Consider the following 115343-nt stretch of genomic DNA (forward strand, 5'->3'; position numbering starts at 1 on the left):
ATCCTATACGAGGATCGATTCACGCAAGGCTATGGCCAGCTAGACTCTCAGTTGTACGGAAAACAGGCGGATCAATGATTTATCAAAACCGCCCAAACACAAAAATTCTGACACTCCCGTTCGCGGTCCCGTGCCGGGACTGCCCGAACCTACCGCCCGGCCCGGGGCGAGCGCGAACTCGCGCGAAGGACAATCCCCCGGATTGTCCTTAATCGCCGCGCTCGGACATGCGCGCTCTTGCCTCCCCAGTCCAAGCGGTAGGTTCGGCGCTACCGAACTCGCTTGGCCAGGCTCAGCCGCCCAGCCTCCTCAATGGCTGCTAGGTGCGGCATAGGTGAAGGTAGGTTGTCTTAATCCATTAGATAGACGTAGTTCGGTCGACAGATGAATTCGGTGACGGGTCAAGGCGCGGGGCCACGTCCGTATCTTCAGACCGTTAGGTATTGGCGCGGCGGGTCAGGGGAAGCAGGATGCTTACTTCGAGGCCGCCGGCGGGTGCTGTGCCGAGTATTAGGGTGCCGTTGTGGGCCTTGACGATGGCTTCGGCCAATGCAAGTCCGAGGCCTACGGAGCCGGTGAGGGTGCGGGCATCGTCCAGTCTTGAGAAGGGGCGTAGCGCTTCTACGCGCCGCTCGGCGGAAATTCCGGGGCCATGGTCGGATACGGTGATTCTGGCCTGGCCGTTCATCGTGTCCAGGGCGATTTCCACCGGCGGTTTGCCGTGATTCATGGCGTTTGTAATCAGGTTGTCGAGCAGGCGTCCCAAGGCTGTTTTGTCGGCATCGAGCGGCAAGGGTTTGTCGTGCAGACGTACAAGTTTCACTGGGCTTCCTGTGCTTTCCCACGCCGAAACCTGCTCTTCGAGCCAGGCGTTCAGGATCAGGGGAGCGAACTGGTATGAGCCTGGATCCGAGCCGCGCACGAATCCTATGAATTGGTTGACCATGCGCTGCATGTCTTGGACGTCTTTGCGCATGCCTTCTTTGAATGTGGGGTCGTCGACCATTTCGATGCGTAGCCACATTCGGGAGAGCGGGCCTTTCAGGTCGTGGGGTAGTCCCGCAAGCAGGGTTCGCTGTACTGTGCTGGATTCGGCCAGGGTGTCGAGCATTGCGTTGAAGCGCTCGCCCAGGATACGGGTTTCACGGGGGCCCGAGGGGGTCACGCGTTGTGGTTGGCCCGCGGCCATTTGGTCGGCGGCCTTGGCCAGTCGGGTGAGTGGTCGGGTAATGTGCCAAGAGAATGCGGCCGACAGTAGCAGGAAGAGTCCCATGCCGGTCAACCAGACGATGATGACGGGCGTTGCAACGGGCGGCGCAATTCTATCCAGGGGGATGACGAGCCATTCGCGGTTGTAGCCCGTGTCTTCGGGGCCGAATTCCGGCAGTAGCGATATATAAAGCCGGGGCTCGGGCCCGCGCGACAAGGCCACGCGGGTGTCGTCGCTCAGCCGCTTGTTCAGTGCCTGGACGAAAGTTCGCAGGTTGTTTCGTATATCGTTTCTTGGAGGAGGAGGCCGATCCGCGCGGTGTATTTCATTAGAAGCGGGGCGGCGGTTCTCCAGGCTGGCATCGGATGGAAGGCTGCGCGACCACAGGCGCCATTGGTTCTGTGATGCGCTGCGCACAAAGTCGGGGCGTCGCTCAGCAGGAATTTCCGACAGTGCGGCGCGTAGGGTGCGTATGGTGGTCGCGGTGAATTCGACGGCAACTTCTTCAGTGAACTGTTTGCGGTAATAGGAAACCGTGGCAAAGGTGGCAGCCTGAACCAGCAGTATGGTGCCCAGTGTCAGCAATACCATGCGCGCACGCAGGGATTTAGGCAGTAACGAATTCAGCTTCATGAGTTCAGGGTGAAAAACGGTACCCGACTCCCCATACGGTTTGTATCCAGCGCGGCTGCTTCGGGTCTTCTTCGATTGCACGCCGCAAGCGCAAAATGGCGATATCAATGGCGCGGTCGTTGCGTTCGCCTTCGTCGTCGTCACGAGCCAGCGCCAGCAAACGGTCACGAGACAGCGGCTTGCCGGGATTATTGACCAGTGCTTCCAGCAGATTAACTTCGCCGCCGGTCAGCTTGATGATGTCGCTGTCTTTACTAAGCTGGCGTGTGCTAGGGTCGAAAACAAATGGCCCGAACGCAACCGGTTTGTCTTTGTTCAGGGCCGATGCGCCTTTTTTGCGACGTAGCACGGCCTCGATGCGAGCAAGAAGCTCGCGCGGATCGAACGGTTTGCCCAGGTAGTCGTCTGCCCCGGCTTCCAGGCCAATAACGCGATCTACGGTTTCGTCTCTCGCAGTGAGTAAAATGACGGGGATGTCTTCTCCTTGTTGGCGCAGTCGTCGGCATGCTTCAGCGCCGTCCCCATCGGGCATCATGCGATCAAGCACGATAAGGTCAGGCGAATATCGCTGGATGCGCGACGCAAGGTCGCTGGCGTCCGGAGCAAGGAGCGTGTCGTAATTGTGCCGATTAAGGTAATCGGCCAGCAATTGACGCAGGGCAGGATCATCGTCGACGACCAGTACTTTTACGAGGGGATTTTCCATAGGCTAAAGTGTGCCCCCTGAGCTCCTGTCTGGCAAGCGCACGGAAATGGATTGAAATGGCTATAGCGCTTACCGGGCGTTTTTCGTTTGATTTAGCACAGGGGTTACATGGCTGGGAATACCATACAAACGTTGCGTCAGCGGCTGGCAGATTATTTATGGCTTTCCGGCCTACCCGCCATGCTGGGCTGGGCAGTGCTGATGGGCGGTCTGGGGGCCTTGGCTACCATCGGCTTTCATGAAGGCATGCGCTTTATCCAGAACCTCGTTACTGGCCAGAGCGGCTCGATTGTGGGCGTGACCGAGGGGCTCCCGTGGTACGGTCGTTTGCTATTCCCCACTTTCGGAGGGCTTATCGCCGGAACATTGCTATGGATGGCGGCTAAGACAAAAACGGAAAGCAATGCTGACTATATGGAAGCGGTCGCCATTGGCGACGGCCGTTTGTCTATAGGGCAGGGCTTGCTTCGGTCCTTGTCTTCTCTGTGTACCGTGGCATCGGGAGGCTCGATCGGGCGCGAAGGGGCGATGGTCCACCTTGGGGCGCTCGGAGCGTCCGCTGTCGGCCGTTTTATGCAATTCAGCACAACACGGCTGCGGCTTTTGGTGGCTTGCGGCGCTGCGGCCGGCGTGGCGTCTGCCTATGGCGCTCCTGTGGCAGGCGCCTTGTTCGTGGCTGAAATCGTGCTGGGCACCATGAGCATGCAAAGTTTTGGTCCTTTGCTGGTTGCCGCGGCATCGGCCAATATCGTCATGCGCATGAGCGGGCACTATCAAACTAGCTACCCGATGGCCGGCATGCCGGACCTTCCGGGAATCGAGGTGCTGCCTTTTGTGGTGATGGGCATCGTGTCGGGTCTTACGGCCCCGTTGTTCTTGAAGTTCCTGGATTTCTCGCGTAATCGGTTCAAAGGCACGGGGTTGCCCTTGCCCGCCCGGCTGGCGCTGGGCGGATTTCTGCTGGGACTTCTGCTCATTATCATGCCGCAAGTGGCTGGAAATGGCTATAGCGTAGTCAATTCGTTGCTTCACACACAATGGGCCTGGTATGCCGTGATTGCGGTGCTGATGTGCAAGGTATTTGCCACCGCCTTGACCGTTGGTTCCGGCGCCGTCGGAGGGGTATTTACACCGGCGCTTTTCGTAGGGGCCGCGATCGGTACCTTATTCGGACAAATAGTCGCTTTTTTTTGGCCCGCCATATCGGCCCCGGTCTATATGTTCACCCTGGTCGGCATGGGAAGCTTTCTCGGTGCTGCCACCAGCGCCCCGTTCATGGCGATACTGATGATCTTCGAAATGACGCTTGCTTATCCGATCGTGCTGCCTCTTCTTCCTGCTTGCGTCGTGGCATACTTCGTATCTCGGGCAGTCGCGCAAGTGGCCATGTATGACGTAACCATGGTACGCGATCGGGACCTCCAGCTTCGTCAACGATTGCGACAGACCCGGCTTGCGGAACTGCTACGGCCCGCCGAGACGGTGGTGCACACCAGTGCTCCGATCAAAGACGCCTTGCAAATGTTCCTGGACTATCCCGTCAAGTATTTATATGTGGTGGATGACAGCAACGTTTACCAGGGCGTCATTGCACAACAGGACCTGACTAGTTTATTGTTGGGTCAAAGCGAAATACAGCATAAGTGCGCGGGCGACGTCCTGCGCCGCGATTTTGTCAAGACCCTGCATCCCGACATGACCCTGGATCAAGCGCAGGATTATTTCTTGCAGTTCCAGGGCGAGCGTCTGCCGGTGGTAAGCCGGGACGAACATCCGCTGTTGCTTGGGGTGGTATACAAGTCAGCATTGCTGGAAAAGTACAGCGCCCTTAAAAAGTCCCTGGACGCCAGTGGCGAAGCGATGTTCGACTTGAAGGTGGTTCGTCGTCCGCATAAATGAATATTCTGGTCCGCCCTTTCTTGATCGAAGGGCGGCCGTTTGGTTGTAATGAAATTTTTTCGACCTTTTTCCGTTCCTTCGAAGGCTCTTGTATGCGGCATCTTGCTGGCTTGCCTGCAGGCTGCCGGCGTTCACGCTAGCTCCGCAGCGGGGATCCGTGATCTCGCGCCGATCCGTTTGTATCCGGTTGAGCAGATTTCCATTGACCCGCCCGTGCCATTGCCGGACCCGATTCCCGAAGGCGCAACGCTTACTGAGTCGCCAGGCCTGGAAGATGATATTTGGGATGTGAACGTGGACGTCTCTTGGAATGAAACAGACTTTCAGAAATGGCAGAAACAAAAGTTGTCGCCGTCCTCTCAGGGATTGAGGACTAAACGGGGATCGCGGCGTGCGCGGCTGCCCTCGCTAGGGCGCGCCGCGGGGTCTAGCGATCCGTGGGCGCGTGGTGCAAGCAATTGGCGGTATACCGGTGAACGAGGCCTCGGTGTCAGTTTGGGAAGCAACGAAATTTCTGTACCGGCGTGGGCGAACTCGGCGCGGATGGGCGGAATCAGCATTTCGCAGTCTTCAGGAGCCAAATCCGAAAGCGATCACGCCTGGCAGTATTCAATGTCGGTAGGGGCCCTGGATTATTCTGGGGGGCAAGAGCAGGGCGACCTGAACTATGGACCTACCGCCAGCAGCACCGTCTTGCGTTACAAGCTTAGCCCTCAATTCATTGTCGAGTCACAACTCGAGATGGCGCCAGATTTGCTAACCACCGGCGTGGGCGGACGCTATAAAACAAATGGCTGGGGAGCCTGGAGCGCCGGGATCGCCCGGGCCAGTTATGGTCTCGAGCAAGGTTGGCGCTATCAGGCGTCCTATGAGGTGGATGTGCTCGATGATTTGAAACTGGGCTGGTTCAACGAAAGGCACACGGCGGGCTTTACCGACCTTAGTCGTTATCAGGAAGGTGCCATCGCAGCGAGCGGCACGAGGCAGCAATTGTCGGCGACGGTGTCATTGGGACGATGGGGCGATTTAGCCGGGATGTACGAAAGTGCCAGGTCGTCTCTAGGAGATTCTGAGCGCAGTTTTGGCTTTACACAGCAGTTTTGGTACAGCCCAAACTTGCGCATTGGCTTCAGGGCGGAGCGCGAACTGGTGAGCGGCGACTATGATGTAGGTATTCGCTTTTCAGTACCTATTAATTAGCACATGACCATTTCGTCTCTCGAAACTCTGCAGCAAATCTTTGGCTACGATTCATTTCGCGGCGACCAGCAGGCCATTATCGACCATGTGGTCCAGGGCGGCGATGCCTTGGTGCTCATGCCGACTGGCGGCGGTAAATCGCTTTGCTATCAAATTCCGGCTCTGGTTCGCCCCGGCACGGGGATAGTCATTTCGCCGCTGATAGCCCTCATGCAAGACCAGGTAGATGCGCTGCTGGAATTGGGCGTGCGCGCCGCATTTCTGAATTCCTCACAAGATTGGCGCACGGCGCGTGACGTCGAGCAAGCCTTTCTGGCGGGCGAGCTCGACCTGCTATATATTGCGCCAGAACGATTGCTCACTGACCGCTGCCTTGAACTGCTGTCCAGCGGCCACGTATCGCTTTTTGCTATCGACGAAGCGCATTGCGTATCGCAATGGGGCCATGATTTCCGACCCGAATATCTAGGTCTTTCGATCTTACATGAACGTTGGCCGCAGGTACCCCGCCTTGCGCTAACCGCCACGGCTACCGCGGTGACGCGCCGTGAAATTGCCGAACGCCTGGCGCTCAACGACGCCCCTCATTACGTCGCCAGTTTCGACCGGCCCAATATCCGCTATCGCATTATCGAAAAGAATGAGGTGAGACGGCAATTGCTGGCGTTTATCCAGGCGGAGCATATGGGCGACTGCGGTATTGTTTATTGTCTGTCGCGCGCCCGGGTCGAGGAAACGGCGGAATTCTTATGTGAGAACGGCATTTCGGCCCTTCCGTACCACGCGGGGTTGGCGCCTACGGTGCGCAGTACCAACCAAGCTCGTTTTTTGCGAGAAGAAGGGATGGTGATGGTCGCCACGATCGCTTTCGGCATGGGAGTCAACAAGCCGGATGTCCGTTTCGTGGCGCATATCGATTTGCCAAAATCGGTTGAAGGTTATTACCAGGAGACCGGCCGAGCAGGACGTGACGGATTGCCCGCGACCGCCTGGCTGGCTTATGGATTGCAGGACGTCGTGCAGCAGCGACGCATGATCAACGAATCCGCGGGCGACGATTCGTTCAGGCGGCGCCTTGGCGCCCAGCTTGATGCCATGCTCGGACTGTGTGAAACCGTCACGTGCCGCCGTCAGCGCTTGCTGGCTTATTTCGAACAGACCATTTCGTCTTGCGGTAATTGTGACACGTGCCTTGAGCCTCCGCAGGCTTGGGATGGCACCGTGGCAGCACAAAAAATATTATCGGCGGTTTACCGCTTGTGGCGCGAGCGCGGCCAGCGCTTTGGCGCGGGCCATCTTATCGACATACTGCGCGGCAAGCTTACCGACAGGATCAAGCAATACGAACACGAAACCATGACGGTCTTCGGGATAGGCGCTGATTTATCAGAACAGGCGTGGCGGGGAGTGTTGCGTCAGTTGTTGGCGCAAAGTTTGCTGGCCGTCGACAGCGAGGGATACGGCACCCTCGCGCTGACCGACGCAAGCCGCGAAGTGTTAAAGGGCGAGCGAACTTTAATGTTTCGCCGTGAGTCCGAGAAAAAAGCGCGTAATTCGCGTACGGCAAGCACGCGCAGCAAAGCTGCAGAGATCGTTCTGCCCGGCGAAGCCCAGCAGCGTTTCGAGAACCTGCGCCTATGGCGTTCAGAGGTCGCTCGCAGCCATGGCGTTCCAGCCTATGTGATTTTTCACGACGCCACGCTAAGGGAGATAGCACTGAATTGCCCACAATCTTTAGATGACTTAGGTGGCATCAGCGGTGTGGGCGTACGCAAGCGTGACGCTTATGGCGAAGAGCTATTGCGCTGCGTAAGGGGCTAGTCGTAGCGGGCTCAGGAAAATAAATCAGGCGTTCCCGCTGGCTTGGGCGGAGTAAGGCCCAAGTGACGCCAAGTGGTCTGGGTCGCCATGCGTCCGCGTGGTGTGCGTTGTAAGTAACCGTGTTGTATCAAGAACGGTTCGATTACGTCTTCGATAGTGTCGCGCTCTTCGCCTATTGCTGCAGCCAGACTGTCGACCCCTACAGGTCCGCCATCGAACTTATGAATAATGGCCTCTAGCAGTTTGCGGTCCATCAGGTCGAGACCTTGCGGGTCGACTTCCAGCATGGCCAAGGCGGCATTGGCAACCGTCGAATCGATGCGACCATTGCCTTTGACCTCAGCGTAATCACGCACCCGACGTAGCAGGCGGTTGGCAATGCGAGGCGTGCCTCGTGCCCGGCGGGCTATTTCAGCGGCGCCGTCGGGTGTAGTTTCCGCTTTTAGCAAATGGGCGCTGCGCTTGACGATATGGGTGAGATCCTCGGCGTTATAGAATTCCAGCCGTGACACAATGCCGAAACGGTCGCGCAAGGGATTGGTGAGCATCCCAGCGCGTGTCGTTGCACCTACCAGGGTGAAAGGCTGCAGATCTATTTTTACGCTGCGTGCGGCCGGCCCTTCACCAATCAGGATGTCGATCTGAAAGTCTTCCAGCGCCGGGTAGAGTATTTCTTCAACGACCGGCGACAAACGATGGATTTCATCGATAAACAACACATCGTTTTTTTCAAGGTTGGTCAGTAGGGCGGCCAGGTCTCCAGGACGTTCCAGCACAGGCCCTGATGTCTGCCTTAAATGCACACCCATTTCGTGAGCCACAATGTGAGCCAGCGTGGTTTTTCCCAGGCCGGGTGGGCCGAAAAGCAGCACGTGATCAAGCGCTTCGCCGCGGTTCTTGGCGGCAGCAATGAATATTTCCAGTTGTTCGCGTACGCGGTGTTGGCCGATATATTCGTTCAAGGCGCGGGGCCGAAGTGCCCGCTCGACAGAGTCCTCGTTGGGCGAAGCGCTTTCGGGCGCCACAATGCGTTCGATGATTGCAGAGCTGGACAGGGAGTCTGAATGAATGGCCATAGTCGTTGTGCTGATTATATTTACAGTGCTTATCGTACTCTACTAAGCAATAGTTGCGCAGGCTTGCGTCGATTGCAGCATAATTCAAGATGTTGCAGCTAAATTGTTAACTCTTCGGACTCGCGATGACTCTCAGGCTTCCTATCTATGACGACGTGGTCGATGCCAGCACGGCCTTGGGGGTAGCGGCTTACCGCACTCCTGTGCTGACTTCCCAGACAATGAATGCGCGCCTGGACGCGCAAGTGTTTTTCAAGTGCGAGAATTTTCAGCGCATTGGTGCGTTCAAATTCCGGGGCGGTTATAACGCTGTCTCTAAGCTTTCGGCTGCTCAACGCAAAGCGGGGGTTGTTACGTTCTCGTCGGGAAACCATGCGCAGGCCATCGCACTAGCGTGCCAATTGCTGGATGTCGCCGCTACCATAGTCATGCCACACGACGCTCCAGCTGCTAAAAAAGCGGCCACCGTGGGTTACGGCGCACGTGTCATCAGCTACCACCGCCAAACCGAAGATCGTGAGCAAATCGCCCGCGCGCTGGTTGAAGAACAAGGCCTAACGCTAATCCCTCCGTTTGATCACGCCGATGTTATCGCGGGGCAAGGCACTGCAGTCAAAGAACTGCTCGAAGACGTCGGTGGGTTGGACCTGCTCTTCGTGCCTCTGGGCGGGGGCGGTCTGCTTTCGGGCTCTTTGCTTTCAGCAAATGCGTTAAGCCCGGAATGCGCCGTCTATGGTGTTGAACCTCAGGCCGGCAACGACGGCCAGCAGTCATTTCGCACCGGTGCGGTGGTTCACATTACGCCGCCTCATTCGATTGCCGACGGCGCCCTCACTTCGGCGTTGGGCCAGCTGACTTTTCCGATCATTAAACAGTATGCGCGCGATATCCTTACGGTGAGCGACGGTCAGTTGATCGACGCCATGCGGTTTTTCGCGGAGCGCATGAAAATGGTCGTAGAGCCCACTGGCTGCCTTGGCGCAGCAGCGGCCTTTAACGAGCTGGTTCCCGTTAAAGGCAAACGCGTTGGCATTCTGTTAAGCGGTGGTAATGTTGACTTGTCGGCATACGCCGGTTTTTTGCAGTCGAATTGACGAGTGCTCGCTGCCGCTCAGGATCGCGCCAGCGACTTCAACGCCAAACGTATTCCTTCAGCGACGTCAAGCCCTTCTGGCAGGTTCTTCAAAGCCGACTGCGACTCACTATTGGAGTATCCCAACGACAGCAGCGCATTCAGCATGTCGTCGCGACCTGCGGAATGCGAGCCAGGGGTGTGGCCCAGGTCTGCGCCCAACTTTCCGCGCAGTTCCAATAGCAGCCGTTCGGCGGTTTTCTTGCCAATGCCCGGAACCCGGGTAAGCCGGCCACTCTCCTGTTGCGTGATCGCACTGGCCAGTTCTTCCACTGTCATTCCGGACAGCACCGCCAGGGCAGTGCGTGCACCGATACCGGTGACCTTGATCAACAGACGAAATGCGCTGCGCTCGCCTGCGGTTGAAAAGCCGTACAGAGTGTGCGCGTCTTCGCGCACAGCCAGATGGGTATGCAGGGTGACCTTAGCGCCGTTCTCGGGCAGGTTATAAAGGGTGCTCATGGGTACGTCGATTTCGTAGCCCACCCCGCCAACGTCAATACATACGACCGGAGGCGTCTTTTCGAGCAATGTACCGGTGATTCGTCCAATCATGGAGACTGTCCTTGCAAATTAGCTGACCAGGCGCCCGCCACGTACCCGACTGGTATGGCCGGGCTTGAGCTGACCGGTGTCTTTAAGGCGCTGGGTCAAAGGATTGAAATGAGCATGGCAAATGGCGCAGGCCAGGGCATCGGCAGAATCGGCCGCCGGCAGGCCACTGAGAGCAAGCAGGTACTGCACCATTTTCTGAACCTGCTCCTTGGCTGCATGGCCATTGCCGACTACGGCTTTCTTAACCTGTAGCGCAGTGTACTCATGAACGTCCAGGTGGCTGTCAGCCAGGGCGCACATCGCTGCGCCACGTGCCTGGCCGAGTAATAGTGTCGACGATGGGTTGGTATTCACAAATACCTTTTCCAGAACCGACACCGTAGGCTGGGTGTCCTGCACAATTTCGCGGATATTATCCAGGATGACTTTAAGCCGTTGAGCAAGAGGTTGGTCAGTTGGCACGACTATCGTGCCGCTGGCCACATATTGCAGCTGCATGCCCTGGACATCAATGACGCCAAAGCCAGTGCGGCGTAATCCCGGATCGATCCCCAGTATGCGCATTAGTGACGGAAATGCCGTGCGCCGGTGAGCACCATGGCAATGCCTCGTTCGTTGGCGGCGGCGATGACTTCATCGTCACGCACACTGCCGCCTGGTTGAATGACACATGTCGCGCCAGCATCGGCGACGACGTCCAGCCCATCGCGAAATGGGAAGAAAGCATCGGACGCGACGGCTGAGCCGACCAGCGTCAGGCCCGCGTTCTCGGCCTTGATTGAAGCAATGCGGGCGGAATCGATACGGCTCATCTGCCCAGCACCAACCCCCAGGGTCATGTTGTTGCCGACAAAAACAATCGCGTTGGACTTAACGTATTTGGCCACCTTCCAGGCAAACGAAAGATCCTGCATCTGCTCTGGCGTAGGGGCAAGCTGCGTGACGACCTTGAAGGAGTCTTGCGGCACTTGGTAATCGTCGGGAGTCTGTACCAGCCATCCACCGCCGATTCGTTTGACGTCAAACGCGTTGTGCGCGTCGCCCTGCGGTACCTGAAGTACCCGTACGTTTTTCTTTGCCGCGAATATCGCCAAGGCTTCTTGCGAGTAGGCGGGGGCGAGCAGGACTTCGACAAACTGGGCGCTGATGGCTTGGGCCGTGGCTTCGTCGACAGGGCGGTTAAATGCGATGATGCCGCCGAATGCGGAAGTAGGGTCGGTCTTGAATGCCTGCTGATAGGCATGCAGAGTACTGTCACCGATGGCAACGCCACAAGGGTTTGCGTGCTTTACGATCACGCAAGCGGTGCCCGTGAAGCTGCGAGCGCACTCCCAGGCAGCATCGGCGTCAGCGATATTGTTGTAAGACAACTCCTTGCCTTGAAGTTGGCGGTAGCTGCCCAGAAGACCCGCGCCGACGGGCTGGTCTACGTAAAAAGCAGCTGCCTGATGCGGATTTTCTCCGTAGCGCAAAACCTGCTCCTGGTTCGCCTGGATGGTCAGGGTACGAGGCCACGGATTGCGCGCTGGTGCCTGTTCTTGGGCGGGCTCGGCCACAGCCAGGCTACTGAGGTAGGCTGCGATGGCGCCATCGTAGGCGGCAGTGTGCGCATAGGTTTTGGTGGCCAGCTCAAGGCGCAGACCGTAGGAAGGTTGGCCGTTGGGACCATCGATATCGGCCAGAACCCGTGTGTAATCTGCGGGATCTATCACCACGGTGACGCCGCCCTCGGGCGTTCCGTGATTCTTGGCCGCAGCGCGCAACATCGCGGGCCCTCCGATATCGATGTTCTCGACGGCATCGGCGAACGTGCAGTCAGGTTTCGCGATGGTTTCCCGAAATGGGTATAAATTGACGACGAGCAAATCGATGCGGTCGATGTGGTGTTCTTCAAGGGTTTTCAGATGCTCGGCACTGTCTCGGCGTGCAAGCAAGCCACCATGAATTTTCGGGTGCAAGGTCTTGACGCGCCCATCGAGAATTTCCGGGGAACCTGTGTGCGTAGCCACTTCGGTTACAGCCAGGCCGGCCTGGGCCAGCAACTTGGCGGTACCGCCGGTAGATAACAGTCGGACGCCGCGTTGGGCCAAGGCCTGGGCGAATTCAACGATGCCGGTTTTATCCGATACCGACAGTAGGGCAGTCTGGGTTTTCATAAAAATAATGATTTGAAGTTAAAAATTAAGGTTGCAGGTTGTGAGCGAGCAGTTTCTTGCGCAATGTGCTGCGCGTAATACCGAGCATCTCGGCAGCCTTGGACTGATTGCCATGGGATTTTTCAAGAGCAACTTCTAGCACGGGTCGCTCAACGCAATTGATGACCATGGCCAGCATGTCGCGCGGTTCCGAGTCGCCCAGGTCCGTAAAGTAGCGCTCGAGCCGGTCGCGCACGGATTGCTCTAGGGGATTAGTTTTACTCATGATCCTTGGTAATGATATTCGATGACGTACCCAGGCTTACGCCCCGGTCGTCTGAGCCATTGCCGGCTCGTTAGGTGGATGGCGATCAAACCATTGCTCTAAGGCACGGGTCTGGTCGCGGGTGTTGCTGGTTTGGTTAATGACGGTCAGCACTTCGCTTACATCGGGCATGTTGGCAAGATACCAGCCAATATGCTTGCGCGCCGAACGCACTCCTGTGTATTCGCCGTAAAACTGATAATGGTCTTCAAGGTGATCGAGTAAACAGCCGCGTAGTTCGCCATAAGTGGGCGGTGCCAGGTGGCTGCCGGAAGCCAGATAATGACTGATTTCCCGGAAAATCCAAGGCCTGCCCTGGGCGGCACGGCCGACCATGACGGCGTCGGCGCCCGTATACTCTAATACGTATCTCGCTTTCTCGGGACTATCGATATCCCCATTGGCGATCACCGGAATCTTCAGCGCTTGCTTTACCTCACGTATCGTATCGTATTCCGCGTGTCCTAAATATAAATCGCAGCGTGTGCGCCCGTGCAGGGTTATCGCTGCAATGCCAATGTCTTGGGCAAGCCGGGCTATGCGTACGGCATTGCGCGATTCGTGATCCCAGCCGGTACGCGTCTTGAGGGTTACCGGTACACCAAAAGGCTCGCAGGCTTTCACCACGCTTTGAAGTATCCGGGCGACCCGGTCTTCATCGCGCAACAGCGCCGAGCCGGACGCCACGTTACAAACTTTCTTGACCGGGCACCCCATATTGATATCAATTATCCGGGCCCCTTTGCGTATATTGAAGACGGCAGCCTCGGCCATCATGTCGGGGTCCGACCCTGCGATCTGTACGGCTACGGGGTCAATTTCGCCTTCGTGATTCAATCGCCTTGACGTTTTTACACTATCCCATAGGCGCGGATTGCTTGCCGCCATCTCGGACACGGCGTAACCCGCCCCCAGTGCTTTGCACAGTTTGCGATAGGGACGATCCGTTACGCCGGCCATCGGGGCGACGAAAACGGGATTCGGAAGGGACCATGAGCCAATGAACATCGGGGGATTTTAACCCCCCCGCCCAGATTTCGACTAAGCATTCAGGTGCGCAGGCCCTGTAGCAATTGCCGCGCCAGGGTGTTACGCAGCGGAGGCAGCAGATCCAGGCTCAGCAAAGCCAGTCCGCAGGCATGTTCGACCAACGGGTTGCCCGTGGCGAAGACGCGTGGCAAAAAATCGGTAATTCCGGCGGTCAACCATCGATCAGGCCGACGGGCTCGGGCGAATTGGGCAAGCAAATGAGTCGCGTCGGTTTGGGGCTGCGCAAGCCATGGTAATAAGGCCTGGGCCAACTGTGCCGCATCACGTAAGCCCAGGTTCAAACCCTGCCCGGCAACCGGGTGCAAGGTCTGGGCGGCGTTACCGATTGCGACGTTGCGCGCGTTGGTAAGCGAAGGCCCGGCGTGTAGTGACAAAGGAAATAGGTGGCGTCCGCCGATGCACCCAAACCCCCCAAGGCGATCGCCAAAGGTTTCATGCAGGATCACTTCGAACGCGTCGTCAGTCAGCGCAAGCAGGCCCGCCGCCTCGGCCGGTGCGCAACACCAGACAACACCGTACAGGTCCTGGTCATGGGGGTGAGGCAGGATGGCCAGCGGGCCCTGCGCCGTGAAGCGTTCAAAAGCCCACCCGCGGCGGGGGCGACTAACACGCACGGTAGCCAGGACCGCATGCTGCTTATAATCGCGATGGATGCCCTGCGGGCGGGCCCCATCGGACTGAACTGCCAGTGTGCTGCTGATCCGCCGGTCGCCCAAGTCCCATTCCACTCGTCCGGAAGCAAGCTGTTGCGAGGGTGTGGCTTCGATCAGGTCGACGCCGCTTCGGGCCAACGCCTCGTGCATGCTTGCAAGCAGCGCGTCATAGGACACTACGCTTCCTAGACGCGGAACGCCTAATTCAGCATGATCAATCAGCGTCCGGCCTAATCTGCCCCGCTGGGACACATGCACCACTTCGATACTGGCGGATTCGTCGGGCCACGCATTCAAGTGCTCCAGTAGTACCCGGCTGCCCTGATTAAGCGCCAGGGTACGGGGATCGGCACCGGAGGCTTGCGGCAAGGTACCGGGCGCGATAAAGCGTGGACCCAGCACGGCTATGCGTTCGGGATGGGGCGACCTGCTGGCCAGCATTAAAGCCAGCGCACTGCCAGCCGGACCGGCGCCGCTAATGGCGATATCGTATGTGGGAAGATCCATGCTTGTTCCATGCTCTACTACAATGCACAAAATATTAAGGTTATTGGCCCGATATGAAGCAATTTACCACTCCTGTCCGTCATCGCAGCAAGGTAGCAGCCGCATGGCTGGCCTGCCTCCTTGGCGTGTTCGGGGCCCACTGGTGGTATGTAGGGCGGCGCGGCGCTGTGCTGGTGACCGCATTTTCCGTACTCATGTTGGTGCTGGCGCAATTTTATCCCGTCTGGTGGGATAACCCCGCCTTCCTGATGCTCATCGTGCCAATCACCGACGGATTCATCGAGGCGCTGATTTTTGCATTGAAGCCTGATGAGTGGTTCGATAGCAAATATAACCTCGGTTCGGGGTCGGTCACACGCACCGGGTGGAACGCCGTCATTGTTGCAATCGTCACTACCTTCGTAGGCGGCACAGTAATTATGTTCGGTATCGCCATGATCGTCGTGTACGTATACACCGCTATGGGCTGGCTCGACGGGTACGTCCTGCAGCCGTTACCCCACTAGTCGCATCTGGTAGAATCCTGGTTCCTTCCGTCATTGGGGAGTAGCCAGCCTTGGTTTCCACCAGGGTGCTTGCGTCAACATACTTAGTGCTCACCACTATGGCGTAAGCGGTTGTTGCAGCAACATTGCACACCAGGCGAGACCTTTGGCCATCATGCGTTGCCTTTTGCCGGGCTCGACGCACCGATGCGCCATGGTTTTTCGCACGCCCGGCCTGGTTTATATGTTGCTCACCGTTTTCCTCTTTTTTCTTTCCGCTTTCGCCATCTATATTGCCTGCGAGTTTTTTGTCAACGGCGTTGAATGGGTAGGTTGCCGCCTTAATCTGGGCGCCACAGCGGTCGGTACCGTTTTAGCTGCTTTCGGCACGGCTTTACCCGAAAGTGCCGTGACATTCGTGGCCGTGGTCTTCGGCGATACTCCTGAACAAAAGGATATCGGTGTAGGCGCTGCGCTGGGCGGCCCTTTGGTGCTGGCCACGCTCGCCTATGCCGTTGTCGGCATTATGCTCTGGCGCCAACATCGCGCCGGACAGCACTGTAAGATCGATGTGGGGCAAGAAAGACTGGCCCGCGATCAAGCATGGTTCATGGTCATTTTTGTGGTGAAGATCGGCCTTGGGCTTGTGGTGTTCGCCTGGAAGCCATGGCTGGGATTCCTGTTTTTGCTTGTCTATGGCTACTATGTAAAGCGCGAACTAAGCACTGACGAAGGCTCCATGGTCATGGAAGAGCTTGAGCCACTAAAGCTGCGGCGCTCGAATCCCTCGATGTTTTGGGCCGTATTGCAAACTGTACTGGCGCTGCTCGCCATTGCCGTCGCCTCGCATATATTTGTGCGCCAAATTGAATCCATCGGAACCTGGGTAGGCATTGCGCCGCACATAGCGGCCCTCCTGCTGGCCCCCGTAGCGACTGAATTGCCCGAAATCATGAATGCCATCATCTGGACTCGGCAGGGGAAGGCAAGGCTGGCCTTGGCGAACATTTCTGGCTCCATGATGATACAGGCAACGATACCGAGCGCTATGGCCATTTTCATGACGCCGTGGATTCTCGATACGCCTCTGCTCGTGGCTGGTGGCCTCACGTTGCTCTCGATTGGTGTGTTATGGCTGTTATTCCGCCGAGGCGCCATGCGGGTGCCCATGCTGGCGGGGGTCAGCGGTTTTTATCTGGTGTTCGCGGGCTTCGTTGGCCTGTATTTTGTCAGATGAGGCTTGTTGGCAGGAGCGCGATCTATTACAATGCGGCGTGTTCAATTTATAGGAGCTGTGCGGTGAATTCCGACCCCGGCGATAGTAGTAGCCGATCAATTATCGGCTTTTCAATTTCCAGGCGCGTTCCGGCATAAAAGCAGGCTCACACTTAGCACAGCTTTAGCCACGCCCTGGTTTTCAAGGGCGTGGTAGTTTGAAGAATACATTCAGTATTCAAACTCCCGTCGTTTTTCAATAAACGGAACCTGTTGCGTATGCCGCGACAGGTTGGTGTTGTGTCCTGCACAACCACTTTTAGCGGGAGGTTTTATGCGCCTTTTCAATCTTTTCTTACGCCGCGCAGGCGTTGAAGCGGCACCGGTACGCAAGCCCAGCTCGGTATCGCGTCTTACTGTTGTGTGCCCCCGTCATATTTTGGCAGACGTGCGCAAGCAAATCTATCTCGATTTCGAAGCGGCAGGCCTGCAAGTTGCCAATCTGCTGGTCGACAACGCTCAGCAACACGATATGGCGCGAACCTGCGTTACGGTCAATTGCCCGCCGGAGCTGCGCTCGGTCCTGATGTCGCAGGCGCGACAGCTAAGTTCCTACCCTGGGGTACATCAGGTGCAGTGGGGCGATCGGCGTCATATTGCTTTAAACTAGCGAGGTCACGCTTACCGGATTGTCTTCCATGAATTTAATAGATTGGCTCACGCCTTGGGAATTCTCTCCTGCGCTGTTGCTGATGTTCTTTGTGGGCGGTTGGCTATTTGTGCGTGGTACCCGGGTGCACCGGGTCAGCGCTGCGCGACAGGCATTTTTCTGGATCGGCATGGTGTTGCTGTATCTGTCGATGCATACCCGCATCGACTATTATGCCGAGCGCATGTTCTTCATACATAGGCTACAGCACTTGGTCCTGCACCATCTGGGGCCGCTGTTCATAATGGGCGCTTATCCAGGTCAGGCCATGCGTGCCGGCTTGCCGATGAAATGGCGTTTGCGTCTGCGTGACTTTCGAAGCAGTAAAGCTGGCCGGGCGGTAATTGCGGTCCTTACGAACAAAATTCTCGTGCCTGTGCTTTTTGTTGCGCTTGTTCTGGGTTTTCTGATCCCAACGGTTCAGTTTTACTCCATGCTCGACTGGCGGCTCTATCGCTTCATGAACTGGTCGGTTGTGATCAGCGGTTTCCTGTACTGGAACCTTATTCTTGATCGCCGTCCCAGTCCGCCGGCTGTAATGTCGCCGGGCGGGCGCATTCTGTCACCGGTACTGACCATGGTCCCGCAAATGGTCGTGGGCGCCATCATCACCTTCACAGAGTACGATTTGTATCCCATCTTTGATCTATGCGGGCGGGCCATTCCCGGCATGACCGCAGTAATGGATCAGGCCATTGGGGGCCTTACGATGTGGGTGCTGGCAGGCTTTGTTGAAGTTTTTGGATTGCTGTTCGCCTTGGCCACGCTTATGCGTTTGTCAGGGAAAAACCGACTGCCAAACAAACAAGATCGCCTGGCGCGGCATACATTGACGGCTTCAGCGCCCTGACATTGCCATATTGAATACATGACCTTACCTCGCCCCCGCTTCCGGACCTCCCTTCGCGCCAAGGTTGCGTGCGCTGGTTTGGCCTCGGTATTGTTAGGGTCAGGGCTGGTGTATGGCCAGCCAGTCGGTCTACCGAGCATGGGCTCTGCTTCCTCGGCCGAACTTTCCCCGGCCCTTGAGCGAACGCTCGGCGACGCCATCATGGAACAAGGTCGCCGTGATCCCACCTATATCGCCGATCCTGATGTCAGCCAGTATCTAACCGACATGGGGCGTAGTCTTGTGGCGCAGGCTTCGGGCGGTAGCGGCCAGCGTATTACCGTTTTTGGTGTACGCGATCCCCGAATCAATGCTTTTGCATTGCCAGGTGGATATATCGGAATAAATAGTGGTCTTGTGGTGTCGTCGCAATCCGAATCCGAACTCGCCTCCGTCGTGGCACACGAAATCGGTCATGTCGTTCAGCGTCACATTGCGCGGGGGCTAACACAACAGTCTCAAAGCACTGGTGTCATGATGGCAGCACTGGCTGCCGCACTGCTTGCCGCGCTTTCTGGCAGTGGCGATCTGGCGATGGGCGTCGCTGCTTTTGGCCAGGCGGCGGCAGTCGACCGGCAACTGGGTTTTTCCAGGCAGGCCGAACAAGAGGCCGATCGCGCCGGCTTCGAAATGATGCGCAAAACGGGCTATGATCCGCGCGGCATGGTCCGGATGTTTCAACAATTAAGCAATTCATCCAGGCTGAATGAGGGCATGGGCGGCGGCGACTATGCCAGCACCCACCCCTTGTCGATTCAGCGCCTGGCCGATATCGAGAACCGCGTAAGCGAAGCTCCATCCGTTCATACCAGGGGCAGCGACTCGTATTGGTACATACGGGCTAAATTGCGAATCGCACAAGCTCGTAACGCTCAGGCGCGGCGCATTGCAATCGAAAAGCTGCAGCTCGATGCGAAACAGTCGAACGGAGTAGAGCAGTCTGCCGCCTGGTACGGACTTGCCTACGCGGCTCTCCAGCAGAAAGACCTTGCACAGGCCGAGGATGCCCTGAAAAAAGCGCAGGGAGGCGGCCGTAACTCCCCGGAAATAGCCGGACTCGCGGTGTCGTTGGCATTGGCTAAAGGCAACGCCGCGGACGCCCTGAAATTAGCCCACGCGGCCTGGGATCGCTGGCCTGACAGTCAAGGCATTGCGCTCGCCAAAGTCGATTCATTGCAGAAAACCGGCCGCGATACCGAGGCCGTGCCTTTTTTGCAGCAACTTATCAAGCAGTGGCCCGATGTGCCCCGCTTATATCAATTGCTGGCGCAAAGCCAGGATCGGCTCGGCCAGAACGTTGCGGCGCGGCGCAGCATGGCTACCTACTATGATTTGACGGGCGCACTTCCGACCGCCGTCGAGCAACTGCAGCAGGCGCGCGCGATGACCAAGGATTTTTATATTCAGTCCGAGCTTGATGTGCAAATTCGCAACCTTAAGGAACGGCTCAAGGCGGACCGCGAACTGCTTGAACGTTTCAAACCCTAGTCGGCTAGCTTGCCGCACTGCCTGATTTCGTTAAGCCGTTAGCGCATTTACTGCGTTGTCGGCTAGACGCCGGTCTCGAAAAATCGCGCCAGGCGGGTCGGCAACCAGCCTATGTTCCCGGGAAAACTGCCAGTAACGAAAGCCACGTGCCCGCCCTCGGCAGGCTGGTGTAAAACGACTTTGGACGAGCAATCGTGAGATCCCGGCAGGGAGGGCCCTGGTATGAAAGGATCGTTCCGGGCATTGAGCACCAGAGCAGGGACTGCTATGGATTTCAGATAGGGCTTGCTGGAAGCTCGCGTCCAGTAATCCAGCGCATTCTTGTAGCCGTGCATGGGGGCCGTGTACAGGTTGTCAAAGTCGCGCAGGCTTTTAGCGTGGCTAAGCCTTAAGGCGTCGATATTGCCGGGAAATCGCTTCGCTTTTTCCATGATTTTCGTCTTCATGGTTTTCAGGAAGTTGCGCGAATATAAATGCTTCCCTAGCCAAGTTTCGGATAGGCGTGTTCCGCACGCCACCAGGTCCATAGGCACAGATACGGCAGCGCAGGCAGCTAGCCACGACACGGCCTCTGCCTGTTCCCCTATGTGCTTGAGCATCGCGTTGCCGCCCAGCGACACACCAATAGCGTGCCACCGTGCATTGGGCAAGCGCCGCCGCACGGTGTCGAGCATGAAGCCGATATCTTCCGAATCACCTGAGAAGTATGCGCGCGCCATGCGGTTGGGAAAGCCCGAACAACTACGAAAATGAGCGATAACGACTATCCACCCGCGAGCCCGGAAATATTGGCTGATCGCTTGGGCGTAGTGACTCCGGCTACTGCCTTCGAGGCCATGGAACAGCACCACCGCCGGACTGTTGGGAGCACTAGGCAGCGTCGCCCAGTCGTCTTCGCGCATCCAACGCCTGGCGGCGGTCTGGCCCAGGCTGCCGTCGGGCTCCGAAGTTGCTCCGTTGGCCAGCTTGTCTGAAAACAGGCCGGGTCCAGTCCAGTCCATATCCAGGAAGTCGCCGTCGGGCGTATTGACTCGGTCGCGCACAAAGGAAATGTGGTGATAGCTGGCAGCGAGTGCTCCGTAAAGGGTTTGCACATGGCCGCCAGGCAGCCACGCCGGAGTTGGGCAGGGAGAGGTGTCAATCTGTGCTGTCACATCCGCCTTCAGTGCAAGGTGTCGGGGCGGTCTTCCAACCCGAGGATGTCGACGTCTTGCGGAGCGTGCGAGGCGTGATGCATAACCATTTTCCAGCCGGAACGGCCTTTATGAAACACATTGGTCGCGTAGCAATTTGCGGTTTTTGGCCCCTGTGCCATTTTGACCGTGATCTGTTCGATCAGGACATGTACCGAGCTCATCACGCTGGACATGATCAGAGGTTGCACCGGATTGATTACTACGGGCCCGTTGTTGAATATTTGCTGCCAGGCGTCGTGTACCGCTACGTGGCCGGCGACGCGAACGCCGCCGGGGTGTATGCACACGATATCTTCGTCGTCGGCCCAGACACGCATCATCAGCGCAAGGTCTGCTTGTCGAAGTGCCTGGTAGAAGGCTTGTTCAGCCTCTTGGGGAGTTGTAAACATAAAGCGGAGACCGTGTGTTGTCGAGATGGCAAATGACAGTTGGCAAACGAGCTGCTTAGTGCCCGTGTGCCTTTTCACCTTCTTTTAATTCGTACGCCGCGCCACAGTAGGGGCACAGAGCCCTGCCTGTCTTGACGACCTCGATAAACACGCGGGGGTGCATGCTCCATAGGGGCGTACCCGGCCGTGGGCAGTAAAGCGGCAGATCTTTCGCCTCGACGAAAATGGTCTGGTCTTTGGGAACGTCGGATGTTGGGGCGCTGCTCATGGTGTGTCCTAAAAAATAATGGGTCTGGTACGGCCAGACAGATAGTTATACTTTGCTTAACCAGTGATGGTATTTGGTATTTTTGCCATTAACGACATCGAAGAAAGCATTTTGCAGCTTTTCTGTGATGGGTCCTCGGCGACCTGTTCCGATTACACGCAAGTCGATTTCGCGTATAGGGGTGACTTCCGCCGCTGTACCCGAAAAAAAGGCTTCGTCGGCAATGTACAGGTCGTCGCGCGTGAGGCGTTTGGTGTGAATGGGAATGCCAAGGTCGGCCGCTAGCGAATGAAGGGTGGAACGCGTAATACCAGTAAGCGCCGAGGCGATTTCCGGCTCGCATAGCACACCGTCTTTAACGATGAAGACATTTTCGCCGGAACCTTCTGCCACGAAACCATCTGTGTCGAGCAAGATGGCTTCGTCGTAGCCGTGATCAAGCGCTTCGGCATTGGCAAGAATCGAGTTGGCATAGGTACTGGCGACTTTGGCGCGCGGCATGGTCACGTTAACGTGTTGGCGCGCATACGAAGAGATTTTGACCCGAATCCCTGTCTTTAGTGCCTCTTCGCCTAGGTAGGCTCCCCAGGGCCAGGCCGCGATCGCCACGTGAACCACGGCACCCTTGGGGGAAACGCCCATTTTCTCGGCACCGTAGAACACTATCGGACGGATGTAGCAGGAATCCAGACGGTTGCTTCGTACGACTTCGAGCTGCGCTGCGTTGATCGTGTCCTGGTCGAACGGCAATTGCATTTGGTAGATATGAGCCGAGTTGAACAATCGTTTGGTATGGTCATGCAGTCGAAAGATGGCCGTGCCGATGTCGGTGTTGTATGCGCGCACGCCTTCGAAAACGGACAGGCCATAATGCAAAGAGTGTGTAAGGACGTGGGTCGTGGCATCGCGCCAGGGCACTAGATTGCCGTCATACCAGATGAAACCATCACGATCGGACATGGACATTAGGCTCTCCCAAAGATGAGGCTTGATTGTAGCAAGGGCGGCGACCTTACAATAACGACTTTCCAAAAATATGCGCCGCTTTCTTGGTGACAAGAAAAGGTCGATTCCGACCCAGGCTAAAAGTACGGCGTTGGCCCACGGGCTTGCCGAGTTGCATAAGGTGCGCGTGGTGGCTCAGATCGGTTTTTTTTCGAAATGGCAGGACCCTCATAACCGGCTGAATTTCAAGGCAGGCCTACACGATGCGCTGCCTGCACTGGTGGCCACTGGAACCTGGGGATTTGTGACAGGTATTGCCCTGGTCAAATCAGGTCTTACCGAATCCATGGCGACCCTGATGACCCTGCTGGTGTATGCCGGCTCCGCCCAGTTGACCTCTTTGCCACTCATTGAATCTGCGGCACCGCTATGGCTCATATTTGCCGCGGGGCTGGTGGTCAATATTCGATTTCTGATCTTCGGCGCCGCGCTACAGCCGTTCTTTCGTCACTTGGTATGGCCAAAACGTCTCGGACTCGGTTTTTTTTCGACTGATATCGCTTTTGTGCTTTTCATGGGGCGCTATGGTGAAAGCAAAGAAAAAGGCGGCACCGAACAGTTATGGTATTACCTGGGCATTATTGTTCCCGGTTGGTTTGTGTGGAATTCGTTTTCATTGCTGGGGATTTATTTAGGCGCCCTGGTGCCGGCCAGCTGGTCATTGGAATTCGCGGCGGTATTAGCGCTGATGGCGATCATTGTTCCGCTGGTAAAGACCCGTCCGATGGCGATGTGCTTGCTGACCGCAGGCTTGATTGCCTGGCTGGGACAGCCGTTGCCATTGCGCTTAGGATTGGCCGCCGCCGTGCTGGGCGGTGTGCTGGCTGGCGTGCTAGGCGAGGCCATTCAGCATAGGGCCAGGAAGGGATGATGGCTGAATTGAATTACGATTTTTATATACTGGGCGCGATCGTTTTCCTGGCGATCTGCAGTTTCCTTACCCGGGCCGGGTATTTTCTCTTCGGAGATTACCTGCCGCTCTCCGAGCCGGTGCGTCGGGCTCTTCGTTATGCGCCTACTGCTGCGCTAATAGGTATCGTTATTCCCGAGCTTATGCCGTGGCGCGCAGAAGTTGGCCCGGTCTTCGATCTGAAGGTATTGGCGGCGTTGATCGCCGTTTTCCTTTACTGGCGCACCCGCAGCAGCCTGCTTGTTATTGTGGGCGGTATGGTCGCTTACTGGATCCTGCGCGCCTTATCGCACCATGTGGCGTAGTTGAATCGTAACAAAGCGTATGGTTTTAGCGACACTATCGGGTTTTTGCGGCCGCTCGTTGCGGCTAAAACACAGTAAATACCGAAGCTTGACCACGCTGCGCTAAAATAACCGGGTTATAAAAGCTTCGCGCGGGGTACTCCGGCGTTGGGCGTAAACCACTTTCAATGACAGACACTACAAACACACAAATCGACACTTCAGCCGCCACTTTTTCCGATTTCGGCTTGCATCCCAGCATTCTCACGGCGGTCGCCGCAACCGGATACACCATACCCACGCCTATCCAGGCCCAAGCCATACCGATAGTCATGGACGGCAGGGATGTCATGGGGGCTGCCCAGACGGGTACCGGGAAAACCGCAGCGTTCACCTTGCCGATCCTGCATCGTCTGATGCAGTTTGCAAACGCCAGCGCGTCTCCGGCACGCCATCCGGTTCGAGCCCTCATTCTGACGCCTACGCGCGAGCTTGCCGATCAGGTATCCGACAGTGTCGTCACTTACAGCAAGTCGACACCGTTGCGTTCCACCGTGGTTTTTGGCGGGGTCGATATTAATCCTCAGCGCGAAGCGCTACGCCGCGGTTGTGAAGTGCTGATTGCCACGCCAGGCCGATTGCTTGACCATGTTGAGCAAAAAAATGTCAACCTGAGTCAGGTCGGGATTCTGGTCCTTGATGAAGCCGACCGGATGCTGGATATGGGCTTTTTGCCCGATCTGGACCGTATCATGCGTCTGTTGCCGGCTAACCGGCAAGGCCTGCTCTTTTCCGCTACGTTCAGCAACGAGATTCGCAAGCTCGGCCGTACCTATCTAAAGAATCCGGCCGAAATCGAAGTTGCCGCGCGCAATGCCACAGCGGAAAACGTTACTCAGATCGCTTATGCGATGTCGGGAAGTGAAAAGCGTGCCGCCGTGGTACACCTGGTCAAGTCACGCGGTTTCAATCAGGTGATCGTTTTTTCCAATACCAAGATCGGCACGAGTCGACTGGCACGGGAACTGGTGCGCGACGGCGTTAAAGCCGAATCCATACACGGTGACAAAAGTCAGATCGATCGCATGAAAGCTCTGGAAGCATTCAAGGCCGGAGAGCTCGAGGTCTTGGTTGCCACCGATGTCGCAGCGCGTGGTCTCGATGTCGCGGGTGTGCCCTGCGTCATCAATTACGATCTCCCCTACAACGCCGAGGACTATGTTCACCGTATAGGCCGCACTGGTCGTGCTGGCGCTTCGGGCGAAGCGATTGCCTTTTACACGCCCGACGAGGAACGGTATCTGCTTGATATCGAAAAGCTCATCAAATTCAAGGTTCCTCGTGGTCAGTTGGTATTGCCGGCGCCGGTGCGCAGCGCGCCTTCAGCCGGCCGCGGTGAACGTCGGTATCCGTCGGGAGCCAGCACATCAAGGCCTGTCGACGACTTTTTCTCCCGGCCCTACGTGCCCTCGGCGTCAAGCAGCACAACGACCGACGCCTCCAAGACCGGAGCGGTCAGTACAAGCAAGCGCTCGGTAGGCGTATTACTGGGCGGCAGGGGCTAGCAGTATCTGCAGCAATGCTGGTCCGCCCTTAATGACTGGCGTGCGGTCATCCATGTGACTTATCAGGCGCGCCAGATGGCTGATATAAGGCAGCAGGGTGCCATAAAACAGGTTGCCCTTTGGGCCTTGTATGACTACTGTTGGAAAATTTTCAACGTCTTCCTCACCCAGTAAGTCGGGGCTTTCTTCGATGTCGATCCAGACAAAGGTGTGCTGTGGCCACTGATCCGCAAGTGAATCGAAGTCTGGTCGGTACTGGGTGCAGGTGTCACACCAGGCTGCGCAATAACAAGCAATGACCAAACCCGTGCTTTCTTTCAGACGCGAACGGAGTGCGGGCGCATCATGTTGGGAATCATATACAGGCATAAAGACAAATGGCATCCGGTTTGACTATGATAGTCAGGTCATTAATTCAAGGCTTGAACTATGAACAATACTAATTTGGCAGTTCGTGCCCGCTCGCCGGCTGTTAGTGGAGTGGGGGCTGTAGGCCTTGCGTTCAAAAGGGCACTGGTATCGCAATGTCATCCGAAAATGCTGGCGGCCTTGCTTCTACCCTTCATTATTGCCCTTCTAGGTGCCATTGTATTGCTATGGGCCTTCTGGACGCCACTGACCGGTTGGCTCAATACCGAAGCCGCCGACTGGGAGATCGTCAACCAGGTCGACCAGTGGTTGCTTGCCGTAGGGCTGTTCTCCATCAAGCTTTATCTGATACCTTTGCTCGCAGTCGCCATTTTGCTCCCCATGTCGGGCATATTAGGTCTGGTGATCGCGGCAGTTTTTGTTATGCCTATCGTTCTGCGGCATCTTGAAAAGCGCGAGTATCAAGGCATAGTGCGCCAGGGCAAGTACAGTACTGCCGTGGGAACCTGGAACGCCATCTGGGTTGGAACGCTATTTGTGGCCGGTTGGCTGATTACGATGCCGTTGTGGCTTATTCCGCCGTTTCCCATACTTTTGCCCATTTTCTGGTGGGCATTCGCATTCACTCGTATGCTGCGTGTTGACGCCATCATCGAACACGCGACCCCCGAGGAACGGCGTTTCCTGTTCAGCCGACACAACCGGCAGCTATGGCTAATAGGGTTTTGTCTGTCCCTGATAAATTTGTTTCCACCCGCATGGCTTGTCTTGCCGGTATTTTCTGCGCTGGTATACGCTCATTTCAGCCTTGAAGCCCTGCGGCAGTTGCGGTCACAATCCGTCCTCGACGCCGAATTAACTGGATCAAGGTCCTAACTATGCAAATTGCTGTAACTCCTAAAGTCCGATTGATCATCATCGGCGATGAAATTCTTTCCGGGCGGCGCCAGGATAAACATTTTTCGAAACTGATCGAACTATTATCCCAACGCGGCATGCAGCTATCGGGCGCCGAATTCATTTCCGATGAACGAGACGTTATTGCCTCGACCCTCGCGCGCAGCTTTGCGACTCCCGGTATTGTTTTTTGTTGCGGCGGAATTGGCGCTACGCCTGATGATCAAACTCGCCAAGCTGCTGCACAGGCATTGGGTGTGGAATTGGTTTTACATCCCGAGGCGGCGCATCTGATTGCCGAACGTTGCGCCGATAACGAACGCCGCGGCCAAGGCAGCGGTGATATGTCCCTGCCCGAGAATCAGCAACGTTTGCAGATGGGCATGTTCCCCGAAGGCGCCGAAATTGTCCCCAATGCTTATAACAAGATACCCGGCTTCTTTGTGCATAACCACACATTCATGCCCGGCTTTCCCGTCATGGCATGGCCCATGATGGAATGGACGCTCGATACGCGCTACCGCGACCTTCATCACACCATTACCCGGGTTGAACATTCCTTCCTGGTTTTCAAATTGCCCGAATCCCGTATTACGCCTGCCCTAGAAGAGCTCGAACGAAAATGGCCGGGCGTGAAGGCGTTCAGCTTGCCCAGTATGGGCGAGACGGGGTTCCCGCATATTGATTTGGGCGTCAAAGGGGAGCCTCAAGCTGCCGCTGAAGCCTTGGCGTATCTGCGATCGGAAGTGCTCAGAGTTGGCGGGGAACTTATTCCTCCCCAAAAATAAATCTTGCCAGACGGACTGTTTGTTTCATATTATGGAATTGTTGCATTGCGACATAACCAGGCCATGACACAATCTTATTTATATACCCCTGTTGTCCCCAGCGTTCCAGCGATGCGAGATTCGCCCATTACCATTCAGGTATTGGAACGCGCCATGCGCTTGCTCGACGTACTGGCCCGGCATTCAGAACCGGTTCCTTTGAAAGATCTGGCAGCGGCCACCGGCCTGCACACCTCGACGACGCATCGCATTCTTAACGATCTTGTTGTCGGCCGTTACGTTGAAAGGGTCGACAGCGGCCTGTATCAGTTGGGCATGCGGTTGCTCGAGCTTGGTTCATTGGTCAAAGGCCGTCTTAATGTGCGCGAGGTTGCAATCGAGCCGATGCGCGAACTGCACAAGATTACCGGGCAGACCGTTAATCTTTCTTTGCAGCAGGGCGACGAAATTGTGTACATCGAGCGCGCATGGAGCGAACGTTCTGGCATGCAAGTCGTACGGGCGATCGGAGGCCGGGCGCCTTTGCATCTGACTTCTACCGGAAAACTATTTTTGTCGGTCAGCGATCCGCGGCAAGTACGGGCGTATGCCATGCGTACGGGTCTGGCTGGTACGACCCGCAATAGCATTACCCAGGCCGAACAACTCGAGCGCGATCTGGCTTTAATAAGGCGCCTTGGATACTCGCGCGATAACGAAGAGCTTGAAATGGGCGTGCGATGTATCGCGGCCGGCGTCTACGATGACACAGGAAAATTACAGGCCGGGCTATCGATTTCGGCACCAGCTGAGCGCATGCGCGATGAATGGATACCGATTTTGCTTGGCACGGCTGCCAAAATATCGGAAGCCTTGGGCTACGAAGGACAGGAATAGACGGAATTCAGACGGCCTCCCAGCCGTCTGAACCGATCTGTAGCGTTGTTATTGCGGCTGTAGGCCGGCTTTCTTGAACATGTCCTCCCACTGGGGCACCTGTTGTGCCACTTTCTTGGCCAACGCGTCGGGATTGGCTTCCGACGTCAATACGGTTGCGCCCAGACCAGCCATGCGTTTCTGGAAGTCGGGATTCGCAAGCCCCGTTTGAAGTGCTGTCACCAACTTGTCGGTAACGGGCTTGGGCGTACCTGCCGGTACCCACATGCCATGCCAGATGCCGACTTCGAAATCTTTAAAGCCCGACTCTTGCATTGTTGGCAGGTCTGGCAACGTGCTGACCCGTTCTTTGCTGGTTACCGCGTAGGCTTTAACCGTTCCGGCTTTGATGTGCTGGGTGGTGTTGGTGGTTTGATCGCACAGAATATCCACTTGTTTGCCTAGTAGATCGTTCATGGCGGGAGCCGTACCCTTGTAGGGGATAGTAAGTAGGTCCGCCCCGATTGCCTGGGTAAACATGGTGCCGCACAATTGACTTGCCGCGCCGATACCTGCATTGGCCAGCGAAACTTTTTCTTTATTCTTTTTGATATATTCGACCAGTTCCTTGATGTTGTTCGCGGGGAAATCCGAGCGCGCAATAATCGTCATGGGCACATCCACCACCAGGCCAATGGGCTGGAAGCTGGTCTTGGGATCGTAACCTGGGTTCTTATACAAGGAAGGGGCAGTAGAGAAACCGATGTGCATCAGTAAAAGGCTGTAGCCGTCTGGTTTGGCGCGCGCAACCTGGGTGGTGCCGATAGTGCCGCCCGCTCCGCCTTTGTTTTCCACGATGACGGGCTGGCCCAGGGTGGGGCGCATGGCTTCAGCGAGTGAACGGGCTACGTTGTCGGTAGGCCCGCCTGCCGAAAACGGCACCACCATATTGATGGGGTGAGTCGGATACTCGGCGGCTTGAGCGGCCCCTACCAGCAGTAGGGCTCCCAAAACTAAAGCTGGGCTGTGCTTCAAAGAGTGGTGCATGATTCAGTCTCCGTTTGCGCGTCGGCAAACAAAATTGTTAAGAGTTATTGCGATGGCAATAACTTTGTTATATAGGTTGCCTCTGATAGTTTGCGGTAGGACAATTTATCCTTCCCGGGAAAACTGTCATCAAGCTGACGCGGATGCTACGGCAATATCGACACATTGTCGCTTAGGTTTAGCCCTTATAGCCGATAACAATAGGACAGATTCGCCTGTATTTCTACGTACCTGGCCGTTTGTTGCGGCGCAACAAAAAATGGTTGACTTGAAGAATTAATCGGGTAGAATTTGTTTTGTGCGGTGCAGCATGGAAGGTTTTCACAGTTGCAGGTGATTTGCTTAACCTTCTTTAGATTTACGCTTGAACCCTAGTTCAACTACCACGAACCTTACAGGTTCCATTTAAGGAAATATTATGAGCGCGATCCCTCAACAAGTATTGGCCAACCAAAAAGCTTCGCTGGACAGATTCCTTGCTATCCAGAACACATTTTTTGGTGGTTTCGAAAAACTGGTCGACTTGAATCTCAAAGTCATTAAAGCCACGATGGAAGAAGTTGCTGAAAAGTCGCAGCAAGTCATTGAAGTCAAAGATGCTCAGGAAGCACTCGCTTTCACGTCGGCTCTGGTTCAGCCCGGTGCTGAAAAAGCGCTGGCCTACAGCAAACATGTATATGACATCGTTTCGGGTGTGCAGGTCGATTTATCCAAGCTAACCGAAGAGCAAATTGCTCAGGGCCAGCAACAAGTAACTGAAGTCATCGACACAATCGCCAAGAACGCACCTACTGGATCGGAAGGCGCCGTTGCCCTGCTGAAGTCCTCGCTGGCCACGGCCAACAGTGCTTATGAATCGGTTGCCAAGGCTACCCGTCAGGCTGCCGATGCCGCTGAATCCAACATTACGGCAGCAACGAACGCAACCTTCAAGGCGGCTTCCGACGCCGCCGAAGCAGCGAAATCGGGCGGCCCACGTGCCCGCCGCGCTTCTGCCTGAATAGTGCGGTAGCGGTGTAGCGGCAGCGCGGTACAGCGTTGCTGCAACATACCGTACATGGCTGAAAATCTGAAGCCCCGAAGAAGAAATTCTTCGGGGCTTCAGCTTATGCTGCCGTTATGCGAGCGCTCGCACGCATTCCCGGATTAACGCCGGACCGCGATAGATCAAGCCAGTGTATAACTGGATTGCGTCGGCGCCGGCCGATATTTTTTCTTTAGCTTGCTTACCCGACACGATCCCGCCTACACCGATAATGGTAAACGAGGCGCCCAATTGTTCGCGCAAGCGGCTAATCACCCGCAACGACAACTCGTGCACCGGCGGGCCTGATAAGCCCCCGGCTTCACCGGCCTGCGGCAGGCCTTGCACGGCATCACGTGACAGCGTGGTATTGGTGGCAATGACGCCGTCGACATCGTAGCGCGGGAGCAGGGCAGCGATGATATCGATTTGTTCGGTGTTCAAGTCGGGCGCAATCTTTACCACCATAGGAACGCGATGCCCCCATTGGTCGGCAAGCGCTTTACGCTTTTCCTGCAAGGGAAGCAATAGTCCGGCAAGCTCGTCCTGGCCCTGGAGGGACCGGAGATTTTGTGTATTCGGCGATGAAATATTCACGGTCACGTAATCGGCATGGGGGTAAACACCCTCAAGGCCCGCCAAGTAATCGTCTACAGCGCGCTCAATGGGAGTCGTTGCATTCTTGCCGATATTAAGGCCCAGGATGCCACCTTTGCTGCGCCATTGGCTTTCTTGCACATTGGCGATAAAGGCTTCGAGCCCATGGTTATTGAACCCCAGTCGATTAATCAGCGCCTCGGCTCGCGGGAGCCGGAACATACGTGGCTTGGGGTTGCCTGCTTGTGGTTGAGGAGTCACGGTTCCCACTTCCACAAAGCCAAATCCCAAATTTCCAAGTGCATCGATATGGGCCCCGTTTTTGTCAAGCCCCGCAGCCAGGCCGACGGGGTTGCGTAGGCTAAGGCCCATAAGCGTGGTGGGCAATTCGGGTTCAGATGCCAGCAGGTTACGGGTCAGGCGGCAGTCGTAGGCTTTTTGCAATGAGGAGAGCGTTAGCTCGTGAGCGGCTTCGGCGTCAAGCGAAAACAGTACTGAGCGAGCCAAAGGGTATGAGTTGAATAGAAGTGACATTGTTGCTTTATAAGGTGGCCGGCTCGGTCCAGACTCCATTTTGAAGTATCTGGTAGGGTGTGTATTGTGTTTTATATGCCATTTTACGGCTTTCGCGAATCCAATAACCCAGATACAGCCATGGCAGCTTCATATTGCGGCATTGTTCAAGCTGCCAGAGAATCCCATAGGCTCCCAGGCTGCCCCGAGCATCAGGGTCGAAAAAGGTATAAACCGACGAAAGTCCGGTTTCCAGTACGTCGATCACCGACACCATTTGCAGTTGGCCCGAAGGCAAGCGGAACTCGACTAGCCGCGAATCGACCCGGCTGGTAAGCAGAAATTGTCGGTACTGGGACTGGCTATCTTCGTCCATGCCCGCCCCGGGATGGCGTCCCTGCTGATAGCGAAAATACAAATCAAAATGCTCGGCTTCCCAGTGCAGGGGCATCGCCTGGGACTGAAGCGCGCTGTGCCGCTTCCAAACTTTGCGTTGCGTTCGGCTAGGAGCGAAGCGCTGAGTATCGATTCGAATGGGGGTGCACGCTTGGCATGTATCGCAATGGGGCCGATAAGTAAAAAGGCCGCTGCGTCGGAAACCTTGCTCGACCAGGCTGGAATAAGTGCCGGTATCGATGAGGTGCGTAGGAGCGGCCACCTGCGATCGCGCGTCAAGTCCTGAAATATAACTGCACGGATAAACCGCCGTAGAGTAAAACTGCAACGTTTTAAGCTTTAGCTCGGTCGGATGGCTCATGGCTGCACTCGGTAATGCTGTACAACTATTATGGCGTCATTCATTCCCTGGGCGCAAGCGTGCCTGATCGCAGTATTTGACCGGAACCCCATTTGGGCGGCGGGTTCTGTAATGCTTGCGCTAACAGGGTCAGGAAATGCTTGCGGCTGATCGGCTTGGCACCCAAGCTGGCAAGATGTTCTGTCTCTTGCTGGCAGTCTACGTGCTGTATACCCCGTTCCTGCAGAAAAGCCACGAGATACGCCAAGGCCACCTTGCTGGCGTTGTTCGCGCGGCTAAACATGGATTCGCCAAAGAAAAAGGTGCCCAGATTGACGCCGTAAATGCCACCCATTAACTGACCGTCGATCCAGGTTTCCACGCTGTGTGCACGTCCGGCGCGATGCCAGGCGCCGTACGCGGATTGGATGGCTGGCGAGATCCATGTATTGAGCTGAGTTCTTCGGGGAGCAGCACATGCCTGGATGACCTGCATAAAGGCAGTGTTGGTGGTGACGCGTATCCTGGCTTCGGCGCTGCATTCGTTACGGCCAATCTGTCGAAGTTTTTTGGCTAACGAGTGGGAAACCTTGAATTCGTGGCATGAAAGCACCATGCGCGGGTCGGGGCTCCACCATAATACGGGTTCGCCCTCATTGAACCATGGGAATATTCCTTTGCTGTAGGCCTCGGTCAGGCGCTCAATGGATAAGCCGCCGCCGGCTGCCAATAGCCCTTCTGGCAGGGCCTGATCAGGATGAGGAAGCGGGGCGTACTCGTCTAGCCAGATCAGCCGGGCCATGTAGGTGCTGCCTTTACAAGAAAAAATGCACGTCCGAGCCGGAAACCTGTCCTCTATTTAGGAAAAGGTCCCGGTATAACGTAGTGATGAACGGGAAACACACCCGTTTGCCTGTCGGCGAGGTAGTGTTCCAGTGTGGTGGTTACGGTGCGAAACGCGAGTTCGGACCAGGGAATGTCGTCGAGGTCGAAGAATGCCGCTTCGAGGCTTTCGGGGCCAGGGTAGAGTTCTGCACTTTGCACTTCTGCCAGATAGAAGAAATGTACTTGCTCCGCGTGGGGAACATCGATCACGGTGTAAAGCGGCCCTAATTCGATTTGTGCCCCTGCCTCTTCCTGCGTTTCCCGCATCGCGCCTTCAGCCGTCGTTTCACCAAGCTCCATGAAGCCGGCAGGTAATGTCCACTTGTCGTAGCGTGGTTCGATAGCCCGCCGGCAAAGCAGAATCCTGTCTTGCCACACCGGCACAACGCCCACCACATTGCGCGGATTCTGGTAATGCACCGCGCCACATGTATCGCAGACGTCCCGAAGGCGATTGTCGTCTGGCGGTATGTACAGGCTGAGAGGATTGCCACATTGGCTACAAAATTTTTGCGCGCGCGGAGCAGGAAAGTAGAAAGTGGGAGCTTGCAAGGTCATAGGATGATTCTAACCAAATCGGCGGCTTCATGAGAAGCCGGAAGTAAGTCTATTTTGATGGTGTCGGGCAGCGTACAAACCCAAGTAGCCGGGGAATGTCGGTCGCCGCGGCAAACTGGAAGGGCGTTTTGGCGCTTGACCGCTTATTCTTATTGTGCGGCGTCGCAGGCCCGGTGTCTGCCCCTCGCAGCGGCTGTGTGTCAAGAGGATCTTTCCGGTCCGGATAACGCTCCAGAATCTCAAGAAGGGCTTGTCCGTCAAGGGTGTGGAGCCGTTCCAGTATGAATGCCAGGTCGCGGCCAGCGACCAAACCCGGACCGTGGTCGGTCTGTGCATATAGTTTTCCGCTGTCATCCAGGCACCACTCACGAATGGCGCCGACAGCCAGGCCATTATGGGTGACCAGCCCGCAAGGGTTGGCGGAACTGGCAGTCTGGGTGTGCAGGATATAGGGGGCGGCATCCACACGTACATAGACTTTTTGTGGGCCGTTTTGGAAAAACCAGCGCTTTTGATCGTCGTGACCGTAATTGTGATCAATAAACCGAAGGATCTGCGGGCTGGTTATACCTTCGCCGCGGCTTGGAGCGTGCGAGCCGGTACGGGGACCATCATTACTATCGAGACTATTGCTATCGTTCCCATCGGCGCAGGCGTCTCCTGTCGGATGCAGACGCCAATGACCGCTTTCCGATAATGAAAGCCACCCATATACATCTGGCACATCAGGCCAGCGAGCCATCGCGGCGAGTACATTGTCGTCCATAGTCATCATCATCCGCATGTCGGTATACGGGACGATAGTACTAGCAATGCCGAGTCCTGGCTTGTGGTGTTCTTATCTTGAATAGCCGTCCGGCCCTACGCAAAAGCCCCGCCACGGCACGATACCGTATGGCGGGGCTGCAAGACAGAGCGGTCGTTCTTAGGCGATTTACCAGGCGGTAATCACTGAGTTCTTGAAAGTGGTATTCACGAAGTCCTTGGTTTCTGGCGAGTGGTAAGCCTTCACCAGTTTGCTGATCCAGGCTTGGTCCTTGTCGGCAGTGCGTACCGCAATCAGGTTGGCATAAGGGCCTTTTGCATCTTCGATGGCGATGGCGTCTTTCACTGGGTCCAAACCGGCCGAGGCTGCATAATTACCGTTGACCGCAGCGGCATCCAGATCCGACAGCGAGCGAGGCAATTGCGCCGCATCGAGTTCGACAATATTCAGCTTTTTAGGATTTTCAACGATATCCAGGGGTGTCGCTTTCAGGCCGGCGTCGGCCTTAAGCTTGATCAGTCCCTGCGATTGCAACACGAGCAGGGCGCGACCGCCATTGGTTGGATCGTTGGGAATGCCAACCCGAGCGCCATTTGGCAAGTCGGTCAATGTTTTGACTTTCTTGGAATAAATGCCCATTGGGAAGGTGATCGTGTAGCCGGCATTCGACAACTTGTAGCCGCGGTCTTTGATCTGCGCGTCCAGATAAGGCAGGTGTTGATAGCTGTTGGCGTCGAGATCGCCAGCGGCCAGTGCTGCATTAGGCTGCACATAATCGCTGAATTCCACCACTTCGATCTTCAAGCCGTCTTTGGCGGCAATGCCTTTTACGAACTCAAGAATCTGGGCATGCGGGCCTCCGGTGACGCCGATTTTGTAGGTTTTGTCCTGAGCCATGACAGGGCTGGCGGCAAGGCTGGCGACGACGCCCAGACCGGCTACGAATTGCAGTAACTGACGACGCTTCATTTGCTTCCTCTTGAAAAATAATAGTGAAATCGCGATGACCGGAATAAGGCTAGCGATGACTCAAACGACGTACCAATGCATCACCTAAGGTCTGCACCAGTTGAACAAAAACAATCAAAATCAGTACGACCAGCAACATAACTTCCGGCAGGAAGCGTTGATATCCATAACGTATGCCCAAGTCGCCCAGGCCACCGCCGCCGACGGCCCCCGCCATGGCGGAATAGCCGACCAGGCTGACCAAGGTAATGGTCAGGCCCGCGACGATGCCTGGAAACGCTTCTGGAACCAATACTTTGTAGACAATCTGCCAAGTGGTGGCGCCCATGGCCTGAGCCGCTTCAATCAAGCCGCGATCGACTTCGCGCAGCGAGGTTTCCACCAGACGGGCGACAAATGGTGCAGCAGCGATCGTTAAAGGCACAATGGCGGCGGCAGTCCCGATTGAGGTTCCGACAAAAAAACGCGTAAGCGGAATAATGGCAACCAGCAAGATAATGAATGGCGTCGAGCGCACTGCATTAACAATAATGCCCAGGCTACGGTTAAGGGTGATTGCCGGCAGCACGCCATTGCGATCAGTCAAATACAAAAACACGCCCAGCGGGACTCCAACCGCCGCGCCGATTACGCCGGATACTCCGACCATCAGCAAGGTTTCCAGAAATGACTTTATAAACAAGTCAATCATTTGCGATGACATGATTCAACTCCTCTACCGTTACGCCGCGCGAACGCATGAATGCCTTCGCCTGCTCGATTTGCTCGCTGGTTCCGCGCGCCAGAATTGCCAGTGATCCGAAAGCCTGTTCCTGGATTTCATCGATCTGACCGTGCAGGATATTGAAGTCCAGTCCAAATCGTCGCACCACCTCCGATAGCAAAGGGTCTTCAACGCCTGTGCCGGTAAAAGCCAGGCGAAGCAAGTGATCCTGGCCTTCGCCCTCCTGGGTCTGGGCCAGTTTTGCCCGAACGCGCTGAAGCACGCCCTTGGGAAGGTCCTGTCCGATGACATCGCCTATCATCGAGCGTGTCACTGGATGCTGAGGAGCCCGGAATATGTCCAGCACTGATCCATGTTCAATCAACTCGCCGGCTTCCATAACGGCCATGCGGTCGCAGATCATCTTGATGACTTCCATCTGGTGTGTAATCAGTACGATAGTCAGCCCTAGTTCGCGATTGATTCTTTTCAGTAGGTCCAGAATGGATCGCGTCGTTTCAGGGTCCAGCGCCGAGGTCGCCTCGTCCGAGAGCAACACCTTGGGATCATTGGCCAGGGCACGAGCAATGCCGACACGCTGTTTCTGACCGCCGCTGATCTGGGCCGGGTAGCGGTCTGCCAGCGAGGACAGGTCGACCAGCTTCAGCAGTTCGCGTACTTTTCGCTCGATTTCCGCTTTGCTGACACCGGCCAATTCCAGAGGCAGCGCAATATTGCCATATACCGTTCTTGAAGATAACAAGTTGAAGTGCTGAAAAATCATCCCGATTTGGCGCCGCGCGGCTCGCAGCTCGGCGGGATTCAGGCTGGTAATATCCTTGCCATCCAGCAGTACCTGGCCCGAGGTAGGGCGGTTCAATAAATTCAGGGTGCGCACCAAGGTGCTTTTGCCGGCGCCGCTGCGCCCGATAATGCCGAAGATCTCGCCCTTGCGTATCGAAATGCTTACGTCGCGTATAGCATCGACCGGCCCGGATGGGCCTTCGAAACGCTGGGATACTGCCTGTATTTCTATCATGAGTCAGATACAAAAAGGCAGCAGGCCGTTTCAAAGCACGGACTGCTGCCGCAGATGGTGTAAAGAATGGACGATTGTAATGGTAAGCCTTACTATGGCGAAGTAATTTTTTCGAACACCTATATTACCAAAAGTTATAAATGGGCGTTTTCGCTACACCCGGTGGGCAACGGAAGCGCGGTGCGCGCGTTGCTGATGTATTAAGTCAACAATGGCATCATCCGGCTTATAGCCGTCGACCAGTTGGAAAAATAGCGTCCGGACTTTCGGATAGTCGTCTTCTCTGATGGCGCCGGCCAGTTCCGTAAGGGCAATTTTAAGCGTCTCCCAGTCCAGCTGACTTTCCTGTGCACGCATGATCATCGGGTGTTCCGTCGCCGTGACGTTGTCGCCGATGAGCAGTTCTTCGTAAAGCTTTTCTCCGGGACGTAGCCCGGTGAACTCAATGGCGATATCCCCATCCAGATTCCGTGCCGACCGCACGCTAAGACCTGAAAGCTGAACCATTTTTTCGGCCAACTGAGATATTTTCACCGGCTCACCCATATCCAGCACAAATACGTCCCCGCCCGAACCCATGGACCCTGCCTGGATAACCAGTTGCGCCGCTTCCGGTATGGTCATGAAGTACCGTGTAATGTCGGCGTGGGTCACCGTAACGGGACCACCTTTGCGTATCTGCTGGCGAAATAGCGGAATGACCGACCCGGATGAGCCCAGCACATTGCCGAATCGGACCATGGTGTAGCGCGTCCGGTTGGTTGTCGCCTGGTGTTCGTTTGGACCAAACAGATGTGGCATGGGCTCGCTGGACAGCGCTTGCAGAACCAGTTCAGCAAGACGCTTGGTGCTTCCCATGACGTTTGTGGGTCGAACCGCCTTGTCGGTAGAGATCAGCACGAAATTCTTCACCCCGGCCCGCATGGCGGCCTGTGCCGCATATAGGGTTCCGAAGGTGTTGTTGACAATGCCTTCGGCGATGTTGCGTTCCACCATAGGCACGTGTTTATAGGCGGCTGCGTGATAGACGGTGTCGACTTTCCACGAGTTCATGACGTCAAAAAGCCGGCTCTGATTGCGCACCGAACCAAGTATGGGAATAACGCGCATTGCGAGTCCGGCGTTACGTATGTGGCTTTCCAGCTCGGACTGAATGTTGTAGAGACCAAATTCCGAATGCTCGAAAAGAATGAGCGTTTGTGGGGCATTGCGTACAATTTGCCGGCACAGCTCGGAACCTATCGATCCACCGGCGCCTGTGACCATGACCACCTGATCCCGGATGCAGCGTTCAAATAGGTCAGGATGAGGTTGCACCGTGTCGCGCCCTAACAGGTCGTCAATATCGACTTCCCGCAGAGCTTCGACTTGCACCCGGCCGCTGGCCAGATCCATGAATCCCGGAATCGTGCGTATGGAGACGGGATAGGGCGTCAGCATGTCGATGATCTCGTTTCTGCGCGCGCGTGAGGCCGATGGAATGGCCAGCAGCACCTCATCCACTTCAGTGCCTCCCAGCAAATTATCGAGATCGTTCGGCGCATGTACAGGAAGCCCCGCCAGCAGGCGACCCGCCAGTTCCGGGTTATCGTCGATGAAGGCGACGGCTATCATTTCGCGGCCAATGCGCAAGGCATGGAGCAATTGGTTACCGGCTGCTCCCGCTCCATAGATAATCACGCGTGGACGCACGTCTTTTCGTTGGCCGCCTCGCAGTTCCGACGGCTTTGTCCTGAGACTGAGCCGGTCGCTGCTGAAATACTGCCTCATGACGACCCGCAGCCCGCCTATCAGCAACAGGCATAGCATCCAGTAAATGATCACGACTGAGCGCGGGATCACTGCGGGCGGCTTGCCATAGATGTAAATGGCAAGGGCCAGCAAAACGGTTGACGCGGTAACGGCCTTGGCAATCGTGGTAAACGCTTGATTGCCGAAGTAGCGCATAACGGCGCGGTAGAGCCCGAACTTCGCAAAGAGTGGTATTGAGAGTATCGGCGCCAGTACAAAGAGCCATGCATGGCCCTCTAAAGGTTCAACCTGCGACGCGTCGTCCAGCCGTATAAAGAACGCCAGCCATAAAGCGATCCAGATAAGGACGGCATCGGCGACAATCTGCAGCAGCCGTTTCTCATCGCGCGTCATGGCAAGAAGCCGAACACGCAGGTCCGGAAGATGGCGTTTGATCTCAGCGAACATCGCATTCACCGGTGACTGTTGCCAGTGACATGACCTCTTTGAGCACTTCGCATGTCTTTTCGATCTCGGCACTGTCGAGCGTTGGGTGCACCAGGAACATTAGCGCGGTCTCTCCAAGCTCTCGTGCAACCGGTAGTCGTGTCTGGGGGCGCCAGGTGCCGTGGTCGAATGCTTTTTCCAGGTAAACCTCGGAGCACGAACCTGAATAGCAGGGCACCCCACGAGAGGTGATCTCGTCTTGAATATGATCGCGAGTCCAGTCTTGTTCTAGCTGTGACGGATCGACGAACACATAGCATTTATAAGCGGCATGCTGAATGTCGGGTGACGGAACGGGCACGCGAAGACCAGGCAATTGGCTCGCGACGTCCCAAATGCGCTGCGCGTTATTAAGGCGGCTAAGCTGCCATTGCTGCATCCGTCGTAATTGAATACGGCCTATGACAGCTTGTGTCTCCATCATGCGCCAATTGGTGCCAAAGCTTTCATGCACCCATCGAAAGCCCGGAGGATGCTCGCGCTCGTACACGGCTTCCCAACTTTTTCCATGATCTTTGAACGACCACATCGCGGACCAAAGCCCATGATCACGGGTGGTGACCATGCCGCCTTCGCCGCCCGTCGTCATGATTTTGTCCTGGCAAAATGACCACGCCCCGATGTGACCGATAGATCCAACACTGCGCCCTTTGTATTGCGCTCCGTGCGCTTGAGCGCAGTCTTCGATTACGAACAGGCTATGTTCATCGGCCAGACTCATAATGGGGTCCATGTCGCAAGGCCAGCCGGCCAGATGGACGCAAATAATGGCACGCGTGCGATCCGTTAGCACTGGGCGTATGGTGTCGGCAGTGATATTTTGCGAATCGCGATCCACATCCGCAAAAACTGGCGTGGCGCCACAATTGATAATGCAAGAAACCGATGCAAGAAAAGTGCGTGGCGTCACCACCACTTCGTCGCCGGGACCGATACCCAATGCTTTTAACGCCAAATCAAGGGCCAGCGTTCCGTTGCTTACTGCTACGGCATAATCGCAACCGGCCCATTGCGCAAATTCTTTTTCGAACTGACGGCATTCCTGACCTGTCCAGTAGTTCACTTTATTTGAAAGAACGACATCACGAACGGCATTGGCCTCTTCATCAGTAAAAGAAGGCCAGCCGGAAAAGGCGGTATTCAGCATATTCTCACTTCCTTATAAGACGAGCGGCAGGGTTTCCCACGACGGTGGCTCCAGGAGGTACGCTGCGAGTGACGACGGCGCCCATTCCGACCACTGCGCCGCGTCCAATGACAAGCGGACAGTCCGGCTTACCTTGTTTGATCACGGCATCAGCCCCAATATAGGCATGGTCGTGTATATGAATATTGCCATTGCATTTCACCCCGGGCGCAAACGTGACGAAGTCGCCAATGACGCAGTCGTGTTCGACATAGCTATAAAGATTGGCGTGGAAATGGCGCCCGATGCGGATATTCGAAGTCAGGGTCACAAAAGGGCTGAGGGCTGCGCCTTCGCCCAGGGTGACGTCGTCCATGGTGATCACATTGGTTGCGCGTACTGACCAGGACAATACGCCATCGGTGGCGCACCGTTTGGCGAGCTTTTCGCGGATTGCGCCGTTGGCAATCGCCAGGATCGCATAACGCCGGTCTGCCTCACTTGCCATGAATTCGTCGTAGGTCAGTACTCTATGCCCATTGAGATGAGTTGCCGTGGGTGCATCGTCGATGAATACCAGCCTCTCGGGAGCGACTCCCAGTTTTTCGAGTTGGACTTTTGCCATAGGCATAATGCCGCGGCCGCAGCCGCTGGCGCCGTAAACTGCATATAGTGGACTGCTCATGCTTGGTGCCTCGTGTGTTCTGACGCTGCGCCCGGCTCAACGTTTGGCGATCCCGTAAACCGGGCCACCGTTGCTTCGCCTTCAGCGCTAACGTCATCGCGTAGTAAAACTTTCTTGATCGTCAACAATAAAATCCTCATATCAAGCCAAAAAGACTGATGTTCGACATACCAGACATCCAGCCGGAACTTGTCTTCCCAACTCAGCGCGTTGCGCCCGTTCACCTGTGCCCAGCCGGTTATTCCTGGACGCACGTCGTGGCGTCGGAATTGTTCAGGGCTGTATAACGGCAAGTACTCCATCAACAAGGGACGCGGCCCGACCAGGCTCATATCGCCCTTAAGCACGTTCCACAGTCCAGGCAATTCGTCCAGGCTCGTAGAGCGCAGAAGGGCGCCGAACGCAGTCAGGCGCTGCGCGTCCGGTAATGCCCGGCCATCCGCATCCCGCGCGTTTCGCATGCTGCGGAACTTGATCATTTCAAAGGCTTGACCGTGAAGTCCGGGCCGTACCTGGCGAAAGAGGACGGGCGAACCCAGCTTGCGTCGGACCTGCCACGCCACGACGCCCATAACCGGAGCGAGCAGCAACAGGGCAGATGCCGATACGGTGATATCGAGCATGCGCTTAATCATTCATTTCCTAATCTTTTGCCCGCAGGAATGCGGGCGGTGCTATTGATTGGCGGCAGATTCAACTGCGGCCGGTAATGCCCATCTCGCGCAACATGATGGCGTTGACTTTGTTCACGTCGTACCTGTCTTCCGCCACTTCGCGCGACTTCGCACCCATGCGCCTGGCCAAGGCAGGTTCGTTCAGGAATCGCTGCATTGCAGCGGCTAGGGCATCTACCGACCTGACTGGCACCAGGAACCCATTGGCGCCATCAATCACAGTCTCTCGGCAGCCCGGGGCATCGGTGGTGATTACTGCGCGGCCCATCGCCATGGCTTCCAGAACGGTCCGTGGCGTCCCTTCCCGGTAGGAAGGAAGCACGTAGACATTACATGCCGCGATGGCTGGCCGTACGTCGCTTAGACGGCCCCAGTAATTGACGGTGCCTTGTTCAATCCATGTATCGAGCTCGGCGGCGGTGATGGCGTCTGGGTTCTCGTCAATCCAGCCGACCAGACTGAACACGACGTCGGGGCGGCGAGTGCGGATGCGCGCAGCCGCCTGAGCATACTCGCGTACACCCTTGTCGCCCAACAGCCGGGCAATCAGAAGGAAATGGGGTTCAACAGGCAGTGCGGCCTGGGGATGTTCAGCGACATTCACGCCCGAGCCATTGACCACGCAGGAGCGCGTGTCCGGGCGGAGAATGCGCAATGTTCTGAATAACGCTTCGTCGTCCGGGTTCTGAAAAAACACCTTATGAACTTTGCGCAGCCCGAGCGAATAAAGGCCTTGGACTAACCAGCGCAGCAAGCGGCGGGAACTTTTTCCGTCATCTTGTCCTTGAAAAGCGTAGCCCAGACCGGTAATCAAGGCGAATCTGTGGGGAACTTGGGCAAGCCAGCCCGCCAAGGAACCATAGATTACCGGCTTGATGGTGTAGCCCAATACGAAGTCAGGCTTTATCTGTCGCATAAGCCGCCACAGATGCAGCGCGCATTTTAGGTCCGCCATGGGGCGCATGCCGGTGCGGCGCAGCGGGATATCGTGAACTTCAAGACCTTTGTCTTCCAGACGCCGGCGCATCGGGTCATCCGCAGGCAAATCAGGTGCCGCGATATGCACTTGCAGGCCTGCAGCCAGCAAGGCATCAATCAGTGGGCCGCGAAATTGCAGCAGCGAATCGGGGAATCCGGCGATCAGTAAGAACTTCATAATGTTTGCTCGACTGTGGCGGGGCTACGGGTTCGACGTCTGCGGGCGGCGGGACCGGAGCCCTGCCGCTGGCGCGATTTGCCCAGAACGGAAATGAAAAGTAGGATCAGCATGGGGGCGAACATCCATTTCTGCCTGACCGAGATCCCCAGGTTTGCCGTAGTCATGGCCAGGACCAGCCATGACAGCAGAGAATAGATCCACAGGAAGGTGCGATTGGTATCCGATACTTGCTTGTTTCGCTTCAGCATTTTGAAGCTGCCAGCCACGATCAGGAACAGCAGGAGAAGATTGTCAGCCGATGCTGCTAAAGCGAATATGCTTCCAGCTTCGAACGGAAGCGGCCTGAATAGATAGCTGTACAGCTGCATGGGCAGACTCATCGAGGAAATGTCGATGCTGCTGCCACCTTGTGTGTTGACCGACTGCCGTTGTTCGACATAGCTCGCCAAATCTTCAGCACCCGCTCCCTCGCCCACACCGGCGTAGTTCAAGGCAAAGGGAATCATGGCGGCGGTTGCCGCTAGCGCCACGCCTCCTAGCAGCATGCGCTGCGGCAGCGGTATGCTTTTCTGAAACACGAGCGAGCCAGTCAGTGCAATCACCATAATTCCGGCTATGTGAGGTCGCACCAGTAACATAATCCCTACCGCGGCGACCATCAACAGGGCTCTGCGCTTCAGGTTCATGGCCGACCACAGCGCAAGTCCCGTTGCCATGAAAGCCAGCGAATCTTTTCCTAACGCGCTGGTCCAGAAACTGATTGAAGGCAGGAAAACAATCAAGGTGGCGAAGCGGCGTACTAACGCGGACTTGTCAACGGTGGTGGCCCGCAGGCTGGCGTCGAAGGCCAGCAAGCCAATACTGCCAAAGATGTTGAATAGCAGGCAGGCGCCGAGGAACGACAGGTTCAACCCCGTGACAAAAAGCGTGGCAATGCTTACCACGGCGCCGGTGCCAACCGACAGCATGAACTCGCCGTTCATGGCCTTGATGTAATACACCAATGCATCGGCGCCATTGGTGATGGCGTACACGGCATAGACAACGCAAAACAACGAATGCCACATGTAAAGGAGCAAGGTTCTCCGTTGTGGCAGTTGCAGGCGCTTGCCTATCGACAGGGTAATAAACAGGCCTGCCAAAAATACCAGCAAGGCGCTGGCTAAATGGATGGGCGTGTCGGTCAGTGCCAGTTCCATCAGTTTCTTTGCAGTGCGGCCGGGCTCATCGATTCGGGCGTCAGCATGTTTTTAACGATACGAAATTTGCCGCTTTTCTCGCGTGGAATTTCTTGCACAAGATGAAGGTGAACGGCAACAGACTTACCCAGCCTCAGGGTCATGGCGTCCAGAAAGTGTTGTTGCTGGTCGGCAGTGAACTGGTCATTGGCGACAACCGAGATGCTCACTGAGTCGGCTTCACTCTGTGTCACCTGGAAGCACACAATGCCCGCGACGTCTTTGGTGCAATTGCTGATGTTGCCCAAGTTCACTTTGCCGTTTTCCGGCGACCAGATGAAGTCCGAAGTCCGTCCATCGATGTATTCGACTACCGGAAAACTTGAACCGCAGGCACATTTGAACGATGGCGGCGCCAGCTTTATCCGGTCGCCGATGCGGTAGCGAATAAGAGGCGTGCCAGTGGTTGTGAATGCGGTCACCAGGATTTCTCCTTCCTCGGCCGCTTGCAGGTTCTCGTCGACGACCTCGAATACACCGGTCAAGGGGTGAATGTGCAGCGAACCGCTGGGGCACTGCAGAATGAATGGTGCGCCCTCGGATGCGGCATACTGGTCGATGACCTGACAGCCCAATACGCGGGAAATAGTTTCCCGGTATTTTGGCAGCACGGTTTCTGCGGTTGGAAAGAAAGCGGTAACCGAACCGTCGTATTTCAGATTTCGCTCTTCGGCCATGGTGCACAGGTCATAGACACTGGACGGAAAGCCGACAAGGTATTCAGGTTTGAATTGGCAGAATGCCTGCCAATAGGCATCGAAATTTTGCTGACTAATATGAAAAGTTGAAAAGAAGCGGATCTTGTTGATGTAGTCGTCACGATATACGTCACCCCGCAGTAAATCCTTGGGGCGCACGAGGCTTTTGCCACTGAACCATGCCACCTTCTTTCCCAGGCTGTAGCCGTACCTGGCACGAAAGTGGTCCTTCAACGCAAAGCGCTCTTGCATGTCGTGTGGTGCGTATATGACTTTCATGGAGGCGCCGGTAGTGCCGCCGGTCAGGCTGACAATTCCATCCTTTTCTTCCATCGTGCGAATGGAATCCATATTCGCAAGCAGTTGCGTTTTCTCCAGGATAGGAAATTCATGCAACGACTTCCCTTGATGGTTTCCATACCACCGAGATTGCTGTGTAGCGGCCCGCAGGAATTCATGCAGCCGCCTGTCGGCCTCGCATGCTACGTCCGGCGCTGCTGCTGTTTCGAAACGGCGATAGTAGTCTCGGTAAGCCTTGTAGCGACCCTTGTGCCGCTGACTGTAAAGGAAGGTGTTGTAAAGGCTGATGCCAACGTTTTGCACCACGATGGGTGCGTACTTAAGAATAAAATCTTTCAAAGCCATTTTTCACCAGAAATCAGATTGACAAGCGGCCGTCAAATTTGCGGTCGCCGGTAAAGCATTTCGAATTGGTCGACGGCATGCCTAAGGGTAAAAAACTGTTCTATGCGCCGCCTCGACTGTTGACCTCTTTCTTTCCTTTGCAACGGTTCCTCCTGTGCCATCCGGGTCATGGCGTCCGCCAGCCGTTCAGTTGAATCAGCCGGAACGATCAGGCCTGTTTCGCCCAGTAATACGTTGGCGTCGCCCACATCGGTTGTGACGCAGGGCAAACCAATGCACATGGCTTCACCCAGAACGTTGGGAAATCCTTCGGTTCGGGAATGCAGGCAGAAGATATCCATGGCGCTCATGCATGCCGCGACATCGGCGCGTTCGCCAAGCAAAGAAAATCGTTCCGGAAAACCAGTGGCGTCCATCAGCGTTACAAGGGCCTGGTTCTCCATCGTCAGGTCGCGGCCAACAAGCAGGAATCGCAGCCTTGCGTCTGTACGGCCCGCCATGCCTGCCGCGCGAATAAAGCTTGCATGGTCCTTGGCAGCGCTATACCGGCCCACGGATCCGATGACAACATCGTCGCTCGCGAAGCCCTGCTGGTTGCGCAGGGTTAGCCGTGCTGACTCGGAATGCCGGAATTGTTCAGGGTCGTAGCCGTTATGAATTACCTGCATGCGGGACGGGTCATAGCCCGCTGCGGCGTGGACGGCGCGCGCCGATTCGGCCACGCAAACAATGCGCCGTGGAATGGCATGAGAACCCCAGGCGCATATTTTTCGGATCAGTCGCTTCAGGCGCGTTCCGCCGGACTCGAAGTGGGAATTTCGTATACCCCACAGAATGTTTTGAATGCCCAAGCGCCGGCCCGCCAGGCCTCCTAACAGGTCGGCGTAATACATCCAGCATTGCAAGACGTCGGGTCTATCATTCCGAAGGGCGGCGAGCAGCCGGAAATACACCTTAGGCGCATCGCGTACGCTGCGCATATTCAAGGCGCTAACGGGCACGCCCATCTTTTCCAGCCTGGGGCCCAACACGCCTTTTCCGGTCAGCGATATCACCCGATGTTCGAATTCGGGGCAGGCGTTGTGGGCTTCTACAAGGCGATACAAGAAGCGTTCGGCGCCACCTACATCCAAGCCGACGATCACGTGCGCGATTTTTATACGATGCTTGCTAGTCATTTACGTTTGTCTTTCCAACCACGCCTGGAACATCAACAAGGACCACAGCCTGGCGGAAAAATCATGCTTACCTTCCAAATGAAGTCGCCATGCCTGACGAATGGGCGCGGGATAAAAATAGCCTTCCTGTCGGATTCGACGTTCGTCCAGCAGTGCCTCTGCCCAGTCGCGCAAAGGGCCGCGTAGCCAAGCAGCCAATGGCACCGAAAAACCTTTCTTTGGCCGTTCAATAAGCTCGCGCGGAACGTGCCGGTACAGCACTTCGCGCAACAGCCACTTTCCTTTTCCCTCGCGGATTTTCATGGCTAGTGGCATGCGCCATGCAAGCTCCACAAACCGGTGGTCCAACATGGGCACACGAACTTCAAGGCTATTTGCCATCGCAGCCCTGTCGACCTTGGGCAGAATGTCATCGGCCATATATGACTGAGTTCCGACAGCCATCATCCAGTGTTCGAAACTGTCGGTATGCGGCCACGCCTCGGGCGTGTTGAGCAGTGTTGCGGGCTCGTGGGAACCAATCAGGAGGTGCTCAGGCCGACCCCAATGGCTGCTAAGCCGGCGATAGAGTTCTTCCGGGCCGCCCGAAGACATTAGCCCCGCCAGCTTGTGGAGCTTTTCGCCATTGAGTGAGCGTCCGGTCTTGCCGGGTATCAGTGGGCTTAGCGTTTTCAGAATGCTGTCCCACGAAGTGGCCGACACGCCTTCGAGACCCCCAGCGACCATGTTCCGCAGTGGCGCGGGTAGCCGGCTTATCTTGCGCCAAAGCGCCGGGGCAAATTGATGGGTGTTATATCCGCCGAACAACTCATCGCCGGCATCGCCGCTGAGGGCAACGGAGACGTGCTGCTTGGCTAATTCGCAGACGAGAAACGTAGGTATCTGCGAGCTATCGGCAAAGGGCTCGTCATAGATGTCGGGCAAGCGCGGAATCACAGCTAGCGCGTCTTCGGCGCGCACATACAGTTCAGTATGCTCGGTTCCTATATGCTGCGCGATCGCCCGGGCGTGATTCGCTTCGTTATAACGTTCGTCGTCAAATCCGATCGTGAAACTGCGTACGGGTCGCTGACTCTGTGTTTGCATGAGGGCGACGATGACACTGCTGTCGATCCCGCCGCTCAAGAACGCACCCAGGGGAACGTCGGCGAGCATTTGCGCGCCTATGCTACTGCTCAGCTGCTGCTCAATCGCATCGCTTGCTTCCTTTTCCGAGCCGGCAAAGGGATTGGCCAGGCCGGCGTGGATCGCGTCATTCATTTTCCAATAGGCGCGCGGCTCGGCAAGACGCGCCGACACCGGGTCGCGAAGTTGAATATTGATGTAGTGACCGGCACCGAGCTTTTGTATGCCCTGATAGATGCTATGTGGTGCGCCGATATAGCCATGACGCAAAAGCAGGGCGATGGCATTGCGATCTATCGTGGGCCGAAAATCGGGATGCGCTTTGAGCGCCTTGAGCTCCGATCCGAACAGCAACATATGGCCTTGCCAGCCCCAATACAGAGGCTTCTCGCCAAGACGGTCCCGCGCTAGCGTCAAGACTCTGGATTCACGGTCCCAAAGGGCAATGGCAAACATTCCCGTTGTGGCCTGCAGTGTCGCCTCGACTCCCCAGGCGGCAAAGCAGGCCAGTAGCGTCTCGGTGTCTGCATGGCCGCGCCAGTTGATTTGCAAGCCTTCGTCGCTTAAGCGCTGACGCAATTCGGGATGGTTGTAAATTTCCCCATTGAATGCAATGACGTAGCGGCCACAAGCCGAATGCATGGGCTGATGACCGGCAGGCGACAAATCGAGAATCGACAGGCGCCGGTGGGCCAGTGTCAGTCCTGCAGCATGGTCGCACCATACGCCCGAGTCGTCAGGACCTCGGTAAGCAATGGCATCCGCCATCCCGAGACCAATCTCGGCGCTCGTAGTAGTGCTAGCAGGTGAAAAGAAGCCTGTCAGGCCACACATAAAAATCCTTGAATAGAAGTATCAGACAAAACGTGATCGTTCCGGGTCCAATACGTTCAGATAGCCGTCGATCGCGTGGTCGACGCTGAAGGCGTCTGCCCTTTTCTTGACATCTGGCGGGGTTTTGTCGGCTAAGGTTTGCCTGATGGCGTCGGCCAATGCGATGGCATCACCGACCGGAGCCAGACGGCCCCATTTGCCTTGTTCGAGTATTTCGTCCGGACCACTAGGGCAGTGCGTGCTGACCACCGGCGTGCCGCAAGCCATGGCTTCGACCAGCACGTTGCCAAAACCTTCCCAGCGGGACGACAACACGAAGACCGATGCGCCGCGCATCCAGTTGTAAGGATTGCCTTGGAAACCCGCCAGCAGTATGTCGTCTTTGAATTCGGAGGCGTCTTTATGCGATTCCACGAATGGCCGCTCGCCGCCTTCGCCCAGTATCACCAGCCTGGCGTTAGTCGACCGCCGCAGATGGCCAAACGCCTTTATCAACGTGGGAAAGTCTTTCTCTTTGCTCAGGCGCCCGACGCCGATAATCACGGGTGGTTCACCGCTGGCAAACCAGGGGTGATTCAAAGGGTCCAGGCTTTTGAGCGCGAGTTCGACCGTTTCTATAGGGTTATGACGGGTCTCGACTGCGGTTCGGGAATAGCCCAGCGTTCGGCTCAAATCGTCGGCCACACCGTCGGAAACCGCTACGATGGCGTCCGCCCGGGAATACGACACTTTCATCAGCCACGGCAATACTTTCGACACCATTCCTTTCGTGTCGGCCACGGCTTGCGACAGATTGGCGTGTTCCGACAACACCAGGCGTGTGGGGCTTGCGGAAACAAAACGAGCCCATACCGCGACCACATTGACATAATTCATCGCTGAAAGCATGGCGGCTGGCTTTTCTCGCCTAAGGTAGTTCGCCAGGGAGAACAAACTGGTCAAGGCGCGCTTTCCCTTCAGGTCCACCACACGCACTTCGGGGGCGACCTCGGCGCGATAAACGCCGATATCCCTTACCAGAACGAGATCGACATTGATGCCGCGCCTTGCAAAACCGTTTGCCAATGAAACCATGACACGTTCTGCACCGCCGCCATTCAGCGATGGAATAAATAGCGCGAGTCTGCCTGAGGGCTTTTCGTTTACGTCTTGCATTTGCCTATTCACGCCGGCATTGCGGCGTTGACAGTGAACAGAAAGTCTTTCTGAAGGCTTGCCCTGATTGGATCGATGTGGGCAGGTGTTTCAAGCAACAGCATCGCGCCTATGTCCTGCGCCGAGCATTGCGGGAATTGCGCTAAGGAAACGCAGGAGTCGCGCTTGCCGCAGTACGTGAACATGTGGAGCACCTTGGGATCCCATTCGAAACCAACCACTGGAACTTGCAGCGCCATGGCGGTGACAGCGGCATGCATGCGGTACGCCGCAAGCGCGCGATAGCTGCCTATCTTGTTCATCAAATCGACGGGGCTTTTGATGGCGGTGCAGACGGATACACCGGGATATTGGTGTTTCAGGCTTTCCCACAGTTCGTGTGCGAACTCATTATCAAGATCCGATCCGTTCGATAGCAGTTCAATCTTTTCGGCGCCGACCTTTGCGGCAAGCGACTCAACAACCCCAGCCCACCACCGCAAGGCATAGTCCTTGTCTGACATGGGATGTTCCGGGATAAGTGTTTTCAGTATGGACGGAGCAATGACGCCCAATCCCACCGTACCGCTGGAGCCAGCGGGAGTGTTGGCCCTATCCAGGTAAAGCGCACTGTCGAAACTGGAATAGACCTTATCAGCATAGGGCTTACCGACGGTGGATTTGACCAAAGCGCATGAATGGTCGTCGCGGCACATCACGCTGGTGACCGCGGGCGACTTGAGAATCCGGGCGACGATCTTCCTGGCAAGCCAACTGTATTTCTTTCCCGCGCCGACCGAAAAAAGCTTTACAGGAACGGCGTTGCGTTCGCACTGCTGAACGATGCGCAATATCAGCAAAGGAAAATTAAGAAAGTTATCCATTAACAAGTTGCCGCCGCCTATCACTACCTGAGCGTAGTGCTCGGTCTTGTAGCTGGCGGCTATCTTCTTGTATCGCGTGAAGTAAAACAGGATAGAGACCAGGTAGTTGACGGCACTCGATTGCAGTAATCGAGTTTTCAACATGTTCTTCTTCGGTTTGGCATGGGACAGTGTGAAGCTGGTTTCGCCTATGGGATTGCCGAAGAAATCCTTGAAATCGGCCTCTACGTCGTTATCGCGACACAAGTTTTCAATGGCCAGCTTGATGATTCCGTCGCCTACGTTCTTGGAGGAATACTCCCCGGCAAATAGCGTTTTACCCATTATTAAATCCATTCCACACTTCGTTCAGTTCCATTAGTTCGGTCCCCGCTGGGGGTGTTCATCAGGCACGAGTCTTAGCCGCTTTCGTCCGCAAGTGGCCAGACAACAGGGCGAGTAGTTTGTTCTTCATAAGCACGTAGGCCTCGATCCTGGCGAAGTGGCAGATCACAAAATAAAGGACGAAAAATGCCATTCCGCCAAGCAATGCGGACCATAGGGCCGATACGTCGACCGCACCCAAAAGTAGTGCAGTCGTCGCGACAGCCGCCGCAGACGCCGCCACCGGTTTCAAAATATCGATCGTTTGCTCCGAGAGGCGATAGTCGATCAATGCCGTTGAGTAATACATATAGGGCAATGACGACAGCACGACGGCGATGATCTGGCCAATCAGGATGCCGACGATGCCATAAGGAACGGATGCCGCGAGCAGAACAAGATGAAGCGCTTTTTTGACAAGACCGAGGTATAAGATCAAGTCGGTACGGCCTTTGACTTTAAGCATATTGAAATTGACAGCCTGTATCGGAAACAGGATTCCCGCCATACATAGCAGTTGCAGGTAGGGCACTGCCGGCAGCCAACGCTCGTTGAAGGCTATCTGGAACAGCGGTTCTGCCAGTAGGGAAACAATCAACAGGCTCGGGGTGATTACAAAGAACAGCAGCTGAATAATCACTCGGTACATTTTCTTCAGGCCTGCGTTTTCGTCCTGAATTTGTGCCATGGCCGGATACGTTGCCTGCTGCACCGCGCTATTGGCCTGGTCGACAATCAGATCGCGAATCCGCTTGGCAAAGTAGTACAGCCCGGTGACCTCTGGGGTAAACAACTTGCCGATGACAAGAATGTATGAATTCTCGTACAAGACATTCAACGTGCTTTCCAGAGTGAGTCGTGAACCGAAACCAAACATGGTTTTGAACGAGGCAACACTGAATGAAAGGCTAGGACGCCACGTGCTGGAGAGCCACAGCATGCCGGTCGATACCACCGCCGATACCATGAATTGCGCGACCAGGCTCCAGACCCCGAAACCGGCATAGGCCATCGACACTGCTACGATTCCTGCGGCGACCGTCGCTATCGAATTGACTCGCATCAAGGACTTGAAGTCCATATTGCGATTCAATAATGCCTGTTGCACGACTTTTAACGAGTTGATGAAAAGGACCACGCCGGTAACTCGAATCAACTGCGTCAGTTCAGGCTGCTCGTAGAACTCCGCTGCCCAGGGTGCCACCAGGTAAATCAGCAGGTAAGTAATAACGCTGAAGGCCAGGTTGGTAAAGAACGCCGTTGAGAGGTCGATGGGTTCAAGTTGTTTTTGCCGGATGATCGCTTGCCCGAACCCCGATGTCATCAAGGCGTCGGCCAGCGCGTAGCATATGGCAATCATCGCCATAAGCCCGAACGCATCCGGCGCCAGGAACCTGGCCAGGAATAAGGTAAAAATCACGGACGCACCGCGGCTGACGAACATATTGGCTATGTTCCAGACAATACCTATTCCGATTTTCCTGTTAAGACTGCTCACTGTCAGGACTTCTCGGCTTCGTATTCATAGTTGGTGTACTTGTAATTTCCATATTTCGAGCCATAGCGCCGAGTCGAAGCGGCGAGGCCGTTGAAAATAACGCCCTTTACCCGGGTGCCTGCCTGGAGCAGGCGCTTGGACGATTCTTCGATCTCGCCCAAGGTGCTGACTTCAGCCCTTGCAAGCAAGAACACCGTGCCGGCCAGACCTGCAAGTGCAATGGCGTCTGAAACGGCCAGTACCGGACTGGTGTCGAAAAGCACAACGTCGTAGCCGGCAGACATCTCGCGCAGCACGCTGGCCGTTGTAGGCGACATCAGCAACTCTGCGGGATTGGGCGGCAGCACGCCGGTGGTGATCAAATCCACATTTGGCACGACATTCTTATGTATGACCTGTTCTAGAGAACGTCCCCCAGCGATAAGTTCGCTCAGGCCATTGTTGCGATCCAGCCCGAAGTACTGGTTGATATAGCCCTTGCGCAGGTCGGCATCCACCAGCAGAACCCGCTTGCCCCCCGCGCCAACCACGGTGGCGAAGTTCACACTCGTAAACGATTTGCCGATACCCGGAGTCGGCCCCGTGAACAGCACGACATTGTTTGTGGCGTCCAGCATGGCGAACTGCATTGCTGTCCTCAAGCTGCGCAAGCTTTCTACAGCTGGGTCACGGGGCGAGATTGCAGCCAGTACATGTGTGCCGGCCACGCGATTCGATATCATTCCATGCAACGCGGTCTGCGGCTCGGAATGCGGTACGGTAGCGAACACATGCAACCCCAACGTCGATTCAATGTCGGCAGGGTCTTTGATGCCGGGACGCATCATGTTGCGCGCCAGGGCCACGCCGACGCCTATTGCAAGGCCGAAAAGCGCCGCTATGGCAAGGATCATCGCGCGATCCGGTTTGATCGGGGTTTCTGGCGCTACGGCGGTATCAACGACGCGCACATTGCCAACTTTGCCTTCCTTGACGAGCCTGAGTTGTTGTGCGCTGTTCAGCAGGTTCACGTAAAGCTCGCCATTAACCTTGACGTCGCGCATCAGGTTCAGCAATTGCTGCTCCATATCGGGCAGTTTCTTTATTTGGCCGGACAACTGTGAGATTTGTCGCTTCAACGCGCGAATCTGCTCGTCGATCAATTTGACGTTGGGATGTTCGTCCGTAAACTGCGAGCTTAGCTCTCGCCGCTTTTGTTCCAAGTCGAACAGCTGGGTTTCCAGGCCGACCGAAGTGTTTAACGACAGCGAGCCTTCTGTGCCCAAGTCGAATGTTCCATGGGCGTCGCGAAACTGCGTATATTTATCTGCCGCTTCATCCATTTTTCGTTTCAGTTCGGGCAAAAAATCGTCCAGAAAGGCGAGCGACTTTTCGGCCTCTGCGGCTTTGCGATCAATGTTCTGTTGTACGTACGCGGACCCAACTGCATTCAGAGTCCGGGTGATTTTGGCTGGATTCGTACCGGCAAGCGTTATGGACAACACTCCGGACTGCTTGCCTTTTTCCGTAATAACCAACCCGTTCTGGAGACCTTTGATCATAGCCAGGCGCGAGCGGCGCACCACGGTGAACTCAGCGCCAGGCTTGCCGTCCAATTTGTTGATCAGAATCTTGCCCGGTTCGCCGTCCACATCGAAGTTGCTGGCGATGCCAACTTTGCCTTCGGTAAGTTTGCGACCCTCGGCATCTTGCAGTTCATATCCTTCAGCGGTGACCAGTACGGCAAGATTCTGGCCCTCCAGTTGTGGGGGAACGTCCAGCATACCCAGACGTATTGATTCGGTGCCCGACACGTATCGGCCGAAGCCCAGAAAACCTGGATCCGACAGTTCGGTGGCCCGTGCAGCCAGCCAGGGGCCGATGAAGGGCAGGTAATTCGGAGTTGCGCTGAGGTATAGCTGCAGATTGTCGACCGCATGTCCGACCACCAGCCGCGATCGCAGTATCTCGATCTCGGCGGATGCAGACGATTGCACGTCGAACAGGGTGGACATTTCGCTTAACAGATTGCTGGTGGTGCCCTGGCTTTGTTCTACCTGAATCAAGCTGTCGGCCTGATACACGGGTTGGCTAAGAAAGGCGTAAATGCCGCCCAGTAGCGTTGTGACGAGCGCTATGGCAGCGATTAACCAGCGAGCCTCGAGGACCACATCCAGCAAGCCCAGGAAATTGATGTCGTCGTTGTCCCGGAGCTCGGAGAGGCTGGGTGGGTTGTTGTCGTTAGGTGTAGTCATTCGCTTGAGGATGGGCAGCTTGATGTTGGCGCACTCATATGTGTGCCAGCGGCGCAGCACACAATGGCAGGGAAGGGCGTTCGGGCAAGACCTTTCAGCTCAATAGCCTGATGCGGTCGGACCAGTATCTGACGCCTCGGTCGATAGCTGCGTGAGCGGCTTCGAAGGCTTGGACGGCTTGCCGGTAGGGATCGGCGATTTCAAATAGATTGGATGGGCCCAGGTCGCCCAGGCAATGTATTTTTCCTCGCGACATGGGTTGCTGTTGTTCCAGTTCCCGCTTGTGCGCGCTCTCCATGACCAGTATCAGGTCAGCCCGTGTACACATCCAGCTTGTCATTTGCTGAGCCCGGTGCTCCGATAAGTCAAGGCCATGCTGCGTTGCGACCGCCTGAGCAAGGGGGTCAGCTGGCTTCCCGACCAACGCGGCCAAACCGGCCGACCAGATTGACTTGTCAGGAAACTGCTTCTTGAGCAAGGCTTCTGCCACGGGACTGCGGCAAATATTTCCGACGCAGACGACTAGGATGGAATCCATGATGGGCCGCCTATTTAGTGGTGTTTCGAGTGTTGATGAACAGGCTGTCGTAACTTGGCAGAACATTACTGATCACGCGGTTCCAGCGCACAACCGGAGCGGCGTCCACATATACGACATCCCGGGGCTTTAACTCAAAATCATTTGCCAGCATGAAGGCAGAGGGCGATCCCGCATCCAGATGATAGATTTGCGCCTGGGCGTTATCGGCGTTCTGTTCATTGGGGACTTTACGAATCACGTAAATCTGATTGGGGTCCGACGTAAGGGTGTTGGCTCCTCCCGCTTCACCGAGCGCTTCGGTCAATGACAAGCGGCCATCATGCATCTGCAAGGCACGGGGCGCTGAAACCTCTCCCAGCACGAAGATCTTCGACTCGTTGCGATCTACGACTCGCAGCAGGTCGCCTCCCGCGAGGAGAATCTTATTAGGGTTCACTCCCAGGCGAGTCAGCTGAGGAAGATTGATTTCGGTCGATACGCCTCCACGCGTAAGGATGACAGACGAACGATCGGCTGTCGGCGTGAAGCCGCCCGCGCGGTTGATCGCTTCTGGCAGTGTCATGGGGATGTCATCCATGGTCTGCAGGCCCGGCTCGCGCACTTCGCCGTCTACATAGACGCGTTCATGCCGATAGGCTTGCATTCGCACCGTCAATTGCGGATCCTTGACATACTTGGCAAGTCGTCGGGTCAATAATTCACGAGCTTGGTTTTCCGTCAGCCCAGCTAATTTAACCGGCCCGAGCAGGGGAAATTGAATAATTCCATCTGGATTGACGTTGTACCCATTACCGACATCAGCTTGGCTTGATGATCCTGTGCTGCGGTTGGAGGTTGCAGGGGCCAGGGCAAGTTCGGGATGTCCCCAGACGACAATATTGACGATATCGCCCGTGCCTATCCGGTAGGCCTTCCCGACACCGAACAGGCCCTGGACGTCTTTCTTTACTTCTTTAGAAAGATTGGTCCGCTGCTCGCTGATAAGGTCTTTCGTAATTTTGGTCAAAGCTCCTTCCGGAGCTTCATCACTCTCAAACGATTCCTGAACCGCTGTAGGACTTCCCATGTGCATGCCCGGTGAAAAGGTGCACGCAGACAACGCAAAGGCCGCGCCAATTATTGCGAAGATGGTTGTACAGCGATTGGTAAAGCTGGAATCGTTGGTTGAAACTTTGGATCTCATCAAATGAACTTTCAAAAACGTAGATTAAGAACGTGTTGTCCTATGGTTTACAAAGTGGCCGGGCAGGCTACCGCAGTGTTTTTTGCCAAAATGGCAGAAAACGCTGTATTGGCTTGGCTCTTATTTGTGGCGCGCGGTAGCGCCAACGGCCTGAACTTCGCTTTATCGCTTCCGCGATTTGCGTGCTTTCCGCAAAAATGCGGAAAATGGCGGTATACCCGCCCTTAGTTTTTGAGGTATGCGCAGCGCGGTGTGTATCTGGGCTGCGAACGATGGATAGTCTCTAAGGCCTAGACAAATTCAACTTGTCCCGGCTTCACCTTCACCAATTTTCTTTGGCCAAGGACTTCCATAAGCAGTAATACTCGTTTAGCGCCAACGGCATGAATCACACCCTCCATTCCGGCCAAAGGGTTATCGCGTAGCCGAACGTGTGCTCCGGTCCGAAACGGACTGATGGCATTCGGCTCCAGGCTGTTTCGACGGTTCTCCATTTCACGAATGGCCTGCAGAAGGTGCGGTGAAGCCTGCGCAAGCTCGCTGCCGAATGACACTACATGACTAACGCCCCTGCTGGATCGCGCTGCGGCGATGGACTGCTTCGAGCTAGACGGTCTGAAAAACAGGTAACGCGGGAACATCGGCTCATAGGAGGTCAACGCCTTTAGCCCGGGCTCCGGCGTCTGTGCAGAACCGGTGTTGCTTCCGTCGTTCTGATTGCGCACTTTGCTCGCTGGCATCTTAAAGGTCTTGAACAAGGGAAGGTAAGTCTGAAAAGCCTGCCGATTCAGATTCGTCTCCGCGATCCGTTCATGGCGAGGCTTGGTGTAAGCCACATACCAGACCCCGTCAGATTCCTGACCCACTGTAGTCTCCGCCGAAGAGGCGGTGTCCAGCATTTCGACAGAAGATTTGTCTTGTGTACAAAGCAAATCGCTTACCTCCTCTTCAAAGCCTTACATCTGCGTCGCCCGCGTCAGTAAAAGTTTAGTGACGGTGCACTTTATCAGAGGAGTTTGAGCGCTCTGTAACAAACCGCATTCAATTACGACTGGAAAAAAACATCTTGAATGTTCATAAAAAAGTAATAAATAAGGTCGTCACAAATAGATATGTATTACAAAATTATGAAATCACCGGTTGCATCGTGCTTGCATTTACAAGTTGAGCGGCCCTAATTTTGTTACGTGTTTTATAGGCTATATAGCCGATATTGCTGGCATTTTTGGCCATACTCATTTGTCTAAAATAGGCGTCCGCCCTAGTCAAAAGTAACGGTAGTTATGTGGTAATATTGAAGAAAGCAACTGAACGTGACTGCGATCTTTTGCACGCATTTAATCGAAAAGCGCTCCTCGTCCGCATCCTTGGCACCGGTTCTGTTGCTTTTTGTAGTTCTAAATTAGTAGAAACCCGGACATTCGGCGGCTGGTGAAATATTTTCCACCGTGATTCGCTCAGGTTTTTCATTCGTCGCGCTCCCCGCGCGGAATAGTTAATCTTTCCGACCTGGCGCCTCTGTTGGTGCATTTCATGAATACTTCTAAACTAAGCATCGCCTACAAGACCCCATCCGTTATCTTGAAAGTCAAAAACTCCACAGGTGCGCGCACGTTGACTATGTTGCTTCACTTCTTGGCCGGTATTGCGTTAGCGGCCTTCCTGGTTCCCGAGGGGGTAGGGATAGCATTGGGCTCGCTGTGCTTTGTTGTTGTGGCGAAAGCGGTGTATGACTATGTCGATGGCGGAGCCATCAAGTTTGAAAGCATTGTGGCTCTCGCAGCCGGTGGGGTGCTGTCTTTGATCATTGCCCAGTTTATGGGCTGGTAAACGATCATCCGTATAGCGTGCCTGCGCTTGTGTGCAGGCAACAAAAAACCCTGACTAGCTAATGCCGGTCAGGGTTTTTTTAGTATCTGGACCAGAGGTCCGGAAAATTTGGAGGCGCAACTCGGAATCGAACCGGGGTGGACGGATTTGCAATCCGCTGCATGACCACTCTGCCATTGCGCCGCAGGTAAAACACATGTGAAAAAGGGAAGCACCATGGCTTCCCTTTTTCGAATTTGGAGCGGGAAACGAGGCTCGAACTCGCGACCTCAACCTTGGCAAGGTTGCGCTCTACCAACTGAGCTATTCCCGCATTTGTACTGCTGCCAAAATTTCTTTTCAGTGTTGGCTGGTTAGTAACCTTGCTGAAAGAAGCTTCGCAGTATAACTACTTTTTTGACGCAGTGCAAATCAAGCTGATTTGCCATTTGCCTGTGTGGGGCTTAACAGCCTCGTACGTGCAAACGTTTTCTTTTTAAGTGAAGCGATAGCCATGTGCTTAAAAAGACCGCCAAAAATCTAGTAATATTTAGCCAAGACCAAAATAATAGCATAAATGTATGGGGGTCTGTCAAATCGTTATCAACTTCAGGCTGAATTTTGCTGCAAATTACACATCAGGACCTCACTTCTCTTAATACGCTGGGCTTGCGCGCGTACGCTAATGCTTTTCTGCGGTATGACTCTCACGCCCATTTGTCGGAACTGTCAGACGTAGCGTGCGATTATCCGGCTGTGTTCATATTAGGTGGGGGGAGCAATGTTGTGCTGGCCCCCGCGCTGGATTGTCTGGTCATCAAGGTCGAGTCGCGAGGGATCGCCATTGTTAGTGAAACTGATCGCGAAGTCATTGTCGAAGCTTATGCCGGAGAAGTTTGGCACGATTTCGTAGCGAGCTGTTTGGCGCAGGGCTGGAATGGTCTTGAAAATTTGGCGCTTATCCCCGGTACGGTGGGCGCGGCGCCTGTCCAGAATATCGGCGCTTATGGCGTCGAGCTGGATCAGCGCTTTCACAGTCTGGTTGTTTGGGATATGGCCACCAAGCAACTGCTGGAAATGAGTGCCGCCGACTGCCAATTTTCATATCGCAATAGTTTCTTCAAACGAGCGGAACCCGGTAGATGGCTTATCGTCAAAGTCCGGTTCTCATTCAAGCGGGACTGGCAGCCCGTAATAGACTATCCCGATCTACAACAGCACCCGGTACTTCAGAAGGCGGGCGCCTCTGTGATGGCTAGCCAGATATTCGACGCTGTCTGCGAAATAAGACGCAAAAAACTACCTGATTCTTCGGTCATGGGAAATGCCGGCAGTTTTTTCAAGAACCCCGTGGTTTCTGGCGATGTATTCAGTGATATCAAAGCCCGTTTCCCCGGTTTGGTTGCGTATCCGCAGGCTGGCGGCGACTATAAACTTGCCGCCGGCTGGCTGATAGATCAAGCTGGATGGAAAGGGCGGCGTCTTGGACCCGTTGGGGTGCACGAGCGCCAAGCTCTGGTCCTGGTGAATCATGGCGGGGCCACGGCACACGATATTGAATCGCTGGCCGACGCGATACGCATTGATGTCGCCGACCGTTTTGGAGTACGCCTGGATCAGGAGCCAGTAATCGTGGACGACAGGTTGCGCGATACGTAGGCGCCTGCTCGCAAGATTCGCGGGCAGGCTGCCACTTTAGCTGGCCAATACATCCTGCATATCGAACAGGCCAAACTCCTTACGCGACAAATAACGCGCGGCGCGAAGGCTGCCTTGGGCATAGGTTGCCCGGCTGCTCGAGCGGTGGGTAATTTCGATTCGCTCGCCGGTGCCGCAGAAATATACCGTGTGGTCGCCGACGATATCGCCGCCGCGCAGCACCGAAAAGCCGATCTGTCCGGTTTCGCGTGCCCCGGTTTCACCATGACGCGCCCAGTCGGCGATGTCGTCCAGGTTTTTGCCCCATGCCGAGGCTACTGTCTGACCCATTGCTAGCGCAGTGCCCGAAGGGGCATCGACCTTATTACGATGATGTGCTTCGAACACCTCGACGTCATAGCCGCTGTTAAGCAGCCTGGCCGCCATATCGAGCAACTTAAGCGTGGCATTGACGCCGACGCTCATGTTTGGGGCGAAGACCACTGCTATTTTTTGACCCGCCGCCTGAATGGCCCTTTTGCCGGCATCGTCGAACCCGGTGGTGCCAATGACGCATTTCACCCCGTGCGTCACGCACGCCTGCAGGTGCGCCAGCGTACCCTCCGGACGGGTGAAATCGATCAGGCAATCTGCCTGTGCAAGATCGTCGAGCTTATCGCTGATAAGCACGCCCGTTTCACGGCCCAGGAAAGTTCCCGCATCCTGACCCAGGGAAGGCGAGCCGGCGCGATCGAGCGCTACCGTCAGCTTGAGGTCAGGACTTTCCATAACGGCTTCGATGAGCATGCGCCCCATACGGCCGTCAGCCCCTGCTATAGCAATACGCATTGTTTCTCCTAGCGCAAAGGTTCGGCGCCGCTTCGACCGGGTGTCGGCACGCCTAAGGTGGAACGCCGCTGCTCGTTCGCGTTAATTATTGGCTTTCTGTGTTGTGGTTCAGCGCTTTCGGCCTGCACCGGCGATTCAACCGTCCCTATGGGCGCGACAGTGTTGACAGGAGCGTTTTGAGATTCGATCGGTGTCTGCGGCGCCGATTCACTGCTAATTGAGCCTTGGGGCGTGCCGTCTTTACTCGCCCCGGTATCAGCTTTCTGGAATGGTTGCCGGTCGGGCTGTTCGTCGCCTTCCCAGCGGCTTAAGCTATCGCCTTCGAACCAGGCAGTGAACTTGCGATCTTGTTCTTTGCCATACCCTGGCTTGTTGTAGTAAGGATAGTCCCAGCGGTCGCTGTGGAATATGTCCTGCAGGGTCGGCGTTCCCAGGATGAATCTGACCTGTTCACGCGTCATACCCTTCTGTAATTGTGTGACTTGCTCCGAGGTAATCCAGTTACCTTGCTGTACATCGGGCCGGTAAGGAAAGCCCCAATTGGTTGAGCCGCAGGCAGAAAGCGCCACGGCTAGTACACTTGCAGCCATACCGGCGCGAAGCATTGAAAATACTGGTTTTGCAGTCGTCAGCACGAAGCGCCCCTGTTATATTCGGATCGAGTAAAACCGTTATCATAAAGGTTTAAGAATAAACGCATAATAGCGTTAGTCTGCGTCAGGCGTACGGCACTGTGCTGGAAGCCTGCCACATAATCATTACCGCCAGAGATATTTTAGCTATGAATGACCAAAGTGAATTAAAGACTATGGGCTTGAAGGCGACGTTTCCGCGCCTCAAGATTCTTGATATTTTCCGACGGGCCGATTTACGCCATCAAAGCGCCGAAGACATTTACCGTACCCTGATCGCCGAAGAGGTCGATATTGGCCTGGCAACCGTTTACCGCGTGCTTACCCAGTTCGAGCAAGCAGGTATCCTGGTGCGAAGCCAGTTCGACGGGGGGAAAGCCGTATTCGAGCTAAACGATGGTGATCATCACGACCATCTTATCTGCACAAATTGTGGCAAGGTGGTGGAATTCACCGATCACGAAATTGAAAAGCGCCAGCACAAGGTCGCCAAGGATCAGGGGTTTCACTTGGAAAGCCATACCATGCTGCTGTACGGAATTTGCCCCGAGTGTTCCCCTAAACACACTAAATAGGCATCATTTCACCCCGCGAGCAGCATTTCCCTAGCGTGCTTGCGGGTTGTGTCGGTGATTTTAAGGCCCCCCAGCATACGGGCGACCTCGTTGATACGGCCCTGTGCGTCCAGCGGCTCGATAATCGACAGCGTGGTGCTTCCACTTGTCGATTTTTTGACTTCATAATGCTGGGAGCCGCGCGCTGCGACCTGTGGAAGATGCGTAACGCACAATACCTGGTGACGTTCGCCAAGCTCACGCAGAAGGCGACCCACCACCTCTGCCACGGCTCCGCCCACCCCGGTATCGACCTCGTCGAAAATTAGCGTTGGCACCCGTGCGGCTTGGCTCGCAATGACGGATAGCGCAAGCGATATGCGAGCAAGCTCGCCGCCCGAGGCCACTTTGGCCAAGGGTTTTGGTCGCGTGCCGGCATGCCCGGCAACCAGGAAGTCGACGGTTTCATTGCCATGCGCGGAAGGTTCACAGGCGTTCAGGCTTACCTCGAATGCACCGCCTTTCATCGCGAGCGTCTGCATGACTTCGGTGACCTGTTTTGTAAGCTTTTTACCGGTTTGCCGGCGCGCTGTGCTGAGCTGGTCGGCCAGGGAGCGATAGGCATTTTCGCCTTCCCGGGCTTCTTTGATCAGTAGGTCGATGTTGCCTGCATGTTGGCTGAGGGCCAGCTGGTCGCGCCAAGACTGTTGCAGCGCGGGAAGCTCTGCAGGTTCGATTTTGAACTTGCGGGCCATGTCGAAAATTGCGGACATGCGCTGTTCGGCGTGTGCGAGCGCTGCTGGGTCCAGTTCGAGTTTGTCGAGATAGCTGTTCAGATCCGATATTGCCTCGGAACTGGCGATGCGGGCCGATTCGATGGATTCGTAAACGCCCTGCAAATGGCTATCGTGGCGTAGCAACTGGCGAATTTGATGGGATGCTACATTCAGACCCTGTTGGACCGAACCTTCATCTTCTCCGAGGGCGGCCAGCGCCTGGGTGGCGCCATCAAGCAGCGCCTGGGCGTGAGCCAATCGATTGTGGGCGTTGGTGATGTCATCCCATTCGCCCTCGTGCAGTGCCAGCCGGTCAAGTTCGGACAATTGCCATTCCAGGCGTTCGCGTTCTTCTTGGAGCGCCGCTGCATTTTCTCGCACGGTGATCAGTGTTTTCTCGGCTTGCTGCCATTGTTGCCATGCCTGTTGCACTTGCCGCGCCAAGGCTTGTTGCCCTCCTTGGGCGTCAAGCAAGTCGCGCTGGCTGGCAGATTTAAGCAGGCTTTGATGGGCGTGCTGGCCGTGAATGTCGACCAGGTGTTCAGCGAGCTCTCGCAATTGCCCTAGCGTGACGGGTAGGCCGTTGATGAAAGCCCGGCTGCGGCCCTGATTGTCGATGACGCGGCGCAATACCAGGTCATCGTCGATATCAAACTCGTGTTCGCTCAGCCATGAGTGCAACGATGCGGGAGGTTCGAAGACGGCAGAGATATCTGTTCGGGTGGCGCCCTCGCGCAGCACGCTGGTATCGCCCCGACTTCCTAGGGCGAGGGAGAGGGCATCGATCAGTATGGACTTGCCAGCGCCCGTTTCGCCGGAGAAAACCGTGAAGCCGGTTTCGAACTGGATCTCGGCCTGATCGACGATGACAAAGTCGCGTATGTGCAAGGTACGCAGCATTTATTATTCAACCTCGTCCGAAAGTTGTGGCATTTGATTCCAGTAAAGCTTTCGCCGCAAGGTCGAAAAAAAACTGTAGCCTATCGGATGAATGAATCGCACCGTATGTTTCGCGCGGCGCACATCAATGCGGTCGCCTGGCTGGCAGTCGGACCATGTTTGCATGTCGAAATGCACGCTGGCCCCGGAATCAACTCGGCCCAAAGCGGTGATGGTAAGGCTTAGCAAGCCCGAATCCGGAAGGACAATAGGGCGGTTCGAAAGCGTTTGCGGTGCCACCGGCACCAGCAGGATGGCGTTGAGCTCGGGGTGTACGATAGGGCCATTCGCCGAAAGCGAATAAGCGGTCGAACCTGTAGGAGTCGCTACAATCAAGCCGTCGGCACGTTGGCTGTACATGAACGCGCCGTCAAATTCCACGCGTACTTCTATCATGCCGCCCCGGCCGGCACGGTTCAGGACTACGTCATTTAGGGCAAGACCCGCGAACATAATGTTGCCGTCGCGTACAACGCGCCCCTCAAGCAGGACACGATCTTCGCTTTCGTACGTGCCATGGATGACGCTGGCCAGGGCATCGTTGGCGCTATGCAGGGGAATATCGGTAATGAAACCGAGTCTGCCGTGATTTATACCAATAAGTGGGACGCCACTGTATGCCAATTGGCGGGCAGCGCCAAGCATGGTGCCATCCCCGCCCATTACGACGGCAAGATTGGCTTGTTCGCCGATTGCCTGGTAATCGGCGACAGGATAATCTGTAATGGCGGTATTCTGAGCGGTATCAGATTCGATCAACACTTTGCAGCCCGCGGCCTGTAGTGTGCTGGCCAGTTTGCGTAAAGGCGCATCAAGGCCGCTGTCTTGATACCTGCCGATAAGCGCAACGGTTTTAAAGTGCATAAAGGTAAATACCTTGTTGTTTGATGAAATAATAAGGACTAATCGATTATATGGTCCCCACAGCCTTATGGCTGTAGGTAGAAAAACCAGTGTTTACAATTTACCCTGAATCAAGCCATGGATGACCGAGCCAACGCGCTTTTGAAAGCGCTTATAGAACGCTATATTGCAGACGGCCAGCCCGTAGGCTCCCGTACGCTCTCGAAGATGTTCGACCTTTCCCCGGCAACCATACGCAATGTCATGGCGGATCTTGAAGACCTCGGGCTTATCCATAGTCCGCATACGTCGGCCGGCAGGGTCCCAACGCCCAAGGGTTATCGACTTTTTGTCGATCGTTTGCTGGCGGTGCAGCGGTTCGAGGTTCTGCCCTACAGCGATATACGTCAGATCCTTCCGGCTGCCGAACCAGGCAGGGCGGTTACCGCAGCCGCTGCGCTTTTGTCGAATTTATCCCAGTTCGCTGGGGTGGTGTTGGCGCCAAAACGCGCACAGGTTTTTCGCCAGATCGAATTCATTCGCTTGTCCGACAAACGTGTCCTGCTGATTATCGTCACCCCTGATGGCGATGTGCAGAATCGTATCTTGTTTGTATCTCGCGATTATCTCGATCAAGAGCTTCTCGAAGCAAGCAATTTTTTCAACCAGCATTTTGCCGGCATGTCGTTCGAGCAGGTCAGGCTTTCGATTACCGACGAACTGTCTTCTCTGCAAGCGGATATCTCGCGTCTGATGCAGGCGGCCGTCGAGGCGGGCACTGCGACGGCAGATTCGGATGAGTCCCTGGTTATCTCTGGCGAAAGCAAATTGCTGGATATTTCCGAAATCGCGTCCGATATGGATCGCTTGCGTCGCATGTTTTCGCTTTTCGAAAAGAAAACCGATCTTTTGCAGTTGCTGGACGTGTCCAGTCGCGCTCAAGGGGTACAAATCTATATCGGCGGCGATTCGCAACTCATGCCGGTAGACGACGTTTCGGTGATTACGGCGCCTTACGGCGTCGATGGCCGGGTGGTCGGAACGCTTGGCGTCATTGGGCCTTCGCGCATGTCCTACGAGCGGGTCATCCCCATCGTCGACATCACCGCAAGGCTACTGTCCAACGCCCTTAGCCATAATCAGTCCTGAATAAAGGCCAAAACCCCATTTAGCCTGTAGCATCCGCTACAGCTTTCGACCGAACTATCCGGATGCTGTAATAAATGACCCAGATTTTTGCTTCGCGGTACTTGCCCGAACCCGCGGACCCCCACGCCCTTAGCAGTCAGCCCCCGCCTCGCGCCGATCGGCCGGTAGGGGTGCTGTTGATCAATCTCGGTACCCCGGATCATCCTGATGCGAAATCCATACGCCGCTATCTAGGCGAGTTCCTTTCCGATCCGCGTGTTATAGAGATCCCTCAATGGATATGGCAGGTAATATTACGTGGCTTCATTTTGACCCGGCGGCCCCAGGCGCTGGCGCCGCGCTACAAAGAGATCTGGCTGGAAGACGGTTCGCCCCTTCTGGTCTGGAGCCAGGCCCAGGCGGAAGGGATCCAGCAACGTCTCGCGGCCAGCGGCGTGCCGGTTTTTGTGGAACTGGGCATGCGCTATGGCAATCCTTCGGTCGCCAGCGCCATCGACAAGTTACGTAATGCGGGGTGCGAGCGCATTCTTGTGGTACCGATGTACCCACAGTACGCGGCCAGTACAACAGCCACTGCGGTCGATTGTGTGGCGGCCCACGTGGGCAAAATGCGTGACCAGCCCGAACTACGCTTTGTCAAACGCTATCACACTGATCCTGGCTATATCGGCGCACTCGCGGCTCAAGTACACCAGTACTGGGGCCGGCATGGCACACCTCAACGTCTGCTACTCAGTTTTCACGGCCTGCCGCGACGAACAGTCGAGCAAGGCGACCCCTATCATCGCGATTGCATGGAAACCGCGATATTGCTGAAAGAGCGCCTAGGCCCGGATGCAAGCCGAGTCCATGTTTCCTTTCAGAGTCGATTTGGCGCTGAAAAATGGCTGGAACCTTATACTGAACCAACGCTACGTGAATGGGCGAGGCAAGGGGTCACCCGAGTCGATGTCATGTGCCCGGGCTTCTTGGCCGATTGCCTCGAAACTCGGGAAGAGATCCAGATGCAATGCCGTGACGCGTTTCTCGAAGAAGGCGGCCAGCAGTTCCGTTATTTGCCTTGTTTGAATGATGATCCGGCCTGGATCGCTGGTTTTACTGACCTGGTGAAGAAACAACTCACCGGCTGGATATCCTGATTTAACCTCGGCCGACAGGTTATTTGCGGTTGGAATAAACTAGCAACGTCACCGGCGCGCGTCTAAAACTGTACCGCAGGCGGCCCGCGACTTCTTCGACTCCGTCATGCATACCGCCGTGACGCTGGCACAGACCCATCGCTGAATCCAGAGCAGGTTCTAGTCCTTATCTGACATCTCAGGTCTTGAAACGGGGGCGTATGCCCCCATTTTTATCAAATTGAATATACCTAGTATGTGGAGATTTTTTATGTCGGCATCAAACGAGTCCCTTGATCCCAAGCAAAACCTATCGGCTGATACCTCCGAGCAGCTCGAGGTCAACGAAGGCCAGGCCGAGGCTCCAGGCACAGAAGCGCAGGCCCAGGAAGATTGGGCGACCTTATTGTCCGAGGCTCAGGAACAGGTGGCGCAGTATCATGACGAGTTGCTGCGCGCCAAGGCTGAAGTCGAAAATATTCGTCGACGCGCTGCAGACGACGTTGCCAAGGCGCGTAAGTTTGGCACGGAATCCTTCGCCGAAAGCCTTATTCCGGTGCGCGATAGTCTGGAAGCGGCCCTGGCCCAACCCGACCAAAGTGCCGAAGCCTGGAAAGATGGCGTTGAAGTGACTCTGCGTCAATTGAACGTGGCATTCGAACGCAATCTGCTCAAAGAATTGGCGCCTGGTGAAGGCGAGGCTTTCGATCCCCATAAGCACCAGGCTATTTCCACTGTGCCGTCTACGCTTCCCGAAGGCACGGTGGCCCAGTTGCTGCAAAAGGGCTACACCATCGCGGATCGCGTTCTGCGTCCCGCCCTTGTAATGGTGTCTTCCGGCCCATCTGCTCAAAACGACTAAAAAATACGGGATAAGGCTTGAAATGGCGCCTTGTATCCCCATTTGCTAGTCATTAAGGCAGTTTTCGAATTTAAAAATTTTTAGCAGGATGAGATTATGGGCAAGATTATAGGTATTGACCTTGGCACTACCAACAGCTGTGTTGCTGTCATGGATGGTAGCAGCGTCAAAATCATCGAGAATGCAGAAGGCACCCGTACTACGCCTTCCATTGTGGCCTATCTGCAAGATGGCGAAATTTTGGTGGGTGCTCCCGCCAAGCGTCAGGCAGTGACCAATCCAAAAAACACGCTTTATGCCGTCAAGCGTCTTATCGGCCGGAAATTTGACGAAAAAGCCGTCCAGAAAGACATTGATCTGATGCCGTACAGCATTCTCAAGGCTGACAACGGCGATGCATGGGTCGAAGCGCAAGGCAAAAAGCTTGCGCCTCCTCAAGTTTCGGCCGATGTGCTGCGTAAAATGAAAAAGACGGCAGAAGACTACCTGGGTGAAGAAGTCACCGAGGCCGTCATCACGGTTCCCGCCTATTTCAACGACAGTCAACGTCAGGCAACTAAAGATGCTGGCCGTATCGCCGGTCTGGAAGTCAAGCGCATCATCAACGAGCCCACCGCGGCAGCACTCGCCTTTGGCATGGACAAGACTGAAAAGGGTGATCGAAAGATCGCCGTTTATGACTTGGGCGGCGGTACCTTCGATATTTCGATTATCGATATTGCTGACGTCGACGGTGAAAAGCAATTTGAAGTGCTATCGACCAACGGCGACACTTTCCTTGGTGGCGAAGACTTCGATCAACGCATCATTGAATACATCATCAGCGAATTCCGTAAGGAAAGCAGCGTTGACCTGTCCAAAGACATGTTGGCGTTGCAGCGCCTGAAAGAATCCGCCGAAAAAGCGAAGATTGAACTGTCCTCGGCGCAGCAAACCGAAATCAACCTGCCTTACATCACGGCAGACGCTACTGGTCCGAAACACCTTAGCCTGAAAATCACACGTGCCAAGCTCGAGGCGCTGGTCGAAGAGCTGATCGAACGTACGATGGCCCCATGCCGTACGGCCATCAAAGATGCTGGCGTAAAGGTCTCCGATATCGACGACGTGATTCTTGTCGGCGGCATGACGCGCATGCCCAAGGTTCAGGAAAAGGTTAAAGAGTTTTTCGGTAAAGAGCCTCGTAAAGACGTTAATCCTGATGAAGCGGTTGCTGCCGGCGCGGCGATCCAGGGTTCGGTGCTTTCGGGCGATCGCAAAGACGTGTTGCTGCTGGATGTCACACCCCTGTCCCTGGGTATTGAAACCCTGGGCGGCGTAATGACCAAGATGATCCAGAAGAACACGACGATACCTACCCGGTTTTCGCAGGTGTTTTCCACAGCCGACGATAATCAGCCTGCCGTCACCATCAAGGTCTTTCAGGGCGAGCGCGAAATCGCTGCCGGTAATAAGGCGCTGGGCGAGTTCAACCTGGAAGGTATTCCGCCGGCAACCCGCGGCACGCCGCAAATCGAGGTCACCTTCGATATCGATGCCAACGGTATATTGCATGTGTCCGCCAAAGACAAAGGCACCGGCAAGGAAAACAAGATCACGATCAAGGCAAACTCGGGTCTTACCGAGCAGGAAATCGATCGCATGGTGAAAGACGCTGAAGCCAATGCGGAAGACGACCATCGTGTGGCCGAACTTGCTTTGGCGCGCAACCAGGCCGATGCGCTGGTGCATTCCACCCGCAAATCGCTGGAAGAGTATGGCGATAAGTTAGAGGCATCCGAAAAAGAAACGATCGAAGCCGCAATTAAAGACCTCGAAGATTCTCTGAAAGACGCTGACAAGGCTACTATCGACGCCAAGGTCGAAGCGCTATCCAAGGCTTCGCAAAAACTGGGCGAAAAGATGTATGCCGACATGCAGGCTCAGGCTGCGGCTTCTCAAGGTGCCGCTGAAGCTGCCGAGTCTGCTGACGACAATGTGGTCGACGCCGACTTCAAAGAGGTCAAGCGCGACCAGTAATTGTTGGTTGTAATGCTTTGAGCCCGGTTTCTGGTGTAATGCCGGAAATCGGGCATTTTCGCTCATAGATACACAAAGAATAGACGTCTCAGACGCAAGTAATCCAAAATGGCAAAACGCGACTATTACGAAGTGCTGGGGGTAGCAAAAAATGCTTCCGACGATGAGCTGAAGAAGGCTTATCGCAAACTGGCAATGAAGTACCATCCGGACCGTAATCCGGATAGCAAGGAATCCGAGGAAAAATTCAAGGAAGCCAAAGAGGCCTACGAGATGTTGTCCGACGAACAAAAGCGCGGTGCCTACGATCGCTACGGCCATGCCGGAGTTGATCCCAATGCGGGCGCCGGAGGTATGGGCGGCGCAGGATTCGCCGACGCCTTTGGCGATATTTTTGGCGAAATATTCGGTGGCGGCGGGCGCCGTGGTGGCGGCCCTCAGGTATATCGCGGTGCCGATCTTAAATACACGCTCGATATCAGCCTCGAGCAGGCAGCTAATGGCTTCGACACCGAGATCCGCGTACCAAGCTGGGAAAGCTGTGATGTTTGTCACGGAACGGGCGCCAAACCTGGAACTCATGCGAAAACGTGTCACACTTGCGACGGTAGCGGTGCGGTGCGCATGCAGCAAGGTTTTTTCAGTGTGCAGCAAACCTGCCCGACTTGTCATGGGGCCGGAAAAGAAATCACCGATCCATGCGTGGCTTGTGACGGCGTAGGCCGTACGCGCAAGAATAAGACTTTGCAAGTCAAGATCCCAGCCGGTATCGACGACGGAATGCGGATACGGTCATCGGGCAATGGCGAACCGGGTGTCAACGGTGGCCCTCCGGGCGACCTTTACGTCGAGATCCACCTGAAACCTCATGGCATTTTCCAGCGCGATGGGGAAGACCTGCACTGCGAACTTACCATTCCGTTTACCACGGCGGCATTGGGTGGCGAGCTTGAAGTTCCGACGTTGTCGGGCCGGGGGGAAATCACAATACCCGAAGGCACACAAACCGGCAAAACCTTCCGCCTGCGTGGCAAAGGTATTCGAGGTTTGCGAGCCAGCTACCCAGGGGATCTTTACTGCCATATTTCGGTCGAGACGCCCGTGCGCCTCAGCGAAGAGCAAAAGAAAATTTTGCGTCAGTTCGAGACTTCGCTTACACAGGGCGGAGAAAAACATTCGCCCAAAAGCGAATCCTGGACTGACCGTGTGAAGAATTTTTTCTCGTAGCAGGCGGCTCAAAAGGGGTGTCGCGTCCAAACCGGCACATTCATCCCTTCGGAACAGTCAGTAGAGCAAAAAGCAGGGTCATGCGGCAATTGCCGCATGACCCTGCTTTGTTATACAAGCACTAGCCATTTGCGTGATGGCTAGCTCCGGTGCATCAGGGCTTGCGGGCCGTTTCGCGCGGTCCCTGTTTGCTCTGGTCTGCCGCGACAGCGGTGCTGAATTGTTGAGGTTGCAGCGATTGACGCAGCGCCGCATTGACGGTATCCGGAGTCAATGCAGCAAGCGCCTTATCTATTTTCTCGGACCAGTCAAAAGTCCGGTCTTGCTGCATGTAGTTGATCCACGCCGAGACCAGTACACTGTCTCGTGTGCGGGCAAGCTTACGGTAGTTAAGCAGGGCATTGACACCCTCTTGAACTTCCTCTTGGGTAAAGCCTTCCTTCAGCGCACGCTGCAATTCTTCGTCAACCGCTTTTTCGAGTTGCTTGCTATTCTGTGGTGCGTGAATCGCATAGATGGTCCAGCCGCCGGATGGTTCATAAGGAGAGGCGTCCAGACTACTGCGCACGTCGTATGACAGTCCGTCTTTGACGCGCACGCGTGTCCACAGGCGAGAGGTTTCAGAACCCCCGAGCATGTAGTTGGCGAGGTACAGAGCAGGGTAGTTGGAGTCGGTATCCTGTAGCGCCAGGGGAAGTTTGCTCAGGTAAAAGCCATTTGCCTTATCCGGAGTGTTAATGTTGAATTCTTTTGGCGCAAGAGCATGGTAGGGGTCGCTAACCCGCTCATAGCGGGGCGCTTGGCGCCAGTCTTTCAAGCCCTGAGTCAAAGCCGTCTTGATCGCCGCAGGTTCAAAAGCGCCGACTGCGGCAAATTCGATCGTACCGGCACCATAAAACTCAGCGTGGAAGTCCGTCAAGTCTTTGGGTGTAAGCGCGGCGATATCGCTTTGTGCCTCTTCGAAGGTGGGCGTGTAGCGGACATCATCTCGTGGCCACGGATTATCGTAGCGTGCCAGTGCACGTGATGCCAGCGCACTCGGTTCGGCCATCGCGTTTTTTATCGAAGTTTGCGCCTGACGCTGATATTCGGTGAGCTCCCGGGCCGGAAAATTTGCTTCGCGCAAAATTTGCAAGACAAATTCAGTAAGGGCAGGCAGGTTTTTCTTGGTGGTCGACATATCAACCAGCACGATTCCAGCCCCACCGCCAAAGCTTACGCTCGCTTCAAGGGCGTTGAACTTATCTTGAATTTCCTGACGCGACATGGTGGCCGTGCCATGATCCAGTAGTGATGCGACGGAACTCGAAATTGCGCGTTTTCCCTTCAAGGTTTCGGCAGTGCCGAACTGAACCAGAAGATTGGCTTCGACGCGATTGCCCCGCGTGGGCTTGGGAAGCAAGGCAAGTTTAACTTGTCCATTGGGGAGGTTAAGTGGCGTGCGCTCGGTAGAGGCATTGATGTTGGCCGGGCTCGGGTCGAAGGCGGCAGCGATTTCGCCGGTTTCCTCTCCCTTATAGTCTTTCAGAAGCGCTTGCACATCGCCAATGGCGACTGTCTGTGGCGCACGTATCGGCTGCTCGGTAGGAATATACAAGCCGTTGGTACGATTGCTTGGCGTCAGGAAGTCCGCAGTGACGCGTTGCACGTCAGCTAACTGTATGTTTTTGATTCTGTCGCGCTGCAAGAAAAACAGGCGCCAGTCGCCATCGGCCACCGACTCCGACAAGGCGCTCGCCAGGCTGACGGGATCCGCGTAGGTTTGCGACCAGTCCGTGAGCCATTTATTCCGTATGCGATCCAGGTCCGACTGGATGAAAGGCTCTTTAGCGACCGAGTTCACGGTTTCGTCCAAGGTCTGAATGGCTTTGGTTTGATCCATGCCGGGTTCCAGCTGGGCGCCAAAAAAGGCATAACCGGGTTGTCTCAGGCCGGCAGTAAAGCCAAAGATCTCGGCACTTAGATTATTTCCAACCAGGTTGTGGTACAGGCGGCCAGAGGGCGTGTCCGCCAATATGCCGACGCCAATGTCCAGCGCCGCAAATTCGGGGCTTGCCGCGGCCGGGGCATGGTACATGGCGGCAATCAAGGGGCTACCCCCTTGGCGGCGCAATATAACCTCCCGTTCGCCATCCTGGACGGGCTCTGTGGTGTATTCAATGGGCAGTTTGCGATCAGGGCGCGGAATCTTGTTGAAAGCTTGCGCGATGGTCTGCAGAGTGGCCGCGGGGTCGAATCCACCTGAAACAATCAGCACGGCATTGTCAGGTTGGTAGTACTTTCTGTAGAAGGCCTGTAATTGGCCAATGTCGACGTTCTCAACATCGGAGCGGGCGCCTATGGTGCTGTTTCCGTAGTTGTGCCACTGAAAGGACGCCGCCTGCATTTGCTGCATCAGCATCTGGAAGGGGCTGTTTTCCCCGCGTTCCATTTCGTTGCGCACGACTGTCATTTCTGAATCGAGGTCTTCCCGGGCGATCAGGGAATTGACCATGGCGTCGGCCTGCCAGCCCAAATACCAGGTAAGAGTTTCGGGATTCGCGGCAAAGCTCGCGTAGTAATTGGTTCGATCGCTGCTGGTTGAGCCGTTTGCCTGCAAGCCGCGCTTGGAGAATTCGGCCAGCGCATTCTTCATGGTCGGAGTGCCCCGGAATAGCATGTGCTCGAGCAAATGAGCCATTCCCGTCTGACCATAGCTTTCATGGCGTGCGCCGACAAGGTAGGTCATATTGACCGTAGTGGTGGGCTTTGAATCGTCAGGGGCCAACAGTACTCGCAAACCATTTTGCAGAGTGTATTCGGTGACGCCTTCAACAGCGGCCCCTTGGGTAATACCAGATGGCAAATCCAGGGCCGATGACGGAAGCGCCAAGAAGCTTAGGACAAGCAATGAAAGCAGACGGGTTCTGATTCGAGTTAGAGACAATAGCATGCACCGAGATCCGGAAAAGAAGGGGAAAGAACTGCCAGGCAGTGGAACCGAGCCTTGCAGGCGTGCTGATTCAGTTTGTTCTATTTGGACAGATTACGCATGGCTTGTTCAAGCCCGCTTACTGTGACACCGTACATGCGCTCGTGCATGATGTTCTTGATTATGGCGATAGATTGCCGGTATTGCCAATAGCCTTCGGGCTCGGGATTCAACCATACGGCTTTGGGCCAGTTGTCGAGCAAACGCTGAAGCCAGGCAGCGCCTGTCTCTTTGTTGTAGTGCTCGACAGAACCGCCTGGCTGCAAAATTTCGTAAGGACTCATGGTGGCGTCTCCGACAATGATCAGCCGCCAATCGTCGTTGTACTTGCGCAGTATGTCCCACGTGTCGAAGCGTTCGGCGGTGCGTCGCCGATTATTTTGCCATAGCGATTCGTAAGGGCAGTTGTGAAAGTAATAGACATCCAGGTGGCGAAATTCGCTGCGGGCAGCAGAGAATAATTCTTCTACCCGCGCGATATGGTCGTCCATGCTGCCGCCCACATCAAGCAGCATGATCACCTTCACCGTGTTATGACGCTCTGGCACCATTTGCAGGTCAAGGAACCCGGCATTTCTGGCGGTACTGGCTATGGTATGGTCCAGATCGAGCTCGAGTTCGGCGCCTTCCCTGGCGAAACGCCGTAAGCGCCGCAAGGCCATTTTGAAGTTGCGCGTTCCTAATTCCTGCTGATCGTCGTAATCCCGGTATTCGCGTTTTTCCCATACCTTGATGGCGGTACGGTTGCCAGCGGAAGGCCCCCCGATACGAATTCCTTCGGGATGGTAGCCACCATGCCCGAAGGCCGAGGAGCCGCCTGTGCCTATCCATTTGTTGCCGCCAGCATGCCGTTCTTTTTGCTCTTCCAGGCGCTGCTTGAAGAGCTCCATCAGTTTGTCCCAGCCGTGTTTCTCGATGGCAGCCTTTTGTTCAGGGGTAAGGTTTTTTTGGAATTCTTTGATCAGCCAATCGAGCGGGATTTCTGTTTCAGTCGGGATTGCGGCTTCCAGATTGCGATAAAATTCGCCGAAAGCCTGATCGTAACGATCGAACAGCGTCTCGTCCTTTATCAATGTCATGCGCGCAAGATGATAAAAGTCATCTATGGTCGGATGCATGAGGCTGGTTTGCAGCACATTCAAAAGGGTCAGGTATTCCTGCACCGAAACTGGTAGTTTGCGAGCCCTGAGATGGTAGAAAAAGTCAATCAGCATGGCGCAGCTTCAGTTGGTATTCAAGATGTTTTTCAACCTCGGGCCACTCGCCAGCCAATAAGCTATACATGACGGTATCCCGTACGGAACCATCGCGTCGCAACGCATGATTGCGCAAGACCCCGTCTTTACGCGCGCCAAGACGCTCGATCGCACGCTGCGAAGCAAAGTTGAAATTGTCGGTGCGCCAGCCTGTGACGCGTGCACCCAAAACTTCGAAAGCATGGCGCAATAATAGCAGCTTGCTCGCCGTATTCACATGCGTGCGTTGCCAGTGTTTGGCATACCAGGTATAGCCGATTTCCAGTCGCGCAACAGGGTGAGCAATGTCGTGATAGCGCGTCGTACCGATAATATTGCCGCTGCCTTGTTCGATAACGGCGAAAGGCAGCATGTGTCCCTCATGCTGGCCTGCTAATGCTTCGCTGATGTAGCCCGATGCGGCTCCTGGTTCGGGTACCGATGTAACCCGTATTTGCCATAGTTTTCCGTCGGTGGCCGCCAATTCCAAGCTTGCTGCATGGTCTTGTTGCAAAGGAACCAGTTTTACTCCGTAACCTTCCAGCGTCACCGGTGCCGGCGCTATACGAAAGCCTTGCGTTGTGGTCATCAAGCTCATCGAGCCTCCTTCCTGAAAGCATTGCAAAGTGGTTGAAGGTATCGGTTATCGGCGCTGACTGACGCGAGTCATGGCGGCCAGTCGCTGGAGCAGGGTGAGGTCTTGTTCGTTTTTAAGCAGAGCACCTGCCATCAAAGGCAAGTCCCCTTTTGTATTGCTGATGTCTTTGGCCGAAATGGCTTCGTTCAGTAGCAGGCGCAGCCAATCAAGGAATTCGGACGTCGATGGCTTCTTTTTAAGTCCCGGCGCTTCGCGCAGGGCGAAGAAGGTGTCGAGCGCTGCTCTCAGTACATCTTCTTTGATGGTGGGGTAATGAACTCCCACGATTTCTTGCAAGGTGGCGCGATCCGGAAAGGCAATGTAGTGGAAGAAACAGCGTCGTAGAAAAGCGTCAGGCAAGTCCTTTTCGTTGTTCGATGTGATGATGATCAGCGGTCGATGCCTGGCCGTGATGGTTTGACGCGTTTCATAGACATGAAACTCCATGCGATCGAGTTCACGTAGCAGGTCGTTAGGGAACTCGATATCGGCCTTGTCGATTTCGTCGATCAGCATGACCACGGGTTCTTCGGCCTCGAAGGCGCTCCATAATGTCCCTTTGACAATGTAATTGCCGATGTCGCGCACTTTTTCGTCGCCCAACTGGGAATCGCGCAGGCGCGAGACCGCGTCGTATTCATACAAGCCCTGGTGCGCCTTGGTCGTCGATTTTATGTGCCACTGAAGCAGCGGACGGCTCAGCGCGGCGGCCACTTCTTCTGCCAGCATGGTCTTGCCGGTACCAGGCTCACCCTTGATCAGTAAGGGGCGCTGCAGCGCAAGCGCGGCATTGACGGCCAGCTTCAGATCATCGGTGGCGACGTAGCGCTCGGTGCCAGTGAAGCGTTCTGAAGGAATAGGATTGGCAGCAGAGGTCATAGGTTTCGTTCCGTATGTGCAGTCGGATCTGCAACGTTAGAGGACATTGGTGTATAGCTTGCTTCAATTATCGTACAATCTCCATTTTTCGTTGATTGTTTGATATAAATCAACCGTCATTCACTGCTTAACAAGAGCTATTATGAAGCTGCGAACCCCTATGACGCGCACTTTTGCTGCGCTGGCCGTTATGGCTTCCTGTGCAATTGCGGGCCAAGCCCTTGCGGCAGATGCTGCGCCCGTGGGCGACGCCAAGGCTGCTTTGTCTAAGACCTCGATGTGCATTGGCTGCCATGGTATACCAGGCTACAAATCAAGCTATCCCGAGGTCTATCATGTGCCGATGATTGCCGGACAGAACGCCGAATACATCGTTACTGCCCTGAAAGACTATGCCAGCGGCACGCGTTCGTTCCCTACCATGGAAGCGATCGCACAAAGTCTGACGCCACAAGATATGGCCGATTTGGCTGCTTATTATTCCAGTCTTAAATAATCGGGGGCCAGCATGAAAAAATTGTCACTCACATTGGCGGCTTCCGCCATGTTCGCCTTTTCGTCGGGTGCTTCTGCCGCCGATCTCGTCGCCGGTAAAGCCGCATTCCAGAAATTTGCCTGTGCATCGTGCCATGGCGCTGACGGCAAGACGTCGGTCATGCCGTCGTATCCAGTTCTTGCCGGTCAGCATCAGGATTACCTCGAGCACTCGCTACGGGCCTACAAGCGCGGTGCCGCTGGTGCGCCGGCTACCTCCAATATTCGGAAAAATGCCGTAATGGGTGCCATGGTCGCACAGCTATCGACTGCCGATATCGCTAATATCGCTGGCTGGTTGTCGAGCCTTCCATCACCACTCGCCGTGCGCAAGTAAATGCTTCATTGCAGGCCGTCTGCACTGCACCGGTCGGCATGCTCATATTCATAAAAACTGGCGACTGGAAACAGACGCCAGTTTTTTTATCGGCTTCGTGTTGCGTGGCGTTGTATTAATTCCAGGTATCGGTCACTGTCGAATGGCGTGCCCAAACGCTGAGCCTCCCAGATCACTTCACCCAGTGCTTCCATGATGATATGCGCTGCCTCATGGGCGTCGCGGGTGGCGCACAGGCCTTGGAAAGCTGCCTTTATTCCGGGAGGCTGATCGATGGAAAGCTGTTCATTGATGGCCAGGTGCATGGATAAATGTAGAAAGGGGTTGGTCCTGCCTCCTTCTACCGGAAAATCGGCTTCTGAAATATCAACGTTCTCGAGATCCGCCTGATATTCAGGATGCAGTTCGACAAGGTCTGTAGCCATCGTTTCAAGAGGCGTCAGCACGCCGGCCTGCTTGCGCTTGGCCCATGCCTCTGTAAAAAACTGCCGTACCTGTTCCCGCGATGGGTTAAACATAAAGCGTCTCGTGGTCTTGAACCACACCATTCTGTGAAAAGCCCATTTTAAGGCCTGTTTGATACGTGCGCGGGAAGTTGTATGCTTGAGGGCTGCAGTCAGAACGTAAATTAGGCTAAACTACTCTTATATAAGACCAAAGACTTCCTTACGTTTTGTTTATCCGATTCTTACTCCTTATAGAGCACAACTGGAGCATACATGTCCTATCAGCACATCAAGGTCCCCGCAGCGGGCCAGAAAATCACGGTTAACGCCGATTTCTCGCTTAATGTTCCCGACGAACCCATTATTCCGTTCATCGAAGGCGATGGCACTGGCGCTGACATCACTCCCGTCATGCTCAAGGTCGTTGACGCTGCGGTTGCCAAGGCATATGCCGGCAAGCGCAAGATTCACTGGATGGAAGTCTATGCCGGCGAGAAATCGACAAAGGTGTACGGCCCCGATGTCTGGTTGCCCCAAGAGACCCTCGACGCTGTAAAAGACTATGTTGTATCGATTAAAGGCCCATTGACGACCCCCATCGGCGGCGGCATTCGTTCGCTGAACGTGGCACTGCGTCAACAACTGGACCTGTACGTTTGTTTGCGCCCAATCCAGTATTTCAAGGGCGTTCCTTCGCCTGTGAAAGAACCCGAAAAAACCCACATGGTTATCTTCCGCGAAAACTCGGAAGACATCTATGCCGGTATCGAGTTCGAAGCAGAAAGCGCCAACGCCAAGAAGCTTATCGCTTTCTTGCAGAATGAACTTGGCGTTAACAAAATCCGTTTCCCTGAAACGTCCGGCATTGGCATCAAGCCCGTTTCCCGTGAAGGTACGCAGCGCCTGGTACGGAAAGCGATCCAGTATGCGATCGACAACGATAAGGCTTCGGTCACCCTGGTGCACAAGGGTAACATCATGAAGTTCACCGAAGGTGGATTCCGTGACTGGGGCTACGAGCTTGCACAAAAAGAATTCGGCGCCGAGCTGATCGATGGCGGTCCATGGTGCAAATTCAAGAATCCGAAAACGGGTCGCGAGATCACTGTTAAGGACTCGATCGCTGATGCATTCTTGCAGCAGATTCTGTTGCGTCCTGCCGAATACGACGTTATCGCTACCCTGAACCTGAACGGCGACTATGTCTCCGACGCCTTGGCTGCTCAAGTGGGCGGTATTGGTATTGCCCCCGGTGCAAACCTGTCCGACTCCATCGCCATGTTCGAAGCCACACACGGCACAGCACCAAAATACGCCGGCAAAGACTACGTGAATCCAGGTTCCGAAATTCTTTCAGCGGAAATGATGTTGCGCCATATGGGCTGGACCGAAGCCGCCGACCTGATTATTTCCAGCATGGAAAAATCGATCTTGTCCAAGAAAGTTACTTATGACTTCGCGCGTCTGCTCGAGGGTGCAACCCAGGTATCGTGCTCTGGCTTTGGCCAAGTCATGATCGAAAACATGTAATACCCGTCTACCGTAGTAAACGGTAGTCATTAAACCCGCATAGCTACACGCTTTGCGGGTTTTTCATATTCGTGTGGCAGCGAACGTGTTTGCACCCATTCTTGAAGGCGGCACACAATGCGCCTATGACTAAATGCGACTTGATACCGCTCCAGGCTTGGCATACCATGATGACGTCTTCGAATATAGGTGGGTTCATGCAAGCATTCGGTAACGCGTGATGATGTTGTCTGCGCATTCTGCCGCGTTGCTGCATGTGCTCTTCGTGGTGGCCATTGTCGCCGAGGCAATGACGGCGGCAGTGTCAGCGGGCCGGCGCAGCATGGACTGGGTCGGCGTATGCTTGCTGGGATGCGTTACGGCCCTGGGCGGTGGGTCTGCCCGCGATATCCTGCTGGGCCATTATCCCTTGACTTGGGTCCAAAACCCGTACTACCTGTTGATCACGGTAGCCGCTGCCTTCACCACGATCCTCACTGCGCGTCTGATGCATCATTTGCGGAGGCTATTTCTGTTTCTGGACGCCGTGGGCCTGGTGGTGTTCACCGTGATTGGCTGCAATGTGGCCATGGAAATGGGATTGCCCCTGGTTGTGGTGGCGGCGTCGGGACTAATCACCGGCTGTGTTGGCGGTGTCCTCCGGGACATCCTGTGCAACGATATCCCGCTGTTGTTCCAGTCAGAACTTTACGCCACCGTGTCCATGGTCACGGCGGCGATCTATGTGGGCGGTCTAAGGGCAGAGATGGGCCATGATCTGATTATGGGAATTGCGATGGTCGCCGGCCTGACGCTCCGGCTGCTGGCACTCCGATTCAGCTGGGGCATGCCTAAGTTCGTTTACACGCGCGATGAGCATTGACTCAGAATTTCTTAGTACAGTTCCGAATACTTTTCGAAATGGCCATCGGATGCACAATCCAAGGCGGCCTGGCCCCCATATCCCGAACGATGCAGAAGAAAACCGGTACGTACCTGTTGGGCGCATAAGGCGTCCGCATGGGTATCGCCGATGAGTATGGCGTCGGCCGCTTCGGTGTCTATTTGGAGCAGCGTATGCATAAGCGGCGCTGGATGCGGTTTAGCGTGGTCCGTAGTATCGCCACCCGTGACGTAGCTGAAAAAAGGTAGAATTCCGCAGCGGTCAAGCACCTTTATGGCATCCGCTCTGTTCTTGTTAGTGCACACTGCCATGATGCTGCCGCGCGCACGATGGAGCTGTAGCAGTTCCATAACACCGGGATACAGTTCCGATTCCGCGTGGGCTTGCGACCGATAATGGATCATATAGGTGTGCTGCAGCTGTTTCTGAGCCGATTCAGGAATCCCCAGCATTTGCGTCACAGCACCAACAATGTCAGCTAGTGTCGCATGAAGGTTGGGTACTAAGGCATCCGGTGCAAGCTCGTTGTAGCCGCCTGACCTTAGCGCACCATTCATGGCCCGGCGTATGTCGGGTTGTGTGTCGACGAGCGTACCGTCCAGGTCGAATATCAGTGCTTTGCGGGAAGCGAGTAGATGTGCAACGCTCATTTCAAATCATCTCCGGACTACCTTGGGGGTAGCCGTATCGTTAAAAGCCAGGCATCTGGCATGTGTATCAGACAAGGTATCTATTGGCAAGCGTCATTTCATGCGAAAGATGCATACTGTACGTGTCCAATATGTCATTAATGTGAAGGCACGGGTCCATCGCGAAAAATCTCGCGCTCACCCCCGGTTACGGAGTTCCGGGTGTCTTTCAAAGGCTCGGTCCCTTATATCGTGCACCAAAATGAAGAAATATGCCCGGAAGTGGCCATATTTGGCATTAACATAGTGCATTCCCTAAGTGTTAGCTTATGAAAAATCGTGCACAATTCGTTCCATGCAGGTGAGGAGACAAAGCCCTGCATGGGCACGCCGATAAATCGGTACATAAGAAAGTTGCAGGTCCCATAAGTAAAATAAAAGTACAAAGGTCGACAACTGTGTTGTCGACCTTTGTCATTCCAGCTTCCTACGTAGTGTACCTGCGTACTGCTGCTTTGCTTTGTGGACATGAGTCCGCTTCCGGTCAGGGCTGCAGGCTTTGTTCGACTCGTAGTAGTACCTCTACGGCCCCAGCACCGCCGTCCTGCTCCGAGCATTCCGCATAAGCCAGGACATCGCTCATCTGGGTAAGCCAACGTCTGACCGTTTGTTTCAGTACGGGTTCGCCATCTTTAGAACCATAACCCTTGCCATGTACGATGCGTACGCACTTGATTCGATGCGTTAAGCACGATTGCAAAAAGCGATCGAGTCGGTCGCGGGCCTCATCAAGCGTGTTGCCATGCAAATCCAGGCTGGCTTCTGTTCTCCATTTGCCACGCCTGAGCGCTTTGGCAAGATCCGGGCCATGGCCTCTTTGCACGAACGAGGCATCATTCTGGTCCACTGTTGCCGGCCAGAAGTGGTCCGACACTTGAGGAGGCCGGCTAAGCTCTGCACCTACGGCACGCTGCCGGCGCTCGTGCATGATGGCACTGGATGCCTTGGCCACCGGTGGCAGGATAGCCCTGCGGCTGTCCTTTATAGGTTGAACGCTTTTGACGGCACGTCGAAAAAGTGCTTTATCGTCGGCGTCCATGGGCACCGGTCCCGCCTGGTTCGTTTTTTTTACCCTGACCACACTGTTTGTCACACCTGGCGGAGGGCGTGTCGTTTCCTCGAGTCTAGCGATGGACTGCCTGGCGGCTTCGGCAGCTTCGGCGTTTTTGCGCAGGCGTTTCAGATCGGCAAGCGCATGCCCGCCGATACGCCTCTGTTTACTCTGCGGCATTCTCCAGCCACCGTTGTGCGTCGAGTGCGGCCATGCATCCGGTGCCAGCACTTGTTATTGCCTGACGGTATACGTGGTCTTGTACATCGCCAGCGGCAAATACGCCGGGAATGGACGTCATGGTGGCCATACCGTTAAGTCCGCCTTTGGTAATGATATAGCCGTTTGCCATATCGAGCTGGCTTTCAAATATCGCCGTGTTCGGTTTGTGGCCTATGGCAATAAAGACCCCTGTTACCGACAAGTCCTCTGTAACATCGGTTTGATTATTACGCAGGCGAGCCCCAGTTACGCCCGACTGATCGCCCAGGACCTCTTGCAGCTCGTAGAAAAGCTTTAGCTTAATGTTACCGTTGGCAACCTTGTCCATCAGTCTGTCTAGGATTATCGGTTCGGAACGGAACTTGTCCCGACGGTGCACCAAGGTCACGGTGCGGCAGATGTTCGACAAGTAAAGGGCCTCTTCGACTGCAGTATTTCCGCCGCCAACCACTATAACATCTTGATTTTTGTAGAAAAAGCCATCGCAAGTGGCACAGCCCGAAACGCCCCGGCCCATGAAGCTTTCTTCAGACGGCAAGCCCAGATATTGGGCCGAAGCACCCGTCGCAATGATGAGCGAATCGCAGGTATATTGGGCGCCGGTGTCACCGGTAAGCGTAAAAGGGCGTCTGGACAGGTCGACGCTCGCGATATGATCGAATACCATCTCGGTGTTGAAGCGCTCGGCATGTGCCTGAAATCGCTGCATGAGATCCGGGCCCTGCACTCCTTCTGCATCGGCGGGCCAGTTATCAACGTCGGTGGTCGTCATAAGTTGACCCCCTTGTTCCAGTCCGGTAACCAGTACGGGATTTAAATTGGCGCGAGCCGCGTAAACGGCGGCGCTGTAACCGGCTGGGCCTGAGCCCAGGATTAGAACTTTGGCGTGCTTGGGAGTCGTCATTACAGAAAATCCGAAAAACATGAACAGCCAATTATAATGAGTCTATGGCTAGAATTCCTGCTACATCTCCTCGCTCCTCGCGCAACGTGCGTAATGGGCCGTCTCCCTTGCAGTCTCGGCTGTCGGGCTTGCTGCGCGAAGCGCGCTGGATTCTCTTCGCTGCTCTGGCCGCGTGGCTTGGCCTCGTCCTGGCAAGCTGGGATCCGGCCGATCCCGCGTGGTCGCATTCGGTGCATGCCACCACCACCTTGAATCGGGGCGGCACGTTAGGCGCGCACATCTCGGATTTCCTGCTTTTCCTGTTCGGCTACTCCGCCTGGCTGTGGGTAGTTCTGCTTGCCCAGCGCGTTGCCGTCGGGTTCTATCGGCTGACCAGTGTTTTCTTGCCAAATGGCCAGACGGAAACGCTGCCGCGCGTGCGATGGGAAGTCGCCATCGGCTTTTTCCTTATGTTTGTAGGAACCATGGGCATCGAAGCGCTGCAGCTCAAGCAGTTCGGCGCTCAACTTCCTGCCGGAGCAGGCGGCCAACTGGGGAAACTGCTGGCCGAACTTATGTCACTGTCGTTGGGTAGTACGGGTTGCACCTTGTTACTGTTGGTATTCGCTGCCGTAGGGGCAAGCCTCTTTTTCGGCTTTTCATGGTTGCATCTGGCCGAACGGGTGGGTGCATTCATCGAAAGGGTCATCCGGCGCCTCTTTGAACTTAAAGCGGCTCGCGAGGATCGCCGGGTCGGCGAGGCCAAAAAAGCGGAACGCGACGAAATCGTGGTCGCCAAGCAGGTGCAGTTGGTGCACGAGCTTCCCGTTCGCATTGAGCCAGCGATTACGTCGGTTCCGAAATCCGTGCGAGCCGAGAAAGAAAAGCAGAAGGCCCTTTTTGCTGCACCAGTCGATTCCGGCAATATGGGCGACCTGCCTGCGATTAGCCTGCTTGACGTCCCGGTCGAATATCCAGAAACCGTATCTCCGGAAACCATCGAATTCACTTCTCGGCTTATCGAGAAGAAGCTGTCCGACTTTGGGGTGAAAGCCGTCGTCGTGTCGGCGCAGGCAGGTCCAGTGATTACCCGCTACGAGATTGAACCTGCTACCGGAGTAAAAGGTAGCCAGATCGTCAATCTCGCCAAGGACCTCGCGCGCGCCCTCAGCCTGGTCAGCATTCGAGTCGTGGAAACCATACCCGGTAAAAATTTGATGGGGCTGGAGCTACCAAATGCCAAACGGCAAATGGTCAAGCTTTCCGAAATCATTGGCTCGCAAACCTATCATGCGAGTCCGTCGATGCTGACGATGGCCCTGGGCAAAGATATTGCGGGCAATCCAGTGGTCGCCGATCTGGCCAAAATGCCTCACCTTTTGGTGGCGGGCACGACCGGCTCCGGTAAGTCGGTAGGGATCAACGCCATGATCCTTTCCTTGTTGTACAAGGCAGACGCCACGCAGGTTCGCCTGATTCTTATTGATCCAAAAATGCTCGAAATGAGCGTATATGAAGGCATCCCGCATCTCCTGGCGCCGGTGGTTACCGATATGCGTCATGCCGCCAACGCCCTGAACTGGTGTGTGGGCGAGATGGAAAAGCGCTATCGATTAATGAGCAAAATGGGTGTGCGAAATCTGGCAGGCTACAACACGAAGATTCGCGAAGCCATCAAACGCGAGGAGCCGATTCCAAATCCCTTTTCGCTTACTCCCGACGCGCCCGAGCCCTTGTCCACATTGCCCATGATCGTCATCGTCATTGACGAACTTGCCGATCTTATGATGGTCGTCGGCAAGAAAATCGAAGAACTTATTGCGCGCCTTGCACAGAAAGCGCGCGCCGCAGGCATACATTTGATATTGGCAACACAGCGTCCTAGCGTGGATGTCATAACCGGGTTGATCAAGGCCAATATTCCCACGCGTATTGCGTTTCAGGTTTCATCGAAAATTGATTCACGGACGATACTGGATCAGATGGGGGCCGAAGCTCTGCTAGGGCAGGGCGATATGCTTTATTTACCGCCCGGGTCAGGTTTTCCTGCGCGCGTGCATGGTGCTTTTGTGCACGATGACGAAGTGCACCGTGTGGTTGAATCATTGAAGCAGCAGGGCGAACCCAACTATATAGAAGGTCTGCTCGAAGGCACGCTCGAGGGCGACGCCAGCGAAGGCGCCATCGGTGGTGGGGCTGTTGCTGATGCCGAGTCCGACCCCCTCTACGACCAGGCGGTCGAAGTCATCCTGAAAAATCGACGCGCTTCGATTTCCTCGGTGCAGCGCCATTTGCGCATAGGTTATAACAGGGCAGCCCGTTTGCTGGAACAAATGGAACAGTCAGGTTTGGTTTCAGCCATGCAATCCAACGGCAATCGCGAAATTCTAGTACCGGCAGGAAATACGTCCAATGAAGATTAAACGCCTGATATTGTCTGCCTTGTTGGCCGCCAGTCCAATGCTTGCTTGGTGCGCGAATGCTCCTGAACAGCTGCGCGATTTTGCTTCCCGAGTCACTTCCGGCACGGGTCAGTTTACGCAGCAAACCGTCGGGTCCAACGGGGGCGGCAAGCGGCCGCAGTCCGGCGAATTCTCGTTCCAGCGACCTGGACAATTCAAATGGGCGGTTACGAAACCCTATGAACAGTTGATTGTCTCCGACGGCAAGCTGGTCTATCAGTACGATCCAGATCTAGCCCAGGTAACCCAGCGCAAGGTCGACCAGTCTATTGGCGCCTCGCCGGCAGCCATACTGTTCGGCTCCGGATCGCTCGACGACGCATTTTTGATCAAGGCTCTGCCTGCCAAAGACGGGCTGGACTGGCTAAGGGCCACTCCACGAAGCGCCGATGCCGGGTTCACGCATGTGGATATCGGATTCAAAGCAAGCATGCCTGCGCGGCTCGAACTTCTTGATTCTTTCGGCCAAGTGACCCGTATCGAGCTCACGAACATTAAGGCGAATCCGCGGCTGCCGGCCACTGAGTTTCAGTTTAAAGCGCCAGACGGCGTTGACGTCGTGAAAATGCAGTAGTGAGGTACCTTGGCTCTTCGTAGTGCACTGACCTCTCGAATATTGATGAACTCCAAAGATTTGTTTAGCTCTTCATCCGGCACCGTGGCTTATGCGCCGCTGGCTGAGCGCATGCGTCCCCGCGTGCTGGACGAGGTAGTGGGCCAAACCCATTTATTGGGCCCCGGCAAGCCCTTGCGCGTGGCGTTTGAATCCGGTCGGCCGCATTCCATGATTTTCTGGGGGCCGCCTGGTGTTGGCAAGACGACGCTTGCGCGCCTGATGGCCGCGGGCTTCGATGCTCAGTTCCTTGCCATGTCGGCTGTGCTGGGTGGCGTCAAAGACATCCGTGAGGCGGTGGTGTCCGCTCAGGTCGCTCAGGGACAGGGGCGCCGCACCATATTATTTGTCGATGAAGTACATCGTTTCAATAAAGCGCAGCAAGATGCTTTCTTGCCCTACGTGGAAAGCGGCTTGTTTACGTTTATTGGCGCGACCACCGAAAACCCTTCTTTTGAAGTAAATTCTGCGCTCCTTTCCCGGGCCCGCGTATATGTGCTGCAGGCCTTGTCAGTACAGGAATTGCAGCAGCTTATCGATCGCGCCATCACTGTCCTTAATCAGGACGTCCCGGCGGATGCCAAGCTCTCGGGCGACGAACGCGTCGGCTTAGAGTTTGATCCCGCGGCTCGCGACCAGTTGGCCCGCTGGGCTGATGGCGACGCGCGCAGGGTCATTAACGCAATTGAGGTCGTCAGCGAATCCGCTCACGGAGCCGGACGCAGCCTTGTAGACGCCGCCTGGTTGGAAACGGCTTTATCGCAAGATTTGCGTCGCTTCGACAAGGGGGGCGATGCCTTCTATGACCAGATCAGCGCGCTTCACAAGTCGGTTCGAGGCTCGGATCCGGATGCTTCCCTGTACTGGTTCGTGCGCATGCTGGATGGCGGTGCCGACCCGCGATATCTCGCGCGCCGTATTATTCGCATGGCGATCGAGGACATCGGTCTGGCCGATCCCCGTGCGACGGAACTGGCCCTGAATGGGGCAGACATCTACGAGCGCCTTGGTTCGCCCGAAGGCGAGCTGGCATTGGCGCAGGCGGTTGTGTATATGGCATGTGCGGCAAAGTCCAATGCCGTCTACAACGCCTACAATGCAGCACGCCGTTACGTCGAGCAAAATGGCAGTGCGCCAGTGCCAATACATTTGCGCAATGCACCCACCAAGCTGATGAAAGAACTGGGTCACGGCGAAGCCTACCGATACGCACACGATGAACCGCATGGTTACGCCGCCGGCGTAACGTACTTTCCGGACGGCGTCCGTGCGAAATTCTACAAACCGACCGATCGGGGCCTAGAGGGTAAAATAACGGAAAAACTGGCGTTTCTTAAGGCGCTGGACAAACAGAGTGGACCGGGTGGGTCGGATTAGCCTCAAAGCGGCAGGTTCGATACGCCCGTTCATACTCATCCTTTCATTCATTTCTGGTTAATTATGTTAGACCCCAATCAGTTGCGTAAAGACTTGCCTTCGGTCGTCAAGGCGTTGGCCGTGCGTGGAGTTTCCTTTGACACCGACCGCTTCAGTCAGCTCGAAGCACGACGTAAATCGCTCCAGGTAGAAACCGAGGCTCTACAAGCCCGACGCAATGCGGTTTCCAAGCTCATCGGCCAATTGAAGTCCAAGGGCGAGGACGCGAGTAAAGAAATGGCGGAATCCCAAGAGATTCCAGCTCGCCTGAAGGAACTGGAAGTCGAGCTGGCTGCAGTGCAAGGCGAGCTCAACGATTGGCTCATGACCCTACCCAACCTTCCACATGAAAGCGTACCAGCCGGTGCATCAGCCGACGACAACATCGAAGTCCGACGCTGGCTTCCTGAGCATGTGCAGGTTGACTCCGACGGTAACCCACAGCCTCTCGCATTTGAGCCAAAGGATCACGTAAGCCTGGGCGAACCAATCGGCCTTGATTTCGAAACAGCACGCAAGCTGTCTGGCGCCCGGTTCATGATGTTGCGCGGGCCGATGGCTCGATTGCATCGTGCTCTTGCCCAGTTCATGCTGGATCTGCAAACCACTGAACATGGCTACCAGGAATGCTATACGCCTTATATCGTGAATAGCTCCACCTTATTTGGTACAGGTCAGTTGCCGAAATTCAAAGACGATATGTTTTGGGTTACCAAGGGTGGTCAGGACGATGAGCCCGCCCACGACGAGCAAGGTAATCCGATTGCCAGCGAAGATCTTTATCTGATTTCGACATCGGAAATTACCTTGGCCGGGTCTGTTCGGGACACCATTACTCCTCAACATGATTTACCGCTTAAGTTAACCGCTCATACTCCCTGCTTCCGTTCCGAAGCAGGCAGCGGAGGACGCGATAGCCGTGGCATGATACGTCAGCACCAGTTCGACAAAGTCGAAATGGTGCAAATCGTCCACCCCGACGCGTCGTACGACACATTGGAAGAAATGGTGGGTCACGCCGAGGCCGTTTTGCAGCAACTTGGTGTGCCGTATCGTGTGGTTTTATTATGCGGCGGCGACATGGGGTTTGGCGCCACAAAAACTTACGACCTCGAAGTCTGGTTGCCTGCCCAGAAAGCTTGGCGCGAGATATCGTCGGTATCTAATTGCGAGGCCTTTCAAGCCCGCCGCATGCAAGCCAGGTATCGGGCTGATAAAGGCAAACCGGAATACCTGCATACGCTGAACGGTTCTGGCCTGGCAGTAGGCCGCGCTTTAGTTGCAGTACTGGAAAATTACCAGCAAGAGGACGGCAGCATCGTCGTGCCTGAGGTGTTGCGTCCGTATATGGCGGGTATGACCAGCCTGTCGGCATAGCGTCGCCAAGACGGCCCTAAGCGTTTTTAGTCTCTTTTTGTAGCAATAAATAAAGCCGCGCGAGCGGCTTTATTTATGTGTCCAAAGGCAACGTACTCGTCAGTCGCGCCCACGTCCATGACTATGATGGTGTTTTCCGTGCTTGTGGTGTTTCTTGTAATGTCGATCGCCACGGTAGCTTTCACGGTAATAACGCGTTTCATATACGGGCATGGGGCGGTACCGGCGCTCGGGTACAACGATCACCTGTGGGCGTTCTACATACCTGACCGGCGGGTAATAATAATCGGGCTCACTGTAAATGACTCCCGGCACCCCAATGGAAATATCGACATTGACGCGCGCCATGGCTGCCGTGGAACCCAGCAAAGCCAACGTAGCTGCACCCGCCAATAACAGTAGTCGTTTCATGCCAGCACCTTTCTTGTTGATTGATGCACGTATTGTGCCCGGATCTGGTTTCAAAGTTGTTTGTTATCGGGACTAAAACGAATCAAAATGAAACCGACTCACCGGGGTGACAGTGATGCTATTGTCGCGCTGAGTGTTCAAAGTGCATCGAGGAACACAAATGCGCCTATTGCCAGCGCGTCTCACGATTTTCTTGTGCAGCGGCGCCAGCATTGAGTAAGTAAAAACTTTTTTGAGCAGAAAAAAGTACAAACCGAAACATGGGTATAAGCAGCTTGTTACCATACTCGCTTAAATGGTTATCGTCATAATATAAGGGTTTGTTACTAATGGCGCCTTCGCAATCGCCCCTTGGGCACAGGTAGGGTAGCGGATCTAAAACCCGCGCGCCGCAGCGTGACTGTGCTTCGTTCTGTCCCGCCCAGATAAAGCGATGTCGTTCGTGGTACTCGGCCAAAGTAACAGACACGTGCCTGGATTGGCCCAGGATGAGAGACCGTGCAAGCGCTTTAGGAACATGTACCGGCATTTCCGGAATAGGCCTGACTTGGTATACCGGCCTTTTCCCTGCTAAATAACAGACACTACCGACCAAGTTGGTTCGGAACTCGTCAAGGAACTCAGGAAGCGGTCGATCGTAGGGCCGACTGAAAAATACAGACGGCTTATGAAACGTTGGGTTTTTAGGAATGCTGCTTCCAAAGACGTAATCTGACAGCCGGTTGACTATGATCACAGGTACATCTGCAGCCACCGTTTCCATCTGTTTAATTGCCCATTCATTGAATGCGGCACATTCCAGTTGCGGTTGGTAATTTCTCACGCCCAGTATTGTGGGACAGCTCGTGTAGCTGAACGCCAGTATGCCGTCCTCTTTAGCTGGGAGGGCTGCTTGAGCGGCTGTGACGACGGCATTGGCGTGACTGTCCCCGATTACGATGGCCCTGATGCGCGTCCCGCCATAGACGCAACTGGCGAAATTCGAACCTCCCCAGCCTTCACATTCGGCGCGCCGAACATCAAAGTCAAGCGCCGCATTGGATGCTTCTTCAACGGGTTCAGCCATTCGGCCTGCGACCCCATTGTTTAGCCTGACGTAGGCAGCGGGCACTGCGACAGCCGCGCTCACGAGAGCAATGCTGGCGATGGCGCGCCACGGACTCATCTTGCTCAAGATTTTGCTTGCCCTGACCTCCACGAATTTGTATGACATCCACCCTAGAAGTATGGAAGCCGCGATGCCTGCAAGTATTGCCCACGCTTGGCTTTGTAGATCAAGATAGAACAACGCCACTGCTAAGGGCCAATGCCATAGGTAGATTGAGTAGGACCAGGTGCCGATACGTTGCGTGACGGACAGCTGGGACAGCCAGGACTCCTGGCTATTGCCTATCAAGACGAGAGCGGCACCCGCGACCGGCAGCAAGGCTAGGTATCCTGGCCACGCCATGGTGGGGTCGAGGCTTAATATAGACCCGAAAATAACCGTATAGCCTAGTCCTGCGCTCGTTCGGCGCGATTTGGAGCTCAGCGGCAGTGCCGAGGCAAGCAAATAAATCAGATCGCCGGTGAGCATTTCCCAAGCCCGTATCGGAAACAGATAAAAGGCAGCAGAGGGCGATTTGGGAGTCAGGAATATCGACAATAGCAGGGAAGCTGCAAACATGGCCGACAGCACGTAGGCGGCATTGCGCCGGCCGGGCAGGAACCGCCATGTAGCAAGCAGTATGAGCGGCAGAAGAAGATAGAACTGCCACTCCACAGAAAGCGACCATGTGTGCAGCAACCACTTCTCGTGTGATTCTGCATCGAAGTAGCTGGCTTCGTATAAATATTTTATATTTGACAGAAATGCCAGGCTCGACGCTGAGTGGCTGCCCAGGCTGCGGTAGTCGACGGCAGCTAACGTAAACCAGCCTATACTCAGAAGTACCGCGCACAAAACGACCAGTGCCGGTAATATCCGTCGCGCCCGCGCGAAATAGAATCCAACCAGTGAAAATCCGTGCAGGCCTTGCCGGGCATCAATGCCGCGAATGATTATGCCGGTCATCAGGTAGCCTGAAATGACGAAGAATATATCGACGCCTACGAAGCCACCGGAAAAACCCGGCACATTGAAATGGAACAGCATCACCGCGATGACGGCCCAGCCGCGCAGTCCGTTAATATCCAAGCGGAAATCTGCGCTTAGTTGTTTTGTTACCATGAACGTCTCGGCATAGAGCGCATTACGAGGCTGCTTGCCTCTGCTTGCTCATACTTCAAACTGCGCAATTTCGGGGCGTATTGCGGGCGCGAAACGGTCGACATCGCGCGCTGACGCGCCGGCGGATCTCTGCTGCACATCAATCCAGTCCACCAATTCGTCGTCCGGCTTATAGCCGTCGACCAGTTCCAGGAACAGCTCGCGTATGCGGGGATAGTTATCGTACTTCACCGCCTTGCCAAGTTCGGTCAATGCGGATTTCAGCTGTTCCCATTCAAGATGTGTTTCGTTGGCCCGCATGATCATTGGGTGTTCTGTAGCACTTACATTCTCTCCAATCAGAAGCTCCTCGTACAGTTTCTCGCCAGGTCGCAGGCCTACGAATTCGATATCGATGTCACCGTTGGGATTGTGGGGGCTGCATACGCTTAGCCCGGAGAGCAATATCATCTTCCTGGCAAGCTCTGCAATCTTGACGGGTTCGCCCATATCGAGCACGAACACGTCTCCACCTTGGCCCATCGCTCCGGCCTGGATCACTAGTTGCGCCGCTTCCGGAATTGTCATGAAGTAGCGCGTAATCTCGGGATGCGTTACGGTAACTGGGCCTCCAGCACGGATCTGCTCCCGAAAGAGCGGGATGACCGATCCTGAAGAGCCCAGCACGTTGCCGAAACGCACCATGGTGAAGCGAGTCCGATTCGGAATGGAATGTTCAGCAAAGCTCCCATAAGGGCAGGGTAGAGCTTCGCAAGCCAGTGCCTGCAGGACAAGTTCTGCGACGCGTTTGGTGCATCCCATAATATTGGTCGGCCGCACCGCTTTGTCGGTGGAAATCAATACGAAATTCGGGACGCCTGCCCTTAATGCTGCCTGAGCCGAATATAAGGTCCCAAATATATTGTTGATGATTCCCTCGGCAATGTTGCGCTCGACCATCGGCACATGCTTATATGCTGCAGCATGGTAAACGGTGTCCACTTTCCAAATGGACATGACATTGAAAAGGCGTTCCTGATTCCGCACCGAGCTCAGCACAGGAATAATCTTCAGGTCAATTCCCGCGAATTTTACGTGGCGATCAAGCTCGCTCTGGATGCTGTACAAATTGAATTCGCTCTGCTCGAACAGTATTAGCGTGCGCGGTCGGTTTTGAACAATTTGCCGGCAAAGTTCCGCACCAATCGAACCACCAGCGCCCGTAACCATGACGACCTGGTCCCGTATACACCTTTCGAAAAGCTGCTGATCGGGTTGGACTGAGTCGCGACCCAGTAGATCGGAGATATCCACTTCACGAAGATCTTGCACCTGGACCCGACCGCTGGCCAGATCCATGAAGCCTGGAATTGTCCGGACGCTGAATGGATACGGAGCCAGGAGTCTCACGATTTCCGCCCGCCGTGCTCGCGACGCCGACGGTATTGCAAGCAAGACCTCTTGCGGATTTTTCTCCATTAGCATGCGTGCGATTTCACCGGGACCAAATACGGGCAGACCGGCGATGATGCGCCCTGCCAATTCAAGATTGTCGTCAATGAATGCGACGGGATGTCGTTCATTATTCAAACGCAAGGCCATCAGTAACTGGTTACCGGCATCGCCCGCGCCATAGATTGCAACGCGCACTTTAGGATCACGTAGCTGGTTGATATGAAGGAATGATCCGGAATGCAGATTGAAGGCTACTCCGCGAAAGTACTGGCGCATGGCCAGTCGTAAGCCAGCAATGAACATCAGGCTTAGTAGCCAATAGATGATAACGGCAGACCGCGGGACAATGGCCGGCGGTTCGGGGTGCAGAGAAACTGCAATCGCCAATAGAGCAGCCGACATGCTGGTTGCCATGGCGACCGTGGCTAGCGCCTGATAGCCGACATAGCGCATAACCGCGCGGTACAAGCCAAAGCCGAAGAAAACGGGCAACGTCAGCAACGGGGCGGCAATGAACAACCATGCGTGGCCACCAAACGGCTGGGCTGCGTAAACATCGTCCAGGCGTAGATAAAACGCCAGCCATAGAGCGAGCCAGATCAGACACGTATCGACAGTCACTTGCAGGAGGCGTTTATGTCGTCGTGGAAGTGCCAGTAGGCGGGCGCGAAGAGCTGATGGTGGGCGAGCAATGGGTGGTACCGCCGTAGATTTTTGGCGGGTAACAATGTGGGACATCGATTCCCCTCTTCTCTTACATTCTGTTGTGGCACGCGTAGAACTGCGTGATTCGCTGGAACTTTGCGAAGTTCAAAACGACACAGGAATCATAAGAAGTTACCGAGGGGGTAGACATACGGTAAATGCTTTAAACCCCGCTTTAGGCCTAATTACGCTATATGGTCGGGGGTTACGTAAGCTTTCCAACGGATGTTGCCAAATATTGTTCATCTCTATGATTTCAGTTCATTACGTCTGTATCCAGATACGGAGCAGACATACGACCGGCCAGGAGAAAACAATGAGGGTGACAGTAATAGGCAGCGGCTATGTGGGCCTGGTGACAGGAGCCTGTCTGGCCGATGTGGGTAACGATGTGCTGTGCATGGATGTCGATCCTGCAAAGATTGCGCTGCTCGAGGCAGGAGGGGTCTGTATCTACGAACCGGGCCTCGAAGAAATAATCAAAAGAAACGTAGAGGCCGGCCGTTTGCGATTCACGACCGATGTCCGGCGAGCGGTAGAGTTCGGGGTGCTCCAGCTGATTGCGGTTGGCACACCGGCCGATGAAGACGGATCCGCGGATCTACAGTATGTGTTGAATGCGGCGCGCGCCATCGGCAAGTACATGAATGAGTACAAGGTCGTTGTTGACAAAAGCACAGTGCCGGTCGGAACCGCTGATAAGGTGAAGGCTGTCATTGCAGCCGAATTGGAGCGCCGTGGTGAGACCATCGACTTCAGTGTGGTATCAAACCCCGAGTTCTTGAAAGAGGGCGTCGCCATTGACGATTTCATGCGCCCTGACCGCATCGTTATCGGGTCCTCGGATGAACACGCCATTCATATCATGCGCACGCTGTATGCACCATTCCAGCGTCAGCATGATCGACTTCTAATCATGGATGCACGTTCTGCGGAGCTCACCAAATACGCTGCTAACGCGATGCTCGCGACCCGTATTTCGTTCATGAACGAACTCGCCTTATTGTCCGAGAAACTCGGTACCGATATTGAATTGGTGCGGCAAGGAGTTGGCTCGGACCTGCGTATAGGATGGCACTTTCTTTACCCAGGTTGCGGGTACGGCGGTTCCTGTTTTCCTAAGGATATCCAGGCTCTCCTTCGTACCGCCACAGGGGCAGGAAGTGAACTGAAAGTTCTGGCGGCGGTAGAAAGGGCCAATGAACGTCAAAAGCTGGTACTGGTCGACAAGATAGTCGCCCGTTTTGGCGAAGATCTTACCGGCCTGCGTTTTGCCTTGTGGGGGCTCTCATTCAAACCAGACACCGACGATATGCGCGAGGCGCCCAGCCGCGTGATTATTGCCGAGCTTTTGCGGCTCGGTGCTTCCATCGTTGCCTATGATCCTGCAGCGATCGACGAAGCCAAGCGTATTTTTGGGGTTTCCCATCCACAGCTTGGCTACGCCGCCCAACCGATGGCAGCACTAGATGATGCGGATGCCCTGATCATTGTTACCGAGTGGAAAGAGTTCAGAAGCCCAGATTTTGAAACCATCAAATTCAAGTTGAAGAGTCCCATAATTTTTGACGGACGAAATATTTTTGACCTGCACGACGATGGCCTGAAGGGTATCGAATACTTCGGAATCGGCCGGAACTCTGTAGCCACTGAACTGACTTTAGAGAGAGTGGAATAATGTTGAAAGTTGCACTCGTAGGCTGTGGCCGGATTTCGAAAAGGCACGCCGAATTACTGGGTAATGACCAAATCGCCGGCGCCGCACTGGTCGCAGTGTGCGACATAGTAGAAGAACGGGCGGCCGCTACGGCGGAACAATTCAATGTTCCCGGTTTTGTCGATATGCATCGGATGATGCGCGAGGTGGAGATCGATATAGTGGTTGTCCTCACTGAAAGCGGTCATCACGCGCAACATGTCAAAGAACTGGCACCCTATGGCAAGCACATTGTTGTAGAAAAGCCGATGGCGCTTACGCTGGATGATGCCGACGACATGATCAGGGCATGCGAGAGAGCCAGAATCAAATTGTTCGTCGTGAAGCAGAACCGTTTTAACGTTCCTGTGATGAAGCTCAGAGAAGCGCTGGAACGGGGGCGCTTTGGCAAGCTCGTAATGGGAACCGTCCGTGTCCGATGGTGCCGCCCTCAAGCCTATTATGACCAGGATCCCTGGCGCGGCACCTGGGCGATGGATGGCGGGGTCCTTACGAACCAGGCGAGCCATCACGTCGATTTGCTTGAATGGATGATGGGAGAGGTAGATAGCGTTGTTGCGATGAGCCGGACGGCACTCGTCAACATCGAGGCGGAAGATACTGCCGTTGTCATTCTGCATTTCCGCAATGGTGCATTGGGTTGCATCGAGGCCACCACGGCAGTGCGACCCAAAGATCTGGAGGGATCGTTATCCGTTCTCGGAGAAAAAGGGTCCGTCGAAATCGGTGGTTTTGCGGTCAACGAAATGAAGGTGTGGAATTTTGTAGAGCCCGATCCCGAGGACGCTGAAGTAATGGAAAGATACTCCGTGAATCCACCCAATGTATATGGGTTTGGTCATCAGGAGTATTACGGTCATGTCGTCGACTGCATTATTAATAATAAACATCATATGGTCGACGGGCTGGAAGGACGAAAGAGTCTGGAACTAATCAATGCCATCTATGAATCGATAGAAACCGGCAGGGAAGTCAAAATGCATTTTCGGCCCAAGTACTCGAAGCTAGGGGCGAATTAGTGGCAGTCCCTAACGTTAAAACAATCTCCGTTACCAATGCGGAGTTCGGTGAAAGAGTGACATTGGTCGATCCGGTCAATCTGTATGGATGCACGTTAGGAGACGATGTGTTTGTCGGCCCCTTCGTCGAAATACAGAAGGGCGTCAAAGTGGGAAATCGCACGCGGATTCAGTCTCATGCTTTTGTGTGCGAAATGGTCGAAATTGGCGAAGACTGTTTTATTTCCCACGGAGCCAAGTTCGTGAACGACCTCTTCAGTAATGGTGGGCCCGCTCGCGGAAATAAAGCGCTGTGGATGCCAACGATCCTGGGCAACAGGGTATCCGTCGGCACCAATGCCACTGTGCTGGCGGTTTCCATCTGTAATGATGTGGTTATAGGCGCTGGTTCAGTGGTGACGCGAAATATCACTGAGCCCGGTATTTACGCAGGCAATCCGGCCCGCAAAATAAGAGACATTCATGATTAAATTCCTTGACCTTTATTCTCAATATAAAAGCATCCAGTCCGAAATTGACGAAGCCATTTCAAAAGTCATTGCTCAGTCTGCTTATATTGGCGGAGAAGTTGCTGAACAGTTCGAAGAAGATTTTGCTTCGTTCCAACAGGCTAACTACTGCATCGGCGTTGGAAACGGCACCGACGCGATCGAAATCGTACTTGAAGCGTTCGCATTTGCGCCAGGCTCTGAAATAATTGTGCCGGCCAACTCGTTCATTGCCAGCAGCGAAGCAGTGACTCGCAGCGGCTATAAAGTCGTCTTCGCCGACGTTGACCCGCTCACCTATACCCTTGATCCGGCAGATGTGCGCAGTAAGTTGACATCAAAAACGGTGGCGATAATTGCCGTCCACTTGTATGGCCATCCTTGCGATATGGACGCGCTCATGGCGCTTGCGGCCGAGTTTGATCTGAAAGTAATTGAAGACTGTGCGCAGGCGCATGGCGCCGAATTCCAGGGCACGCGTGTCGGTGCAATAGGGGATGCCGGCACATTCAGTTTTTATCCGGGGAAGAATCTGGGTGCATATGGCGATGCCGGTGCAATCACCACCCATGATCCTGACTTGGCAAAGCAGTGTCGCATGATTGCCAATCATGGTCGCATCGACAAGTACGATCATCAATTTGAGGGACGCAATAGCCGATTGGATGGCCTTCAGGCCGCGGTGCTTTCAGTCAAACTCAAGCATCTCGACATGTGGATAAATCAGCGTAACCGAGTGGCTGCGTTCTATCTTGATCAACTGAAAGACATTGACGGTATTGTGCTTCCCACCATTGCCGACGGCTGCCGTCATGCATTTCATTTGTTCGTGGTGCGTTCGGTGAACCGAGATGCATTAGCCGACTTATTGAAGGAAAGGGGTATCCAAACAGGAGTCCATTATCCTATCGCACTTCCGAAACTTGCGGCATATCGTTACTTGGGAAGTCCCGACCCATCCATGTTTGCCAACCAGGTCGATGTACAACTTCTAAGTCTGCCGATTGGCGAACATCTGAATGACGACCAAATAGCCGAGGTCGCCGGCGCCGTCAGGATTTTCGGCTCGCAGACAGTAACGGCGTAACTTCCGCCGTGCCTGTTCCGCGAGCCCCACATCAGGTCCGGAACAGGCGCAAATAGCTGCGTTCGCACAGTTCCCATAATGGTTTTTCTGTGCCATACATGCAATGCGGCTTTCCGTCCCGCCTAAGGTACATCTCAAGATCATGCGGAGTCCATCCCATTTTCTTCAGAAAATACTGCTTATCGCGTTCTAATTCGTCTTCGGTCAGGTATGCAATGCCTTTGAGCCCCTCCAAGGCTTCTTCGCGCGTCATCTGCCCGGCAGAAACCAAGGTACCCAAGTGTAGTCGTCGCTTATCCACGCCGAATTTATTGGGAAGAATATAGCCTTGGTAAAAGCGCGTGAAAATCGACTCGTAATGCTTGTAAGGATAGGGTCTATATCCATATTCCGAACTGAGCTGCTTCAATGCTTCAAATTTATTGAAGGGCATCATATCGAGGAAAGATGTCCATTCGACGCGGCTTACGAGACGATACCAAAGATAATCCACCGTTCCGATAATGGGGAATGTCTTGATCTGAATGCTGCCAAAGTTTTTCGCTAATGCCTTTATGTTTTTCTTGTCGTACTTGAACCAGTTCCACCCCGGAGGCATCCGCATTCCTTCGGTGGCCTGATTGGTGCCCGCAAGAATATATTTGATATTGTGCTTGATGGCTTGCTGGTAATTCACGCCGAGCATGGCATTGTCGTAGAGTAATTCCACGTCGATGACATCGGCATCAAAGAAGGCCTGCATGAGCTTCTTGTATTCGCCCCACTCGATGACATGGGTGTGCAGGTCTACTCCCAGTCCTTGTACCAGATGGGCAATGTTATGTTGTGCCAGTTCGCTGTTCCATCCGTTATCCATATGAACCGCCAAGGGGCGCAAACCCCGCTTGACTGCCTGGACGAGAACCCATGAACTGTCCACGCCGCCGGATACGCCTACGACACAATCGTAGCGCTTGCCTTTGCCCGCAGCTTTGACTTTTTTGATGAAGGCGTTAAGTTCAAGTCGTTTGGCCACCGGATCTTGAAAAATGACGTCTTTGGATTTCGTCATGAATTCGCTGCAATAGTTACATACGCCATTCATGTCGAACCTGATGTCGGAAGCGGTGGTGTCCATTACACAATGAGTGCAAACCTGATATGAGTAAGTCATACGTGTGATCCCAGTAATCTTTCTAGATCCGCGTATTGCGGATACGTTATCAAGACGGCCCGGTGTGGGCCATGAAGCACAAACAGCGCGCCTGCAGCTGCTGCCGATGCCCCAGCGTCGATCGCCGCTTTGATATCCTCTAGCGAGCCTCCTCCTCCTAGAGCAATCAGCGGTACCCGTACAGCAGCGGCTGCCTGCCGTATCAAATCCAGGTCGTAGCCTGTCATTTCTCCATCCCGGTCTACCGCATTCACCAAAACTTCCCCTGCCCCCGCGGCAACGGCAGTTTTGGCGAAATTGAGCCAGCAGTCCGAGCGAGTCCTTGCGCTTCGGCTTTCGTAAAGCGCTGGCTTTTTTTGCCAGTTTCGCTTGACGTCTATCGAAATTACAATGCTTTGACTTCCAAATCGGGTGGCAAGCCTTGAAACGAGGTCCAAGTCATTAATGGCTGCCGATTGCAGGCATATTTTTTCGATGCCCAGGTCGAATAGTTGTGCTGCCTGATCTACCGTACGCACTCCGCCGCCATAACAAAGCGGCATGAAGCATTCCCCTGCAAACAATGATGCGACCTTTAACCAACGCCTAACTCAACAAAATTTCGCATCAGCTCCATGCCAAAACGGTGGCTTTTTTCTGGATGAAACTGAACGCCAAATAGCCTCTTGCGCTGAAAGCCCGAGACGAATGCATTGCCGTAGTGAGCCAAGGCAATCGCATCTTCAGGATCATCGCAAGCCACAAAATATGAGTGCACGAAATAAAAGCGTTTCTCGCCTGCATCTGTGTGAAGCAGTGATTTCTTACGCGGTACGTGTATCGTGTTCCGTCCCATGTGCGGTACACGCAGTCCCTTGTTCTCGGAAAATGAGAAGTGCCGGACGTCTGCGTCGATCTATCCCAGGCCCGGCAGCAGTCCTTCTTCACTGCTACGGCATATCAGTTGCATGCTCAGACAAATACCCACTACCGGAACCGCATCGTCCTGGGCCAGTGCCTGGAGCCCCTGGCGGCAGGCCGCGCGACTCAAGTTGCGCCATTTCATGATCGAATGCACCGACACCGGGGATCACCAATTTCCTGGCTGCGCAGAGGTCTTCAGGCACGGAAACACGTTGGGCTTGTCCGGCAGCGCGTTGGATCATTCGAATAACCGAATGGGCCTGCGCCGTAATCAAGTACGCCAATCATTTATGCGTATTCTCCGCAACCGGTCTGCTCGTACCATCGAAGGAAGTTGACCCATCGCCACAAATGGGGCGCACCTTTGGCTTTGCCGCTGGCCATTGCATCGAACTGCTCGACCATGGCGCGACCGTTTAAAAAAGGCACGTCGTGACTGGTTTGCAGCCAGCTGCGAACGGTCGCCGACTTCTCGGTGAACCATGAATGTTCTGGAGTCTCAAACCCGATTTTGTCCTTTCGATCAAGTAACTCGTCAGGAACAATACCGCGCATCGCGGCGCGAAATACGCTTTTTGTCTCGCCGCTTCGAGAGATCAGGTAGTGCTCCGGAAGCGAGAACATCAGGTTGGCGAAAGGAACGGTTAGAAAAGGGACGCGGCTTTCAAGCGAGAACTGCATTGAATTGCGATCGCCCTCGCGTAGATAGCCAGGTAAATGGCGGTTCGTTAATGAACTTGCGAGCCGTTCCATTACGCGCCGGCCCCGGGCGCTTTCAAGTCGCTTTTCACGCTCGTACACCATTGTCACGCCAGCGTCACACAGCGCATCAGCGTTAAGCCATGAAGGTGTAAAAGGCCGTCCCATGGTCTTGCTTGCGATGCCGAACATGCTGTCGGGCAGGACGATCGCCGCAAGGTACTGCCATGCTCGTGCGTAGCTTCGGCCCGGCCAGCGGGCCCAGTTGCGTGCGAAGCTCTGGGCGCCAGCAAGATCGCCGCGCTCGAGCATGCTGAGCATGCGGTGCCCCGGGTAACCTGCATAACCTGCCAGAAGTTCATCCGCGCCTTGCCCTTCAAGCGTTACCGTAATATTGTTTTCATGCGCCAACTGAAAGACACGATACTGCGCATAGGCGCTAGTACTGGTAAAGGGCTCACCTTGCAGATGAATCAGGCGATCGAGGTCGCGCGTCAGATCACTTCCCGATGCGCTGACCTTGTGTGAATTGGCGCCGACGAATTGATTTATTCTGTCTATCCATGGCTCTTCGCACTGCTTGAATCCTGGCGCTATGAAGCTAAAGGTATTGATGGGTTGCGTGGGCTCGAGGTAACGCATGGCGCACACAATGGCCGACGAATCTATGCCGCCGGATAGTGCTGCACCCAAGGGAACATCACTGCGCAGGTGAACGCGAACATTGTGAAGAAACTGTTCACGGACCGCCTCGGCCGCCTGGTCGAAACTAAGTTCTGACTTCTCACGGAAATCGGGTTGCCACCAGGTCTGTTGCTGGCTCGCCTTGGGATTCGACAGATCGACCTTCATCCAGTGGCCTGGAAGCAGTTGCTGGATTCCTCTGATGAACGTCTGCTGCTGGTTGTCAAAGTCGCCGTGCACCAGATAGTCATAACAGCGCTGCCAGTTGGCCTGAGGCTTTTTATCGCGCAGGCTAAGTAGTGCCGCAGGCTCGGACGCGAACAGGAAACGATCCTGCTCTTGTTCGAAATAAAAGGGCTTGATTCCGAAGGCGTCCCTGACACAGGTCAGCGTTTTTTCTTGAGCGTCATACACGGCGAAGGCGAACATGCCTTCAAGACGTACCAGACATGTCTCCTTCCATTCCTGCCAGGCTGCGAGCAATACCTCGGTGTCTGAATTCGTATAAAAGGCACGCCCAAGGGCGATGAGCTCTTGCTTCAGTTCGCGGTAGTTGAATATGGTTCCGTTGAAAATAATACTGTATCGACCTTCACGGGACCTCATGGGTTGGCTGCCGCCTGCGCTCAGATCAATAATGGAAAGCCTGGTGTGTCCCATTGCGAGCTGGCCACCACATACGCTGAAAAGATTGCATCCTTGATCGTCAGGTCCGCGTTTTTGAAGCTTGGCTTGGGAATTTGCAATTCTATTGTTCAAATCGGTGGGTGGGTTGCGCCACCAGCCGCCAGTAATACCGCACATAGGTGTCTCCTTGGCTACGCCAAAAACAAACGGATTCTGATTATCGAGAGCGAGTAGATTTATTTCGCCGAGCCATGTCCCATGGCGGTACCGAGGGTATCCGCGGGTGCCGGGGCTGGATCAAGGCCAGCTGACTGCTTGGTGCTGGTAGCCCACACGATGACGGCGAAGTAAATGGCGAAGAGCACCACTTCATGCGCCACAAAGGCCTGTAGGAAAAGCTCTATGCTTTGTTGGGAGTACAACAGTAAGACTGTGGTTAAGGTGCAAAAGTAAACGATTTGCCATCCCACACCTTTCTTGACGTTGTGATGCAGGTTCAGCACGACGCTCAGCGGGCTGACCATGAACCGCACACCTGCCGCCAGAGACAAAGGCCCTGCAAATTGCCCCGCCATCCCCCAGTCGCTTCCAAAAACGATAGTGAATATTTCGACGCCGTAGGTCAGGAAAATCAGGCAGAACGGGACAGTGATGCAGCTCAATAGGGCGAAGATACCGAGGATATAACCGCGTAATGCAGCGGGCCTGGAGCTGTCTAGATGCGTTATTTTCTGATAAAGCACTTCGGAGATTGCATTCGAAATCAAGAACAGAGGTAGGGACAATACCTTGGCCGTAAATCCGAAAGAGCCCGTCACGGATGCTGAGAAGAAACTGGCAATAACCAGCAGGGGAACCTGCGACGCACTGCTATCGAAAAGTGCACCCCAAAGCGAGAACAATGGAAAGCGTTTGTATTTTCTCGCGTTCATCGCGATTTGAGGACGTGATACGAAAGGCTTCGATACGGCGATCGAAGCCAGGTTCACCTTGATCAGTGTGAAAAGCCCTAAAACGTGTCCGGTCATGTGGCCAACGATCAGTCCTACGGAAGTGCCTACCCCATATCCGAGCGCGCATTGTGATATTCCTGTGCCTAAACCGTGTGCGGCCCTGCTAATTGCCAACTGGCGAAATTTTTTCTCTCGATTATTCCAATAGATCATGATTTGAGTGCCGGACGTAAGGGCGACGCTCAAGGGCAATAGATGAATCCATTTACCCACCAGGGGGGAGTCGGTCATCTTGATCAGTTCAGACTCGAACAGGAAGATGCTTCCTTGGAGAAACGCACAGAAGCCTAGTGTGATGGCGGCGGATAGGGCCACAATGTTCAAGGCGTCCCCATCGTCTTTCGGCAACATGATGGCGGTCTCGTATCTCGCTGATGAAATGATTGCCAGAACGGCATTCAGGGAAGTGAACAAGGCCAGAACGCCGAAGTCGGCAGGCGTATAGATTCGAGTCAATAGCGGACTGACGGCGACAGTGAATAACTGGGCGGCTATTGTTCCGGTCATTAAGGTGACCACGTTCTTGAAAAATTCGCCCTTGAAGCTGAATAACTTACGCATAAGTAGTCTTCTCTACAGCGTGTCGAACCACCTCGGCAAGCGCGTTGCAGCTCTTGTCGATTTCGTGCTCCGTCAGTGTGGGATGCACCATAAACATAAGGGCTGTTTCGCCCAATTCCTTGGCGATGGGAAGCCGCTGGGGTGGACGCCAACCGGTGTTATCGAAAGCCTTCTCTAAATACACTTCCGAGCATGAGCCGGTGTAGCAAGGTACGCCTCGCTCATTGATTTCCTCGGTCATGCGATCGCGGGTCCACTCCGGGCGCAGCTGAGCCGGTTCGACGAACACGTAGCACTTGTAAGCAGCGTGCGAAATCTCCGTCGGCAGGGCGGGTACCCGCAATCCCGGCAAGTGTGCGGCAGTCGACCATATTTGACGCGCGTTCTTCAGTCTGGCCGCATGCCAGTGGGCCATACGTTTTAGCTGAATCCGGCCTATCGCTGCCTGCGTTTCCATCATGCGCCAGTTGGTTCCGAAACTGTCGTGCAGCCAGCGAAAACCCGGCTTATGCTCGCGCTTGTAAACGGCATCCCAGCTTTTTCCATGGTCCTTGAAAGCCCACATTCGGGACCATAGGGCTCGGTCGTTGGTCGTGGTCATCCCTCCCTCGCCACCGGTGCTGATAATCTTGTCCTGACAAAACGACCAGGCCCCTATGTGACCTATAGACCCGACCGAACGTCCTTTATACCGAGCCCCATGTGCCTGGGCACAGTCCTCGATAACGTACAGTCCATGTTGCTTCGCCAATGCCATGATGGGGTCCATGTCGCAGGGCCAACCAGACAGATGAACACAGATTACGGCGCGGGTTTTCTCGGTAAGTACCGCCTGGATGGTGTCGGCAGTGATATTTTGGGAGTCGCGGTCTACCTCGGCAAAGACAGGCGTTGCGCCAGCATTGACGACGCACGATACGGATGCCAGAAACGTGCGTGGGGTAACCACCACTTCGTCACCAGGTCCGATACCCAGAGCTTGCAGGGCCAGATCCAGGGCAAGGGTGCCGTTACTTACCGCAACCCCATATTCGCAATCTGCCCACCTCGCAAACTCTTGTTCGAACTTCCGGCATTCCTGGCCCGTCCAGTAGTTGACTTTGTTCGATAGTATGACTTCACGCACTGCATCCGCTTCTTCGGGAGTGAAAGAGGGCCACGGCGAGAAAGGAGTGTTAAGCATAGATGTACCTGCTTTAGTAAAGGCATGAGGGAAAGTAAGATCGTGAACAGAGGGGCAAGCTTGGCGGGCGCCAAAACGATCAAGACTATTGATACAAGCTCAAATGGTCGTCGGCGCCTATTCGCGAGCTCCTCCGGCTACCGTGTTGAGAATGTATTTAAGATCTTTGCTGAAGCTATAGTTGCGGATATATTCTTTGTTGATTCTGACTTTATCTGGCCAGATAACTTCGCGGTTATATCGCAGCGCATCCGCTTGCTGGTCCAATATTTCTTCTTCGTTTTTGTACTTTAACGATGCAGGGCCTGTAATGCCGGGACGGACCGAAAGAATGATTCTGTCTTCCCCCTCCAGGTCATCGGCATAACCTGGGACATCAGGGCGCGGACCCACGAAGCTCATGTCCCCTGTCAGTACGTTCCATAGCTGCGGTAGTTCGTCTATCTTGGTCTTTCGCAAGAAGGCACCGGTACGGGTTATTCGGTCGTCCGAAGAGGTGGTAACCGTTGTGACTAAAGCCTTAGATTCCCGCATTGTCTTGATTTTGAATATCTTGAAGGTTGCCCCGTCCTTTCCGATCCGGTCCTGGATGAAGAAGCCGTTGCTGCGGGTATCCAGCGATGCTGCCAGCCATGCAAGGATGATCAGCGGAGAAAAGATCAGCAGTCCGAAGAAAGAGAAAAACAAGTCGAAACTGCGCTTTAACGCGGCGTTATAAACGGACGCCAGATCAACTTTCGCGTGTGAGTACAGTATCTTTTTCATGCCCGCCGGAACGGTCGCCAATATGAATCGGATGGTTGTATTTTTAATGAAGTCGAACCATGACAAGAAGCCGATTTTTCTCTGATAACAGATCACTGCATATTCGTACTTGAAACTCTTCAGCCCATTTCTCGTCATGAATCCAGCGCCCGCCCGAACCAGAAATAATTTCTCGGGTAGGTTGGCCAGCCGATATCCGCGAACGATTAGCAGTGACCACAAGGCCACGTCCTGTGATCGCTTGAATAGCGGGTAACCGCCAACGTCTTCGATAGCCGACCTTCGGAAGACGGCTGCGGCATGACTGATGGGACTGCGGGTTTTGGCAAACCTGACTAGCTCATCGTGACTCAGGGGCAGAATTCGGGACGAAAATATGGCACCCGTCTCATCGAACTCATCCAACGCCGCACTACTGGCGGCAATATCGGGGTTGCGCACCATAAAAGTAATCTGTTTCTCGAACCGTTGTGGCAGCGAGATATCGTCACTGTCCATTCTGGCGACCAATTCATGTTTGCAATGTTTCAGCCCCTCATTGAGAGCAATTGCCAGGCCGCTATTGGTCGGCAGCCTGACACTGCAAATATTCAATGCGGATCTGAATGTTTCTATAACCTCGCTTAGGGCTTGCGGCAAGGGCCCGTCCTCAACAAGCACGACCTCGCTGGCTTTTAGTGACTGATCATCCAGGCTCTGTAGCGCCTGGCACAAAAAGTCTGGATTTTCGGCGTGATAAACCGACATCAAGACGGAGAAATTCATGGAGATCCCCCACTGGATAGTGGAATTTGAAACGGACGGAGTGCAGTCAGTTGGCTCCGGCGGCGCCGCAGCAACATTCAGAAGAGCAACAGGGAGTAGCGCCCTCGGTGAAACAGAGGGCGCGTTATTGAGTTGTCAGGGGACTAGGGCAGGGCCGAGGGCTGTATCTCGGGCACTAATTCAGGGTTGTAGATCCAGCATGCAAAGCTTGCGCTTGCCGTTGAAAACGGAATCAAAGAAAACTTTCGTACCGTCGGGTGATACCCGGGGGTGGAGGTCGCATCGCGTTTCTCCACCAAATCTTAAGTCTTGAAAAAACTGTCCTAGTACTTCCACTTCACCGTCGACCAAGCTCGCCTTAAGCAGGTGCTGCATGCGTGACTTATCGGGATAGGTGTCCGTAATGAACCAGTTGCCATGCACATGGGGATGGCCGTCGCCCATGGAGTCAAGTTTGCCATTGGAGTACGGGGTGATTTGTCCGGTGTCGGTATTGATAATGTAATAACCATCCCTCCCGGTAGGGCCGCGCATATACGAAATTAACGCATTGTCATTGACCCAGAAACAGTGGCTTACCATCTCATGATTGCTCAGAATTTTCAGTTTCTTTTCGTTGGCCTGTGCCAGGAACAGGCGATCGAACTTCCGCTTTCCGACAAAATAGCGATGTAGAAAAATAAATTTCTGTCCGTCTGGAGAAATCATCACATGGTTGATCTTGTGCTTGGCTGTGGCGAAGCAGGGGTCAGACTCTACCGCGCATACGTCGGCAATTGAATAAAGAAGCGTTGAGTGCCCCGAACGCTGGTCAACTTTCCATACGCCGTCTTTCCCGATATCGGCCATTTCATTGTCGTTCAAGCCTGGAAGGTTCCGATAGCCATAGTCGGGCCTTAGAGCCTGGATGCGCCGGTAATCAATGGCAAGAAAGTAGTCACGCCTGAATGAATCCTGAACCGGAAGATCGTAACGGTTTACCTCTTTTCTTTTCTTCAATGAGAACACCCGGCTGATATAGCGCTGTTTTGCGCTATCGAAATCATTGAAGATGAACAGATCGGAATCAAGCCAATGCGCTCGGGCTCCTTGTTGCCAGTTGTACACTTTCGTCTTTACTCCAAAGACCGGGGTGGCCAATTCTTCAAGTGAAAAGATGAGAATGTCCAGGCCGTTGCCATCGGGCTTCCGATCCGTGGGGTGGGTCGTTGAATGACAAATCAGAAAGCCATTTTCAGATAGGGGTTTTCTGTCATAGTATCCAAAAAAGGTGTTCAGGTTTTCCTTGCCTATCGTGGCTATACGGTAGGTCGAGATGGCTTTTGAGTCGGTTTTATTACGGATATACATCAGACGTGCATAAGCGCTTTTTATCCCCGATTTCACGGCGGGAAACTTGGACAAGAACTTGGCGATATTACGTTCTACAGACCCATACTGGTTAGCCATTCAGACTCCGATTAGTAATTTGATTAAAAGAGGTCTGGCGTGGATAGCCTTGTTGGAATGGCATCAGCAGGGGGCGTAACGCTTCGCGATGGTTATCAATGCCATATAGATGTGAAATTCCGGCCAGCATGCCGTAGAAGAACCAGATCTCCGGCAATAAAATATATTCATTCATAGTCATCATGAGCGCCATAACTAAAAATGAGACTCTGAATGCTTTGTGCCGGCTTGATAGGGGCGACAGTTTCTTGAAGATCAAAATCAGTATGAACAACAGCAGCGAAAACCCTGCTATTCCCAGCTCGGCAAAATACGAGATATAGAAATTATGTGACTTTGAATCTTGTGCATAATCACTCGCTTTGTGGAAGCCTCGCCGGTAGTTTTCAAGACCCAATCCCGTTCCAAACCAGAAGTTGTCTTTAGCAGTGGCCAGCGCTCCCTTCAATAACATGACGCGGTTGTAGTCATTCATGTTGGTATTGAGGTCCTCGCCCTGCATCAACATATTCGCCGTTACGGATACTCGTTGCAGTCGTTGCAGCGATTTATCGACGATACCGCTGGAAGCAATAACTACTACCAACAGCACTGCTGTCATGGTTTTGAGTAGGCCGGAAAGCGTGAAGCGCATGGAATATAAAAAAATCACAGCAAGAAAACCTATCATCCCAGACCTGGAAAATATCAATCCCAATGCAATAGCGATGCAGGCCAGACACGAGAACATCCACAGTCGTGATTTGCTGTCTTCTTTGTATATATAGAAGAGCAACGGAAATATCATGACGATCAATACAACTGTGCCGTTGCGGTTCATAACCGGCATGAAATTGGCGTCTTCGCCGATTCCTGCGACATATCGGGCGACACCTACAAGGCAACCCATTACTAGTACGGTGACGACTGCTTTTATGGCCTTGTTGGCAGCGCTTATATCAACGCGCGAGAAAAACGCTGCCGCTGAAAAGAAAATAACGAAATTCAAGGGCCAGGCGAGCCAGTAGGCGATATTGGCCGATGTCACGCCGCCTAGGATTACGGTCGTGAAAAATGAGTACACGCAATAGATGATCGTTAACGTCAGCAACAAACTATACGAACGGGGAAGGCGAGTATGATTACGCAAAGCCATAGCTATGCCGGCTGACGTAATGGGCAGATATGCCAGGGGCATCCCGGCAATCCGTGCAATGTCCATTGACATCTCTTGCATAACGGCCAGCGGAAAGATGTTTAGCGCTATGCCGTATGCGAAAGCTTGCAGACTTGTCTTATTTGAAAAAATGGTAAAAAGAAGCAATCCCAGCGCGGCGATCAAATAATAAGCCTTTAGGGCCGTCAACATATTGCGGCTCCCTGCAGCGCAGTTAGCCGCTCTATTATGGATTGCGCCTGTTTATCCCTGGCGTATTTTGCGATCAAATCTTTATGGGGCTTGTAGAAGCTGAATTGATTCGATGCAATCGCTGCAAGCAGCAGCTTCTTAAGCTCTTGGGGGTCATTCGAGCAAAAGCCGGTTCCGGTCTTTTCCAGCAATTCGCCAGCGGCATGGGTGTTATCGATTCCCACCGCCAAAATAGGTATCCCGCTGACCATATATTCGAAAACCTTGCCTGTTAGCATGCCTTTGGCTTCCGGTTCGCCCGACTCAAGAAGCAGCAGCAGGTTGCTTTTCCTTTGTGCCTCGAGAGATGTCTGCCTGGATACAAATCCTTTGATCTTAATGATGTTGTGTCGGTTGGCGCATGTGCGCTCGATTATCTCGTTGAGCTCGCGTTCGTTCTGGCTATAGAACTCGATGCTCACTTTGTCCGCGCTGATCAGTCCGGCGTCGATCAATTCATTGACGGCATTGAACAGAGGCGTGGGGTCGCGCCGGTTCGGATATATGGTCCCGGCATAACAGATGGTGATGCAGTCGGCCAATTGTGGGGCCGCTGAAAGGGATTCCATCCATGTTGGAAATTCCTGGGGATCAAAGCCATTCTCGATCACCCAGACTGGCAAAGCAGGATAGCGCGATTGCAAATCGACAGCCAAAGGTTTGGATACGGTAATGATGGCGTCGGCAAGGCCGCCGAGCGTGCGCCGCTCTTTAATGTTTTCAAGCGTCTTGAAGATGCCTTTTGCTGAAGTGATGTGGTTGTTGACCCATAAATCCCTGAAATCGGCAAACCACACCAGATTTGGATGCTGTCTCTTTAATTTGCTGGCCACTACATGGGTTGCTGGGGGCGAATAGGAGCTGACAATGACGTCATAGTGGTCTTCCGCGAGCAAACGCATGCCAGCGTGGTAAGCGGGGGAAATCCATAGATCATTGATATCGAGCATGGAACCTATGTATTGCCTCAGGACGCGTATCCTTTTCTTTAACCCTGTCTCCGCCGGTGCTTTTGTCGAAGCCGTTGTAAAGGTTTGTTGACCCGTTTTGGCAGCAGGATTTTTCATTCTGCTTTGAAGCCACGTGGGTAACGACGGCACCTCGACAACGGTGACGCCTGGAGGCAGATCGGCTTCCAACCCAAAGGGTCCCATGAAGGAGTATTTTTTTGTCGTCAATACCGTTACGCTATGGCCTTGCGAAGCCCAGCACTTTGCCCATTGCCCAATTCGGAGCACCGGTATTCTGTTTTGTGGATAGAAGAAACAGCTGACCAATAAAATTTTTTTCTTGGTTTCGTTCATTTAACTGGCCTAAATGAGTTAATGGAATTTGGCTGAGTTGGTACTGCCCCGATATGCGCCGGTACTTAGGCCTCCAGTACGTTCTTATAAAGAATGCGATCCTGTTTGCGCTCTAGCATGGTGTTGTGCCACAACAAGGCGAAGTTGCCCCGTACTGAGCGACACGTCTCTTTCAACTCAACGAATTTTTTCAGTGCAGCTTCGTCCGAACCAAGGTTCATGTAGCGGGGCGCCATGACGGTGCATTCCATCGCAATAAGGGGGCGTATTCGCAGCTGAAGCGCCTTGTCCGCTACCGGATCGAACGCGGGATACTCGTGACAAGTTCCACAACGAAAGCCGGGTCGATCAGCGTAGCTAAGCGTCGTGTCGTAAGCCATTCCTGCTTGCTCCCATCCGTAGAGCGTTATAGGGGTCTGCCATCGCAGGTAGTGCATGCGGCCCCCCCATTCGCGCTGAACGATGCCTTCTTCCGTGCAGATGCTGAGCAATTCCTGCGCTTCGGTAACGATGGAATCCGGCTTCTGGTACGTGTTGTAGCTGGGATGCAAGCCGATCTCGTGGCCACGCGCATGGATGCGCCGCATTAGATCTCGAATCGCAGGGTGCCGGACGTCATAATTGGCATCACGCGATCGAAGTGTGCGGCCACAGATGAAATAGAACGCACTTGTAATACCATTTTGTTCCGAAACATCCATAATCCAGTTGAAGGTGTTGAAGGGGTCAGCCGAATGCAGCATTTCCTTTGATCCCGCCCATATGCGCGGCGCCTGTAAAGCTTCTATGGGTTTATGTCGCCTTACGACATCACCAGCCATGGTAAATAGAAGCCTGCCGAAACTCGTGAAGCCGTAACGGGCCGGCGTATCCACATCATGGGACGGGATCATGGAGAACGTGTGCTCAATAAGCTCCAGGCGCGGCCACAGGCGATGTACGACCTGAGCCAATATGACGAACCATTCGTCGACAACGGGGCGCTCCAGGTAGCCATGCTTATAGGCATGTGATGCCGTTGCTGGAAAGCGTTGATGGCTATCCAGATCGCTACGGTTTACTTCTTCCTGGCGCGATAGCATCCAATAGATCATCCCCAGGATGTCGTAATGAATGACATAGCCCTTTTCCGTCCGCTCGATAAGCGGGAATGGAATCTTGTCCGTCCCGGGTGCCGGTATTGGAGGGTGTAGCGCCGGCTGCCATCCTTCAGTTGTGGCGTCCCAATGGCTGCACGGCAATTCGGAATGCGCCTGAGTGAACGTAGCGCAGTCCGATTCGATGTATATGCCCATATCGCTGCTAGGCAACGTTATGAGCAGGTATCCAGGCTCCGATTGTAAAAGCAGCAAATGTCGGCTCAGTCGGCCTCCGACTATTGAGTTCAGCCACGCCAGCGCTGCTCCACTTTGCATCCGACAAGAGTCGATTTGGGTCATTCTTTATCTCAGAGTTTGCACTAGGGATCGTGCGAACAGAAAAGTGGCGGCCAGCGGCGAGGGGGTCTTCGACACGGTAAAGTAAGGTGTCTGAACGCCGCCGAAAGCGCGAACGAATCGTTCTATTGGCTGGACCATGGATCCACAGAAATCAAAGCGTTGGGTCACGGTCCCCGCAAACTTAATGGCTTCCCACAAACATAAGCTCATGGCCCCGCTACTGCGTCGTTCCGGATCGCTGCCCCCCATCAAGTAATAGGCGCTCTCGTCGTCCCACACCAAATAGACCCCCGCGTGGAGCACTCCATGCTCATCTTGCGCCATGAAGATCTTGCGCTGCTTACGCGTGGCACATGCTTTATCCAGCGTAGTAATGTAATTTTCAGAATACGGAAGCGATTTGTTTTGGCGTTGGTAAACCAGCTTATGAAGACGAAGGAATTGAGTCACAGGCAGATCGTCACGTACCTGTAGTCCGCTCCGGCTTGCTGCCTTACGAATCTCCCATCTCACTTTGTCTTGCAATCCATCCCACAAAGCGGACTCATTGCGGAGTAAAGGCAGCAAATAGGTGTAATTGGTGGTCTGGTTGTATCCTTGCCAGTAAAAGGGCAGCCAATTTGTTTGTGAGTGATGCCACTCCTGTTTGAAATGGTCGAACGGTGGAAGTTGTTCAATCAATTTTTCCAGCGCATATTTTTGCTTACTGAGCGCAGCCGAGGGCTTTGCTTTCGAGGGACGTGTCCATGGCCCCATGCAGTACGTTAGTGGCGGAGCCGTCGATATATTCAGATATCCTTTTTTCTTTCGTAGATAGGGCATGCAGGCCAATACATTTTCCTTTTCCTTTACCAGTGCAACGTCCCAGTCATTACTGCCTGCCGTGGCATCCAGCCACCAGTCACGAGAAAAAATAGGTATCGAAGGCTCTTCCGCGCAGAGGCGCCCATATATCTGTTTTCGAGTGATCATGTGTTTTAGGAATTGACTTAACGACATAAGCCCTGTGTGCTTGGTCGACAAGCGGGAGTGAAAGGTTGCCCGGTTCATGTTGCCCGATACAAGGCGCAGCGCTGTTGCACCTTGCATACGGAAAATATAGTTCGGTCATCTTTATTTCGGTGCTTGCACTAATGACCGCGCGAACAGAAACGTGGCGGCAAGTTTCGAGGGGGTTTTTGACACCGTAAAGTAGGGCGTCTGAACGCCGCCGAAGGCACGGACAAATCGTTCTATGGGCTTGATCATGGAGCCGCAGAAATCGAAGCGCCGGGTCACAGTCCCCGCAAACTTGATGGCTTCCCATAAACATAAGCTCATGGCCCCGCTATTGCGCCGTTCCGGATCGCTGCCCCCCATCAGGTAATAGGCGCTCTCGTCGTCCCACACCAAATAGACCCCCGCGTGGAGCACTCCATGCTCATCTTGCGCCATGAAAATTTTGCGCCGGTTTTGCGCGGTGCATGCTTTATCCAGCGTAGTAATAAAATTTTCAGAATATGGAAGCGGTATATTCTGGCGTTCGTAAACTAGCTTGTTAAGACGAAAAAATTGGCTCACTGGCAGATCATCGCGTACATATAGCTCGCCCCGGCCCGTCGCTTTACGAATTTCCCTTCTTACATTGTCTTGCAGTCCTTCCCAAGAAGTCGATTCATCCCGTAGCACAGGCAGCACATAAGTGTAATTAGTGGTCTGATTGAATCCTTCCCAAAAAAAGGGCAGCCAATTTGTCTGTGTGTAATGCCACTGCTGTTTGAAATGATCGAACCGTGGAAGTTGTTCAATCAATTTTTCCAGCGCATATTTTTGCCTGCTGATGACAACAGAGGGTTTGGCTTTGGCGGGACGTACCCATGGGCCCATGCAGTACGTCAGTGGCGGAGTCGTTGATACGCTGAGGCCTCCTTTTTTCTTGCATAAATAGGGCATGCAGGCCAGCACACTCCCGCTTTCCTCGACCACTGCGACGTCCCAATTATCACTGCCTGCCGTGACGTCCAGCCACCAATCCCGAGAAAAAATAGGTATCGACGTTTCTTCGGCGCAAAAGCGCCTATATATCTGTTTTCTGCTAGTCATTTGTCTTTGTAGGTATTGACGGAAAGAGGGTGGTGCTCTGGCGTGAGTGGCCCGAGCGTGGCGGATGTCCGGTGAAGCTAGGTAAAAGGCGGAACGGTAGAATTGGTTTCAGGACCTGTTAGTCCCGTACGGGACATAGCTCTGGTGGTAGCTGCCATATCTAGAACTAAAGCGCTGGCTTGATGCGTCAAAGTCGTTGAAGATCACGCCTTTGACCTGGGCGCCCGCTTGATTTAGCCGTTTCGTGGATTCCTCCAGTTCGTGCAAAGTACTGACCTGCGCTCGCGCGAGCATAAAAATTGTGCCTACATGGGGCGCCAGAGCCATCGCATCAGATACCGGAAGCACCGGAGCGGTGTCCACCAATACAACGTCATAATTGACGGAAATTTCATGCAGCAGTTGCATCGTCATCGGTGAAAGCAGGAGTTCAGCGGGGTTGTGCGGAAGCACGCCGGTAGTGATGAGATCCACGTTTGTGATGATGCTTTTGTGCAGTACTTGCTGCAGGGTAGCGGTTCCGCGAATCAGATCGCTGAAGCCGTTGTAGCGCTCCAGACCGAAATAGCGGTGAACTCCTCCACTGCGGAAATCGGCATCGATCAAAAGGACGCGCTTGTCGGCTGCGCCCATCACCGCCGCAAGGTTGACGCTGGTAAAGGTCTTGCCGATATTGGGCGTCGGTCCGGTGAGCATGATGATGTTGTTCGGCGCATCTTGCAATGCAAAGGGCAAACTTGTCCGCAGGCTGCGCAGGCTTTCAATGGCGGGGTCGTCAGGCGAGCTTTCGGCGAGTACATAGTTAGTGCCGCTGCGTCCGCCAAACCGGGATTGACGATAAGCCCCTTGTTGAACATGGGGTACCGTTGCAAATACATTCAGACCCAGTGAAGATTCAATATCGTTTGCGGCCTTGACACCGTTGCGCAGAAAACCGCGCAGTAACGCGATACCTATCCCCAGCAGCAGGCCCAGCAGGCCAGCAATGGCCAAAACCAGTGGACGATGTGGCTTGATCGGAAACTCAGGAGTGTCGGCCGTGTCTACCATACGCACGTTGCCCACCTTACCTTCCTTCACCAAGCGCAATTGCTGTGCACTATTAAGCAAGCCGGCATAGAGCTCGCCGTTCACCTTGACGTCTCGCATTAGATTGAGCAGTTGCTGTTCCAGCTCGGGTAGCGTTTTGAT

At 54.7% G+C, this 115343-nt stretch carries 105 protein-coding genes, 2 tRNA genes and 1 riboswitch (1 of these 108 running past the window's edge); of the genes, 36 read left to right on the plus strand and 71 right to left on the minus strand.

The features are described from left to right. Positions 1-436: 436 nt before the first annotated feature. A complete protein-coding gene (locus tag EKL30_RS11235; protein WP_126707333.1) occupies positions 437-1843 on the minus strand; it encodes an ATP-binding protein in 1407 nt (468 codons plus the stop codon). Between the two features lie 4 nt (positions 1844-1847). Beyond that, positions 1848-2549, minus strand: coding sequence for a response regulator (locus EKL30_RS11240; protein ID WP_126707334.1), 702 nt, complete (start codon positions 2547-2549; stop codon positions 1848-1850). A 108-nt stretch (positions 2550-2657) separates the two neighbouring features. Between EKL30_RS11240 and EKL30_RS11245 the strand changes: the two genes are divergently transcribed. Genes EKL30_RS11245 through recQ form a run of 3 tightly spaced genes read left to right on the plus strand, consistent with a single transcriptional unit; the run spans position 2658 to position 7469 of the window. Then, positions 2658-4448 (plus strand): ClcB-like voltage-gated chloride channel protein, encoded by a 1791-nt coding sequence (locus tag EKL30_RS11245; protein WP_126707335.1) that lies wholly within the window; start codon positions 2658-2660, stop codon positions 4446-4448. 48 nt (positions 4449-4496) lie between these two features. After that, positions 4497-5648 carry a hypothetical protein gene (locus tag EKL30_RS11250; RefSeq protein WP_126707336.1) on the plus strand — a complete coding sequence of 384 codons (1152 nt, stop codon included), beginning with the start codon at positions 4497-4499 and terminating at the stop codon, positions 5646-5648. A gap of 3 nt (positions 5649-5651) precedes the next feature. Beyond that, positions 5652-7469, plus strand: a complete 1818-nt coding sequence (gene recQ, locus EKL30_RS11255) for a DNA helicase RecQ (protein ID WP_126707337.1) — start codon at positions 5652-5654, stop codon at positions 7467-7469. Between the two features lie 11 nt (positions 7470-7480). Here recQ and ruvB read toward each other — a convergent pair whose 3' ends face one another. Then, positions 7481-8545 carry a Holliday junction branch migration DNA helicase RuvB gene (gene ruvB / locus EKL30_RS11260; protein WP_126707338.1) on the minus strand — a complete coding sequence of 355 codons (1065 nt, stop codon included), beginning with the start codon at positions 8543-8545 and terminating at the stop codon, positions 7481-7483. A 125-nt stretch (positions 8546-8670) separates the two neighbouring features. Between ruvB and EKL30_RS11265 the strand changes: the two genes are divergently transcribed. Further along, positions 8671-9639: a threo-3-hydroxy-L-aspartate ammonia-lyase gene (locus tag EKL30_RS11265; protein ID WP_126707339.1), complete on the plus strand. Its 969-nt coding sequence runs from the start codon at positions 8671-8673 to the stop codon at positions 9637-9639. A 17-nt stretch (positions 9640-9656) separates the two neighbouring features. Here EKL30_RS11265 and ruvA read toward each other — a convergent pair whose 3' ends face one another. Genes ruvA through EKL30_RS11295 form a run of 6 tightly spaced genes read right to left on the minus strand, consistent with a single transcriptional unit; the run spans position 9657 to position 14902 of the window. Further along, entirely contained in the window at positions 9657-10232 is a 576-nt protein-coding gene (ruvA, locus tag EKL30_RS11270; protein ID WP_126707340.1) for a Holliday junction branch migration protein RuvA, read from the minus strand. An 18-nt stretch (positions 10233-10250) separates the two neighbouring features. Further along, entirely contained in the window at positions 10251-10796 is a 546-nt protein-coding gene (gene ruvC / locus EKL30_RS11275) for a crossover junction endodeoxyribonuclease RuvC (RefSeq protein ID WP_126707341.1), read from the minus strand. After that, a complete protein-coding gene (gene purH / locus EKL30_RS11280; RefSeq protein ID WP_126707342.1) occupies positions 10796-12388 on the minus strand; it encodes a bifunctional phosphoribosylaminoimidazolecarboxamide formyltransferase/IMP cyclohydrolase in 1593 nt (530 codons plus the stop codon). Before purH ends, ruvC begins: the two co-directional genes overlap by 1 nt. Positions 12389-12413: 25 nt before the next feature. After that, positions 12414-12653, minus strand: coding sequence for a helix-turn-helix domain-containing protein (locus EKL30_RS11285; RefSeq protein WP_126707343.1), 240 nt, complete (start codon positions 12651-12653; stop codon positions 12414-12416). 36 nt (positions 12654-12689) lie between these two features. Then, complete coding sequence (gene dusB, locus EKL30_RS11290; RefSeq protein ID WP_126707344.1) at positions 12690-13700, minus strand: tRNA dihydrouridine synthase DusB; 1011 nt, start codon at positions 13698-13700, stop codon at positions 12690-12692. A gap of 41 nt (positions 13701-13741) precedes the next feature. After that, complete coding sequence (locus EKL30_RS11295) at positions 13742-14902, minus strand: FAD-dependent monooxygenase (RefSeq protein WP_126707345.1); 1161 nt, start codon at positions 14900-14902, stop codon at positions 13742-13744. 53 nt (positions 14903-14955) lie between these two features. Here EKL30_RS11295 and EKL30_RS11300 point away from each other — a divergent pair, with 53 nt between their 5' ends. The 5 genes from EKL30_RS11300 (at position 14956) to EKL30_RS11320 (ending at position 19688) form a co-directional block, all read left to right on the plus strand. Further along, entirely contained in the window at positions 14956-15408 is a 453-nt protein-coding gene (locus EKL30_RS11300) for an NINE protein (protein ID WP_126707346.1), read from the plus strand. Positions 15409-15431: 23 nt separating this feature from the next. After that, positions 15432-15593, plus strand: a riboswitch (yybP-ykoY riboswitch). A gap of 38 nt (positions 15594-15631) precedes the next feature. After that, positions 15632-16624 carry a sodium:calcium antiporter gene (locus EKL30_RS11305; protein ID WP_126707620.1) on the plus strand — a complete coding sequence of 331 codons (993 nt, stop codon included), beginning with the start codon at positions 15632-15634 and terminating at the stop codon, positions 16622-16624. Positions 16625-16936: 312 nt separating this feature from the next. Next, on the plus strand, positions 16937-17272 hold the full coding sequence (locus EKL30_RS11310) for a hypothetical protein (protein WP_126707347.1): 336 nt from the start codon (positions 16937-16939) through the stop codon (positions 17270-17272). Positions 17273-17300: 28 nt separating this feature from the next. Continuing rightward, positions 17301-18161, plus strand: coding sequence for a cytochrome c oxidase assembly protein (locus tag EKL30_RS11315; protein WP_126707348.1), 861 nt, complete (start codon positions 17301-17303; stop codon positions 18159-18161). 18 nt (positions 18162-18179) lie between these two features. After that, entirely contained in the window at positions 18180-19688 is a 1509-nt protein-coding gene (locus EKL30_RS11320; RefSeq protein ID WP_370246261.1) for a M48 family metalloprotease, read from the plus strand. Positions 19689-19750: 62 nt separating this feature from the next. Here the strand turns inward: EKL30_RS11320 and EKL30_RS11325 are convergent, their stop codons facing one another. Genes EKL30_RS11325 through EKL30_RS11340 form a run of 4 tightly spaced genes read right to left on the minus strand, consistent with a single transcriptional unit; the run spans position 19751 to position 22507 of the window. Beyond that, a complete protein-coding gene (locus EKL30_RS11325) occupies positions 19751-20842 on the minus strand; it encodes a YheT family hydrolase (RefSeq protein ID WP_126707350.1) in 1092 nt (363 codons plus the stop codon). A gap of 8 nt (positions 20843-20850) precedes the next feature. After that, the gene (locus EKL30_RS11330; protein WP_126707351.1) at positions 20851-21273 is read right to left on the minus strand and encodes a nuclear transport factor 2 family protein; all 423 of its coding nucleotides are present in this window, start codon (positions 21271-21273) and stop codon (positions 20851-20853) included. 55 nt (positions 21274-21328) lie between these two features. Further along, the gene (locus EKL30_RS11335) at positions 21329-21541 is read right to left on the minus strand and encodes a zinc-finger domain-containing protein (RefSeq protein WP_126707352.1); all 213 of its coding nucleotides are present in this window, start codon (positions 21539-21541) and stop codon (positions 21329-21331) included. A gap of 45 nt (positions 21542-21586) precedes the next feature. Beyond that, a complete protein-coding gene (locus EKL30_RS11340; RefSeq protein ID WP_126707353.1) occupies positions 21587-22507 on the minus strand; it encodes a branched-chain amino acid transaminase in 921 nt (306 codons plus the stop codon). Between the two features lie 70 nt (positions 22508-22577). Between EKL30_RS11340 and EKL30_RS11345 the strand changes: the two genes are divergently transcribed. From EKL30_RS11345 to EKL30_RS11355, 3 genes are all read left to right on the plus strand, one after another. After that, positions 22578-23417: an AzlC family ABC transporter permease gene (locus tag EKL30_RS11345; protein ID WP_126707354.1), complete on the plus strand. Its 840-nt coding sequence runs from the start codon at positions 22578-22580 to the stop codon at positions 23415-23417. Continuing rightward, positions 23417-23761 carry an AzlD domain-containing protein gene (locus EKL30_RS11350; RefSeq protein ID WP_199748547.1) on the plus strand — a complete coding sequence of 115 codons (345 nt, stop codon included), beginning with the start codon at positions 23417-23419 and terminating at the stop codon, positions 23759-23761. Before EKL30_RS11345 ends, EKL30_RS11350 begins: the two co-directional genes overlap by 1 nt. A gap of 167 nt (positions 23762-23928) precedes the next feature. After that, entirely contained in the window at positions 23929-25305 is a 1377-nt protein-coding gene (locus EKL30_RS11355) for a DEAD/DEAH box helicase (protein WP_126707356.1), read from the plus strand. Here the strand turns inward: EKL30_RS11355 and EKL30_RS11360 are convergent. Continuing rightward, positions 25285-25674, minus strand: coding sequence for a thioredoxin family protein (locus tag EKL30_RS11360; RefSeq protein WP_126707357.1), 390 nt, complete (start codon positions 25672-25674; stop codon positions 25285-25287). The genes EKL30_RS11355 and EKL30_RS11360 overlap by 21 nt on opposite strands. Before the next feature lie 60 nt (positions 25675-25734). Between EKL30_RS11360 and EKL30_RS11365 the strand changes: the two genes are divergently transcribed. The 3 genes from EKL30_RS11365 (at position 25735) to EKL30_RS11375 (ending at position 28235) form a co-directional block, all read left to right on the plus strand. Next, positions 25735-26550 (plus strand): EI24 domain-containing protein, encoded by an 816-nt coding sequence (locus EKL30_RS11365; protein ID WP_126707358.1) that lies wholly within the window; start codon positions 25735-25737, stop codon positions 26548-26550. Positions 26551-26552: 2 nt separating this feature from the next. Beyond that, positions 26553-27359, plus strand: a complete 807-nt coding sequence (locus EKL30_RS11370) for a molybdopterin-binding protein (RefSeq protein ID WP_126707359.1) — start codon at positions 26553-26555, stop codon at positions 27357-27359. Positions 27360-27422: 63 nt separating this feature from the next. Then, positions 27423-28235, plus strand: coding sequence for an IclR family transcriptional regulator (locus EKL30_RS11375; RefSeq protein WP_233583044.1), 813 nt, complete (start codon positions 27423-27425; stop codon positions 28233-28235). A 48-nt stretch (positions 28236-28283) separates the two neighbouring features. Here EKL30_RS11375 and EKL30_RS11380 read toward each other — a convergent pair whose 3' ends face one another. Beyond that, a complete protein-coding gene (locus EKL30_RS11380; RefSeq protein WP_126707360.1) occupies positions 28284-29261 on the minus strand; it encodes a tripartite tricarboxylate transporter substrate-binding protein in 978 nt (325 codons plus the stop codon). A 418-nt stretch (positions 29262-29679) separates the two neighbouring features. Between EKL30_RS11380 and phaP the strand changes: the two genes are divergently transcribed. Further along, positions 29680-30261, plus strand: a complete 582-nt coding sequence (gene phaP, locus EKL30_RS11385) for a TIGR01841 family phasin (protein ID WP_126707361.1) — start codon at positions 29680-29682, stop codon at positions 30259-30261. 117 nt (positions 30262-30378) lie between these two features. Here the strand turns inward: phaP and EKL30_RS11390 are convergent, their stop codons facing one another. The 24 genes from EKL30_RS11390 to EKL30_RS11505 all read right to left on the minus strand — a co-directional run bounded on the left by EKL30_RS11390 (position 30379) and on the right by EKL30_RS11505 (position 57420). Further along, positions 30379-31416 carry a quinone-dependent dihydroorotate dehydrogenase gene (locus EKL30_RS11390; RefSeq protein ID WP_126707362.1) on the minus strand — a complete coding sequence of 346 codons (1038 nt, stop codon included), beginning with the start codon at positions 31414-31416 and terminating at the stop codon, positions 30379-30381. 7 nt (positions 31417-31423) lie between these two features. Continuing rightward, positions 31424-32152, minus strand: coding sequence for an arginyltransferase (locus tag EKL30_RS11395; RefSeq protein ID WP_126707363.1), 729 nt, complete (start codon positions 32150-32152; stop codon positions 31424-31426). A gap of 40 nt (positions 32153-32192) precedes the next feature. Further along, entirely contained in the window at positions 32193-32933 is a 741-nt protein-coding gene (gene aat / locus EKL30_RS11400; RefSeq protein WP_126707364.1) for a leucyl/phenylalanyl-tRNA--protein transferase, read from the minus strand. 53 nt (positions 32934-32986) lie between these two features. Next, on the minus strand, positions 32987-33574 hold the full coding sequence (locus EKL30_RS11405; RefSeq protein WP_126707365.1) for an NUDIX hydrolase: 588 nt from the start codon (positions 33572-33574) through the stop codon (positions 32987-32989). Positions 33575-33623: 49 nt separating this feature from the next. Then, positions 33624-34340, minus strand: a complete 717-nt coding sequence (locus EKL30_RS11410) for a DUF2946 family protein (RefSeq protein WP_126707366.1) — start codon at positions 34338-34340, stop codon at positions 33624-33626. A gap of 168 nt (positions 34341-34508) precedes the next feature. Next, positions 34509-35309, minus strand: a complete 801-nt coding sequence (locus tag EKL30_RS11415; protein WP_126707367.1) for a MetQ/NlpA family ABC transporter substrate-binding protein — start codon at positions 35307-35309, stop codon at positions 34509-34511. 49 nt (positions 35310-35358) lie between these two features. Further along, positions 35359-36012: a methionine ABC transporter permease gene (locus EKL30_RS11420; RefSeq protein ID WP_126707368.1), complete on the minus strand. Its 654-nt coding sequence runs from the start codon at positions 36010-36012 to the stop codon at positions 35359-35361. Beyond that, positions 35993-37051, minus strand: a complete 1059-nt coding sequence (locus tag EKL30_RS11425) for a methionine ABC transporter ATP-binding protein (RefSeq protein ID WP_126707369.1) — start codon at positions 37049-37051, stop codon at positions 35993-35995. The genes EKL30_RS11420 and EKL30_RS11425 overlap by 20 nt, the downstream gene beginning before the upstream one ends. A gap of 153 nt (positions 37052-37204) precedes the next feature. Further along, positions 37205-39250, minus strand: a complete 2046-nt coding sequence (locus tag EKL30_RS11430; RefSeq protein ID WP_126707370.1) for a nucleoside-diphosphate sugar epimerase/dehydratase — start codon at positions 39248-39250, stop codon at positions 37205-37207. Next, positions 39240-40436 carry a DegT/DnrJ/EryC1/StrS aminotransferase family protein gene (locus EKL30_RS11435; protein WP_126707371.1) on the minus strand — a complete coding sequence of 399 codons (1197 nt, stop codon included), beginning with the start codon at positions 40434-40436 and terminating at the stop codon, positions 39240-39242. Before EKL30_RS11435 ends, EKL30_RS11430 begins: the two co-directional genes overlap by 11 nt. Before the next feature lie 4 nt (positions 40437-40440). After that, positions 40441-41100: an acetyltransferase gene (locus tag EKL30_RS11440; protein WP_126707372.1), complete on the minus strand. Its 660-nt coding sequence runs from the start codon at positions 41098-41100 to the stop codon at positions 40441-40443. Then, positions 41097-41735, minus strand: coding sequence for a sugar transferase (locus tag EKL30_RS11445; RefSeq protein ID WP_126707373.1), 639 nt, complete (start codon positions 41733-41735; stop codon positions 41097-41099). The genes EKL30_RS11440 and EKL30_RS11445 overlap by 4 nt, the downstream gene beginning before the upstream one ends. Positions 41736-41793: 58 nt before the next feature. Continuing rightward, on the minus strand, positions 41794-42930 hold the full coding sequence (locus EKL30_RS11450) for a glycosyltransferase family 4 protein (RefSeq protein ID WP_126707374.1): 1137 nt from the start codon (positions 42928-42930) through the stop codon (positions 41794-41796). After that, positions 42927-44132, minus strand: coding sequence for a hypothetical protein (locus EKL30_RS11455; protein WP_199748548.1), 1206 nt, complete (start codon positions 44130-44132; stop codon positions 42927-42929). The genes EKL30_RS11450 and EKL30_RS11455 overlap by 4 nt, the downstream gene beginning before the upstream one ends. Next, the gene (locus EKL30_RS11460; RefSeq protein WP_126707375.1) at positions 44132-45514 is read right to left on the minus strand and encodes a phenylacetate--CoA ligase family protein; all 1383 of its coding nucleotides are present in this window, start codon (positions 45512-45514) and stop codon (positions 44132-44134) included. Before EKL30_RS11460 ends, EKL30_RS11455 begins: the two co-directional genes overlap by 1 nt. Positions 45515-45546: 32 nt before the next feature. Further along, complete coding sequence (locus EKL30_RS11465; RefSeq protein ID WP_126707376.1) at positions 45547-46692, minus strand: glycosyltransferase; 1146 nt, start codon at positions 46690-46692, stop codon at positions 45547-45549. Next, on the minus strand, positions 46693-48651 hold the full coding sequence (asnB, locus tag EKL30_RS11470; RefSeq protein ID WP_126707377.1) for an asparagine synthase (glutamine-hydrolyzing): 1959 nt from the start codon (positions 48649-48651) through the stop codon (positions 46693-46695). A gap of 21 nt (positions 48652-48672) precedes the next feature. Continuing rightward, positions 48673-49806 carry a glycosyltransferase gene (locus tag EKL30_RS11475; RefSeq protein WP_126707378.1) on the minus strand — a complete coding sequence of 378 codons (1134 nt, stop codon included), beginning with the start codon at positions 49804-49806 and terminating at the stop codon, positions 48673-48675. An 8-nt stretch (positions 49807-49814) separates the two neighbouring features. Then, positions 49815-50993 carry a polysaccharide pyruvyl transferase family protein gene (locus EKL30_RS11480; RefSeq protein ID WP_126707379.1) on the minus strand — a complete coding sequence of 393 codons (1179 nt, stop codon included), beginning with the start codon at positions 50991-50993 and terminating at the stop codon, positions 49815-49817. 61 nt (positions 50994-51054) lie between these two features. Then, a complete protein-coding gene (locus EKL30_RS11485) occupies positions 51055-52530 on the minus strand; it encodes a lipopolysaccharide biosynthesis protein (protein ID WP_126707380.1) in 1476 nt (491 codons plus the stop codon). Between the two features lie 2 nt (positions 52531-52532). Continuing rightward, complete coding sequence (locus EKL30_RS11490; RefSeq protein ID WP_126707381.1) at positions 52533-54764, minus strand: polysaccharide biosynthesis tyrosine autokinase; 2232 nt, start codon at positions 54762-54764, stop codon at positions 52533-52535. A 94-nt stretch (positions 54765-54858) separates the two neighbouring features. Then, positions 54859-55305: a low molecular weight protein-tyrosine-phosphatase gene (locus EKL30_RS11495; RefSeq protein ID WP_370246265.1), complete on the minus strand. Its 447-nt coding sequence runs from the start codon at positions 55303-55305 to the stop codon at positions 54859-54861. Positions 55306-55312: 7 nt separating this feature from the next. Beyond that, complete coding sequence (locus EKL30_RS11500; RefSeq protein ID WP_233583046.1) at positions 55313-56371, minus strand: polysaccharide biosynthesis/export family protein; 1059 nt, start codon at positions 56369-56371, stop codon at positions 55313-55315. Positions 56372-56778: 407 nt separating this feature from the next. After that, positions 56779-57420, minus strand: a complete 642-nt coding sequence (locus EKL30_RS11505) for a transcription termination/antitermination protein NusG (protein ID WP_126707384.1) — start codon at positions 57418-57420, stop codon at positions 56779-56781. Between the two features lie 601 nt (positions 57421-58021). Between EKL30_RS11505 and EKL30_RS11510 the strand changes: the two genes are divergently transcribed. After that, positions 58022-58318, plus strand: coding sequence for a hypothetical protein (locus EKL30_RS11510; protein ID WP_126707385.1), 297 nt, complete (start codon positions 58022-58024; stop codon positions 58316-58318). A gap of 109 nt (positions 58319-58427) precedes the next feature. Here the strand turns inward: EKL30_RS11510 and EKL30_RS11515 are convergent. Both EKL30_RS11515 and EKL30_RS11520 read right to left on the minus strand, forming a co-directional pair. Next, positions 58428-58501: transfer RNA gene (locus EKL30_RS11515), tRNA-Cys, on the minus strand. Positions 58502-58555: 54 nt separating this feature from the next. Further along, positions 58556-58631 (minus strand) — tRNA-Gly (locus EKL30_RS11520). A 284-nt stretch (positions 58632-58915) separates the two neighbouring features. Here EKL30_RS11520 and murB point away from each other — a divergent pair. Next, positions 58916-59956 carry a UDP-N-acetylmuramate dehydrogenase gene (gene murB / locus EKL30_RS11525; RefSeq protein WP_126707386.1) on the plus strand — a complete coding sequence of 347 codons (1041 nt, stop codon included), beginning with the start codon at positions 58916-58918 and terminating at the stop codon, positions 59954-59956. A gap of 36 nt (positions 59957-59992) precedes the next feature. Here murB and dapB read toward each other — a convergent pair whose 3' ends face one another. Next, positions 59993-60784 carry a 4-hydroxy-tetrahydrodipicolinate reductase gene (gene dapB, locus EKL30_RS11530; protein ID WP_126707387.1) on the minus strand — a complete coding sequence of 264 codons (792 nt, stop codon included), beginning with the start codon at positions 60782-60784 and terminating at the stop codon, positions 59993-59995. Positions 60785-60792: 8 nt separating this feature from the next. Continuing rightward, positions 60793-61374, minus strand: a complete 582-nt coding sequence (locus EKL30_RS11535) for an outer membrane protein assembly factor BamE (RefSeq protein ID WP_126707388.1) — start codon at positions 61372-61374, stop codon at positions 60793-60795. Between the two features lie 191 nt (positions 61375-61565). Between EKL30_RS11535 and fur the strand changes: the two genes are divergently transcribed. Beyond that, positions 61566-61991 (plus strand): ferric iron uptake transcriptional regulator, encoded by a 426-nt coding sequence (fur, locus tag EKL30_RS11540; protein ID WP_126707389.1) that lies wholly within the window; start codon positions 61566-61568, stop codon positions 61989-61991. Between the two features lie 8 nt (positions 61992-61999). On the opposite strand, the gene recN is transcribed toward fur, so the two are convergent. Further along, positions 62000-63646 carry a DNA repair protein RecN gene (gene recN, locus EKL30_RS11545; protein ID WP_126707390.1) on the minus strand — a complete coding sequence of 549 codons (1647 nt, stop codon included), beginning with the start codon at positions 63644-63646 and terminating at the stop codon, positions 62000-62002. A 3-nt stretch (positions 63647-63649) separates the two neighbouring features. Next, complete coding sequence (locus EKL30_RS11550; protein ID WP_126707391.1) at positions 63650-64549, minus strand: NAD kinase; 900 nt, start codon at positions 64547-64549, stop codon at positions 63650-63652. 117 nt (positions 64550-64666) lie between these two features. Here EKL30_RS11550 and hrcA point away from each other — a divergent pair, with 117 nt between their 5' ends. The 5 genes from hrcA (at position 64667) to dnaJ (ending at position 70903) form a co-directional block, all read left to right on the plus strand. Next, positions 64667-65677, plus strand: coding sequence for a heat-inducible transcriptional repressor HrcA (gene hrcA, locus EKL30_RS11555; RefSeq protein WP_126707392.1), 1011 nt, complete (start codon positions 64667-64669; stop codon positions 65675-65677). 74 nt (positions 65678-65751) lie between these two features. Beyond that, entirely contained in the window at positions 65752-66816 is a 1065-nt protein-coding gene (hemH, locus tag EKL30_RS11560) for a ferrochelatase (protein ID WP_126707393.1), read from the plus strand. 250 nt (positions 66817-67066) lie between these two features. Further along, a complete protein-coding gene (gene grpE, locus EKL30_RS11565; protein ID WP_126707394.1) occupies positions 67067-67657 on the plus strand; it encodes a nucleotide exchange factor GrpE in 591 nt (196 codons plus the stop codon). Positions 67658-67753: 96 nt separating this feature from the next. After that, positions 67754-69676, plus strand: coding sequence for a molecular chaperone DnaK (dnaK, locus tag EKL30_RS11570; RefSeq protein ID WP_126707395.1), 1923 nt, complete (start codon positions 67754-67756; stop codon positions 69674-69676). A gap of 108 nt (positions 69677-69784) precedes the next feature. Next, on the plus strand, positions 69785-70903 hold the full coding sequence (dnaJ, locus tag EKL30_RS11575) for a molecular chaperone DnaJ (RefSeq protein ID WP_126707396.1): 1119 nt from the start codon (positions 69785-69787) through the stop codon (positions 70901-70903). A 154-nt stretch (positions 70904-71057) separates the two neighbouring features. On the opposite strand, the gene EKL30_RS11580 is transcribed toward dnaJ, so the two are convergent. The 4 genes from EKL30_RS11580 to EKL30_RS11595 form a co-directional block, all read right to left on the minus strand. Continuing rightward, on the minus strand, positions 71058-73835 hold the full coding sequence (locus EKL30_RS11580; protein ID WP_126707397.1) for a pitrilysin family protein: 2778 nt from the start codon (positions 73833-73835) through the stop codon (positions 71058-71060). 80 nt (positions 73836-73915) lie between these two features. Continuing rightward, the gene (locus EKL30_RS11585) at positions 73916-75088 is read right to left on the minus strand and encodes a VWA domain-containing protein (protein WP_126707398.1); all 1173 of its coding nucleotides are present in this window, start codon (positions 75086-75088) and stop codon (positions 73916-73918) included. Then, positions 75078-75698, minus strand: a complete 621-nt coding sequence (locus EKL30_RS11590; RefSeq protein ID WP_126707622.1) for a GNAT family N-acetyltransferase — start codon at positions 75696-75698, stop codon at positions 75078-75080. The genes EKL30_RS11585 and EKL30_RS11590 overlap by 11 nt, the downstream gene beginning before the upstream one ends. A 54-nt stretch (positions 75699-75752) precedes the next feature. Then, positions 75753-76625: a MoxR family ATPase gene (locus EKL30_RS11595; protein ID WP_126707399.1), complete on the minus strand. Its 873-nt coding sequence runs from the start codon at positions 76623-76625 to the stop codon at positions 75753-75755. A gap of 142 nt (positions 76626-76767) precedes the next feature. Between EKL30_RS11595 and EKL30_RS11600 the strand changes: the two genes are divergently transcribed. Then, positions 76768-77121 (plus strand): c-type cytochrome, encoded by a 354-nt coding sequence (locus EKL30_RS11600; RefSeq protein WP_126707400.1) that lies wholly within the window; start codon positions 76768-76770, stop codon positions 77119-77121. A 12-nt stretch (positions 77122-77133) separates the two neighbouring features. Then, positions 77134-77496 carry a cytochrome c gene (locus tag EKL30_RS11605; protein ID WP_126707401.1) on the plus strand — a complete coding sequence of 121 codons (363 nt, stop codon included), beginning with the start codon at positions 77134-77136 and terminating at the stop codon, positions 77494-77496. Positions 77497-77582: 86 nt separating this feature from the next. On the opposite strand, the gene EKL30_RS11610 is transcribed toward EKL30_RS11605, so the two are convergent. Continuing rightward, positions 77583-78014, minus strand: coding sequence for a DUF1841 family protein (locus EKL30_RS11610; RefSeq protein ID WP_126707402.1), 432 nt, complete (start codon positions 78012-78014; stop codon positions 77583-77585). Between the two features lie 201 nt (positions 78015-78215). Between EKL30_RS11610 and icd the strand changes: the two genes are divergently transcribed. Next, a complete protein-coding gene (icd, locus tag EKL30_RS11615) occupies positions 78216-79472 on the plus strand; it encodes an NADP-dependent isocitrate dehydrogenase (RefSeq protein ID WP_126707403.1) in 1257 nt (418 codons plus the stop codon). Between the two features lie 223 nt (positions 79473-79695). Continuing rightward, positions 79696-80334, plus strand: coding sequence for a trimeric intracellular cation channel family protein (locus EKL30_RS11620; protein WP_126707623.1), 639 nt, complete (start codon positions 79696-79698; stop codon positions 80332-80334). A gap of 11 nt (positions 80335-80345) precedes the next feature. Here the strand turns inward: EKL30_RS11620 and EKL30_RS11625 are convergent, their stop codons facing one another. The 3 genes from EKL30_RS11625 to trxB form a co-directional block, all read right to left on the minus strand. Beyond that, positions 80346-81005: an HAD family hydrolase gene (locus tag EKL30_RS11625; protein WP_126707404.1), complete on the minus strand. Its 660-nt coding sequence runs from the start codon at positions 81003-81005 to the stop codon at positions 80346-80348. A gap of 523 nt (positions 81006-81528) precedes the next feature. Then, positions 81529-82275: a Smr/MutS family protein gene (locus EKL30_RS11630; RefSeq protein WP_126707405.1), complete on the minus strand. Its 747-nt coding sequence runs from the start codon at positions 82273-82275 to the stop codon at positions 81529-81531. Continuing rightward, positions 82262-83221, minus strand: coding sequence for a thioredoxin-disulfide reductase (gene trxB / locus EKL30_RS11635; protein WP_126707406.1), 960 nt, complete (start codon positions 83219-83221; stop codon positions 82262-82264). The genes EKL30_RS11630 and trxB overlap by 14 nt, the downstream gene beginning before the upstream one ends. A gap of 44 nt (positions 83222-83265) precedes the next feature. On the opposite strand from trxB, the gene EKL30_RS11640 reads away from it, so the two are divergent. From EKL30_RS11640 to serS, 4 genes are all read left to right on the plus strand, one after another. Beyond that, positions 83266-85623: a DNA translocase FtsK gene (locus tag EKL30_RS11640; protein ID WP_126707407.1), complete on the plus strand. Its 2358-nt coding sequence runs from the start codon at positions 83266-83268 to the stop codon at positions 85621-85623. Then, a complete protein-coding gene (gene lolA / locus EKL30_RS11645) occupies positions 85613-86236 on the plus strand; it encodes an outer membrane lipoprotein chaperone LolA (RefSeq protein WP_126707408.1) in 624 nt (207 codons plus the stop codon). Before EKL30_RS11640 ends, lolA begins: the two co-directional genes overlap by 11 nt. Positions 86237-86281: 45 nt before the next feature. Beyond that, positions 86282-87652: a replication-associated recombination protein A gene (locus EKL30_RS11650; RefSeq protein WP_126707409.1), complete on the plus strand. Its 1371-nt coding sequence runs from the start codon at positions 86282-86284 to the stop codon at positions 87650-87652. A gap of 63 nt (positions 87653-87715) precedes the next feature. Continuing rightward, a complete protein-coding gene (gene serS / locus EKL30_RS11655; protein WP_126707410.1) occupies positions 87716-89068 on the plus strand; it encodes a serine--tRNA ligase in 1353 nt (450 codons plus the stop codon). 99 nt (positions 89069-89167) lie between these two features. Here the strand turns inward: serS and EKL30_RS11660 are convergent, their stop codons facing one another. The 3 genes from EKL30_RS11660 to EKL30_RS11670 form a co-directional block, all read right to left on the minus strand. Continuing rightward, entirely contained in the window at positions 89168-89479 is a 312-nt protein-coding gene (locus tag EKL30_RS11660; RefSeq protein WP_126707411.1) for a virulence factor, read from the minus strand. A gap of 166 nt (positions 89480-89645) precedes the next feature. Beyond that, positions 89646-91688 (minus strand): acyltransferase family protein, encoded by a 2043-nt coding sequence (locus EKL30_RS11665; protein ID WP_126707412.1) that lies wholly within the window; start codon positions 91686-91688, stop codon positions 89646-89648. A gap of 48 nt (positions 91689-91736) precedes the next feature. Next, positions 91737-93860: a nucleoside-diphosphate sugar epimerase/dehydratase gene (locus tag EKL30_RS11670; protein ID WP_126707413.1), complete on the minus strand. Its 2124-nt coding sequence runs from the start codon at positions 93858-93860 to the stop codon at positions 91737-91739. 283 nt (positions 93861-94143) lie between these two features. Between EKL30_RS11670 and EKL30_RS11675 the strand changes: the two genes are divergently transcribed. The 4 genes from EKL30_RS11675 to EKL30_RS11690 are packed head-to-tail and all read left to right on the plus strand — an operon-like array spanning position 94144 to position 98138. Next, positions 94144-95505 carry a UDP-glucose/GDP-mannose dehydrogenase family protein gene (locus EKL30_RS11675; RefSeq protein WP_126707414.1) on the plus strand — a complete coding sequence of 454 codons (1362 nt, stop codon included), beginning with the start codon at positions 94144-94146 and terminating at the stop codon, positions 95503-95505. Then, complete coding sequence (locus tag EKL30_RS11680; RefSeq protein WP_126707415.1) at positions 95505-96563, plus strand: Gfo/Idh/MocA family protein; 1059 nt, start codon at positions 95505-95507, stop codon at positions 96561-96563. Before EKL30_RS11675 ends, EKL30_RS11680 begins: the two co-directional genes overlap by 1 nt. After that, on the plus strand, positions 96563-97033 hold the full coding sequence (locus tag EKL30_RS11685) for an acyltransferase (RefSeq protein ID WP_126707416.1): 471 nt from the start codon (positions 96563-96565) through the stop codon (positions 97031-97033). Before EKL30_RS11680 ends, EKL30_RS11685 begins: the two co-directional genes overlap by 1 nt. Continuing rightward, positions 97026-98138 (plus strand): DegT/DnrJ/EryC1/StrS aminotransferase family protein, encoded by a 1113-nt coding sequence (locus EKL30_RS11690; protein WP_126707417.1) that lies wholly within the window; start codon positions 97026-97028, stop codon positions 98136-98138. Before EKL30_RS11685 ends, EKL30_RS11690 begins: the two co-directional genes overlap by 8 nt. Before the next feature lie 31 nt (positions 98139-98169). Here EKL30_RS11690 and EKL30_RS11695 read toward each other — a convergent pair whose 3' ends face one another. From EKL30_RS11695 to EKL30_RS11760, 15 genes are all read right to left on the minus strand, one after another. Continuing rightward, the gene (locus tag EKL30_RS11695) at positions 98170-99291 is read right to left on the minus strand and encodes an N-acetyl sugar amidotransferase (protein ID WP_126707418.1); all 1122 of its coding nucleotides are present in this window, start codon (positions 99289-99291) and stop codon (positions 98170-98172) included. After that, a complete protein-coding gene (locus tag EKL30_RS11700; protein WP_255414685.1) occupies positions 99288-99854 on the minus strand; it encodes a HisA/HisF-related TIM barrel protein in 567 nt (188 codons plus the stop codon). The genes EKL30_RS11695 and EKL30_RS11700 overlap by 4 nt, the downstream gene beginning before the upstream one ends. An 11-nt stretch (positions 99855-99865) precedes the next feature. After that, on the minus strand, positions 99866-100126 hold the full coding sequence (locus tag EKL30_RS19470; protein ID WP_126707420.1) for a hypothetical protein: 261 nt from the start codon (positions 100124-100126) through the stop codon (positions 99866-99868). 60 nt (positions 100127-100186) lie between these two features. Beyond that, complete coding sequence (locus EKL30_RS18845) at positions 100187-100336, minus strand: hypothetical protein (RefSeq protein WP_158618413.1); 150 nt, start codon at positions 100334-100336, stop codon at positions 100187-100189. Positions 100337-100482: 146 nt separating this feature from the next. Further along, the gene (gene asnB / locus EKL30_RS11710) at positions 100483-102381 is read right to left on the minus strand and encodes an asparagine synthase (glutamine-hydrolyzing) (RefSeq protein ID WP_126707421.1); all 1899 of its coding nucleotides are present in this window, start codon (positions 102379-102381) and stop codon (positions 100483-100485) included. Positions 102382-102440: 59 nt separating this feature from the next. Then, complete coding sequence (locus EKL30_RS11715; protein ID WP_126707422.1) at positions 102441-103778, minus strand: lipopolysaccharide biosynthesis protein; 1338 nt, start codon at positions 103776-103778, stop codon at positions 102441-102443. Further along, complete coding sequence (locus tag EKL30_RS11720; protein WP_126707423.1) at positions 103771-104961, minus strand: DegT/DnrJ/EryC1/StrS aminotransferase family protein; 1191 nt, start codon at positions 104959-104961, stop codon at positions 103771-103773. The genes EKL30_RS11715 and EKL30_RS11720 overlap by 8 nt, the downstream gene beginning before the upstream one ends. 117 nt (positions 104962-105078) lie before the next feature. Further along, a complete protein-coding gene (locus EKL30_RS11725; protein WP_126707424.1) occupies positions 105079-106491 on the minus strand; it encodes a sugar transferase in 1413 nt (470 codons plus the stop codon). 180 nt (positions 106492-106671) lie between these two features. Beyond that, positions 106672-107940 (minus strand): glycosyl transferase, encoded by a 1269-nt coding sequence (locus EKL30_RS11730; protein ID WP_126707425.1) that lies wholly within the window; start codon positions 107938-107940, stop codon positions 106672-106674. After that, a complete protein-coding gene (locus EKL30_RS11735; protein WP_126707426.1) occupies positions 107933-109261 on the minus strand; it encodes an O-antigen ligase in 1329 nt (442 codons plus the stop codon). Before EKL30_RS11735 ends, EKL30_RS11730 begins: the two co-directional genes overlap by 8 nt. A gap of 20 nt (positions 109262-109281) precedes the next feature. Further along, the gene (locus EKL30_RS11740; RefSeq protein ID WP_126707427.1) at positions 109282-110631 is read right to left on the minus strand and encodes a glycosyltransferase; all 1350 of its coding nucleotides are present in this window, start codon (positions 110629-110631) and stop codon (positions 109282-109284) included. A gap of 65 nt (positions 110632-110696) precedes the next feature. Further along, positions 110697-111926, minus strand: coding sequence for a polysaccharide deacetylase family protein (locus tag EKL30_RS11745; RefSeq protein ID WP_199748549.1), 1230 nt, complete (start codon positions 111924-111926; stop codon positions 110697-110699). A gap of 147 nt (positions 111927-112073) precedes the next feature. Beyond that, positions 112074-113159, minus strand: a complete 1086-nt coding sequence (locus tag EKL30_RS11750) for a GNAT family N-acetyltransferase (protein ID WP_199748550.1) — start codon at positions 113157-113159, stop codon at positions 112074-112076. Positions 113160-113183: 24 nt separating this feature from the next. Further along, a complete protein-coding gene (locus EKL30_RS11755; protein WP_126707428.1) occupies positions 113184-114152 on the minus strand; it encodes a GNAT family N-acetyltransferase in 969 nt (322 codons plus the stop codon). Positions 114153-114260: 108 nt separating this feature from the next. Next, positions 114261-115343 carry the end of a polysaccharide biosynthesis tyrosine autokinase gene (locus tag EKL30_RS11760; RefSeq protein ID WP_233583048.1) on the minus strand. The gene runs 1212 nt beyond the window's last position, so the window shows 1083 of its 2295 coding nt (coding positions 1213-2295); its start codon lies beyond the right edge, outside the window; it ends in the stop codon at positions 114261-114263.

Origin of the sequence: Candidimonas sp. SYP-B2681 (genome assembly GCF_003971065.1) — a bacterium.
Taxonomy (GTDB): domain Bacteria; phylum Pseudomonadota; class Gammaproteobacteria; order Burkholderiales; family Burkholderiaceae_B; genus Pollutimonas.

Coding starts and splice junctions, on each gene's coding strand:
- EKL30_RS11740 (WP_126707427.1), bottom strand. CDS start 110,631: ATGAACGAAACCAAGAAAAAAATTTTATTGGTCAGCTGTTTCTTCTAT.
- recQ (WP_126707337.1), top strand. CDS start 5,652: ATGACCATTTCGTCTCTCGAAACTCTGCAGCAAATCTTTGGCTACGAT.
- EKL30_RS11650 (WP_126707409.1), top strand. CDS start 86,282: ATGAACTCCAAAGATTTGTTTAGCTCTTCATCCGGCACCGTGGCTTAT.
- EKL30_RS19470 (WP_126707420.1), bottom strand. CDS start 100,126: ATGGGACGGAACACGATACACGTACCGCGTAAGAAATCACTGCTTCAC.
- EKL30_RS11465 (WP_126707376.1), bottom strand. CDS start 46,692: ATGACTAGCAAGCATCGTATAAAAATCGCGCACGTGATCGTCGGCTTG.
- EKL30_RS11550 (WP_126707391.1), bottom strand. CDS start 64,549: ATGCACTTTAAAACCGTTGCGCTTATCGGCAGGTATCAAGACAGCGGC.
- EKL30_RS11475 (WP_126707378.1), bottom strand. CDS start 49,806: ATGCAAGACGTAAACGAAAAGCCCTCAGGCAGACTCGCGCTATTTATT.
- EKL30_RS11690 (WP_126707417.1), top strand. CDS start 97,026: ATGATTAAATTCCTTGACCTTTATTCTCAATATAAAAGCATCCAGTCC.
- EKL30_RS11640 (WP_126707407.1), top strand. CDS start 83,266: ATGGCTAGAATTCCTGCTACATCTCCTCGCTCCTCGCGCAACGTGCGT.
- lolA (WP_126707408.1), top strand. CDS start 85,613: ATGAAGATTAAACGCCTGATATTGTCTGCCTTGTTGGCCGCCAGTCCA.
- EKL30_RS11305 (WP_126707620.1), top strand. CDS start 15,632: ATGTTGCTCACCGTTTTCCTCTTTTTTCTTTCCGCTTTCGCCATCTAT.
- hrcA (WP_126707392.1), top strand. CDS start 64,667: ATGGATGACCGAGCCAACGCGCTTTTGAAAGCGCTTATAGAACGCTAT.
- EKL30_RS11600 (WP_126707400.1), top strand. CDS start 76,768: ATGAAGCTGCGAACCCCTATGACGCGCACTTTTGCTGCGCTGGCCGTT.
- dapB (WP_126707387.1), bottom strand. CDS start 60,784: ATGCGTATTGCTATAGCAGGGGCTGACGGCCGTATGGGGCGCATGCTC.
- EKL30_RS11460 (WP_126707375.1), bottom strand. CDS start 45,514: ATGGCTTTGAAAGATTTTATTCTTAAGTACGCACCCATCGTGGTGCAA.
- serS (WP_126707410.1), top strand. CDS start 87,716: ATGTTAGACCCCAATCAGTTGCGTAAAGACTTGCCTTCGGTCGTCAAG.
- EKL30_RS11355 (WP_126707356.1), top strand. CDS start 23,929: ATGACAGACACTACAAACACACAAATCGACACTTCAGCCGCCACTTTT.
- grpE (WP_126707394.1), top strand. CDS start 67,067: ATGTCGGCATCAAACGAGTCCCTTGATCCCAAGCAAAACCTATCGGCT.
- hemH (WP_126707393.1), top strand. CDS start 65,752: ATGACCCAGATTTTTGCTTCGCGGTACTTGCCCGAACCCGCGGACCCC.
- EKL30_RS11715 (WP_126707422.1), bottom strand. CDS start 103,778: ATGCGTAAGTTATTCAGCTTCAAGGGCGAATTTTTCAAGAACGTGGTC.
- EKL30_RS11435 (WP_126707371.1), bottom strand. CDS start 40,436: ATGCTGAATACCGCCTTTTCCGGCTGGCCTTCTTTTACTGATGAAGAG.
- phaP (WP_126707361.1), top strand. CDS start 29,680: ATGAGCGCGATCCCTCAACAAGTATTGGCCAACCAAAAAGCTTCGCTG.
- asnB (WP_126707377.1), bottom strand. CDS start 48,651: ATGTGTGGCCTGACAGGCTTCTTTTCACCTGCTAGCACTACTACGAGC.
- EKL30_RS11315 (WP_126707348.1), top strand. CDS start 17,301: ATGAATTTAATAGATTGGCTCACGCCTTGGGAATTCTCTCCTGCGCTG.
- EKL30_RS11680 (WP_126707415.1), top strand. CDS start 95,505: ATGTTGAAAGTTGCACTCGTAGGCTGTGGCCGGATTTCGAAAAGGCAC.
- EKL30_RS11370 (WP_126707359.1), top strand. CDS start 26,553: ATGCAAATTGCTGTAACTCCTAAAGTCCGATTGATCATCATCGGCGAT.
- EKL30_RS11380 (WP_126707360.1), bottom strand. CDS start 29,261: ATGCACCACTCTTTGAAGCACAGCCCAGCTTTAGTTTTGGGAGCCCTA.
- EKL30_RS11360 (WP_126707357.1), bottom strand. CDS start 25,674: ATGCCTGTATATGATTCCCAACATGATGCGCCCGCACTCCGTTCGCGT.
- EKL30_RS11345 (WP_126707354.1), top strand. CDS start 22,578: ATGCGCCGCTTTCTTGGTGACAAGAAAAGGTCGATTCCGACCCAGGCT.
- EKL30_RS11395 (WP_126707363.1), bottom strand. CDS start 32,152: ATGAGCCATCCGACCGAGCTAAAGCTTAAAACGTTGCAGTTTTACTCT.
- EKL30_RS11630 (WP_126707405.1), bottom strand. CDS start 82,275: ATGCCGCAGAGTAAACAGAGGCGTATCGGCGGGCATGCGCTTGCCGAT.
- EKL30_RS11620 (WP_126707623.1), top strand. CDS start 79,696: ATGTTGTCTGCGCATTCTGCCGCGTTGCTGCATGTGCTCTTCGTGGTG.
- asnB (WP_126707421.1), bottom strand. CDS start 102,381: ATGTGCGGTATTACTGGCGGCTGGTGGCGCAACCCACCCACCGATTTG.
- purH (WP_126707342.1), bottom strand. CDS start 12,388: ATGAAAACCCAGACTGCCCTACTGTCGGTATCGGATAAAACCGGCATC.
- icd (WP_126707403.1), top strand. CDS start 78,216: ATGTCCTATCAGCACATCAAGGTCCCCGCAGCGGGCCAGAAAATCACG.
- aat (WP_126707364.1), bottom strand. CDS start 32,933: ATGGCCCGGCTGATCTGGCTAGACGAGTACGCCCCGCTTCCTCATCCT.
- EKL30_RS11480 (WP_126707379.1), bottom strand. CDS start 50,993: ATGGGTAAAACGCTATTTGCCGGGGAGTATTCCTCCAAGAACGTAGGC.
- ruvC (WP_126707341.1), bottom strand. CDS start 10,796: ATGCGCATACTGGGGATCGATCCGGGATTACGCCGCACTGGCTTTGGC.
- EKL30_RS11335 (WP_126707352.1), bottom strand. CDS start 21,541: ATGAGCAGCGCCCCAACATCCGACGTTCCCAAAGACCAGACCATTTTC.
- EKL30_RS11250 (WP_126707336.1), top strand. CDS start 4,497: ATGAAATTTTTTCGACCTTTTTCCGTTCCTTCGAAGGCTCTTGTATGC.
- EKL30_RS11730 (WP_126707425.1), bottom strand. CDS start 107,940: ATGGCTAACCAGTATGGGTCTGTAGAACGTAATATCGCCAAGTTCTTG.
- EKL30_RS11390 (WP_126707362.1), bottom strand. CDS start 31,416: ATGTCACTTCTATTCAACTCATACCCTTTGGCTCGCTCAGTACTGTTT.
- trxB (WP_126707406.1), bottom strand. CDS start 83,221: ATGACGACTCCCAAGCACGCCAAAGTTCTAATCCTGGGCTCAGGCCCA.
- EKL30_RS11235 (WP_126707333.1), bottom strand. CDS start 1,843: ATGAAGCTGAATTCGTTACTGCCTAAATCCCTGCGTGCGCGCATGGTA.
- EKL30_RS11405 (WP_126707365.1), bottom strand. CDS start 33,574: ATGACCTTGCAAGCTCCCACTTTCTACTTTCCTGCTCCGCGCGCGCAA.
- EKL30_RS11430 (WP_126707370.1), bottom strand. CDS start 39,250: ATGTTCGCTGAGATCAAACGCCATCTTCCGGACCTGCGTGTTCGGCTT.
- EKL30_RS11590 (WP_126707622.1), bottom strand. CDS start 75,698: ATGACCACAACGCAAGGCTTTCGTATAGCGCCGGCACCGGTGACGCTG.
- EKL30_RS11265 (WP_126707339.1), top strand. CDS start 8,671: ATGACTCTCAGGCTTCCTATCTATGACGACGTGGTCGATGCCAGCACG.
- EKL30_RS11420 (WP_126707368.1), bottom strand. CDS start 36,012: ATGTCATCGCAAATGATTGACTTGTTTATAAAGTCATTTCTGGAAACC.
- EKL30_RS11415 (WP_126707367.1), bottom strand. CDS start 35,309: ATGAAGCGTCGTCAGTTACTGCAATTCGTAGCCGGTCTGGGCGTCGTC.
- EKL30_RS11300 (WP_126707346.1), top strand. CDS start 14,956: ATGAAGCAATTTACCACTCCTGTCCGTCATCGCAGCAAGGTAGCAGCC.
- EKL30_RS11425 (WP_126707369.1), bottom strand. CDS start 37,051: ATGATAGAAATACAGGCAGTATCCCAGCGTTTCGAAGGCCCATCCGGG.
- EKL30_RS11350 (WP_199748547.1), top strand. CDS start 23,417: ATGGCTGAATTGAATTACGATTTTTATATACTGGGCGCGATCGTTTTC.
- EKL30_RS11625 (WP_126707404.1), bottom strand. CDS start 81,005: ATGAGCGTTGCACATCTACTCGCTTCCCGCAAAGCACTGATATTCGAC.
- EKL30_RS18845 (WP_158618413.1), bottom strand. CDS start 100,336: ATGAAATGGCGCAACTTGAGTCGCGCGGCCTGCCGCCAGGGGCTCCAG.
- EKL30_RS11605 (WP_126707401.1), top strand. CDS start 77,134: ATGAAAAAATTGTCACTCACATTGGCGGCTTCCGCCATGTTCGCCTTT.
- EKL30_RS11510 (WP_126707385.1), top strand. CDS start 58,022: ATGAATACTTCTAAACTAAGCATCGCCTACAAGACCCCATCCGTTATC.
- EKL30_RS11755 (WP_126707428.1), bottom strand. CDS start 114,152: ATGACTAGCAGAAAACAGATATATAGGCGCTTTTGCGCCGAAGAAACG.
- EKL30_RS11240 (WP_126707334.1), bottom strand. CDS start 2,549: ATGGAAAATCCCCTCGTAAAAGTACTGGTCGTCGACGATGATCCTGCC.
- ruvA (WP_126707340.1), bottom strand. CDS start 10,232: ATGATTGGACGAATCACCGGTACATTGCTCGAAAAGACGCCTCCGGTC.
- dnaJ (WP_126707396.1), top strand. CDS start 69,785: ATGGCAAAACGCGACTATTACGAAGTGCTGGGGGTAGCAAAAAATGCT.
- EKL30_RS11675 (WP_126707414.1), top strand. CDS start 94,144: ATGAGGGTGACAGTAATAGGCAGCGGCTATGTGGGCCTGGTGACAGGA.
- recN (WP_126707390.1), bottom strand. CDS start 63,646: ATGCTGCGTACCTTGCACATACGCGACTTTGTCATCGTCGATCAGGCC.
- EKL30_RS11595 (WP_126707399.1), bottom strand. CDS start 76,625: ATGACCTCTGCTGCCAATCCTATTCCTTCAGAACGCTTCACTGGCACC.
- EKL30_RS11410 (WP_126707366.1), bottom strand. CDS start 34,340: ATGGACGACAATGTACTCGCCGCGATGGCTCGCTGGCCTGATGTGCCA.
- EKL30_RS11245 (WP_126707335.1), top strand. CDS start 2,658: ATGGCTGGGAATACCATACAAACGTTGCGTCAGCGGCTGGCAGATTAT.
- EKL30_RS11455 (WP_199748548.1), bottom strand. CDS start 44,132: ATGGAACTGGCACTGACCGACACGCCCATCCATTTAGCCAGCGCCTTG.
- EKL30_RS11585 (WP_126707398.1), bottom strand. CDS start 75,088: ATGCTGATTGACTTTTTCTACCATCTCAGGGCTCGCAAACTACCAGTT.
- EKL30_RS11720 (WP_126707423.1), bottom strand. CDS start 104,961: ATGCTTAACACTCCTTTCTCGCCGTGGCCCTCTTTCACTCCCGAAGAA.
- EKL30_RS11580 (WP_126707397.1), bottom strand. CDS start 73,835: ATGCTATTGTCTCTAACTCGAATCAGAACCCGTCTGCTTTCATTGCTT.
- EKL30_RS11670 (WP_126707413.1), bottom strand. CDS start 93,860: ATGTCCCACATTGTTACCCGCCAAAAATCTACGGCGGTACCACCCATT.
- EKL30_RS11665 (WP_126707412.1), bottom strand. CDS start 91,688: ATGGTAACAAAACAACTAAGCGCAGATTTCCGCTTGGATATTAACGGA.
- EKL30_RS11445 (WP_126707373.1), bottom strand. CDS start 41,735: ATGATTAAGCGCATGCTCGATATCACCGTATCGGCATCTGCCCTGTTG.
- EKL30_RS11295 (WP_126707345.1), bottom strand. CDS start 14,902: ATGGATCTTCCCACATACGATATCGCCATTAGCGGCGCCGGTCCGGCT.
- EKL30_RS11450 (WP_126707374.1), bottom strand. CDS start 42,930: ATGAAGTTCTTACTGATCGCCGGATTCCCCGATTCGCTGCTGCAATTT.
- EKL30_RS11365 (WP_126707358.1), top strand. CDS start 25,735: ATGAACAATACTAATTTGGCAGTTCGTGCCCGCTCGCCGGCTGTTAGT.
- EKL30_RS11340 (WP_126707353.1), bottom strand. CDS start 22,507: ATGTCCATGTCCGATCGTGATGGTTTCATCTGGTATGACGGCAATCTA.
- EKL30_RS11375 (WP_233583044.1), top strand. CDS start 27,423: ATGACACAATCTTATTTATATACCCCTGTTGTCCCCAGCGTTCCAGCG.
- EKL30_RS11310 (WP_126707347.1), top strand. CDS start 16,937: ATGCGCCTTTTCAATCTTTTCTTACGCCGCGCAGGCGTTGAAGCGGCA.
- dusB (WP_126707344.1), bottom strand. CDS start 13,700: ATGTTCATTGGCTCATGGTCCCTTCCGAATCCCGTTTTCGTCGCCCCG.
- EKL30_RS11750 (WP_199748550.1), bottom strand. CDS start 113,159: ATGCAAGGTGCAACAGCGCTGCGCCTTGTATCGGGCAACATGAACCGG.
- EKL30_RS11320 (WP_370246261.1), top strand. CDS start 18,180: ATGACCTTACCTCGCCCCCGCTTCCGGACCTCCCTTCGCGCCAAGGTT.
- EKL30_RS11330 (WP_126707351.1), bottom strand. CDS start 21,273: ATGTTTACAACTCCCCAAGAGGCTGAACAAGCCTTCTACCAGGCACTT.
- EKL30_RS11660 (WP_126707411.1), bottom strand. CDS start 89,479: ATGAAACGACTACTGTTATTGGCGGGTGCAGCTACGTTGGCTTTGCTG.
- EKL30_RS11285 (WP_126707343.1), bottom strand. CDS start 12,653: ATGAGTAAAACTAATCCCCTAGAGCAATCCGTGCGCGACCGGCTCGAG.
- EKL30_RS11535 (WP_126707388.1), bottom strand. CDS start 61,374: ATGGCTGCAAGTGTACTAGCCGTGGCGCTTTCTGCCTGCGGCTCAACC.
- EKL30_RS11440 (WP_126707372.1), bottom strand. CDS start 41,100: ATGAGCAGTCCACTATATGCAGTTTACGGCGCCAGCGGCTGCGGCCGC.
- EKL30_RS11725 (WP_126707424.1), bottom strand. CDS start 106,491: ATGAATTTCTCCGTCTTGATGTCGGTTTATCACGCCGAAAATCCAGAC.
- dnaK (WP_126707395.1), top strand. CDS start 67,754: ATGGGCAAGATTATAGGTATTGACCTTGGCACTACCAACAGCTGTGTT.
- EKL30_RS11745 (WP_199748549.1), bottom strand. CDS start 111,926: ATGGGCATATACATCGAATCGGACTGCGCTACGTTCACTCAGGCGCAT.
- EKL30_RS11490 (WP_126707381.1), bottom strand. CDS start 54,764: ATGACTACACCTAACGACAACAACCCACCCAGCCTCTCCGAGCTCCGG.
- EKL30_RS11500 (WP_233583046.1), bottom strand. CDS start 56,371: ATGGGAAGTCCTACAGCGGTTCAGGAATCGTTTGAGAGTGATGAAGCT.
- fur (WP_126707389.1), top strand. CDS start 61,566: ATGAATGACCAAAGTGAATTAAAGACTATGGGCTTGAAGGCGACGTTT.
- EKL30_RS11695 (WP_126707418.1), bottom strand. CDS start 99,291: ATGACTTACTCATATCAGGTTTGCACTCATTGTGTAATGGACACCACC.
- ruvB (WP_126707338.1), bottom strand. CDS start 8,545: ATGGCCATTCATTCAGACTCCCTGTCCAGCTCTGCAATCATCGAACGC.
- EKL30_RS11610 (WP_126707402.1), bottom strand. CDS start 78,014: ATGTTTAACCCATCGCGGGAACAGGTACGGCAGTTTTTTACAGAGGCA.